The following is a 115343-nucleotide window of genomic DNA, read 5'->3' on the forward strand; positions in this document are numbered from 1 at the left end:
CTTGAAGCGAATCGTTCTCGGCTCCGCGAGAGGCTGGCCTTCGAGATTCGCCAGCAGGATGTCCCGCGCTTCATCCTCGTCCATGTACTGGCTGCAAAAGACGTGGCCGTTGCCCACACGGTGCTGCAAGGGGATTCGCCACTGCCAGCCCGCCGGCCGCGCGGTTGATCGCGTGAAGGGATCGGGCGACGCGATGTTGGAGGTCGGCACGGCGATTGCGCGATCGACTGGCAGCCAGTGGCTCCAGTCGTCATAGCCGGTTTCCAGCTCCTCCTCTATCAGCAGGCCGCGAAAGCCGGAGCAGTCGATGAACAGGTCGCCCTCGATACAGGTGCCATCCGCCAGCTCTATGGCCGATACGTCGCCGCTTTCCCCGTTGCGGTGAGCGCGGACTATCTGCCCTTCCTTGCGCACAGTGCCCTGGCGCTCGGCCAGCTTGCGCAGGAATGCCGCGTACAGCCCCGCATCGAAATGGAAGGCGTAGCTGATTTCCGAAATCGGCGTCTTGGCCTGCGCCGAGGGACGACCGAAACGGCCTAGCGCTGCCGCCACCGAACTCATCGAATAGTCCGCGATGTCTCCGATGTCTGCAGAGCCGAGTGCCAGTTGTCGCAGGAAAAGCTGGTGAAACTGGATGCCGTGGAAATCGTGGCCATAATCTCCGAAAGGATGGAAATAGCGATCCCCGATCCGGCCCCAGTCGACGAATTCGATCCCGAGCTTGAAAGTCCCTCGCGTCTCCCTGAGAAACTCGTTTTCCGAGATATCCAGCATGGCGTTAAAATTGCGGATCGGCGGAATGGTCGCCTCTCCCACACCCACGGTGCCGATCTGGTCCGATTCGACCAGGGTAATGGTGCGTTTCCCGTCGTCGAAAAATCGCGACAGGGCCGCTGCCGCCATCCATCCTGCCGTCCCGCCGCCGACGATTACCACGTCCGCTATCCGTCCGGGGGTAACGATACCATTGGATTGTGACATGGTCAGGCAGCCTCCCTCAGACAGGTGCAATACTTTTGCAACAGTTCGCAGCCTAGTGCCCTAACGCACCCTTGCAAAGGCAAGAATCTGCCTTTATGCATCGACCCAACAGCAAAAAGCTTGCGCTGCTACATTTTTTGGTAGCGCTAACATTGGGAGGGTGACAGTGACCATGACGCCAACGCGTTCGGGCGAAATCTTTGAGCGGGGAATGCCCGCTATCCGCAGTCTTCTGAAGGCCGGTGCGTCTTCTCTTGCACTGGGCGGCCTGCTGGCCTCCCAGGCTGCCATTGCGCAGGACCAGCCGGAAACCACCGAGATCGAAGGTGTGGAAGAGGACTCGGTTCCGGATAACGCGATCGTCGTGACCGGCATCCGCCAGTCGCTCGCCAACTCGCAGGACATCAAGCGCGATGCCGACACGGTTGTCGATGCCATTACCGCCGAAGATATCGGCGCGCTGCCCGACCGTTCGGTGACCGAGGCGCTCCAGCGCGTTCCCGGTATCGCCATCAACCGTTTCGCCGGTTCCAACGACCCCGACCACTTTTCCGTGGAAGGTTCAGGCGTCGTGGTTCGCGGCCTCAATTTCGTCCGCTCCGAATTCAACGGTCGCACGGCCTTTGGTGCCGGTGTCGGTGGCCAGGCGCTGAACTTTGCCGACGTGCCTTCCGAACTTCTGGGTTCGGTCGTCATCAGCAAGAACGCGACCGCCGAGATGATCGAGGGCGGCCTTGCCGGTACGGTCAATCTCAACACGCGCAAGCCATTCGATCGCGACGGCTTCCGCTTCGGTTTCAGTGCCGAGGCCAACTACGGCGATTTCAGCGAGGAATGGACGCCGACCGGTTCGCTTCTGCTCAGCAACACCTGGGATACCGACATCGGCCGTTTCGGCCTGCTGGTCAGCGGGTCCTTCTCGCAGATCAAGTCGCGCGCCGACGGTCTGCAGGTTGCCAACTACCAGACGCGTGACGGCATCCTCGTCAACGCCGCCAACACCGATGGCGTGCAGGTCTGCCGCAACCCGCTGCCTTCCGGCACCGACACCACGACCCTGCCGCCTGCCAACGCCAACTGCGGCAATTTCGGCAGCGCGGGGGCCGATGGCTTCGCCGACTATGCCGATTTCCGTGTGGCACCTGTAGGCGGCCAGTTCCGCACGCAAAATTTCGACCGCAAGCGCGATGGCCTTGCCATTTCCGCTCAGTTCGAATCGCTCGATGAGCGTGTTCTTGTCACTGCCGAATTCATTCGCTCCCACACGACCAACCGCTGGGGTGAATACACCTACGAAACCGCACCCGACCTGGCCGAATATTCGACCTATCCGATCGGTTGCCAGCAGAACGCCAACGGCCCCAACATCGTCAACGCCGATGGTACGCTGGGCGATCCGACTGCGCGGGCACAGTGTCCCGTCGGCGGCTTCACCGACTACGTCTACGACGATCGCGGCGTCTTCCAGTCGGGCTACATCGTCAACGCAACGAACGGCTGGCGCGGTGCGGTGAACAACTTCGATCCGGCACCGCCAGTGCGCGATGCGGACGGCAACCTGATCAGCGGCGGTGGCTCGCCCTATGTGCCGATCGGCGGCCTGCAGCAGTCGCTGGCCCGTCGCCAGGTGAATGACGAGGTCACCAACGAAGACTACAGCATCAACATGCAGATGGAGCTGACCGACCGTCTGACCGCCGTGTTCGATGGCCACTATGCCTCGTCGCGCAAGGAAAACCTCGACTTCAGCGTCTTCGGATCGACCTTCGCCGATCAGGAGCTGGATCTGACCGGCGACTATCCCGTCGTCATTCCGCACAAGCCGCAGTACCTGGGCTATACCTGGTCCGGCCCCAGCCCCGAACTGGGCGACGCGACGGAGCAGGAATACTTCACCGATCCGCGTTTCCAGTTCTGGCGCGCCGCGATGGACCACATCGAGGACAGCGAGGGCGAGCAGTATGCCTTGCAGGCAGACCTGCAGTACGAACTCGATGACTATGCCTTCATCCGGCGCGTAAAAGTGGGTGCGCGCTATCAGGATCGTGATCAGACGGTACGCTACACCACCTACAACTGGGGTATGCTGAGCGAGACCTGGTCGGGAACGCGCCCGATCAATTTCGCCGACGTCGGCAATTCCGAGCGGTACGAGTTCCCGAACTTCTTCCGCGGCGAAGTGCCCGGCCCTCCGGGAGCGTTCTACTACTCCGGCGACCTGATCGACGGTTACCAGAATTCGGTGGATTTCTTCCAGTCGATCCAGGATCTCTACGCCGGTCAGTACGAAGGTGCTCCGACCTTCAACTCGCTTGCCCAGCGTCCCGGCGTTATCCCCGGCACGCCCTATCTTCCGGCCGACATCCAGCCGGTGGAGCAGACCGATACGGCCGCTTACGTGCAGCTCGACTTCGGTAGCGACGAGATTTTCGGCGGCATTCGCTTCGCCGGCAACATCGGCGTCCGCTACGTCAATACGGACCTGACATCGGGCGGATCGATCGGCGTTCCCAGCACCGCTGCCCTGAACATCGCCGATCCGTTCAGCGTACGCTGCCAGCCGGTCGTACCGCCCAACTCGCCGCCCGGAACGCCTGCGCAGGTGCCCGGCGGGGTCTGTCTGCTAGGCGCGGATGGCTATGCCGAACTCCAGACATTCGCCGGTGACGGTGTTACCGTGGCGAACGTTGCCGAGCACGGTTACGACTACTTCCTGCCCAGCCTCAACATGCGCTTCGGCTTGACCGATGACCTGATCTTCCGCCTGGCCGGATCCAAGGTGCTGTCGCGGCCGGAGAACTCCTATATCCGCAACTTCCTGACCATCGGCCTGGGGACGAGCGGCGAGTTGACGGCGACCGCGGGCAACCCGTTCCTGCTGCCTGCTACCGCATGGCAGTTCGACGCCAGCCTCGAATGGTATTTCGCTCGGGTTGGCTCGTTGACCCTCAACGGCTTCTACAAGGAGATCGAGAACTTCTTCTTCCAGGACATCACCAGCCGCGATATCACCAGCAACGGTATCACGCGCAACGTGCTGGTCCGTGGTCCGGCGAACTTCGACGGTACCGGTAAGATCAAGGGCTTCGAACTCGCGTATCAGCAGACCTACGAGTTCCTGCCGGCCCCGTTCGATGGCTTCGGTATCCAGGCGAACTACACCTACATCGACAGTTCGGGCCTGCCGAACACGTTCCTCAACGCAGGTACCCCGGTGTCGGAGTCCACGGTGCCGCCAGGAAACCTTCCGCTCGAGCAGTTGTCGAAGCACAACTTCAACTTCACGGGCTTCTACGAGAAGGGTCCGATCTCGCTGCGCGGTGCGTACAACTGGCGTTCGCGCTTCCTGTTGACGGCCTCGGACGTGATCTTCCCGTACTACTCGATCTTCAACGAGCCGACGGGACAGCTCGACGCGTCGATCTTCGTCAATGTCAGCGATATCTTCGAACTGCCGGGCGATATCAGGATCGGCGTTCAGGGCGTGAACCTGCTGAACGAGGTGACCGAGACCTCGCAGGCATATTCGGGCGATCCGGATCAGCTGGTGCCCCGTTCGTTCTTCATGAACGATCGCCGGTTCTCGTTCATCCTGAGAGGCCAGTTCTAGGCCAACACATATAACACAAGGCTCCTCGAACTCGGGCCGCCATGCTGAAAGGCATGGCGGCCCTCTTCTTGTGCGCGCTGCGTATTATGAAGAGCGGGGCAAGCCGTGAAGAACCGGAGCGAGCCCCGATCACCAGCTCAAAAAAAGCCCCGCGCCAATGACGCGAGGCTCCAGAAGTTCGAAGGTTCGGGCGAACTAGGTGCCGAGCGTTTCCGCCAGCGCGGTGCGCAAGGGCTTGGGACGGTAATCGGAATCGTAGGGCGTCCCGCGCACCTCCAGCCCGTCGGGCCGTGCCGCCGGCTCGAAATACTGCAGCCAGTTGAACTGGTCGACCATGCCCCATGCCAGCACGTCGTCGAGATGCTGGTCGTAATCCAGCATCAGGTCGAAATAGCGGCGCGTGTAGTCCGCCACCTTTTCGTCGCGCTGAGCGATATTGGATGGGAGTGCCCGGTCCTTCACGTCGAATTCGGTGATCAGCAGGCGATAACCCATGCCCGTGACCTCATCGAGGAAGTTGCGCCACTCGCGCTCCGCATAGGGGCCGACGCCGGTTGCCGGATCGATATCGAACATTTCGATGTGAGACTGGATACCCAGCGCATCGACGGGGACATCGCGGTTGCGGAAACCTTCCAGCAGCCGCAACACGTCGGCACAGTGCTTCAGGTGGGCGGGCTCCCAGCTCATGTAATCGTTATAGACCAGCTGTCCCTGCGGCAGCTGCTCGCGCGCGGTGCGGAAGGCAAGGTCCAGCACCGCCTCGGGGCTGCCCATCGCGCGGCTCAGGCTGGTCTCGATGGGCGCATTGCGATCATGGTCGATGGCTTCGTTCACCACGTCGTAGCTGGTGATGACGCCGCGATAGCGGTCCGTCACCGTGCGGATGTGCTCGGTGATAAGGCGCTCGGCCTCGGCCGCCGGAGTGGCTCCGAAATCGTAGTTGTTCAGCCACTCGGGAAACCACTGGGGCCGGTGCCACAACAGCGTATGGCCGCGCACGGCAAGGTCGTTCGCCTGTGCCCATGCCACGATGGCGTCCATGCGCCGGAAATCGAAGCTGTCCGGGCCGGGCCGCGTGGCCTGCCACTTCATCTCGTTTTCCGGCACGACCATGCCGCATTCGGCTTTGACGATTTCGGTATACTTCGGGTTCTGGATGGACCCGGCTTGGTCCGTTCCCGGGATCGAGGAGATGGCGCTGCCGAAATAGCGACCGCGTGTCTGCGCGATGGCATTCAGCCCCGGACCGGGAGCCGGGCCGGGCGGAAGCGAAGACGGTGTCGGAGAAGACAGTATCGGCAAAACCCCGCCGCTGCTGTCAGAGCCGCATCCTGCCAGGGGCATCGCAGCCAGCCCCATCAGCGCAGCACGGCGGCTGATCGTAAATTTCTCCATCTTCAGATAATCTCCACTTGGGTTTGTTTGAGAGACGCGCTGCTGTTGCCCGCGGACAAGGTCAGCGGGCCGGGCTCGTTCACTTCGACCATGTCCCTGTTCCAGATCGCCAGCCGTCGCGGTTCGATGGCGAAGCGCAGAGTGCGTGTCTCGCCCGGGGCGAGCGTTACCCTTTCGAACCCTTTGAGCTCGAGAACCGGCTGCGTCACCGATGCTTCGGTCCGGGTGATGTAGAGCTGCACGACCTCGTCGCCCGCCACGGGGCCGTCATTGGTCGCATCGACTGCGACAATGACCGGCTCGTCCGCCCCGAACCGGGCCTTGGCAGGGCGTGGTTCGGAGATGGCGAAGGTGGTGTAGCTGAGGCCGTGGCCGAACGGGAACAGCGGTGCGACATCGTCGAACAGGTAGCCCCGGCGCGCACTTGGCTTGTGGTTGTAGAAGGAGGGCACCTGACCTTCGTTGCGCACCACCGTCACCGGCAGCTTGGCGCCGGGATTGATGCGTCCAAGCAGCGCCTCGGCCATGGCGACGCCGCCTTCCTGGCCAGGATACCAGCATTCGAGGATGGCATCGGCCTTTTCCACCACGTTGGGCCAGCTCGGCGGGCGCCCGTTGATCGCGCACACGACCAGCGGCTTGCCGAGCGCGGCCATCGCATCGACGAGCGCATTCTGCTCGCCCACGATGTCGATGTCGGTGCGGTCGCCCAGGTGGTTGGCGGCGAAGCCCTCGCGGCTGGTCTGCTCGGTATCGCCAATGGCCAGCACGATGGTGTCGGCATCACGGGCGACGGCGACGGCTTCCTCGATCAGGGCGAGGTTCCTGTCGCGCGGCGCGAGTTCGATGATGTCCTGCGAACGGTCCTCGCTTGTGGTGATGAACACGCCCTGCGCGGTGACGAAGTCGGCATCGGGCGCGACCTGGCGGAGCCCCTCGATCAGGCTGATCGTCTGCTGCGGAACGCTGGAGTACCCGCCCAGCCGGGCGATGGCATGATTGGGGCCGATCACGGCGACGCGGCCCATCGTGCTCCCGCGGAGCGGCAGGGTCTCGTTCCGGTTGGTCAGCAGGCACATGCTCTTTCGCGCAGCCTCGAGCGCGAGCGCGCGCGCTTCGTCGTTGCCGGTGATGCGGCGGGCGAGTGCCGCGTCGCCATAAGGGTTCTCGAACAGGCCGGCGCGGAACTTGATGGCGAGCATCCGCGCACAGGCCGTGTCGATGAGCGCCAGCGGGATACGCCCCGCTTCGACCGCGTCCTGCAGCGTGGCGTAGGCCATGCCCTCGGGCAGTTCGCTGTCGACGCCCGCCAGCAGGGACTGGTGCGCTGCATCCTCCAGGTCCTCTGCCACGTGGTGCAGGGTGGCCAGTTCGTGCACGCCGCCATAGTCGCTGACGATGACCCCATCGAAGCCCCATTCGCCGCGCAGCACCTCGCCCAGCAGCCAGGTGTTGGCATGGCTGGGGATGCCGTCGATCTCGTTGTAGCTGGGCATGACCGCGCCGATGGACGTGCGGCGAACGACTTCACGGAACGGCGGGAAGAAATTCTCGCGCAGTTCATGCTCGGATAGCTGCGCCGGGGCAACGTTATTACCAGCCTCGGGCTGGCCGTGCCCGGTCATGTGCTTGAGCGTGGCGAACACCTTGCCATCGCGCAGACGCTCGAACTTGCCCGGACCTTGCAGGCCCTCTACCGCAGCCACGCCCATTTCGGCGGCGAGATAGGGGTCCTCGCCCCAGGTTTCCTCGATCCGGCCCCAGCGCGGATCGCGCACGATGTCCACCACCGGGCTGAGCACCAGCGGCACGCCGCGGGCACGCACTTCGCGCGCCGTGACGGACTGCACGCGGCGCATCAGGTCCGTATCGAACGAGCCCGCCAGCGCGATGGCCTGGGGGAACATGGTCGCCTCTGTCGCCATGTAGCCGTGCAGCGATTCTTCGTGCAGCAGGACGGGGATGCCAAGCCGCGTGTCCTCCAGCGCCCAGCGTTGCAGTGCGTTGATGAAGGCCACGGTCTCATCCGGCGTGCGCCAGCGCGCCGCGGTGCCACCTGCCGCCCCGCTGATGCCGGGGACACCGCGCTTGTCGGATGGGCGGGTGAGGTGGCCGATCCCGTCGGGAAAGGCCGCGCTGGCCTTTTGGGGCACGAATTCCAGCCCGTCGATCATGTCGCCCTTGCCCTGCCAGGCAGTGCGGATCTGGGCGATCTTTTCGGGCAGGGTCATGCGCGCCATCAGGTCTGCCACGCGCGCCTGTATCGGCGCGCGGGCATCCTTGTAGAGCGGACCCGCCTGCGCGAGGGCAGACGGGCTCTGCATGACCGCAAGGGCCGACAGGCTCCCGCCTGCCAGCAGGCCCAGTGCATTGCGCCGGTTCATGCTCATTCCACCACCAGTTCGATTTCCTGCAGATCCTGCGAGTTGGGGCCGACCATGATGGTGAAGGCACCAGGCTCCACGGTTCGCTGCATGTCGCGGTCCCACAGCGCGAAGGCATCGGGGCGGATGGTGACATCCACCTGGCGGGTCTCGCCCGGTGCCAGGGTCACGCGCTGGAAGCCCACCAGCTCCTTTACCGGCCGGGTCACGCTGCTGATCTGGTCGCGAAGGTAGACCTGCACGACTTCATCGCCTGCCATGTCGCCGCTGTTCGTCACCGGCACGCGCACCGTCACCCCTTCACCTGCGGCGATCGTGGGCGAGGAGAGGGCAGGGGCGCCGAAATCGAATTGGGTGTAGGAGAGGCCGTAGCCGAACGGATAGAGCGGTGTGACATCGGAGAAGAGGTAACCGCGCCGCGCACTCGGCTTGTGGTTGTAGAAGTTGGGCAATTGCCCGGCGTTGCGCGCCACCGTTACCGGCAGCTTGCCGCCGGGGTTCACGCGGCCGAACAGCGCGTCGGCAATGGCATTGCCCTGCTGCTCGCCCGCATACCAGGTTTCGATGATCGCGTCGGAATGCTCCGCCACGGCAGGATAGCTCGGCGGACGGCCGTTCACGAGGACGGTGACGATCGGCTTGTCCAGCGCGCGCAGGGCATCGAACAGCTCGTTCTGCTCGCCCACCAGGTCGAGGCTGGTGCGGTCGCCGAGGTGCTCTTCCGCCCAGCCTTCGCGGCTGGTCTGCTCGGTATCGCCGACGAACAGGATGATCGTGTCCGCATCGCGTGCGGCTTCCACGGCCTCTGCGATCATGCGGCGGTTTTCCGCAGGGTCGGCAAGCACGACCTCGTCCGCCCACCAGTCGTCGTTCTCGGTGATGCGCACACCCTCGGCGTGGACGATGTTCGCCCGGTCGCCCACCAGTGAACGGATGCCGTCCAGCGGGCTGACCGTATTGCGCGGAATGCCGTAATAGCCGCCCAGGCGGGCCACGTCGGCGTTCGGGCCGATCACGGCGATGGTTGGCCTATCCGCCCCGCCTTCGGGCATGGCAAGCGGCAGGACGCCATCGTTCTTCAGCAGCACGAGCGAGCGTTCGGCAGCCGTGCGGGCAAGGGCAATGCCTTGCTCGGTGTTGGACTGAAGGGCAGGGCCCATGTCGGTGACGAAGGGCTGCTCGAACAGGCCGGCATTGAACTTCATCGTCAGGATGCGCTCTACCGCGGTGTTGATCTGCGCTTCGGTGACGCGGCCCTCGGCCAGCAGCTGGGGCAGGTTGCGGTAGGATGCGCCATCGGGGAAATCGATGTCGACACCGGCATTCATCGCCAGCACCGCGGCGGCGGGAATGTCCTCGGCAATCCTGTGGCGCGAGACCATTTCCTCGATCGCGAAGTAGTCGGAGACGACGGCCCCGTCATACCCCCATTCATCGCGCAGGATGTCATGCAGCAGCCAGGTGCTGGAGTGGCTGGGGATGCCGTCGATCTCGTTATAGCTCGCCATCACCGATGCAATCGCCGTGCGGTCGATAACCTGCTTGAAAGGCGGGAAGAACATCTCGCGCAGCGTGCGTTCGGAAATCTGCGCGGGGCCGGTATTGGTGCCGCTTTCGGGCTGTCCGTGGCCGGTCATGTGCTTGAGCGTTGCCAGCACCTGTCCCTCGCCAAGCTGCGGGTCCGTTCCCGTGCCCTGCAGACCCTCGACCGCTGCAACGCCCATTTCGCCGACCAGGTAGGGGTCTTCGCCGAAGGTCTCCTCGATCCGGCCCCAACGCGGATCGCGCGCGACGTCCACCACGGGGGAGAGCACCTGGTGGACGCCGCGCGCCCGCACCTCGCTCGCAATCAGGTCGTTGATATCGCGAACGAGGTCGGGATCCCAGGTCGAGGCAAGACCGATGGACTGGGGGAAACTGGTTGCATCGCGCGCCGCGAACCCGTGCAGCGATTCCTCATGCGCCAGCACCGGAATGCCGAGGCGGGTTTCCTCGCGTGCCCAGCGCTGCACTTCGTTGATGTAGCGGATGCTATCCTCGATGGAGCGGAACGGCGTGACGCGGGGGCTGCCCGGTCCGCCCTGGTCGGCCGGACGGGTAAAGAAGCCGATGCCATCGGGATATCGCTCGCTCGCCTTCGCGGCGTCGAAGAAGGTGTCATCGCCCTGCACCTCCGCCTTGTTGGTCCAGGTGCTGATCATCTGGGCCATCTTTTCCTCGATGGTCATGCGCGCCATCAGGTCGGCCACGCGCTGCTCCACCGGCAGGGACGCGTCCCAGTAGGCGGCGTCGGCCATGGGCCGTTCGACCGCCGTGCTGTCCTGCGCAGTAGCCGGAGCCATCATCGGCACCGAGCACGCCAGCATGCCTGCACCGGCCATCAACAACGCACGCGAAATCATCTTCATCGAAATGTCCCTCTCCCCGGTCCGCGACTTGACTGGCGGACATCTTGTGGTAGCGCTACCATGATGAGGGTGAGGAAGCTTGTCAACTTTGTTGCGGCAGCATGCGCGCTGGCAATCGGGATCGCCGTCCCGGCGACGGGCGCACAGGCCGAGGATGGCTATGATCTCTGGCTGCGGAATGCGCCGCTCGATGCAGAGCAGGTCGAGCGGCTGGGCCTGCCCGCCCGCCTCGTGCGAACGGCACTTGTAGAAGGGGCCCAGTCCCCCAGCCCGACGATGAACGTCGCCACGGCGGAACTGATGCACGGCCTCAATTCGCTCGCCGCCGCACATCCTGTGGAACGCGGGAGCGGGCCGGGACGGGCAATCCGCCTCGATTGCCCGGAAAGCCGGGCCGACGGCGATGCCGCTTTCACGATTCGCACTGTCGACGGCGACATTCGCATCGGCGGCAACAGCGATCTTGCCTGTCTCTACGGCGCCTATGCGCTGCTGCGTGAGCTGTCTCTCGGTACCGATCCGGACACCCTCGACATCGATTCTGCCCCGGCCATGCCGCTCAGGCTGCTCAACCACTGGGACAATCCCGATGGCCATGTGGAGCGAGGCTACGCCGGCCGTTCGATCTTCGACTGGTGGCACCTGCCCGAACGGCTGGACCAGCGCATGATCGACTATGCCCGCGCCAATGCTTCTGTCGGCATCAACGGTGCGGTGGTGAACAACGTGAACGCGAGGGCCTTCATGCTGGAGCCGCGCTATATCGAAAAGCTGGCGCGGCTGGCCGATGCGTGGCGGCCTTACGGCATCCGCGTGTATCTCTCCGCCCGCTTCAGCGCGCCCACTGAAATAGACGGGGGCGATATCGGGAGGCTGGAGACGGCGGACCCGCTCGATCCGCAGGTGCGTGCGTGGTGGCAGGCCAAGGCGGACGAGATCTACGCAGCCATTCCCGACTTCGGGGGTTTCCTCGTCAAGGCCAATAGCGAGGGGCAACCCGGACCGCAGGATTACGGCCGCACCCATGCCGACGGGGCGAACATGCTTGCCCAGGCCATCGGTGACCGCGGCACGGTTATATGGCGCGCCTTCGTCTATTCGGCGCAGGACGAAACCGACCGGGCGAAGCAGGCCTACGAGGAATTCGTCCCGCTCGACGGGGCCTTTGCCGACAATGTGATCGTGCAGGTGAAGAACGGTGCGATCGATTTCCAGCCGCGCGAGCCGTTCCACCCGATGTTCGGTGCCATGCCGCAGACGCGGCTGATGCTGGAAGTGCAGATCACCAAGGAATACCTGGGCTTTGCCAGCCACCTCGCTTTCCTCGCCCCGATGTGGCGCGAGGTGCTGGACGCCGATACCGGACGCGGCGGCAGCGTGGCCGAGGTGGTCGCACCTGCCGGGATGGCGGGCGTTGCCAACACCGGGTCGGACCGTAACTGGAGCGGCAGCGATTTCGATCAGGCGAACTGGTACGCCTTCGGACGCCTCGCCTGGGACCCGGCGCTATCGAGCGATACCATCGCGCGCGAGTGGCTGGCGCAGACCTTCAACCGCGAGGAGGCATTCCTCGCCCAGACGGCACCGATGATGCTTTCCAGCCGGGAAACGGTGGCCCGCTACATGACGCCGCTCGGTCTCGCCCATCTGATGGCAACCGGGCACCATTACGGCCCCGCCCCGTGGGTGTGCGACCTCGACCGGCCCGAATGGAATCCCTGCTATTATCACCGCGCCGACAGCGACGGGATCGGGTTCGATCGCACCGCGACAGGATCGAACGCGCTTGGCCAGTATGCACCGGCCATAGCTGACACCTGGTCGGACCCGGCAACGATGGACGAACACTATCTGCTGTGGTTCCACCACCTCGACTGGGATTACCGCACCCAGAGCGGCCTGCCCCTGTGGGACGAACTGGTTCAACGCTACGACCAGGGGGTTACCGAGGTCGACACCATGGTACACACGTGGGACGACCTGTCCGCCTATGTAGATCCAGAGCGGCACCGCGCCGTGGCCGAAAACCTGCGCATCCAGCAGCGGGAGGCGAACTGGTGGCGCGATGCCTCGATCGCTTACTGGCAATCGCTCAACGGCCTGCCGCTGCCGCAGGGTGCGCGAGCACCGAGCCGCGATCTCGAACATTATCGCAGTTTGTCGTTTCCGGAGGCTCCCGGGCAATGAGACGACTTGTTGCGAATGCGAATAGCGGTCTATGCACTTGACCATGGACACGACCACTCAAGGCAGAAAGCAGGGCCGCAAACGCGGTTCGCGCCGCGGCAATGCCGCTCCGACAATCGCAGATGTTGCGCGCGAGGCGCGCTGTTCCCCCATGACGGTAAGCCGGGTCATCAATGGCGAGGGCAACGTCCGCGAGGAAACGCGCGAGCAGGTGCTGGAGGCCGTGCGCAAGCTGAACTATTCGCCCAACCGCGCGGCGCGTTCGCTGGCGGGGGGCGAGCAGCTTCGCATCGCGCTGATGTTCGACAACCCCTCTTCTTCCTACCTCAGCGAATTTCTGATGGGTGCGCTGGAGGAGGCGACACGCAGCGATATCCACCTCGAGGTGCAAAGCTGCGAGAACGCGCCGTCCAACGCCACGCTGGTAGGCAAGATGATCGAGGGCGGCATCACCGGCTTCATCCTGCCGCCGCCGCTCTGCGACGATCAGGGCGTGCTCGATCTCATCACCGGCGCGGGCGGCATCGCCATCGCGGTCGGCCCCGGCAAGGCCAGCGGATCGAACGGCGCGGTGATGATCGACGAGTACCAGGCCGCTTACGACATGACGCGGCATATCATCAATCTCGGTCACGAGCGCATCGGCTTCATCATCGGTAACCCCGAACAGGTCGCCAGCGGGCGACGGTTGAATGGCTATCGCGCGGCGATGGAGGATGCCGGTCTCACCGTTTCCGACCGGTTGGTGGCGCAGGGCCAGTTCACCTACCGATCCGGCATGGTGGCGGCGGAGAAACTGCTTGCCGTCGATCCCCAGCCCACCGCCATATTCGCCTCCAACGACGACATGGCCGCGGCTACGGTGGCGGTGGCCCACCGCTGCCATCTCGACGTGCCAAGCGACATAACGGTCTGCGGTTTCGACGATACCGACATGGCCAATTCGATCTGGCCCGAATTGACGACGATACGTCAGCCGATCCGGGAAATGACGGCGAAGGCCGTGAAAATGATCGCCAAGCTCGCGCGCACGCAGCGGCACGGCGACAAACCGGGGCCGGAACACGTCATGTTCCCCTACGAACTGATCCGCCGCAGTTCGGAGGCCGGGCCCAGTCTGGCGAAATTCGATCGACAAGTGGATACATGAGCGAAAAAGACCAAACCCGCCGCCTGCGTTCGCGCGACTGGTTCGACAACGTGGAACGGATGGACATGACTGCGCTCTATCTCGAGCGTTTCATGAACTACGGGATCACGCCCGAGGAACTGCGCAGCGGCAAGCCGATCATCGGCATCGCGCAATCGGGCAGCGACCTATCGCCCTGCAACCGCATCCACCTGGAACTGGCGAAGCGCACCCGCGACGGCATCCGCGATGCGGGCGGCATTCCCATCGAGTTTCCGGTTCACCCGATCTTCGAGAATTGCCGGCGACCCACCGCAGCACTCGATCGCAACCTGCTTTACCTTGGTCTGGTGGAGCTGCTGAACGGCTATCCCATCGACGGCGTGGTGCTGACCACGGGCTGCGACAAGACCACCCCGAGCCAGGTCATGGCCGCGAGCACGGTGGATATCCCGGCAATTGTGCTGAGCGGCGGACCCATGCTCGACGGCTGGCACGAAGGCGAACTGGTTGGCAGCGGAACGGTGATCTGGCGCAGCCGCCGCAAGCTGGCGGCTGGCGAGATCGACGAGGACGAGTTTCTCCGCCGTGCCACCAGCAGCGCCCCCTCTGCGGGCCATTGCAATTCCATGGGCACGGCCAGCACGATGAACGCGGTGGCCGAAGCGCTTGGCCTCAGCCTTACCGGCTGCGCCGCTATTCCGGCGCCCTATCGCGAGCGCGGCCAGGTGGCCTACCGCACCGGCCAGCGCATCGTGGAGATGGTTCGCGAGGACCTGAAACCATCCGATATCCTGACGCGTGAGGCTTTCCTCAACGCGATCGCGACCGTCAGCATTCTTGGCGGTTCTTCCAACGCCCAGCCGCATATCCAGGCCATGGCAGCGCATGCCGGGGTAAATCTGCCGCCCTCGATCTGGCAGGAGCACGGCTATGACCTGCCGCTGCTCGTCAACATGCAGCCCGCCGGCGAATACCTGGGCGAGCGTTTCCACCGCGCGGGCGGCGTTCCGGCCGCCATGTGGGAATTGCTGAACAAGGGCGAGCTGCATGGCGACTGCGTGACCTGCACCGGCAGCACTATGGCTGAAAACCTTGAGGGGCGCGAAAGCCGCGACCGCGAAATGATCCGGCCTTTCGATGATCCGCTGCAAGAGAAAGCGGGCTTCCTCGTCCTGTCTGGCAACCTGTTCGACTTCGGAATCCTGAAGACCTCGGTGATCTCGGACGAGTTCCGCGCCCGCTACCTTTCGCGCCCCGGCAAGGAAGGTGTGTTCGAAGCGCGGGCCGTGGTGTTCGACGGTTCGGACGATTACCACCACCGCATAAACGATCCCTCGCTCGGTATCGACGAGGACACCATTCTCGTCGTTCGCGGCGCAGGTGTGATCGGCTGGCCCGGCAGCGCCGAGGTCGTGAACATGCAGCCGCCTGACGCCCTGATCCGTGCAGGCACCGCGTGGCTTCCCACCCTTGGGGACGGCCGCCAGTCGGGCACCAGCGACAGCCCCTCTATCCTCAACGTCTCGCCGGAAAGCGCGGCGGGCGGGGGTCTTTCTTGGCTGCGCACGGGCGACATCATTCGCGTCGACCTGAACGCGGGTACGTGTAACGCACTGGTCGAAGCGGACGAGATCGCCCGACGCCAGTCCGAGGAAGCGCCGCCGATTCCCGAAAACAACACGCCCTGGGAAGAGCTATTCCGCGAAAAGACCGGCCAGCTTGGGCAGGGCGGAGTGATGGATTTCGCGCTCAAGTATCGCGGTACGGCGCGCAAGCCCCCACGCCACAACCACTAGCCGGCGGCAGATCCGGGGAGCGCGTGTCGCCGTTCCGGGCCGCACCGGCTGGGCCGGGTGGGTCAGTCTGCCAGTTCGAGTTCGAAGCCGGGCAGGGGAAGGCCGCGCGCGTCGTAGGTGTTGACGATGGGCGCGTCGGCCCAGGCGTGGCGAACGCGGGTGATGGTTTCCATCGGTGCCGCGTCGATGACCAGGGTCTGTCCGGCGACAGACGCATCGGCCCAGCGGCAGCTTTCCGCACTGTCTTCGCAAACTTCGACACCCAGCGGTGCCGACCCGCCGAGCGCGCGCAGGTCGCCTTCAATGCCGGAGAACCGAACGATGATCCGGTCACCCTCGCGCCTCGCGCCTTGCGGCATCGGCATCGCTTCGCCCTGGGCGGCCATGGCAAGGCGTCTGCCAAGGACGTTCTTGTTTGCCGGATGGATGTCCGTCGGTTCACCCAGATCGATCGCGGTCACCAATGCGGCGTTGTCATCGGCTTGTGCGCCGTCAAGCTGCTCTTGCCGAAGCTGGGCCCAGCCCGATTCCACGGGCTCGCTATGGCGCTCCCCGAAGTCGGCCAGTTGCACCACCAGCATGCGGGTTTGTTCGCCGAACTGACGTCGCCAGCCGGCGAACAGCTCGCGCAGCTTCGTGTCATAGTCCGGTTGGCCGACATCGCTTTCGCCCTGGTACCAGACGGCACCTGCCACCCGCATGGGGCCGAGCGGGGCGATCATGGCGTTGTACATCACGCCAAGCCCGGCGTTGCTGTCCCACGGGGCGCGGGGCGGGACGCCCTGGACGGTACCGATGGAATAGTCCCAGTCCGCGCCGAGCGGGATCGGGTCTCCGCCAGCGGGCATGAATTGCAGGCGCTCGGGCCCGGCGAAGAACCCACCGTTGTCCCACGAATTGTTCGCGGCGATCAGGACCTCGTTCTCGCCTTCGTGCAGGAAATCGGAGGGTACGCGGTAGGTCCGTTCCACGCCCCAGCCGAAGGTGTAGCCAACCGGATTTCCGTTAACCCACGTGAGGTCGAGATCGTCGATGGCACCGATAGCCAGTTGTCCGCCGCTGGCAGCCTGCTCGGCCGTCAGTGTAAAGGTTTGGCGCAGCCACACGTTGGCCACCGGGTTCGTGTCGAGGCCGGTACCTTCCCAATCGTTCCAGAACGAAAATTGCGGGATGGGTTGCCAGTCGAGCATGTCGCTATCGGTCCAGGGCTGGCGACCCTCAGCGCCGCTTTCCCACCAGTCATACCAGCGCGGCGCGAAAATCTGCGTCGCGGCAAGCGGGTCTTCCTCGTAAAGGCTCAGCAGCGACAGCGCCTCGTCGCCCTCCAGAGCGCGGACGCTGTCGGGTGACAGCCAGGCGCGTGCGGCGCTTCCGCCCCAGTTCGAATGGATAAGGCCGACCGGAACGTTGCCGCGATCTGCGCGCAATTGCTTGGCCATGTAGAAGCACGCAGCGGAGAAATCGGCGACGCTTTCCACAGTGGCCGCGCGCCATGCGACGGGTTCGGAGAGTTCTGCCTGCGGGACAGAGGCGGTGACCTTGGGGATCTTCAACACGCGTATGCCGTCGTCTGCGGCCTGTCGAAGCTGGTTGTCAGCATCCAGGGCGCGCGTGACCGGCAGTTCCATGTTGGACTGGCCCATGCACAGATAGACATCGCCCACCAGCAAATCGCTCACCACTGTTTCGCCGCTCGGATCCGATAGCGTAAGCGTCGCGCCTTCGTCGCTGGCATCGCGTGCCGGAAATGTCAGGATGAAGGAGCCATCAGGCCCCGCCTGCGCCGTCGCAGCGGAGTTGCCGAGTGTGCCCCGAACCGTTTCGCCAGGAGCGGCGGTGCCCGTAATGACGATAGGCTCTCCGCGTTGCAGGACCATTCCCTCTCCATAGGCCGGGTCGAGCACGGGCTCTGCCAGAGCAGGTGCGCTGCCCAGGCAAACGGCAAGGGCAAGGGCGCGCTTCACGACAGCTTCGCCAGTGTCAGCGCGAAACCTTTCACGGGAGCCGGGAAGGCAAGCAATGCGCCGGCCAGCGGATGGTCCTCCATATCGCCGGGCTCCATGTTCTTTGTAGCAGTGGTGACGTAGCCCGTACCGAAATCGGTACCGCCGAAAGCCATCTTGGTGATATCGCGCGCAGGCATGGCAATCGTGGCGACGAGTTCGCCTGCGGGCGAGAACCGGGCAACCCTGCTGCCAAGATAGAGCCCGGTCCAGACGTGGTCCTCGGCATCCACCACCGGTCCGTCCGGATAGGCATCGGGGAACAGGGCTCCGGTATCGACGAAGGGCCGCGCCTCGCCCACACCCTCTCGCGAAAGATCGGCGACCATGATCTGCTGCGCCGTCGTATCGGTGAAGTAGATCCTGGTGCCGGACGCGTTGACGCAAGGGCCATTGGTGATGGCGATGCCGCTGGGCCCGGCGGGCCGGATCTCGCCGCGATCGAACACGTAGAAACGCCCCGAACCGGAATTCTCGCTGTCGTCCATCGATCCGAACCACACGCGGCCCCACGGATCGGTGCAGGCATCGTTGAGGCGGTTGCCCGACGGTTCGCCGGGAACGTCCATCAGCTTGGCGAAAGCCTTTTCTTCCGGGTCGAAGGTGTAAAGGCCGTCCTTCAGGCCACACAGTAGCATGCCGCCTTCGGCAGGAATCGCCCAGCCGATGGCCTCGGGAGCCTCGGCATAGGAATTGCTCTGCGTTTCGGGATCGTAATGCCACAGGCGATGGCGCTTGATATCCACGAACCACACGACTTCGCGGACAGGATCCCACAGGACGCCTTCGCCCAGCAGGCTCTCGGCATCCAGTACGCGGCGAACTTCGGCGGTTATCTCCATCCAGCATCTACCCAATAATTGTGCGCGGTGCAGAAGCGGGCGTCATCGGAAGCCAGGAACATCGCCATCGCGGCGATATCGACAGGCTGGATGCGTCCGTCGAGGCACTGCGCCGCAACGATCTCCGCCTCGCCTTCGGGCGTGTACCATTTCATCTGCCGGGGCGTTTGCACGTTGCCGGGAATGATCGTGTTGACCCGGATGTTCTGCCGGCCCAGTTCGCGGGCGAGGCTCCGGGTGAGGCCTTCGATCGCAGCCTTGGCTGTCTGGTAAAGGGTCAAATCTTCCAGCCCGAGATGCCAGCTGATCGAGCCCAGGTTGACGATGCTGCCGCCTCCCGCTTCCTGCATGGACGGGACAACGGCCTTCGCGGCGAAAAACTGGTGCTTGAGATTGACCGCCATCCGCTCGTCCCAATAGGCGGGGGTGACGTCGGCCAGCTTGTGCCGGTCGTCATTGGCAGCATTGTTGATGAGGACATCGCATCCGCCCAGCTCGTCGACGAACGTCGCCAGCTTGGCCGCGTAATCGTCGCAATCCGTAATGTCGCAATGCAGGAACAGCGGTTCGTATGCCGCGCCTTGCAGTTCCTGCATCAGCGCTTCGCTGGGTTCCGTCTGCACGTCCACGAATGCAACGCGGGCGCCTTGCCTGACAAATCCCTCCACGATGCCCGCGCCGATCCCGGAACCGCCTCCGCTGATGATAACCCGCTTGCCATGCAAGCTGGGGTATATGGCGGCGCCCTGCAACGGAGCCAGCTTCCCATGTGCCATTAAACTTCGATCCCTGTGTCTGCAGTCTTGTTGTAGTTTCTCAAATCCCGCGCCTTTCGCTCAGATCCGGTCGATCAGCCCGCGCTCGCCGAGATTGCGCGCAAATTCGGCGATCCCCATGGTCCATGCCGGCGCATCGCGCGAGGTGGTGACGGTGTTGCTGAGCGCGCCCAGCCGCTCCGACCGGATGGTGACGACGTCGCCCATCTTGTGCGTGAAGCCGGCGCCCGGCTTGTCACGGTCCTGCGTCGGCGCGAACAGCGTGCCGCAAAACAGGACGAATCCATCCGGGTAATGATGTTCGGACAGGCATTGCCGCACGAGTTCCAGCGGGTCGCGGCTGATCTCGGCCATGACGTTCGTGCCTTCCAGCGTGTAGCCTTCGGGGCCCTCGATCAGAAGGTCGACATTCGCCTTGCGCACGTCGTCGATCGTGAATGCGTCGTCGAACAGCCTGATGAAGGGGCCAATCGCGCACGAAGCGGTGTTGTCCTTCGCCTTGGACAGTAGCAGCGCCGAACGCCCTTCGAAATCGCGCAGGTTCACGTCATTGCCCAGCGTTGCCCCCACGACCTCTCCGTCAGCGTCGCAGACCAGCACCACTTCGGGCTCCGGGTTGTTCCAGTCGGAATCCGACCGCACTCCTATCAGCGCGCCGTGGCCGACGGACGACAGGACCGGCGACTTGGAGAAAATCTCGGCGTCCGGACCGATGGCAACCTCGAGGTACTGCGACCACATGCCCTCTTCGATCAGGGCATTCTTGAGTTCCATCGCCTCGGCGCTGCCGGGCACGACAGAGCGGATGCCCGAGCCGACCTTTTCCTCAAGCTGTGCGCGAATGGCAGAAGCGCCGGCGGCATCCCCGCGCGCGCGCTCCTCGATCACCCGCTCGATAGCCGAGAGGGCGAAGGTGACACCGCTCGCCTTGATGCACTGCAGGTCGATGGGGGAAAGCAGTTCCCACCCTTCTGGCAGGCCATCCGGAATCGGGCCGATTTCCCGCCCACCGTCGAACTGACGGCGAGCGACAGCCCCCGCCACCGTGGCGACGACCTGCGTGAGATCGAACAGGATGCCATCGCGAATGGCGATGACAACCGGACCGTCCGGGGACGCAGCGCGTCCGATGAATGTCCCGCCCGTATAATCGGCGGGGAGAATGGATTGTATCGTCGAGGCCATCTGTGGCTCTTGCCCTCCCAATTGGGAGCGCTACCATAAGGATCAGAATCGAGCGGAGCAAGGACAAAAGGCTGCGCATTCGCAAGGGAGCAGACAGCATGAGGCGAGCAATCGGAACAATGGCAGCGACAATGGCGGTCGCCTTCGGCGCACCGGTGTCAGCCGCGGGAGAGGCGGTGTACGACTATGTCGAGTACGAGGCTCTTGGCGAAAGCGGGGACCTTGCCGAAGGGCAGTATGCCAATCCGGTCCTGCCGGGCTTTCATCCTGACCCCTCCATCGTGCGCGTGGGTGACGACTTCTATGCGGTCACCTCCACCTTCAGCTGGTTTCCGGGCCTGCCGATCTTCCACAGCCGCGATCTGGTGAACTGGCGCTTGCTCGGCAATGCGATCGACCGTCCGGGCCAGGTGGACTTCAGCGGCCTGGGGACGAACCGGGGGCTGTTTGCGCCTGCCATCACGCACCACGACGGTAAGTTCTGGATCGTGAACACCTGCATCGAGTGCGGCAACAATTTCGTCATCACCGCCGAGAGCGCTGCGGGTCCGTGGAGCGATCCCGTCTGGCTGGAGTTCGGCGGCATCGATCCCTCGCTCTACTTCGAGGGGGACCGGGCCTGGATTGTCTATAACGATGCCCCTCCGGGAGAGCCGCTTTACGAAGGTCATCGCGCGCTGTGGATTCAGGAATTCGACCAGGACGCGATGCAGGTCCTGCCCGAGCGCACGCTGCTGGTGAATGGCGGGGTCGATCTCGACGAACAGCCCGTCTGGGCGGAAGGGCCGCACATCTACAAGATCGACGGCTGGTACTACCTGCTCGCTGCCGAAGGCGGCACGGCAGACCAGCATTCGCAGACCATTTACCGCTCGCGCAATGTCGACGGCCCTTACGAGCCGGGACCGATCAATCCGATCCTCACCCAGCGTGACCTGCCCGCAGACCGGCCGGACCGGGTCGAGGCGACGGGTCATGCCGACATGGTGAAGCTGGATGACGGAAGCTGGTGGGGACTTTTCCTGGCAACGCGGCCTTTCGCCGGGCAATCCACGCTGCTGGGCCGTGAGACCTTCCTCCTTCCCGTGCGCTGGGAAGACGGGTGGCCTTATTTCCTCAAACCCGGGGAGGCGGTGCCCATGGTAACCGCGCGCCCCGACCTGCCTGCCTCCCCAGGTGAAAACTGGGGGAACTGGCGCGACGATTTCGACCAGCTCTCGCTGTCGCCGGAATGGATCACATTGCGCAGCCCGGATGGCGGGGCGGCCATGCTGCACGATATCGAGCGTGGCACGATGCGCCTCGAACCCGGCGCGGCCAGCGCGGGCAGCTTGGCGCGCCCTTCCTTTATCGGCCGCCGGCTGCGCCACCACGAAGCAGAGATTACCACGCAAGTGGACTTCACGGACGGCGAGCCGGGTAATTTCGCGGGAATGCTGGCCTTCATGGACGAAGGCCACTTCCTGACCGCAGGGATCGAGCTGTCGCCGCAGGGCAACAGGATTGCGGTTCGGTTGCGCAAGGATCCGGGAGACGCCGAACAGGGCGAGCTCGTCTACTCCGCCCCCTGGGATTCGACCTCGGCGCAGCTTCGTCTGACCTTGCGGGAAGGGCGGGCTACTGCGTCCTGGCGCGCTTCAATGCAGGACGAATGGAATACCTCGCCCGAAATCGATGTGGAGCCGCTGGCATCGGTACACGCCGGGCTATTCACCGGGCTGGTCGTCGGCCCCTATGCCCTGGCAGGCGAGCGCTAGGAGCGCTCGCCTGCATCGGCGCTGGCACGCCTATTCGGGCAAGCCCATCGCCGCGCGCATCCCGGGCAGCCACTCGCCGTTCTCGCGATCCCAGAACGGGAAGGTGTTGGCATAGGCCCAGACGCAGATGCCAATGCCGGTGGGGGCGAAGGCCTGTGTCACCGTGCGGTGATAGGCCGCGCGATCCTCCGTCGAAATGTGCAGGTCGTAGGCACCGGTTTCCCCCATGAAGGGCACGTGGCCGGTACGTTCGATATAGCTGCGCACCTTCTCTACGTCCGCGGCAAGTTTCTGACGATCCTCGGCGGTCGGGAAATCGCGGCCCGGCGGAGGCATGTCGGGCGCGGTCCAGCTTGCCCCCTGGTGGGTATATTCGAAGGGATCGTAATAATGGAACGTGGGATGGATATTCGGATCGTTGGGCAGCGGCAGGGTCGCGAGCGAATCGATGCCGCTCCAGTTCTCGCCACCGATGATGACCGCACGCGTGGGATGGCGGGCTCTCACCGCCTCGAGCGCGGGTTCTAGCGTTTCCAGCAGGTTCGAGTGGTCGAAATTGTTGTGCGGCTCGTTCTCCAGCTCGAACCACAGGCTGTCCTCGGGATAGCCTTCGAACCGCTCCGCAATCTGCGCCCAGACTGCGCCGTGCCATTCCGCCACTGCCAGTGGATCCTCGTGGATGGGATCGAAATGGTGACTGTTCAGGATGACGTTGAGATCCGCCGCAAGGGCCAGGTCGACCACCTCCTGCACACGGTCCATCCAGGCCGGGTCGACCGTCCAGGGGGCTTGCTGCAAGGTCTTGTTATGCCAGCGCACCGGCAGGCGGATGGTATCGAAGCCCGCTTCGCTGATGCGCGCAAAATCTTCCGCCGATATCGCGGCGCCGCCCCAGCTGCCTTCCTGATCCGCCTCCATCGTGTTGCCCATGTTGACACACGTGCCAACCGGAAGGGCTGCGGCTGGCGCCGGGCTGGCGGCAAGCGACTGGGCTGGCGAAGTGGCCGTGCAAGCGGATAGCGCCAGTGCGCTGATCGCCAAAGTTAGTGCTCGTTTCATAGATATCTCTCCCTAGACCGGCTGCTCGTCGCAGTCTCTGGCGGTAGCGCTACCACGAAGCAGAAGTCGCAGCAAACAGTTCACATGAAGGGCTTGCGACTAGCGCCCGGACATGACTTGCAAAATAAACCGGCGGATCATCTCGTCGCGCTGCGGGGACGGCGGACCGGTGACGGTGCGGGCCGGCGGCGGCAGGTGCGCTGCTGCATCGGCGGCCTCATCCGAGAACACGAAATGGTCGAACCAGCTTTGCCAGGCCCTTCGCTCGCCCGCCGGCTGGTCACGTATGGCGAGGATAGCGTGGACGAGCGCGAGGAAGCCGCCGCCGCGCTGCGCGTCGTTGTGCCAGTAGTTGACCAGCACGTTGATCGGCTGGGTCGCCTGCACATGATGCCACCACAACGTCGGGATGTAGATGGCATCGCCCGGCTCCAGTTCGGCAAACTGCGCCAGTTCCGCAGCGTCTTCGTAACGGGGATATCGGTCGAGGTCGGGCGACAGGGGGTCGACCATGCTCACCGGCTGGCCCGCAAGCGTCATGTCCAGCGGACCGACGTAAAGATTGGCGGTTGCCTCCGGCGGGAACAGGGTGAAGCGCCGTGTGCCTACCGCGACCACGGCGAAATTGTCCGACAGGTCGAAATGGGTCGCGACCTGCGTCGCATTGCCCACCCAGACCCGCGTGGTTGACCCCGACTGCCCCTCGCCAAGCGGAAACGCATTCTCGCGCTCGAAGCCGGGAAGGTGGCTCGCCGCAGGTGTTGCCCCGGCATAGATGCCGATGGGCTCCGCCTCCTGCTCGATCTGCCGCAAATGCTGCGTGAGTTGCGAAAGCGTCGCCCGTTCCCGGCGGAAATTGAAGCCGCGCATGTCCGGGCTGTAAAAGAAGCGGCCACCCTCGCTGGAGGGGGCGATCATCAATTCCGTCGGCGCGCCGGTATCCAGGCGTTCGAGGTAGGTCAGGGCCTCCGACGGCGCATTCCTTCCCCGCTTCACGAGAGGCCAGTCCGCCACCGCCCCCCTTATGACCACGGGTTCATAAGCGGTGCGGATGTCGCGTTCGAACACCTCGCCACTAGGCAGGGAAATCTCTCGGATCGGCTTCATGCGCCGGGGGCTACCATGGATTGCAGGCGATCACGAACAGGGCAGCACCCGCTCTGCATCCATTCCCAGGCGGACTTCGGCCAAGGAAACGTCTCCGCCCCCCTCGGTCTCAAGCACGAACGGAGCCTGGACGCTTGTCATGTCCAGTCCCTTGTCACGCAGGCAGCGCAGCGGCAGGCCGTAGCGCACGAATTGGCCGGTGGCGGGCAGCTCGACCGCGTTCTCGACCATCTCGCCCGAAGCCGCCCCCATCGCGATTGCGGCACTTTCGGGCGCTTCGTCCACCTTGAGCGTGAAGAGCAACAGGATATCGGCGTTGGCCTCTCGCGTGATGTCGATGGGGTTGAACGTGCTGAGCGACATGGCCGCATCGCCTGAGGCGATATCAAAACGGCGCGCGCCTTCCTGGACCACGTGATTGACCGCAGTCACCGACACGCGGCCATCCAGCGCAGTTGCCGGTACGGTAGTGATGCGGATCTGGCTGGTGGGGACGGATGGATCGGTGACGTGCAGCGACCATGCCGCTGCGGGCAGGCCATCGGCGAACCATACCCGGCTGTCGCTGGCAGATGCCGTGTCGCTAAGCGGCAGCTCCTGCCATGTGCGGGCGGGGCTGGAATAGGTCAGGCCGTACCCATAATCGAACAGCGCGCCATCTTCCATGTCGGGGGTAAGCGGCCAGGCAGCGGGAAGCTTGCCGGAAAAGTCGTAACGCGGTGCGCCCTCGGCATCCCCCACCAGCACATCGGCGACCCCGCCGCCTTCGCTGCCGGGCAGCCAGGCGACCACGAAAGCATCGGCGGTGTTCAGGGCCGGGTTCACGTAAAGCGGGCGGCCCGTGATCATCAGGGCGATCACCGGGATGCCCTGCGATTGCAGGTTGCGCATCGTCTCGTAAGGTCCGGTGAGTTCGGCATCCAGCGCGAGGGTCGCACGGTCGCCCTGGAACTCCGCATAGGGACGCTCGCCGAATACCACCACGGCGGCATCGGGGCGGGTGGTGAAGCTGCCATCGGGCGACAGTTCGGCGGTTCCGCCGCCTTCTTCCATCGCAGCGTCCAGCGCCGACCAGATCGAAGTCGCACCGGGGAAGTGCGAATTGTCGATACCGGTTCCCTGCCAGCTCAGCGTCCAGCCGCCGGACTGCCGGGCGATATCGTCCGCGCCGTCCCCGGCTACCAGCAGGCGGGACCCGCTGGCGAGCGGCAGCGGCCCGTCGTTGCGCAGCAGCACCAGCGACTTGCGCACGGCTTCGCGGGCGATCGCGCGATGCTCTGCCGCGCCGAGAAGATCGTAATCCCCCGCAAGCGGCCGGGTGGAGGGGGCGCCGGCTTCGAACAGCCCAAGCCTTGCCTTGACCTCGAGGATGCGGGTAACCGCTTCGTCGATCCGCTCCATCGGTATCTCGCCGCCGCGGGCACGTTCCAGCAGGTCGTCATAGATGTCGCGCCATGTATCGGGTGCCATGTACATGTCGATGCCGGCCATCAGCGCTTGTGGGCAGCTTTCGTTTGTACATCCCGCGACCTGTCCATGTGCGTTCCAGTCGGAAACGACGAAGCCGCCGAAATCGAACCTGTCCTTCAGCACGTCTGTCACCAGCGAGCGGTTGCCGGTCATCTTGACGCCCTGCCAGCTGGAGAAGCTGACCATGACCGTGGCGACGCCTTCCGCAATAGCCGGGCCATAAGGAAGGCCGTGTATATCGCGCAGGTCCACTTCGCTGATCGAGCTGTCGCCCTGATCGACGCCGCCGTCCGTTCCGCCATCGGCGAGGAAATGCTTGGTCGATGCGATAACATAGGGACCGGAAAGCAGATCCTGGTTGTTGGGCGGCCCTTGCAGTCCGCGCACCATCGCCCCGACATAGGAGGCGACGAGTTCGGGGTTGGAGGAATAGCCCTCGTAGGAGCGGCCCCAGCGAAAATCTTGCGGCACGGCCACGGTCGGCGCAAAGGTCCACTCCTGCCCGGTCACCCGGATTTCGCGCGCGGTAGCAGCGCCGATCCTTTCGATGAGGCCCACGTCGCGCGCTGCGCCCAGACCGATGTTGTGCGGAAAGATTGTCGCGCCGATGATGTTCGAGTGTCCGTGCACCGCATCGGTACCCCAGATGATGGGAACGCCGACGCCGCCGTCGCTGGTGTCGACCGATTCGGCATAGAACGCGTCCGCCGCTGCAAGCCAGTCGGGCGCAGGAGCCAGGTCGTTACCGTCCGGGCCGCTGTTGCCGCCCACGAGGATCGAGCCGAGGTTGTACCGGCGCACATCCTCCGGCGTCACGCAGCACAGGTCCGCCTGTACCAGCTGCCCGATCTTTTCTTCCAGCGTCATCCTGGAGAGCAGGCCGGCGATCATCGCGGCGTCCTGCGCCGGCACGGTGACCGGATAATCGTATTCGGGCCAGATGGCAGGATCGGCGACCCCGGCCGCCGGGGTTGCCTCTGCACTCGCCAGGGTGCTCGCACCGGTTTCGGGCAAGGTGCCCGACTGCATGCATGCCGAGAGCGCCAGCGCTGCAACGCTCGACGCCAGAAACCTTGCGAACTTCATAATCCCTCCCTCGCGCCGACGGGACCAAGCCCGCAGCCATTCATCACGAATGTGAGCGCTACCTTTATGGTATGCGACCGCGCGGTTATTGCCCGATACGGCCTCCGGCACAAGTGGGGACGTTCGATTTCCTTGTTCATTCTGCGATTGCAGCCTATCGTGACGCCAAAGGCACCGCCTGTTCAAGGGTGGGCCGGGAACTGGGCAGGGATGGGTTCACATGAAACTGGTAGCGCTATCTTCTTCGATCGTGGCAGGATTTGCCGCTCTCATGCTGGTGGGTCCACCATCGGCGCGGGCGGACAATGCCGCACAGGCTCCCATCGGCGGGATAGAAGAATCGGTCGATATCGACCTGCTGCTGTCGCGGATGACGCTGGACGAGAAGATCGGCCAACTGGTGCAGCGCATGGGTGGGCGGTCGAAAAGTCTCAATTCCCGGCTCGGGCCCGACGAACTTGACCGCGTGAGGCGCGGGGAGGTCGGCTCCTATCTGCATGTCGCGGGGGCAGAACCCTTGCGGGAATTGCAGCGCGTCGCCGTGGAGGAAAGCCGGCTGGGCATCCCTCTGCTGTTCTCGATGGACGTGGTGCATGGCTATCGCACGATCTTCCCGGTACCGCTCGCCATGGCGGCAAGCTGGGATCCCGATGCCGCCCGGCAACACGCGCGCATCGCGGCCCGCGAAGCCAGCGCTGCGGGGTTGCACTGGACCTTCGCCCCGATGGTGGATGTCGCGCGCGACCCGCGCTGGGGCCGCATCGTCGAGGGGGCGGGCGAAGACCCCTATCTCGGCAGCCGCATGGCAGCGGCGCAGGTTCACGGTTTCCAGGGCGACAGTCTTGCCGCGCCGGACACGATCATGGCCGGTACCAAGCATTTCGGTGCCTATGGCGCCGCAGAGGGCGGCCGTGACTATGCCGGGGCGGATCTTGGCGAGCGCGCCTTGCAGGAGACCTATCTGCCCCCGTTCCATGCGGCCGTGGAGGCCGGGACGGCCAGTTTCATGACCGCATTCAACGCGCTGAATGGCGTTCCCACGACCGGCAACGAAGCGCTTCTGCGCACGATGTTGCGCGAGGACTGGGGGTGGCAGGGCCTGCTGCTTTCCGACTGGCGGGCCGTCGAGGAATTGCAGGCCCACGGCGTTGCAGAATCCCGTCAGGACGCAGCCGCCCTGGCAATGCGAGCAGGCGTCGACATGGATATGGTCAGCGATATCTACGCCGACGATCTGCGCGCGGCGATAGAAGCCGATCCCGCCCTGTTACCCCTGCTGGACGGGGCGGTACGGCGCATCCTGACCGTAAAGCGGGACATGGGCCTGTTCGCCGACCCCTACGCCTACCATGACGCGGGGCGGGAGGCTTCGGTCATGCTGTCAGGCAGCCACCGCCAGGCCGCGAGGAAGGTGGCGCAGCAATCCATCGTGCTCCTGCAGAACGATGCAGACGTTCTGCCGCTGGCCCGCAATGCGGGGCGCATCGCGCTGATCGGAGCGCTGGCCGACGACGCCCTTTCGCAGCTGGGGTCGTGGCGAGCGCAGGGACAGGAGGGCGACGTAGTCACCCTTCGTGCTGCACTGGAGGCGGCTCATGCTGACGTGATATACACCACGGGAGTAGACACGCGTTCGGACGATACCTCTGGCATCGTTGCCGCGGTGACCGCTGCCGAAGCTGCCGATGTCATCGTCGTCGCGCTGGGGGAAGATTACGACTGGTCGGGCGAGGCCCGCAGCCGTTCGTCGCTGGAACTCCCCGGTCGCCAGAGCGAACTTTTCGAGGCCCTTGCAGCCACGGGAAAGCCACTTGTCGTGGTGCTGATGGGCGGGCGGCCCCTGGCCATTCCAGAGATCGCCGAGAAAGCAGACGCGGTGCTGATGACCTGGCTGCTGGGTATCGAGGCCGGACCCGCAATCGTCTCCACCCTGTTCGGCGAGAACAACCCGGGCGGCAAGCTGCCTGCCAGTTTTCCGCGCACGACCGGACAGGTGCCGGTCAATTACGATCACTTGCCAAGCGGAAGACCCGCCGATCCCGATCTTTCGCGCGATACCGCGCGCTACATGGACCAGCCGATAACCCCGCTCTACGCCTTCGGCCACGGCAAGAGCTATACCGACTTCGCCTACGGCCCGCTGCGGCTCGATAATGCGCGCATGCCGGCCGATGGCGGAAGCGCCACGGTCTCGCTCGATGTCACGAACGCGGGGGATCGTGCTGGCGACGAGGTAGTGCAGCTCTACGTCCGCGATCCGGTTGCAAGCGTATCGCGGCCGGTGATGCAGCTGCGCGGATTCCAGCGTGTGTCGCTGGCACCGGGAGAGACCAGGCGCGTATCCTTCACCCTGCGCGCCGATCAGTTCGCGCTGTGGTCTGCAGGGGGCGACTGGATCGTCGAACCGGGCGTGATCGAGATCATGGTCGGCAGCGCATCGGATGACATCAGGACGCGTGGGGAGGTCGTGATCGAGGGCAGCGCCCCCGGCTCGATCGCCCCTGCAGCCATTGCCACGACGACGAGGGCGCAATGACCGCCGCCGCCGGGAGCATGTCGGCCTTGGCAAAGCCGCTGGCGAAGTACCGCTGGGGCATCTGCGCGCTGCTATTCTTCGTCATCACCATCAATTACATCGACCGCCAGATCATCGGCGTGCTGAAGCCGGTGATCGAGGAGGACATGGGTTGGTCGGAGGTCGACTACGGCAACATCGTCACCGCGTTCCAGGCGAGCTACGGCATCGGGCTGCTCGTTGTAGGGCGCTGGCTCGACCGTGTCGGCACGCGCAAGGGCATCGCCATCGCTATCGGCCTGTGGAGCCTCGCCGCCTGCTTCCACGCCGCGGCGCGCAGCGTGCTGGCATTCATCCTGGCGCGCATCGCGCTGGGCGTTGCCGAAAGCGCGGCCTATCCCGGCGCGGTGAAATCCATCGCCGAATGGTTCCCCAAGCGCGAGCGGGCGCTGGGGGTCGGTATCCTCAACGCCGGTGCCAATGTCGGGGTGCTGCTCACGCCCGTCATCGCCATCGGGATTGCGGGCCTGTACGGCTGGCGCTCGGCATTTCTCGTCACCGGCCTTATCGGTTTCATCGTTCTCTGGGCCTGGCTGCGTTTCTTTCGTGAGCCCCGCGATCATGCCGCGCTCACCGACGAGGAGCGCGACTGGATCGGACAGGACGGCGAGGACGCTTCGGGTGAGCCGCTGGGCTGGAAAACGGCGTTCCGTCAGCGCCAGGCCTGGTTCTTCATCTGCGGCAAGTTCTTCACCGACCCGGTGTGGTACCTTTTCCTCTTCTGGCTGCCCGACTTTCTCAGTCGCACGCAGGGGATGGAACTGTTCCCGACCGCCGAAAGCGGAATTCTCGCCACGATCGGTCCCGCTCTGATCGGTGTGTATCTCCTCGCCGACATCGGCTCCATCGCGGGCGGGTGGTTCTCCTCGCATCTCGTCGCGAAGGGGTGGACCATCAATCGCGCGCGCAAGACCACGCTTTTCATCGCCGCGCTGTGCGCGCTGCCGATGGTAACCGTGGCCAGCGTGCCGGAGCCGTGGATGGCCGTGCTGCTGATCGGCCTGGGGACGGCGGCCCACCAGGCTTTCAGCTCCAACATCTTCACGATGATCGCCGACATGTATCCGCGCCGCGCGGTGGCCACCATCGCGGGCATGGGCGGGGCGGCGGGCGCGGTGGGGGGCATCCTCATCGCGCAGGCCACCGGCTGGACGCTGGAACTGACGGGATCCTACGTGCCCATCGTGATCTATGCCGGGGTGGGTTACATGATCGCCTTCATCGCGATCCAGCTGCTGGTACCGCGCATGCAACCCGCCTCGCTGGACTAGGCCCGAACAGGCACGGCCATCAAAGCGCCACCAATGCCCCGCCTGCGTCCGCGCTGCGGTACATCGCCTCGATAAGGCGGATATCGCGCAGGCCCATTTCTCCCGGCGTGCGATGCTGCTCTCCCGCACGCGCAGCGGCGGAGAAGCCATCAAGCTGCGCAGCGAACTGGGTGATCGGATTGCCCGCCGTATATGCGCGCGGCGGCTCGCCCGATCCCTCGAACACGATGCGATTGTCGTAATAGGTGGTCGCCGGGTTCATCTCCACGGAGGCCTCGCTGCCGAAGTACCTCTGGCGCGAGACATAGGGGCTCCAGCAATAGGATGACGATCCCTGCACCGTGATGCCGCTTGCCATGCGCACCCGCCAGTCGAGCCCGCCCTCGACCTCGGTAAAGCGCGGATCGTTCGCCGGGGTTGAGTAATGCGCGGACACCGCTTCGGGCGTATCGTCAGGCAGCATCATCAGCGACGTGTTGAGGCCGTAGATCCCGATGTCGTACATCGAGCCACCACCGGCCAGCGCCTTTTCCAGCCGCCACTTGTGCGGCGGCCAGTCAGGGTTTGCATTGAAGCCGTGGTCGGCCGAAACGAAGCGCATCGCGCCGAGGTCGCCATTATTGACGCGCTGCAGCACGTTCATGTTGTTTGGTTCGAAATGCACGCGGTAGGCGACCCCCAGCGTGCGCGAATTCGCCCGCGCGGCGGCCAGCATCGCTTCGCACTCCGCGCTGGTCGATGCCATGGGTTTCTCGCACAGGACATGCTTGCCCGCCTCCAGCGCGCGGATCGTGTATTCCGCATGCAGGCCCACCGGCAGGACGATGTAGACGCAATCAATCTCGGGATCGTCGGCGATGCTGTCGTAATTGTCGTAGTCGTAGAAGCGCGACACGCCATAGCGGGCACCAAGCATTCTGGCCTTGTCCGGATTGCCCGATACGAAACTGGTCATCCGTGATTGCCGCGCATCGGCAAAGCCGGGAATAACCTGCCCGACGGCGAAGGTGCCAAGGCCGACAATGGCCCAGCGCATGCGTTCACCCGGAAGTTCAGGCAGGGCAGGATTGCCGAGCAGGGGCTGGCCCTCCGCCTGCTGCGCCAGCGCGCTGCCCAGCGGCAGGGCCAGCGATGCTGCCGCCCCGGCTGAAATGATCTGCCGACGCGAAAAGTCGGGCGTTTGCGGTTTCCTGGCCATCGTTGTTCCTCCCGGTCCGATTCGTCCCTCTGGACTGTCAGGACCAGTGGTATGGACAAAATCGCTCTCTGGGTAGCGCTAACATTATCTGGCGAGAAAGCTACTTTCGCCATGTCGCGATGGCTCCTGTTCACGGCTATCAGCCGCTCAGCGCCGCCGATAACGGAAGTACCATACCTCGTGCCCCATCTTGGTGCGCGCCTTGTGCTCGTAGCGCGTCTCGCACCAGCCCGACGGGCGGTTGCGGAAGTCGTCCGGGCCTTCTGCAACCCATTCGAACAGGTGGGTGAAGCGCCGCATGACCATCAGTGCGTGCCGCACGTAGACGGGATGGTCGGTACCGAAACGGAACTCTCCGCCAGGCTTCAGCTTGTCCGCGATCATCTGCACCGGGCCGTCGTTCATCATCCGCCGCTTGGCGTGTTTGGCCTTGGGCCAGGGGTCTGGATGGAGCAGGTACGCCATTGTCAGCGCGCCATCGGGGATACGATCTAGCACCTTCAGCGCATCCCCGTTGTGCAGGCGCACATTGGCAAGCTTGCCGTCGCGCACGTGGGTCAGCGCCTGCGCCACGCCATTGAGGAAAGGCTCCGCACCGATGAAGCCGTGGTTCGGCAACAGGTCGGCCCGGTAGGCGAGGTGTTCACCGCCGCCGAAGCCAATCTCGAAATGCAGCGGACAGTCCTCCCCGAACAGGCGCTGCGCCGTTACCGGCCCGTCCTCCGGCACCGCAATGCGCGGAAGCAGGGTGTCGACAAGATCCTGCTGCGCAGCGCGCAGGGGCTTGCCGACAGAGCGGCCGTAAAGCCGGTTGAGGGTTGTGGGATCGCCTTCCTTGTGTGCCGTCATGGCGCGCTCGCTAGAGCGGCAGGGGGCGGGTTGTCCAGCACCAGCTTGTGCTTTAGGCGCTGCGGCCATGGAACAGGCACTCGCTCTTTTCGACGCCCAGCCGCCGTGGGCGCAGGCCGCCATCGGCCTTGCCGGACTGGCGCTGGTGGCGCTGCTGGTCAATTTCCTGCTCAAGAAAGTCATCCTGCGGCTTGCCGCGCCGTTCCTCGATACGCGCAGTAAAACCGCCGACAAGGCCGCGGCGCGGCTGGCCACCGTCGCCCCGCTGCTGATCGTCGCCAAGGGCATCGAACTGGTGCCGCACCTGTACGAAACCGTCTGGCTGCTGATCCAGAACCTAGCCCAGGCGTGCATCGTGCTGAGCGTGGCGATGGCGATCAGCAAGGCGCTCGATTACGTCGACGAATTGTACCGCCGCCGCCCGAATGCGCACATGCGTCCGATCAAGGGCTATGTGCAGGTGCTCAAGATCCTCGTCTACTGCGCCGCGGTAATCCTCGGCATCTCCGCCCTGATCGAACAGTCGCCGCTCCTCCTGCTGTCCGGCCTTGGGGCCATGGCTGCCGTGCTGCTGCTGGTGTTCAAGGACACGATCCTCTCGCTCGTCGCCTCGGTCCAGCTCACCAGCAACGACATGCTGCGCGTCGGCGACTGGATCGAGATGCCATCGATGGATGCCAACGGCGATGTGGTGGACATCGCCCTGCACACGGTGAAGGTCCAGAATTTCGACAAGACCATCACCACCATCCCGACCTACAAGCTGATCGCAGACAGCTACAAGAACTGGCGCGGGATGAGCGAGGCCGGCGGGCGGCGGATCAAGCGGGCGCTGCCGCTGGACCAGAACTCGGTACGGTTCCTGTCGAAAGAGGAAGTGGACGACCTGCGCCGCTTCCGCCTGCTGGGCGATTACCTTGCAGACAAGGATAGCGAACTGACCGCGTGGAACGCGCGGGAGCTGGCGGGTGATTCCAACCCGGTGAATGCGCGGCGTATCACCAATATCGGCACGTTCCGCGCCTATGTGATCGAGTACCTCAAGGCGCACGAGGAACTGACCGGGCAGGGCTTCACGCTGATGGTCCGCCAGCTCGATCCAACCCCCCAGGGCCTGCCGCTGGAAATCTACTGCTTCACCAACACCACGGTCTGGGCCGAGTACGAGCGCATTCAGGCCGACATCTTCGACCACTTGATCGCAATCCTGCCAGAATTCGGCCTGCGCCTGTTCCAGCAGCCGAGCGGACTGGATCTGGCCGGGCTGGGCAAGGTTCCAAGACGGGATTGATAGCCCGGCAGGCTCAGTCTGCGCGGCTCTCCAGCCAGCCTTGCGCCCAGGCAATCTCGTCGGCAACCCCGCCTGCGGGAAACGGCACGTCGGGTGGCACGCCGACATTATCGAAGGGTTCTTGGGGCAGGCGCATGGAGCGGGTCATCGGCCAACCGAGTTCGAAATCGCCCGACGGTGCGGGTGCGGTTATGACGTTGGAGTAGTCGATCACCCCCGCCGTCGGCCCGCCCAGCAGGGTAACCTTGCGGCTGGCGCGGGCATCGATGGCAAACTGGTCTCCCGACGACCCGGCGCCTTCCGCCAGTATGCCGACGCGGCGCGGGTATTCGTAAACCTGCGGATAGGTGACGATTTCGAAGCCGCCATCGGACAGCGGGACGAAATCACTGTCAGACGCTTCGGCCCTGTCCAGCACGTTCTGCACGAATTCGTGGACTTCCGGCGGGTATTCTCCGCTGTCCACATTGGCCTGCAAGGCAGCCAGATTGCGCGGTGTATCGCGCAGTTCCACGCCGATCTGGTAGATGGGCCGGGTGTAGAGATAGCTCATCAGGCGCGCATACATCTGGTCTGACCCGCCATTGTTTCCGCGAAGGTCTATCAGCAGGTTCGGTGTCGAGGTGATGGTGTCGTGATGCTCCGCCAGCAATGCCTCGAACGCGTCGAAGTATTCGATGTGAAAGGTCGGCACGCGCAGCATCACGGTGTCGGCAGACAGGCGGCGGAACGCGAATTCGTTACCCGGCGGAGGGGTGAAATTGCGTGCAGGGGTGCTGTCGGCATCCTGCGCCCAGGGGTTGGGCGGCGACACGATATTGGATCGCAGGCCAAGATGATCGTCCCCGAACCAGTCGAGCAGCGCACCCAGCGCCCACATTCGCGCGTCCGGGTTGTCGGCGATACGCTGCCTCGCCAGGGCAACCTCGCGCTCGAATTCCGCTTCCCTTCCTCCAGCCACCTTGGTTTCCCAGCCCGCATAATCGGTGCGCAGCACGTCGAGGACGAACGCGATGTCATCGTCGTGGGCAGTGGTCTGCGCCATGGCGATGCCAGGCATGACGAGGATCGCCAGGGCAGTGAGCAAGGCCCTGATGGCGAAGGAAATCTTTCTCATCGCGCCGGTATGCGCCAGCTTTTCGGAATTGGAAGCAAATTTTGCGACGGCCCACGAACAAGCCCCGGAAGCGGGGTCGCTTCCGGGGCCATGCTCCCCCCGTCCAGGGGCAACTGTTACTCTTCCATCACGCGGCTTCCGTTTCCTCGACCGCATCGGGATCGCGCAGCACGTAGCCGCGACCCCAGACCGTCTCGATGTAGTTCTCGCCGCCGCATGCGCTGGAAAGCTTCTTGCGCAGCTTGCAGATGAACACGTCGATGATCTTCAGTTCGGGCTCGTCCATGCCGCCGTAGAGGTGGTTGAGGAACATTTCCTTCGTCAGCGTGGTGCCCTTGCGCAAGCTGAGCAGTTCCAGCATCGCGTATTCCTTGCCGGTCAGGTGAACGCGCGCACCGTCCACTTCCACGGTCTTCGCATCGAGGTTCACGGCCAGCTTGCCGGTGCGGATGATCGACTGGCTGTGGCCCTTCGAACGACGCACCACGGCGTGGATGCGGGCAACCAGCTCGTCACGGTGGAACGGCTTGGTCACGTAGTCGTCGGCGCCGAAGCCGAACGAGCGGATCTTGCTGTCCATCTCGGCAATGCCGGAGAGAATCAGCACCGGCGTCTGCACCTTGGCGACGCGCAGCTTCTTCAGCACGTCATAACCGTGCATGTCGGGCAGGTTCAGATCGAGCAGGATGATATCGTAATCGTACAGCTTGCCCAGATCGAGACCTTCCTCGCCCAGGTCGGTCTGATAGACGTTGAACCCTTCGGTCGTGAGCATGAGCTCGATCGCCTTGGCAGTTGTCGGCTCGTCTTCGATAAGCAGAACGCGCATCTTTCGTACCCCTTAGTGTCCCCGCGGGCCTGAACCCGTTCGCGGTGTAGCCCGTTATTAACCACGCAATTTCTCACCGAAAAAGGTTAACAAAGCGTTTCGCGCGTTAAGACTTTCTGGGTGAGTCATTTGGGTGACAGTGTTTTTTGAAGCCTCAAGCGCCGGCGGTCGCGTCCGCTCCCTTGGCTTTCCTCGCTTCCGGGCAGGCGAGCTGCCCACGCTGCGGGCGGCCGTTCGGCCTTGCACTCGCTTCGCTCGCGTTCGGGGCCACTGGTCGTTTGGGCGGCGCTTGTTAAGAGGTTTGTGGCAAGGTCTTAACATCGTGGTTCCAACTAACCTGGAACACATGGAACAATGTCCAGGAGGAAAAAACCGGGATTGTGTAACCCTGGGCGCCGGAAGTGTGACCTTGCGGGCGGAAATGTGTCACTTTCACTGAGATCGAGTTGCGAGTGGTTGAGAGGCTGGGTCATGACGGAGTGAGAGGCACGGAACGGGGCTTGTAGGGAAGGGAGAGAGCCTCGACGCGCAGCGCCATGTTCCTTTACCAATCACCACCTCCGCTCAGCCTGAGCTTGTTGAAGGCCACGCGCTGACGCTAGCCAGACCCGATGGACTTCCAAGCCTACCTCCTGCGCTGCAACGATGGCAGCTACTACGCAGGCCACACCGACAATCTGGACGTCCGCATCGGCCAGCACGGCAGCGGAACTTTCGTGGGTTTATCAGACGTCGCTTTTACCTCAGTCTTGGTTTGAAAAGTTGCTATGGAGTCAAAAGCGAGGCAATCTGCATATGTCATATCGAACTTTAGGTGGAGGTGAAAATGTCGAACCAGAACTCTGACAAGAATGACCGCATAGAAAAAAGCTATCAGCCAAGAACTCCATCGAGAGATGACGAGGCTTCATACAACCCCAAAACCCCTGGCGATGTAACGCCAGCGCCAACTCCGCCGAAAAAGGGCTGAGAATGGGAAATTCGGGTCCTCCATCGCCGCCTCATTACATTCCGGACAGTGTGCAACCTAAGGTGCCCCCTCCCCCTGCAAAGCCTGCGCCCTCTCCCCCGAAGAAGGGATAGGAGAACTATGCCGCAAATCAACGCGGCGAATGCTTGATGCGGGAATGTAAGTTATCCTTGATCCGAAATAATCTACTTCAATCTCCTCTGCGTCAAAGTCCTCGCCGTCGCTGGTTGTGGAGTTTGTGACGTAAAGTGCAATGTCTCCATCCTTGCCAATCACTGCCGGTCCGAAAGGGGATTCGGCAAATCTACGAGTATCGATGCAGCGTAACCAGCTTCCGTCTGTTAATTCGATGCTGATTTGGCTTAAAGGATAGCGTGAATTGCAGACTGTTAGTGTCTGCCATGCGGTCGGTACATCGTCTGACCATGAAATGTCAGTTTTCTTCATTAGCCATCTGAATATGGGAATTCCAAATCGGCGCCAAAGTCCTCCTGATATTATAGCTCCAATGGATGCAGTAAGCAGAATTAGCCAGCGAGGAGAACCCGCCATTGCAGCCGCAATGGCAGTGGCGACAAGCCCAAAACCTAGGGACCTGAACGTTATCTCTACGGCGCCATGATGGTCGCGTTGTCCAGCATAAGCGACAAGGTAGGCAGCATAACCGCTCGCAAGTGCCAGTTGTATTTGCCATGGCAACGATAAGAATTCATTAGACATTGCTCTCACCCCATCCCGGCCAGCTTCTTCGCCCGCCGCCGCTGCACGGAGGAGCCAATTCCGATAGCCTCGCGGTATTTCGCCACCGTGCGCCGCGCCAGGTCGAAGCCTTCGCCTTTCAGCAGTTCCACCAGCTTGTCGTCGGACAGGATCTTCTTCGGGTCCTCGGCATCGCACAGCGCCTTGATGCGGGCCTTCACGGCTTCCGCGCTTGCACCTTCTCCGTCGGTGCCGCCGCCAACCCCGCTGGTGAAGAAATACTTCAGTTCGAAGGTGCCGCGTTCGCAATGCAGGAACTTGTTGCTGGTGACACGCGACACCGTGCTCTCGTGCATCTCGATCGCCTCGGCCACGGTCCTCAGCGTCAGCGGGCGCAGTTCGGATACGCCGCGCTTGAAGAAGCCGTGCTGCTGTTTTACGATTTCAGCGGCAACTTTCAGAATGGTCTTCTGGCGCTGGTCCAGCGCCTTTATCAGCCAGTTGGCATCGGCCAGCTTCTCGCTCAGCCAGCCTTTCGCTTCCTTGTTCGTCGCGCCGGCGCGAAGTTCGACGTAGTAGCTGCGGTTCACCACCAGGCGGGGCAGGGTCTCTTCATTAAGCTGGATATCCCAGCCCTCGTTCCCTTCCGCATCGGTGACGCCTTTCAGCAGCACGTCGGGCACGACAGACGTGCTGGGGGAGCCGCCGAATTTCAGGCCCGGCTTGGGATCGTAACCGCGCAGTTCGGACAGCATCTCGGCGAAGTCCTCGTCATCGACGCTGCAAATGCGCTTCAGGTGCGCGACCGCGCCCTTGGCGACGAGTTCGAGGTTGTCGATCAGCACTTCCATGCACGGATCGTAGCGGTCGGCTTCTTTCGCCTGCAGCGCGAGGCATTCGGAAAGCGAGCGCGCGCCCACGCCGGTGGGGTCTAGCGACTGGACCACGTGCAGGGCTTCCTCGACGCTGGCCTGGGGGACAGCCAGGTTCGCGGCAATGTCCGACAGGGGCGTGGAGAGGTAGCCTGCCTCGTCTAGCAAGCCGATGATGTGGCGGGCGATGAATTCGGTGACGGCATCGGGTGATGCAGGGCCGACCTGCGTCTCGAGGTGGTCAGCGAGCGAGAGGTCATCGCTGCTGCGGTTCTCGAGGTCCGGCGCTTCGCCCACTCCGCCTGCGCCCGAATGCTCGGCGGACCAGTCCCCGGTATCGCGGTCCACATCAAGAGCGCCGGGGTCGATATCCAGCGCCTCGTCGCCGTTGCCCCCTCCATCCATATCTGGCGTGGCGTCGTGGATGTCGGGCTGGTCGCTTTCGGGCGAGGCTTCGCGGTCTTCGGCGCGCACTTCGCCCGCTTCCAGCAGCGGGTTTGCCTCCAGCGCTTCGCCGACGAAGGTCTCGATCTCGAGATTGGACAGCGCCAGCAGCTTGATCGCCTGCTGCAGCTGCGGCGTCATCACCAGCGATTGCGATTGCCTGAGGTCTAGTCTTGGCCCCAGAGCCATATCAGACCCTCCCGCACAGCATCATTGTCGCAGGGGCATCACAGTTCGAAACCCTCGCCCAGGTACAGGCGCCGCACGTTCTCGTCGGCCACCAGCTCCTGCGGGCTGCCAGCGAACAGCACCTGCCCGCCGTAGATAATGCAGGCGCGGTCGACGATATCCAGCGTCTCACGGACATTGTGATCGGTTATCAGCACGCCGATGCCGCGTCGCTTAAGGTCTTTCACCAGGTCGCGGATATCGCTGATGGAAAGCGGGTCGATCCCGGCGAAGGGTTCGTCCAGCAGCATGATCGAAGGCTTTGCAGCCAGTGCGCGGGCAATTTCGCAGCGACGGCGTTCACCGCCCGACAGGGCCATGGCCGGGCTGTCGCGCAGGCGAGTGATGTGGAATTCCTCCAGCAGCCGCTCCAGCTCGGCCGCGCGGGTGGCTTTGTCCGGCTCCACCATTTCCAGCACGCAGCGGATGTTCTGCTCCACCGTCATGCCGCGAAAGATGCTGGTTTCCTGCGGCAGGTAGCCAAGACCCAGGATCGCGCGGCGGTACATCGGCAGCCGGGTGACATCCACGCCGTCCATCAGGATGCGGCCGGAATCTGGCTTCACCAGGCCCATGATGGAATAGAAACAGGTCGTCTTGCCTGCGCCGTTGGGGCCGAGCAGACCCAGCACCTCGCCCTTGGCGACGGTGAGCGAAATATCGCTGAGGACGGCGCGCTTGTCATAGCTCTTGGCGATGGAGACCACTTCCAGGCCGCCGCTTTCGGGCAGGTCGGGTGCGGCGTTGCTGGGCGCTTCCGCCATGGCTTCGGCCAGTGCCTCATCATCGAGGAATTCGTCGTCGAGCGCGCTCATGAGGTGCCATCTAGCACGAAAGGCCCAGTAATGAAGGGGAGATTGAACTGTGCTTGGCAAGATTCGTGCATGTCCTGCGGGCGGACAGCATCGCCCCGGCGATGGCCCGCCCGGTCGACCGACTTGCAAGAGCGCGCGTGAAGTGGAATACTTCGAATCGGGACTGGAAAGAGAGGTAAAGCCTGATGAACAAGGCACTCGAACAGGCGCACAAGGCACGCGAAGGCTCTGCGCAGAAGCTCGACTGGCGACGCAAGATCAGCGATCACGTGGCTTTCGGCCTGCTGATCTACACTGGCCTGCACATCTTTTTCACCATGACCCAGCTCAAGAGCACAAGCGGTTCCCTGCTGCCCTATTTCGCGCTCGTTGTCCTGGTGGCCGCCATCATCCCGGCCTGCCGCTGGTTCGAAATGCGCTGGGACTCCTTGTCCGATGCAGAGGCCGCCGATCCGGCGCTGGCCCCCGCGTTCCGGCGCGAAGTGGTGCTGTTGTGGCTGGCCGCGATTGGCCTGCCGCTGGTGCTGACGTTCGGCTTCAAGGCCGTCGCCTCGCTCTTCTGACCACCATTCCCCGCCTGTTCGCCGCCCTGTTGCTGGGTCTTCTGGCAGCGCCGGCGCAGGCATCCCCGCTTGCCCCCGAAGCTGCCCCTGCGCAGCAGCCGGCCACGCCAGCGCCCACCGCCGGATCGATAGAGGTCGACCGGGCAGACGGGCAGGACGAGCGCATCGCGCAGCGCCTTGCCGACATTTTCGCCAATGTTCCCAGCCTGTCGCAGGTAGAGGTTTCCGTGAGCGGCGGCGTCGTCACTCTTTCGGGGATCGCCGCTGACGATGCCGCCATCCAGCGGGCAGAGGCGATTGCCGGCGGCGTGGAAGGCGTCGTTACGGTGGAAAACACCATCGAACGCGACGTCTCGGTCGATATCGGGGAAGGCATCGGCGGCCTGGGCGACCGGATCGGACAGGTGGGCCGGATGCTGCCACTTGTCGGGCTCGCCCTGCTCGTCGCGCTGGCGATTGCCGCGCTGGGCTACCTGATCGCCTCGCTCTCCATGATCTGGCGGCGCGTGGCGCCGAACGGCTTCCTGGCAGAAGTGATAACCAGCGCCATCCGGTTCGTGTTCGTGATCGCCGGGATCGTGATCGCACTCGACATGATCGGCGCGGGTGCGCTGATGGGCGCGGTGTTGGGCGGGGCGGGCGTGGTCGGCATTGCGCTGGGCTTTGCCATGCGCGACACGGTGGAGAACTACGTCGCCAGCCTGATGCTGAGCCTGCGCCAGCCCTTTCGCGCCAACGATCACGTGATCATCGACCAGCACGAAGGCCGCGTTATCCGACTCACCAGCCGCGCTACCGTGCTGATGACGCTGGAGGGGAACCACCTGCGCATTCCCAACTCCACCGTCTTCAAGGCGGTGATCGTCAATTACACGCGCAACCCGCAGCGCCGCTTCAGCTTTGAACTGGGGGTGGACGCGGATGACGATGCCGAAGCCGCAAGGGTGCTGGGCCGCGACACGCTGGCCGCGCTCGATTTCGTGCTGAACGAGCCCGCGCCCGAAGTGCGGATAGACCGGGTGGGCGATTCAAACGTCGTGCTGACGCTCCTGGGCTGGATCGACCAGCGCCAGGCCGATTTCTTCAAGGCCCGCAGCCGTGCCATCGCCGCCAGCAAGCGCGCGCTGGAGGACGGCGGTTTTGCCATGCCCGAACCGATCTATCGCCTGCGCTTCGACCAGCGCACCGTGCCGCTGCCGTTCGAGAACGTGGGCCGTGAAGGGGGCGAGCCTCGCGCCTCGACCCCTTCACCTGCGGCCCAGCCGCCAGCTGCACCCGCTCCCGCCAGGCCAGCGGCGCAAACGGACGCGCACGACGTCGCGCCCGAAGACGAGATTGCCCGCATGGTGGAGGAAGAGCGCGCCGACACCTCGGCAGGCGAAAAGGACCTGCTCGACAGCGGCAGGCCGGTGGAGTGACGGCGACGCTGCGTGGCAGCGGCTCTCAGAGGTTCAGAAGCGCAGCCGTGACGGCCACGGCGCATTGCGCCGCTCAGCTGGCCTTGCCTTGCGGAAACTCGTTGCAGTTCCAGCCAGCTGAAATTTTCCGCCACGCGGGTGCGGTTGAGCAGACTTTTTTCGTAGCCTCCGCAAACGGCCAGGACCACGTCGAATTCGGGGCGCGCGGCAAGGATGCGCGAAAGTGTTAACCGCCCGTTGTCATCAAAACAACGGGCGTGAAACGACACGCCGTTCAATGGCTTGGCAGGGAGGGGAGACCGCCAGCAAAATGGCGGCGGCTTCCCCCTGGCAAACGGTGGTTACTTCTTGTTCGCCTTGTCCGCTTCGTACCGCTCGATGGCTTCCAGCGTGATACGCTTGGCTTCGGCGGTGTCGCCCCATTGCCCCACGCGCACCCACTTTTCCTTTTCCAGGTCCTTGTAGTGGGTGAAGAAATGCTCGATCTGCGCGAAGATGATGCTCGGCAGGTCCTTGGTTTCGGCAACGTCGGAATAGTAGGGGAAGGTGGTGTCCACCGGCACACACACCAGCTTTTCGTCGCCGCCGTGCTCGTCTTCCAGGTTCAGCACGCCGATGGGGCGGGCGCGCACGACGCAGCCAGGAATGAAGGGCGAACGGGCGATCACGAGCGCGTCCAGCGGGTCGCCATCGGGCGATAGCGTGTGCGGCACGAAACCGTAGTTCGCCGGATAGCGCATCGGCGTGTGCAGGATGCGGTCGACGAACAGGGCGCCGCTTTTCTTGTCGAACTCGTACTTCACCGGCTCCCCGCCGGTGGGCACTTCGATGATCACATTCAGGCTGTCGGGCGGGTTATCACCGACCGGCACATATTCGATACGCATGGATGCTGTTATCCTCTTGCGGGTGTAAGCGGCATCCCCTCCCAAGAACTCGCATGCCGCCTAGCGCACATGGACGGCCTTGCCCAGACCCATTGTCGATGCAGGCAAGACGAGCGACAGTTGTGGTGTGAAACCGCCCGCGTCAGTCCCGGCGCGGTGCCAGCAGGCGGTCCAGCCCGGCCTCTGCGCTGCCGGTGCGTTCCAGCCAGGGATAGCGCAGGCCATCGAAGTAGGGCAGCTCCATGACGGAATGGACCTTGCCCCGTTCGATGTGCAGCGACACCGGCACGCCGTCCGCCTGCGCACGTTCCAGCGCCTGCGCAAGGCGGGCCTGGCTGAAGGACAGGCCATCCACCGAAACGATGGTGGTATCGGGCGTCAGTCCCGCGTCGAAGGCGGGCGATCCCCAGCGGGTGCCCGATACGTTGCCCTCGTCATCCACGCTGATGCCGAGCGAGCCCGAAAAGTCGCCCGCCGCGCCGCTGCGCGCCTGGCTGGTCCATGGATTGGGCTCGTCGCGCCAGACAAGGCGATAGCCGCCGGCCTCTATCCCCGCGAGCGGTGCCGGCTGGCCTGCCGTGCCGATGCGGGCGGAAAGGAAGCCATCCCAGTCATAGGCATAGGTGCGTTCCAGCGCGGCGACGACGTCTTCGTACTCGTATGTCGATACGCTCCATTCGCCGTCCGGCCCGCCGAAGAAATCCGCGGCGAAATCGTCCAGGCCGCGTGCGCCATCGGTGCCGGAACGGATGATCTGGTCGGCCTCCAGCCATACCAGCCCGGCCTCGCGGTAATAGTCGCGATTGCGGCTGAGCGAGGGCCACGGGCGATCGGCGCGGTAGCCGAGCATGGGATCGAAAGTCGTATCCTCCACGCTGCGCCATTCGCGCCCGGCCAACTGGCTGAAACTGGCCGCGGTGTTGGCCATGAAGCCGAGCACCATCTCCTTCGGCATGAAGCCGCTGCGCGCCGCCAGAACGAAGTCCCAGAAACTGGTCTGCCCTTCGTAAACCCACAGCAGCCGGGCATCCACGTCGCTGTGGTAATCGGGGGCATCAAGGCCTGCCGGTCGGCGGTACTTGCCGTTCCAGCTATGGGTGAATTCGTGCGGCAGCAGTGTGTTGTCGTGGGCGTTGCCGGCAAAGTCCGACAGGTCGTCGGGCGTTTGCGTGTTTTCGCTGGAGCGATGATGCTCCAGCCCGATCGTGCCCAAGTTGTCGGTCAGCCCCAGCAGGAAGTCATAGTGATCGAAGCGCGGCCCGCCGAACAGGATGAGGGCCTCTTCCACCAGTGCCCGGTGCGCGGCAATCGCCTCGTCCGTGGCCTCCAGATTGGCGGCCTCGTCGCCGAAAGCCTGCAACTGCACGTTATGACCCAGGTCCCACGTGCGGTGATGCTCCCCAGCAAACAGCGGGGAGTCGACCAGCGTCTCGTAACTCGTCGCATCGTAATGCACGGTGTCGCCGTCCACCCGCGCGCCTTCCAGCGCGCCTGCCGCCTGCCAGCCTGCGGGCAGCGTGACGCTGGGCTTCACGCGGATCTGCCCGACATCGTGCCCGGCGGGATAGAGCGACATCTTCTCCCACTGCACGTTGGCCATTGCATCGGTCACCAGGACGCGCCAGCCCTGGCCGGGGAAGGGGGAGGCGTAGGTCAGCTGCGCAGTCACCTGCGTCGTGCCCGCTGGCAGAGCCAACCTGAAGGCATAGGGCTGGTAGGCCAGCCGTTCCCACGTCACCGGCCCCGCGTCGGAAGTGAAGGCGAGGCGCGAGACGCGCTGGATCTGGCCCGATGGCGCGTGGTTGCCCGGCAGCCATTCGGGATAGACGAGTACCAGTTCGCTCGTCCCTGCCGTAACGGGGATATCCTGCTGCGTCGTGAAGGTACGGTTCACGGTGTCGCTGGCGTCGACATGCAGGCGGATGGTGCCGGGATAGGGGGTGTCCGCGCTGGGCGGCAGCGGTGCCTGGTCCTGCGCGAAGGCGGGAACGGCAAGGAGGAGGGCGAAGGGGGCAAGGCGTGCAATCATGCACGCGCTGATGCCGCCTCTGCCCGGGCAAGGCAAGGTGTCGTTTCGCCAGCCCCATTGCCGCCGCGCGTGCTAGGCAGTAACGGACGCTGCCATGTCCAAGACTTCCCTCAAGACCCCCCAAGCGATCCGCGGCACGCAGGATATTTTCGGCCCCGAGGCGGAGGCTTTCGCCTTCGTGGTCGAGACCTTCGAGCGGGTACGAAAGCTGTATCGGTTCCGCCGCGTCGAGATGCCCGTGTTCGAGAAGACCGAGGTTTTCAGCCGCGCCATCGGCGAGACGACCGATGTCGTCAGCAAGGAGATGTACTCGTTCGAAGACCGGGGCGGGGACTCGCTTACGCTGCGCCCCGAATTCACCGCCGGTATCGCGCGCGCTTTCCTGACGAACGGCTGGCAGCAGCACGCTCCGCTAAAAGTGGCGACGCACGGTCCGCTGTTCCGCTACGAGCGCCCGCAGAAGGGCCGCTATCGCCAGTTCCACCAGATCGATGCGGAGATCATCGGCGCCGCCGAACCGCAGGCGGACGTGGAGCTGCTGGCCATGGCCGACCAGGTGATCCGCGAACTGGGCATTGAAAACGTGACCCTGCACCTCAACACGCTGGGCGACGCGGATACCCGCGATGCCTGGCGCGCGGCGCTGATCGAATACTTCGGCGCGGCGAGGGGCGAACTCAGCGAGGATTCGCAGGAGCGGCTGGAGAAGAACCCGCTGCGCATTCTCGATTCCAAGGATCCGCGCGACCGCAAGTTCGTGGCCGACGCGCCGAAGATCGACGCTTTCCTGTCCGACGATGCTCAGCGGTTTTTCGATGCCGTCACCAGCGGGCTGGACGCGGCAGGCGTGAAATGGACCCGCGCGGAAAGCCTGGTGCGAGGGCTGGACTATTATCGCCACACGGCGTTCGAATTCATCCCGGACGAAGGCTCCGCAGCGGCGGGCGCGCTGGGTTCGCAGAGCACGATCCTTGGCGGCGGTCGGTATGACGGCTTGATGGAATCGCTGGGCGGCGCACCGACACCGGCGGTCGGCTGGGCCGCGGGGATCGAACGGCTGGCGATGTTGGTGGGGGAACGAACGCCGGATCGATTGGATGTTGCCATTGCAGTCGAGGATGATGCTCTCTTGCCTGCTTCTGCTCGGATTGCGCCAATTCTTCGCCGCGCTGGCTTCACCGTTGAGGTTATCGCGACCGGCTCTACTCGAAAAAGATACGATAAAGCGTCAAAGCTAGACCCAATGTATCTGGCATCACTGCAAATACGCGATGGGACACCTGGGTACAGTCACAAGTCGCAACTTGATGACGAGGCCAATAGCAAGATTGACGCGGTGATTCTGGAAAACGTTCAACTGTGACCATCCCAGCCGAACGTCTCCGCCAGATTGCCAACCGATTCGCCGAGCTCGAGGCGCGCATGGCTTCGGGCCAGCTGGAGGGCGAGGAATTCGTCCAGGCCAGCCGCGACTATGCCGAGCTGGAGCCGGTGGCGAAGATCGCCACCGAAGTCTCCGCCATGCGCGAGGAGGTCGCGGGGCTGAACGACATGCTCTCCGATCCCGAAATGCGCGGCATGGCGGAGGAGGAACTCGCGAGCCTGAAGAAGCAGCTGCCGGGGGCCGAGCGCAGGCTGGCGCTCGCCATGCTGCCGCGCGATGCTGCCGACCAGCGCCCCGCCATGCTGGAAATCCGCGCCGGTACCGGCGGTGATGAGGCCGCACTGTTCGCGGGTGACCTGTTCCGCATGTACGAGAAATATGCCGCCGAGCAGGGCTGGAAGGTGGAGCCTGTCAGCGTCGCCGCAGCCGACGTGGGTGGCTACAAAGAAGTGGTCGCCAACGTCACCGGCACCGGCGTGTTTGCCAAGCTGAAGTTCGAATCCGGCGTTCACCGCGTGCAGCGCGTTCCCGTTACCGAGAGCGGCGGGCGCATCCACACCAGCGCGGCGACAGTAGCGGTGTTGCCGGAGCCTACGGAAGTCGACGTCTCCATCGATGATAACGACCTTCGCATCGACATCTACCGTTCCAGCGGGGCGGGCGGGCAGCACGTCAACACCACGGATTCCGCCGTGCGCATCACCCACGTGCCCACCGGCATCGTGGTGGCGATGCAGGACGAGCGCAGCCAGCACAAGAACCGCGACAAGGCGATGAAAGTGCTGCGCGCGCGCCTTTATGAAAAGCGCCGCGAGGAAGCCCACGGGGCCGAGGCCGAGGCGCGCAAGGCGATGGTGGGCAGCGGCGACCGTTCCGAACGCATCCGCACCTACAATTTCCCGCAGGGCCGCGTGACAGATCACCGCATCGGCCTGACCCTGCACAAGCTGCCGGAGGTGCTGGAAGGCACCGGTCTTGCCGAGATGATCGATGCGCTGATTGCCGAGGACGAAGCAAAGCGCCTCTCCGCGATGGATGCGTGAGGGTAGCTGAAGCCATCCGCGACGCGGCGCAGCACCTTGCCGCCACCAGCGACACCGCGCGGCTGGATGCCGAATTGCTGATGGCGCACGCGCTGGGCTGCTCGCGCTCAGACGTGCTGCTGCGCCGCATGCAGGACCAGGCACCGCACGCTTTCACCGCGCTGGTTGATCGTCGCGCTGCGCACGAACCTGTCGCCTATATCCTGGGCACGCAGGAATTCTTCGGGCTCGATTTCGCCGTTTCGCCCGCCGTCCTCATCCCGCGCGGGGATAGCGAGAGCGTGGTGCAGACCGCGCTGGATGCCGCGCCGTTTGCCCGCCGGGTGCTGGACCTTGGCACCGGATCTGGCGCGCTGCTGCTGGCGGTGCTGGCACACCTGCCGCAGGCGGAAGGGACGGGTATAGATGCCTCGTCCGCCGCCCTTGATGTCGCCCGCAGCAATGCCGATGCGCTTTCGGCGAACGCGCAGTTTCACCTGCGCGACTGGACCCAGGCAGGCTGGGCCGACGGGCTCGGCCAGTTCGACCTGATCCTCGCCAACCCGCCTTATGTGGAGGACGATGCCCGGCTCGCCCCTGACGTGCGCGACCACGAGCCGGCGAGCGCCTTGTTCGCCGGACCCGAAGGGCTGGACGATTACCGCATAATCATTCCCCAATTGCCCGAGCTGTTGACAGAAACGGGTGTGGCCGTGCTCGAAATCGGTGCGACACAGGCAAGTGCAGTCTCCGAAATTGCACGCGACCACGGGTTTACTGCAAGTGCACATAAAGACCTTGGCGGGCGTGAGCGGGCGCTGGAATTGCGATTAACACTTGGCAAAGCCGAATCGAGTAGCTAACCCGTGCATCAGGTCGACAGCGCAGAGGCGCTGGGCCGAACTCCGAAATTTGCCGGTTCCGCGGTCGAACGACCGCAGCGCAAGAATGCAGGTTACGGAGCGAAATTACCTCGTGACGAGGGTGTAATCACGAGGGGTCATATGGCGAAGCGGCGTGAAGCCGCAGCCAGATTGAGGAAGCGAAGTTCCCTTGAATAGCAATCGAAACAACAATCGTCGGCGCGGTCGCGGCAACAATAATAATCGTGGCGGCAGCGGTGGTGGTGGTAACCCGTCGAACCGGATCGATTCCCGTGCGCGTGGCAATGCCCCGCAGATGCTGGAAAAGTACAAGAAGCTGGCGCACGAAGCGTCGCTGAACGATGACCGGGTGCAGACCGAATACTACCTGCAGTTCGCCGATCACTATTTCCGCGTCATCGCCGATATCAAGGCGCAGAAGGACGAGGCCCAGGCCAGGCGCAACAACGAGCGCGGGCAGGACAGTTCCGACGACGATGACGACGATGACGATCAGGATGATCGCAACGACCGCAACGATCGCAACGATCGCGGCAACCAGAACAACCGTTCGCAGGATCGTCAGAAGGGTCGCCGGGGTAACACCGGGCGCAACCGCCGCGACGATGACAACGACGACAACGATAACGGCGGCGCCGGGTTCGAGGAAGGCCAGGAAGGCTCTCCGGGCAACCAGGAAGACGACGACAATCCCTTCGTCAAGACGGACAAGCCCAAGAAGGCGCGCAAGGCCGCTGCCCGCAAGCGCAAGCCTGCCCAGGACAATTCCGATAACGAGACCGAGGATTCGGTGAACGACGACGGCGGCCTCGATCCCGACATGCTGCCGCCCGCCATTGCCCGCAGCGCGCGCGATGACGACGACGACGCCGAGGAAAAGCCCAAGCGCAAGCTGACCCGCACGCGCCGCAAGCCCTCGGCTGACGACGACGGCGGGGAAGCGCTCGAAGCGGTCAACTGACGCTTCGGGGATACCGGCGGCTTTCCGCCCGGCAGGAGCAGGCAGCAATGGCCAGCGGACTTTCCGTGCTGAACCGGCTGACCGATCATCCGCGCATCGCTGCGCTGGTGCTGGGCCTGCTTTCTGCAACCGGTTTCCAGCCGCTTGGCCTGTGGCCTGTTGCCTTGCTGGCAACCGGTCTGCTGCTGCCGATCCTGATCCAGGCTCGCACACCGCTGCGCGCCTTCGGGCTCGCCTGGCTGTTCGGCGTGGCGCATTTCACCCTCGGCAACAACTGGATCGCCGATTCCTTTACTCACCAGTCGGAAATGCCTGCCGTGCTCGGCTGGGCGGCTGTGCCGCTGCTGGCGCTCTATCTTGCTGTCTATCCCGCGCTGGCCGCTTTGGTCGCGCGCGCCGTGGTAAAGACAGGCAGCGTCTGGGCCTTCGCGCTGGTGTTTTCCGGCAGCTGGATCGTTACCGAATGGATGCGCGGCTGGGTCTTTTCCGGCTATGCATGGAACCCGCTGGGCATGGTGCTGCTCGGACCGTTCGACCGGCCCGGCCTTGCCGCTCTGGCTCCGGTGATGGGCACCTATGCGCTGTCCGGCCTCGCCGTTCTGTTGGGGTGCGCCGCGGTCATTCTGCTGCGCGAGCGCAACTGGCTGACGGGCGCGATTGTGGCGGTGCTGCTTGCGGCAGGCATGTACTGGCCGGTGGGCGAAGGCCGCGAGGGCAGCTTGCAAATCACCATCGCCAAGCCCGACATTCCGCAGGACGCCATCAGCGATCCGCGCTTTTACGAAGCGAACTTCGCCCGCCTGGCGCGGCTTTCCCCCCGGCTGCAGGACGGCGACGAACCCCGGCTGGTGCTGTGGCCGGAAGCTGGCATGGCCGATTATCTGCGCGAGGGGTATCCGCAGCGCTATTACGATCGCACCACCGCGCTTGGCGATCCGGCCTATGCCCGTCGCCGGCTGGGCGCGACAGCGGGCGCGAACAGCGTCTTGCTGACAGGAGCGGTGGATCTGGAGATCGGCGCCGACGAAACCGGTTTCGTCCGGGCGCTGGGTGCGCGCAACGCGGTAACCGCCATCAGTGCGGAAGGGGAAATCCTGGGCGGTTATGCCAAGGCTCACCTCGTCCCTTATGGTGAATACCTGCCCATGCGCGAACTGCTGGAACCGCTGGGCCTGTCGCGCCTCGTTGCTGGCACGATAGACTTCTGGCCCGGCCCCGGTCCGCGGACGCTGGATCTTGGCGCATACGGCAGGCCCGGCATGCAGGTGTGTTACGAGATCGCTTTCCCCGGCGAAGTGGTCGACCCCGGCAACCGCCCCGACTTCATCTTCAACCCTTCCAGCGAGGCGTGGTTCGGCAGCTTCGCACCCCCGCAGTTCCTGGCCCAGGCCCGCATGCGAGCGATAGAGGAAGGCCTGCCCGTGCTGCGCGCCACCAACAGCGGTATCAGCGCGGTTATCGATGCCCGGGGCGTGGTGCGCCAGTATCTCGGGAGTGAGGAACCGGGCCGGATCGATGCGGTTGCGCCGCCCCCTGCGCAGCCGACGCTATTCGCGCAGTTCGGCAATATTCTTTCGCTTATCTGGGCTGTCGCGATGCTGCTGGCGGGCCTTGTTGCAATGCGGCAAGACCGGCGTTAGTTGTCAGGCACGTTTACTTACCGTTACCCTTCCGACATCTCAAAGGAACTCCGAGGCAATGCGCTCCACCTATCTTTTCACGTCCGAAAGCGTTTCCGAAGGCCATCCGGACAAGGTTTCCGACCAGATTTCCGATGCCATCGTCGATCTGTTCCTGTCGAAGGACCCCGAAGCGCGCGTGGCTTGTGAAACGTTGACGACGACGCAGCTGGTGGTTCTGGCGGGCGAAGTGCGCGGCAAGGGCATGATCGATACCGACGGTAACTGGGAAGACGGCGCGCAGGAAGAAATCCAGCGCGTGGTGCGCGAAACCGTGAAGCAGATCGGCTACGAGCAGTCGGGCTTCCACTGGAAGAACCTGACGTTCGAGAACCACCTGCACCCGCAAAGCTCCGATATTGCGCAGGGCGTTGATGCCAGCGGCAACAAGGACGAGGGTGCCGGCGACCAGGGCATCATGTTCGGCTATGCCGCCAACGACACGCCCGACCTGATGCCCGCCACGCTCGATTACAGCCACAAGATCCTGGGCCGGATGGCGGATGACCGGCATTCCGGCAAGGCCCCGTTCCTGGAGCCCGATGCCAAGAGCCAGGTCACTCTGCGCTACGAGGGTAGCAAGGCCGTGGCCTGCACCGCGGTGGTGGTATCCACCCAGCACGCCCCCGATTACTGCTCCCCTTGGGAAAAGGACGGCAAGAGCGGCGGAGACGCGGACAAGTATGCCCAGCTTCACGACTATGTGAAAGGCGTTATCGGCGACATCATCCCGGCAGAGCTGCTCTCTGACGAGACCGAGTACCACATCAATCCCACGGGCAAGTTCGAGATCGGCGGGCCCGATGGCGACGCCGGTCTGACCGGCCGCAAGATCATCGTCGATACCTATGGCGGTGCGGCACCGCACGGCGGCGGCGCGTTCAGCGGCAAGGATCCGACCAAGGTCGACCGTTCGGCGGCCTACATCACGCGCTACCTGGCGAAGAACATCGTCGCTGCCGGCCTTGCCCAGCGCTGCACGATCCAGCTGGCCTATGCCATCGGCGTGTCGAAGCCGCTGTCGCTCTATGTCGATACGCACGGCACGGGCACCGTGGGCGACGACAGGATCGAAGACGCCATTCGCGGCATCGAGAAGCTGGGCGGGCTGACCCCGCGCGGTATCCGCACCCACCTTGGCCTCAACAAGCCGATCTATCGCAGGACTGCCGCCTACGGGCACTTCGGCCGCAAGCCCGAAGGCGATCACTTCCCGTGGGAGCGCACGGACCTGGTGGACGATCTGAAGGCTGCGCTGGCCTGAGGCCGTGACGGCGTGAGCGTTTCGGGCACTGCCCTTACCGCTGCGCCATCGGGCAAAGGCAGGGTCGCGGCGCTGGATGCGCTGCGCGGGGTGGCCGTCATCGGCATCGTGCCGATGAACGTCATCGCTTTTTCCATGCCCGCCAATGCCTACCTGAACCCGCGGGTCTGGGGCGGCACAGGCGTGCTGGAAACGGCGTTGTGGGCAACCAGTTTCGTCCTCGTCGAAGACAAGTTCCGCGCGCTGTTCGCCATGATGTTCGGCGCCGGGATCGCCATCCTTCTGGGCAAGCGCGGTGCGCATCCCCTGCGCGCGCACTACGCGCGCATGGGCGTGTTGCTGGCGATCGGCCTGATCCATGCCGTGGTGCTGGCGAACAACGACGTGCTGCGCATCTACGCGGTATGCGGATTGCTGCTGCCGCTGGCGGTGAACTGGCCGGTGAAGCGCTTGCTGTGGGCCGCGGGCCTGCTGATTGCCGGGCAACTGGCCGTCTCGGGCTACTACGCCTGGGCCTGGCTGGATTACTGGCACCAGCGCGCGGGCGGCATGCCGGTTGACCCGCTGCCACAGGAAATGGCCGAGCGCACCTATGGCAGTCATCCCGATACCACTGCCGCAGCGCTGGCGCGGGGGAAGGAAAGCTTTGCCGAGCGACTGGTAAGGCGCGTCTCCGAGCCGATGTTGCAGGTGCGTTTCATCGTCGCCTCCATTCCTTCCGCGCTGGCTGCCATGCTGCTGGGCGTGGCGCTGTGGCGCAGCGGTCTGTTGGCAGGCGAATGGGATACGCGGCGTGCGGTAAGGCTGGCGCGGGCCTGCGCGGCGGTGAGTGTACCGGTGCTGCTAGCGCTGGCAGCGTGGAACATCCTTGCCGGGTTCGATCCCATCGTCACCGCTGCCAATGCCCTTGTCCTGTCAGCGCCTTTCGACGTGGTGCTGGGGGTGGGCTACGCCGCGCTGGCCATGGCCGTTTTCGGCGGCGCGCTGAAGGATCGCGCGATCACCCGCCGCCTTGCAGCTGCCGGGCGCATGGCGCTGACCAACTATCTTGCCACCAGCACGATCTTCGCCGCCCTGTTCGCGGGCTGGGGCCTGGGCCTGTTCGGAGAAGTCTCACGCGCGGAGGCGCTGCTGCTGGCGCTGGTTCCGATCATCGCCATGCTGGCATGGTCGCCGCCGTGGCTGGCTCGCTTCCGGCAGGGTCCGGCTGAGTGGGCGTGGCGCAGCCTCGCCAGCTTCACACGCCTGCCGTTTCGCCGTGATCGGGCATCCCGACCGCTGACCTGACCGCCGCCATGTCGGCAGGCAGCCTGCGGGCCGCAATGAAATAGTGCGCCGAGGCCCACAAGTAGCCCAGCCCGCCCGCGGCCATCGCCAGGGCCAGCCCACGGGCCGCACCCTGACTGTCGGACAGTGAATCGCTCAGCCAGCCCAGCAGCGAGGGGCCAAGTCCGCCCGCGACACCGTAGACCCCGTTGAGAATCGCCGCCGCCGTCGCCCGCATGCGCGGGTGCATCAGGTTCTGCAGGGTGGCGTAGGTGATGCCGAGGAAGCCGAAATTGAGGAAGGTGGCCACACAGACGAGGCCCAGCAGCAGCGCCAAGTCCGCGCGGGTGATGGCCAGCGCGTAGAGCGGCCCGCCGACCAGCATCGAGACTGCCGGGATCAGCGCGTAGGCCTTCGGGCTGCGCTCTCCGAACCGGTCGCCAAGCCAGCCGGTGCCGACCACCGATAGCGCGGCGGGCAAGCTGGCAATCAGGCCGGCGTACAGCCCCGCCTCCGCCAGCCCCAGATCGAACTCGCGCACCATCAGGCTGGCGAAGAAGAAGTTGAGGCCGAAGCCCAGCATTGCCGCCAGGGCAGACCCGATCACCAGGTTGCGCGCGCTGGGCAGCTTGAACAGCCTGGCCAGGACGGCGGAAATGGGCGGCACGTCCTCGCTTGCGCCTGGATCGTGCTGGCCACGGCGCGGCTCGCCCACGAAAAACCATGCAACGAAACCCATCACGAGGCCGGGTATGGCTGCAATCAGGAAGGTCATGCGCCAGCCGAATTCCTGCGCGATCCAGCCGCCGCCGACAAACCCGATAAAGGCGCCCAGCGGCGGGGAGAGCAGCAGGCAGGAAATGGCCAGCCCGCGCTTGTTGGCAGGGAAGTAGTCCGCCACCACCGACTGGTTGCCGGGCAGGCCGATCGCTTCTCCCAGCCCCACGCCCATGCGCGCCACCAGCAGCTGCACCCAGCTGCCCGCCCAGCCGCAGGCCGCCGTGGCCAGCGACCATGCTACCGTACCGAAGGATATCAGCGTCAGCCGCCGCACCCTCTCGGCGATGCGTGCCACCACCAGTCCGGCCACGATGTTAAGCAGGGCAAAGGCCCAGGCCATCAGGCTGACCTGCGCGTCCGACAGGCCGAATTCCGCCTTCACCGGCTCCACCAACACGTTCACCACGATGCGGTCGATGAAGCCGACGGTGGCAATCGACGCGATCACCGCCAGCGCCAGCCACGGCGAGTTGCTTCGTTTGATCATTCACCCTCCGGGCCCTGGGCATAAACGAAAAAGGCGGCCCCGCAATGGAGCCGCCTTGTCCTTGCCGCCGCCTTACGCGCGGTCAGGCGATCTTTTCCATGTGGTTTTCGCGCACCCAGCGGCCCACTTTGCGGCCGTAGCGGGCGATCATCTGCATGTTGAAGAAGTGCCAGCAGCCCAGCACCAGCACGGCGAGGCCCACCTTGGTGGCGACAAAGCGGATCGCTTCGGCCAGCGTGGTCGGCTCGCTGCCCAGGCTGATCGTCAGCAGGATGAAGCCGATGTTGACGAGGTAGAAGCCCACCACCAGCAGGTGATTGGTGCTGCGCGCCAGCACTTCGTCATGGCCGAAGCAATCGACCAGGAACACCTCGCCGTTCATGCTCAGCGTGCGCGCGACCCATCCGGTAAGGGCAATGGCGATGAAGAGGTAGGCGAAATAGCTCAGTTCGGTCATTGTGCTTCTCCTGCTCAGTAAATCATCTCGTGGTAGGGATTGGTCGAAGGCTCGGTTTCATCGTGCCGATGCTGCGCGATGCCATCACGGTAGCGGCCCCAGATGTTGCCGGTAACGCCGCCTGCGATTGCTCCGAACAGGCCGAGGAAGAGGCCAGCCCACAGGCTGCCGGAATTGAATTCCCCTTCGAACCAACCGGCGAAGAGGAGGGGCATGGCGAACCCGCCCAGCGTTCCGATAGCGGTATAGATTGCGGCCCGCTCGCGCTGCATGTGGCGCAGCAGGGCGGTTAGGGGCAGGCCAATGGCGATCATGCCTGCGAGCGACCCCGCCAGCCCGATCAGAAAGGGCAGCAGGCCAAGGAGCAGGCCGCGCGGATCGCCTTCGGCGGCCATGGCGATCACACCGGCGGGCACGGTAAAGGCGAGGAAGAAACCGCTGCCAGCCACGGCGCCCCATCCGATGGAACGGAAGAAGGAGCCGATGAACATGGCCAGTTCTTCATCTGTCATTTCTGTAAAATCAGAAATAGGTGCTCGTGGATCGGCAGTCATGGCATGTGATCCTTTCTGAAGGGGTCAGTCCCGCTGGTTGCGGGTAGGGATGAAGCGGGCGACCTTGCCGCCCAGCTTCATCAGCGAGACGAGCGTACCCTTTGGCAGCTTGCGCACATCGTCGAACCAGCCGGTCAGCGTGCCCATGAAGGTGTGCATCCGACGCGGAATACGAGACAGCGCGCTTTGGCTGGAACGGCATGATCGACCGCCAGCCCGCCCTGATCGCGCGCTGCGCCAGCACGGTAGACGTGGCCGCGGCCGTGCGTCACGCAGCGCGTCACGGGCTGACGGCGGTCGCCCGCTGTGGTGGGCACTCGGTTTCGGGCGCATCGCTGCCGCACGATGGCCTGCTGGTCGACCTTTCCGGCCTGAAGCGCATTACCGTTGACCCCAAAACGCGCATGGCGAGCGTCGGCGGCGGAGCCTTGCTTGGCGAACTCGATGCGGCCTTGCAGGCGCACGGCCTTGCGGTGACCGCAGGGGTGGAGCCGGAGACGGGCGTGGGGGGGCTGACGCTGGGCGGCGGGATCGGTTTTCTCGCCCGCAAGCTGGGTCTTACCATCGACAGCCTGGTAGGCGCCGAGGTCGTGCTGGCAGACGGATCAGTGGTCGAGGCGAATGCGGAAAGCCACCCGGACCTGTTCTGGGCCTTGCGCGGGGGTGGCGGGCAGTTCGGCATCGTGACCCGCTTCGATTTCCGCGCTTCCCGGGTCGGGCCCGAAGTGGTGGTAGCACAGGCTTTCTATCCGCTTGCCAAGGCGCATGACGTGATGCGTTTCGTGCGTGAATTCATGCACGACGCGGCGGATGATCTGACGCTGGTGCCGGTATTCATGACCGTGCCGCCGGTCGATCCCTGCCCCGCCGAGTGGCAGGGCAGGCACACCGTGGCAATGGTCGCCTGCCATGCGGGCGAGCACGAGGCAGCCCGACAGCAGGTGCAGCCAATGCTGGAACTGGGCGACATGATTTTCGGCTTCGTCGCCACGCAGCGGTATGTCGATTTTCAGAAAACCTTCGGCGGCGCTTCCCCGCACGGGGAACGGTTCTACTGGAAATCCATCTTCGTCGATAATCTGAGTGAGGACCTGACCGATGTGCTGGTTGATGGCATCAGGTCGTTACAGGGCGAATATTCGCAGATTTTCATGGAGACGCTGGGCGGCGCGGTGGCGCGGGTGGGCGTGGAAGACACGGCCTTTGCCAACCGCAAGGCGCGCTACAATCTCGGCATTTCCGCGGGCTGGGCCGATCCGGCGTGCGATGCGGAGATCATGGGCGCGGCGCGCGCGACCTACGAGAAACTGAAGCGCTTTTCCGATGGCACGGTCTATCTCAACTACCTCGACCGGGACGAGATCGCCCGCGCCAGGGAGGGTTTCGGCCCCAATTTCGCCCGCCTGCAGGAGGTGAAGAACCGCTACGATCCCGGCAATGTGTTCGGCGGCGTGCTGGGTGGTGCAGGCTAGCCGCGCCGGAAATCTTCCACGATCTCGCCGCTGGCGCCCACTTCGGCTTCGTGGCTTTCCTCGCGCCAGGTCTCTGCCAGCGCCTCTGCTTCCCATTGCCGCATCGCGGGGTGGGCGAGCACGTGATCGACCCAGCCTTGCGCGCGTCCCACGTTCAGCCCGTGCGTGCGCACGCGGAATGCAACAGGCGCGAAGAAGGCGTCGAGTGCGGTGAAATCCGGTCCGGCGAGCCAGGGTCCGCCGAAGCGGCCAAGCCCCTCCTCGAGCAGTTCACGCAGCCGGGCGATATCTTTCGCCAGCGCCGCGTCGTGCGCTGACATCCTCACCCGCACGCCGACATTCATCGGGCACTGGTTCCTGAGCGCCGGGAAGCCGCCGTGCATCTCGGCAACGCCGCATATGGCGAAGGCGCGGGCGCCCTCGTCCTGCGGCCACACCCCAGCGTGACGTTCGGCGAGGTACAGGACAATGCCGAGCGAGTCCCATACGGTGCGCTCGCCGTCCAGCAGGACGGGCACCTGCCCGGTGGGGGAGAAAGCGCGGAACGCTTCGTAATTCACCGCCGCTGCGAAAGGCTCGACCCGGTCGATGAAGGGAATGCCGAGCGCCTTCATGAGTACCCACGGGCGCAGTGACCAACTCGAATAGTTCCGGTTGGCCGTGACGAGGGTGTAGGTCACAACCCGCTCAGTGTTCCAGGGCGGCTTCTATTGCTTCCAGCAGGGCCGGATCATCGGGCGCAGTGGCGGGCGCAAAGCGGGCCAGAACCTCGCCATCGCGGCCGACGAGGAATTTCTCGAAATTCCACAGCACTTCGGGATCTTCGTTCGGGGTCATCCCGTGTTCGCGAAAGCGGGCACGCATTTCCTCGGCGGGGCCGGTCTTCTCCGGCTTCGCCTGCGTCAGCGCGGCGTAGAGCGGATGCTTGTCTGCGCCGGTCACGGGCGTCTTCGCGAACAGCGGAAAGCTGGTCTGGTAATTCACCTCGCAGAAGGACGCGATCTCCTCCTCGCTGCCCGGTTCCTGGTTGCCGAAATCGTTGGACGGGAAGCCCAGCACCTCGAACCCACGGTCCGCATAGCGGCGATGCAGTTCTTCCAGCCCGCCGTACTGCGGCGTCAGGCCGCATTGCGAGGCGGTGTTGACCACCAGCAGCACATTGCCCCGATGTTCGCCCAGAGTTTCGGATTGCCCGTTGATGCGGCTGAGTTCGATCGTCTCGGGCAACGTGCTCATGACAGTGCTACCTCGTACTGTGCGGTGGTCTTTTCCGCGACCTCCTCCGCCGTCACGCCGGGGGCCAGTTCCACCAGCCTGAACGGGCTGTCGTGATCGGGCCGCTGGAACACGGCCAGATCGGTGATGATCATGTCGACCACGTTGGTGCCGGTCAGCGGCAGGGTGCACTCGGGAATGAACTTGGGATCGCCGTGCTTGCTGGTGTGCTCCATCACGACGATGATCTTCTTCACGCCCGCGACAAGGTCCATCGCGCCGCCCATGCCCTTCACCATCTTGCCCGGAATCATCCAGTTGGCGATGTCCCCGTTCCCGGCCACTTCCATCGCGCCCAGCACGGTCAGATCGATGTGGCCGCCGCGGATCATGGAGAAGCTGGTGGCGCTGTCGAAATAGGCGGAGTGCGGCAGTTCGCTGATGGTCTGCTTGCCGGCGTTGATGAGATCCGCGTCCTCCTCACCCTCGTAGGGGAACGGGCCGATACCCAGCATCCCGTTCTCGCTCTGCAGCGTCACCTGCATCCCCTCGGGGATGTGGTTCGCCACCAGCGTGGGGATGCCGATACCGAGATTAACGTAGTAGCCGTCCTCCAGCTCGTTCGCAGCGCGGGCGGCCATTTCGTCGCGGGTCCAGGGCATAAAAACGTGTCTCCTTGGGGGGAAGGTGGCGGGGTTATCCGCCGACGGGATTTTCGATCAGGAACCAGCCGTTGCCGAGCAGCAATTCCAGGTTCCGGGCATCACCCTCGTCGATGATGAAATTGTAAAGGTCGTCGAAGTCGGAACGCTCGTCCCCCGCCAGCGCGATCACGCATTGCGTCTGCGCCAGCGCAGCGCGGCGGGCCTGCTTGGTCTCGCCCGGATAGCGTTCGACATACAGCGAATCCTGCGATTGCGGATCGAGGCCGGAGGCGACCAGCCGGTCGCGCACGGCGCGCGCGTCGATCGGTCCGCGATCGGTTATCCAGGCAATCTGCACGTCACGCAGGCGCAGGTCGGCGAGAATACGGGCCAGCTGGTTGTTGAGCGCCAGGGGGCCGGCAATCGGCACGACACCGCCGGCGGGATCGAGGTCGATCACAACGGTCGGGCTGTTGCCTTCACAGTCGCGCCGGATCGGCTGCAAGCTGGTGGGATCGGCCAGCATGGCCGAGGGCAGGGGGAGACCGCCGCCGAGCGTGCGCAGGGCGTAGTTGCGGAGCGGGCCGTATCCCGCGGCAGTCGCCTCACTGGATACCGCGGGGCTGCTGCTGGCAGCAACCGGCGGTTCGATTGCGGGCCGCGCGGCAGGCGGCGTGGAAACCAGCGCGCCCGATTCCTGCGAAGGTGCGGTGGGACGGGGTTGCGCCGCAGCGACGGTCGCAGGCTCTTCGACCTCTGAGGGCCCTGCCGTTGCCATGCTGGCTTCTGCTGCTTCGGCGGCTTCCAGCGCATTAGCGGCGGCGGCCGGCGGTTGCTCCGCCGGTTGGGTGGTGGCCAACCGGGTTTCCGGTTCGGGTTGCTGAGCTGCAGGCTCCGGCGGCAGGCCGATATCGGCAAGCCTCGAGGCGGCAGGCTCCGGCGCGGACGAAGCGGGCTCTTCTGCCATCTGCGGCGGGACGATCTCTGCGGTTGCAGGCGTCGACGCAGGTTCCGCAGTTGCGCGCGAAGCAGCAGGCAGGCGGGAACCGTCGAGGGTCGCGACGACGACGGGCTGCGCCGAGCGGTCGGCCAGACCAGACGTCGGTGCCGTGGTCGGCGAGGGCGCTGGCGTCGGCACCCGGTTCGCCACCGGGTTCGGCGTAGCCGCCAGCGGCGCGGCGGCTACGGGCATTGTTGGCTGCGCTGCGGCAAGGGCGGGAGACGGCGAAGGTGTCGGCGTTGGCGCGGGAACGGACACCGGCGGTGTGGCCATGGCGACCTGCTCGCGCGCGCCCTTGCGTGCATCGTCGGAAACACCATCACGCACGAATGCTCCGCCACTCGCGACGATGGGAATCGCCGCGGCAGCAATGCAACCCTGCAGCGCGATGGAGGAAAGGCCGAGCAGCAAGAGGTTACGATAGTTCATCGGGTGTATCTTCCTGTAGCGTGTCGAGGCCAGTGGTATTGCTTGCGCGGCGCATGTCGAGACATTTCCGGTTGCATCGCGCTGCCCGGCCCGCCGCGCTTTACGCCGTTTCGCGCTGGCGTGTCGTCACGAACTCGATTTTCTTGTCGTAGGGTGCGCCCACCACAATGCGGTTGACGAATACACCAGGCAGGTGGATGCAGTCGGGATCGAGCGCGCCTGCGGGTACAACCTCTTCCACTTCGGCCACGCAGATCTTGCCGCAGGTTGCAGCAGGCTGGTTGAAATTACGCGCGGTCTTGCGGAACATCAGGTTGCCGGTCTCGTCCGCCTTCCAGGCCTTGATGATCGACAGGTCTGCAAAGATGCCCTTTTCGAGGATGTAGTCCTCCGGCCCCTCGCCGGTGTCGAACTGCTTAACCTCCTTGCCTTCTGCCACCTGCGTGCCCACGCCCGTCTTGGTGTAGAAGCCGGGAATGCCCGCGCCGCCGGCGCGCATGCGTTCGGCCAGCGTTCCTTGCGGGCAGAACTCCACTTCCAGCTCGCCGGAAAGATACTGCCGCTCGAACTCCTTGTTCTCCCCGACGTAGCTGGAGATCATCTTCTTCACCTGCTTGGAGCGCAGGAGCATGCCGATGCCTTCGTTGTCGATCCCGGCGTTATTGCTGGCGAAGGTCAGGTTCTTCACGCCCGAATCCTGAATCGCCTTCAGCAGGCGTTCGGGAATGCCGCACAGGCCAAAACCGCCACTGGCGATCAGCATGTCATCACGCAGCACGCCATCAAGAGCGGCTTCGGCTGAGGGGTAGAGTTTCTGCATGGCGGCTTCCTCTGCGAACAATCGGTTGGACTGGTGTCGTTGAGACTTCCCGCAGGCATTAGAGATACGCACGGGCTCTGTCACCAGCCTAAGGGCGTCTATAGTGCGGTGCACAAGAATCGCTGCCCAGAAAAGTGAATCACCATTCAATTTTGCTGCCGCTGACTCGTGTGTCAGTCCTGAAAATCGTTAAATGACAGGGGCTAACCTGCGGTGTTGCGCTCCATGCAACACCAGATGCTCTTTTCGCACTTGCGAGATGGCGTGGATTCGAACATATCTCTCCCTGCCTTTCAGGCATCCTCTCCCAAAACTTCCAGGGCCCGGTCGGCAACGACCGGGCCTTTTTTTGTCCGCCGTATGCGTGGCCTTTGCGCAGGCATCTTTCCGGCACGATTCCGCCGCTGACAGGTTTGCAATACGGGCGGGCGCTTCCTAGGTCCGCAGCGTAGGTGAATACCGAGAGGACGAGAGCAGGCATGGCCGAAGCGGACACAGCGAAAGTTGAAGAGGGAACGGTAAGGCTGCAGGTCGCCGCCGCCCGTCAGGAAGAATCGGGCAGGGGCGTTGTACGCATGCCGCGCACGGCCTTCCAGAAACTGGGCATTACCGAAGGCGATGCGGTGGAGATCGAAGGCAAGCGATCCACCCTGGCCGTGGCCGTACCCAGCTATGACGAGGACGAGGCGCTCGATGTCATCCGCCTCGACGGGCTGCAGCGCGGCAATGCCGAAACGTCCAGCGGCGAGCACGTGATCGTGCGGCGCGCCGAGACCAAGCCCGCCACGCGCGTCGTTTTCGCCCCCGCGCGCCGTGAAATGCGCCTGCATGGCCCCAGCGAGGCGCTGAAGAAGGTATTCTTCAAGCAGCCCCTGACCACCGGCGATCTGGTCGCCACGCATGGCCAGCAGCCGGTGCAGAACGTGCCGCCCGAGGTGCGGCGCATGTTCAACGCGCCGGCTTATGCCCTGACACAAATCCGCCTGCAGGTCGTCTCCACCAGCCCCAAGGGCTTCGTCCATATCGACGAGAATACCGAGGTGGAACTGCGCACCGAGTTCGAGGAACCCCGCGATGCGCGCGGGCTCATCAACTATGACGATGTCGGCGGGATGGACGAGACCATCAAGGCCCTGCGCGAGATGGTGGAACTGCCGCTGCGCTACCCCGAACTGTTCACGCGCCTTGGCGTGGATCCGCCCAAGGGCGTGCTGCTCCACGGACCGCCCGGAACCGGCAAGACCCGGCTGGCACAGGCCGTGGCGAACGAATCGGACGCCGAGTTCTTCACCATCAACGGGCCCGAGATCATGGGCAGCGCCTATGGCGAATCCGAAAAGCGCCTGCGCGAAGTGTTCGAAGAAGCCGAGCGCAGCCAGCCTGCCATCGTCTTTATCGACGAGGTCGATTCCATCGCGCCCAAGCGTGAGCGCGTGCAGGGCGAGGCGGAGAAGCGTCTCGTCGCCCAGCTTCTCACGCTGATGGAGGGGCTGCAGGCCCGCTCCAACCTCGTTGTAATCGCCGCCACCAACCGCCCCGACGCCATCGACGAGGCATTGCGCCGTCCGGGCCGCTTCGACCGCGAAATCGTGATCGGCGTTCCCGACGAAAGCGGCAGGCGCGAAATCCTCGCCATCCACACCCGCGGGATGCCGCTGGGCGAGGGTGTAGACCTTGGCGAACTGTCGCGCTCCACCCATGGCTTCGTGGGCGCGGATATTGCCGCGCTGGCGCGAGAGGCCGCGATCGAGGCGGTGCGGCGGATCATGCCAAAGCTTGATCTCGACGCACGCGAAATACCCGCCGAGGTGCTCGAGGAACTGTGCGTCGAGAAGAACGACTTCCGCGAAGCGCTGAAGCGCGTGCAGCCGAGCGCCATGCGCGAGGTGATGGTGCAGGCCCCGACCGTGGGCTGGGAAGACCTCGGCGGCCTCGACGAGGCCATTTCTTCTTTGAAGGAAGGCGTCGAACTGCCGCTGAAGAACCCGCGCGCGTTCGAATCGCTGGGTATCCGCCCGGCCAAGGGCTTCCTGCTTTACGGCCCTCCCGGCACCGGCAAGACGCTGCTGGCCAAGGCCGTGGCAAAAGAGGCGGAGGCCAACTTCATCTCGATCAAGAGCAGCGACCTGCTTTCCAAGTGGTACGGCGAGAGCGAGCAGCAGATCGCCAAGATGTTCGCCCGCGCCCGCGCGGTGGCGCCTTGCGTCATCTTCATCGACGAGATCGACAGTCTCGTACCTGCGCGCGGATCGTCAGCCAACGAACCGCAGGTGACGGCACGCGTCGTCAACACGATCCTGGCGGAGATGGACGGGATGGAGGAAATGTCTTCCATCGTGGTGATCGGCGCAACCAACCGGCCTACGCTGGTCGATCCCGCGCTGCTACGCCCTGGCCGGTTCGACGAGCTCGTCTATGTCGGCGCGCCGGACCAGGCCGGACGCGAGCATATCCTCAAGATTCACACCTCCGCCATGCCGCTGGCCGACGACGTGGACCTGTCCGCTGTGGCTGGTGAGGCCGAACGTTTCACCGGTGCCGATCTGGAAGACGTGGTGCGCCGCGCGGGCCTTAACGCCATCCGCCGGACGCAGGGTTCGCCCGAGAAGGTGACGAAAGCGGATTTCGAGGAAGCGCTGAAGGATTCGCGCCCCACCGTCACGCCCAAGATGGAAGAAGAATACAAGAAGATGAAGGGCGAGCTGAAGAAGCGCGCGCTGGAAGTGAACCCCATCGGCTTCATTACGGAAGGCATGGTGGAGAGCACGCGCGAGTCCAAGCATTAGCAGGTTTGTGTGAGCGCCTGCGCGCTCACATCCTCGCTAGACGCGCAGCAGAGCTGCGCCCGCTGCGGGGCGGCCGTTCGCCCTTGCGGCGCGCAGACGACGCGCCGTTTCTCGCTCGACGATTACAGAGACTAACTACTCGTATCCATTCCTGGCTCGCCCGCTTCCCAGATGGCTTCGGCAGCCGAAGCAACGCGGCGCATGGCGATGGCTTCGGGCATGTTCTCGCGGATGAAGGCCAGCATTCCCTCGCGGATCTGGCATCGTAGGTCGAAGGCCTCGGATGCGTTGCGCGCGCTCATCAGCAGGCGCAACTCCATGGAATCGAGCGTTGTCTCCGTTACCTGCACGGCCTTCACGCGCTTGTCCCAGTTCTCGTTCGCGATCACCTGTCGCTCGAATTCCGCGCGCAGGCGCTCGACATCGGCCAGCGGGTCGAGGTGGAGGAAAACGGTTCCGAGCAGTTCCGATCCCTTGCGGGTCCAGTTCTGGAAGGTTTCCTCCAGGAACTTGTTCACCGGCACCACCAGTCGCCGCTCGTCCCACACGCGCACGATCACATAGGTGGTCCGGATATCCTCGATCTTGCCCCATTCGCCGTCGATGATCACGACATCGTCGATGCGGATGGGTTCTGTCAGCGCCATTTGCAGTCCGCCGATCAAGGCCTTCAGCGCAGGCTGCGCGGCTGCACCCACGGCAAGGGCGGCGAGCCCGGCAGAGGCCATCAACGTCACCCCGATATCGCGCACGCCCGGAATCGAGAGCAGCATCAGGCCGATGGTAATGAAAATGATCAGGAAAGTGCCGATGCGGCTGAAAATGGCGAGGCGCGTGCGGCGGCGGCGGGCGGAAAGATTGTCCGCCACGTCGATATCGGCGCGCAGTTCCATTGCCGCCACAAGTGCGCGCATGATGGCAAGCGCGATCCAGCCGATCAGTGCGGGCATCACGAAACCGGCGATCTTCTCCCACGCGACGTCAAGTGCGGGAACTTCCCGTGCTGCCAGCACGATCCCCAGTGCCACCATGGCCCACTTGCTGGGGCGGGCGAGGTGCCGGACGACGATATTGTCCGCGGTGCTGTCGCTCGAACCCGCGATCTTTCTCAGCACGCGGAACACCACGTAATGGATGACCAGCGCCAGCAGCACGCCGACACCCGCAGCCAGCGCCGCGACGAACCAGGTCTCCCAACCGTCGGGTATCGCCTCGCGCAGTGGTTGGAGGAAATCAGCCATCAGTGCGCGGCATCCCAGCTTTCCCCGGTGCCGATCTCTATCCCTAGCGGCACGCTGAGTTCGACAGCGGGCAGTGCGGCTTCCGCCATGACTTTCTCGATCACGGGAGAGGCAGCCGCCACGTCTGTTTCGGGCAGTTCGAACACCAGCTCGTCATGCACCTGCAGCAGCATGCGCACGTGGCCCAGGTCCGCTTCGCGCAGCGCGGGCAGCATCCGGGCCATCGCGCGCTTGATAATGTCGGCGCTGGTACCCTGGATAGGCGCATTGATGGCGGCACGCTCGCTGCCCTGTCGTTCCGCCTGGTTCCTGGAGTTGATCCGCGGGAACCACGTCTTGCGACCGAACAGCGTTTCCGAATAGCCTTTCGCCCGCACCGTCTCCAGCGTCTGGTGGATGTAGTTCTGGATACCGGGGAAGCGCTTGAAATAGGTGTCGATCACCTCCTGCGCCTCGTCCGGCTCGACACCCAGGCGCCCGGCAAGGCCCCAGCGAGAAATGCCGTAGAGGATGGCGAAATTGATGGTCTTGGCCTTGGCGCGTGTGTCGCGGTCGACCTCGCCGTACATCTCCCGTGCCGTGCGCGCGTGGATATCCTCGCCTTCGGCAAAGGCTTCGCGCAGTTCCGGTACATCGGCCATGTGCGCGGCAAGGCGAAGTTCGATCTGCGAATAGTCGGCGGCGAGCAGCACGTTGCCCGCCTCCGGCACAAAAGCCTTGCGGATCTCGCGACCGATCTCGGTGCGGATGGGAATGTTCTGCAGGTTGGGATCGGTGGATGAAAGCCGCCCCGTCTGCGCGCCCACCAGTGAATAGCTAGTGTGCACACGGCTGGTGTTCGGGTTGATCGCCGTCTGCAGGGCATCGGTATAGGTCGATTTCAGCTTCGAGAGCTGGCGGTATTCCAGCACCTTGTCGGCGATTGTCGCGCCCTGCTGCGACAGCTTTTCCAGAATGGCCTGGTCGGTCGAGTACTGGCCGCTCTTGCCCTTGCGCCCGCCCTTGTAACCCATCTTGTCGAACAGCACTTCCCCCAGCTGCTTGGGGCTGCCGATGGTGAATTCCTCGCCGGCCTGCTCGTGGATTTCCTTCTCGATGCGGGCGGTGGTCTCGGCAAATTGTTCGGAGAGGCGGGACAATGCCGCGCGGTCCACCTTGATACCCTCGCGCTCCATCGCCGCGACCACCGGGATCAACGGGCGGTCGACCCGTTCATAGATGCGCGCCGCACCTTCCAGCGGCAGGCGCCGGTAGAGATGCTGGTAGAGGCGCCAGGTCACGTCGGCATCTTCGGCCGCGTATTCGGTGGCCTTGTCCAGTGGCACCTGGCCAAAGGGTATCGCCTTCTTGCCGGTTCCGCAGATGTCCTTGAACTTGAGGCAGGTGTGCCCCAGGTGGCGCTCTGCCAGTTCGTCCATTCCGTGCCCGCCGCCGATGCCGCTTTCCTCGCGTCCGGCGTCCATCGCGAAGCTGATGACCATCGTATCGTGGATCGGCGCAACGTTGATGCCGTTGCGGGCCAGCACGTTGAGGTCGTACTTGATGTTCTGCCCTACCTTCAGCACCGCGTCGCTTTCCAGCAGCGGCTTGATCGCGGCGAGGGCGGCGGCGCGGTCTATCTGGGTGGGCGTTTCGCCGAACATGTCGTCGCTGCCGTGCGCCAGCGGGACGTAGCAGGCATCGTTCGGACCCAGCGCGAGGCTGAAGCCGACGAGATCGCAGAGCATGCAGTCGAGATCGCTCGTCTCGGTATCGACCGCCACCAGCCGCGCGGCAAAGGCGCGTTCGATCCAGTGTTCCAGACGCTCCATCGTCTGCACGCATTCGTAGACGGAGCGATCGACCTCCGGCCATTCGGGCAGCGGCTGGCGATTGCCGTCCGGCGAGGCATCGGCGCCCTTGTTGTCGGCCTTGGCGGGATTGAGATCGTTTGTACGGTCTGGGCTGCCGGTCCCCGCATCGAGGCGGCGTAGCAGGCTGGCGAAACCGTGCGTCTCGAGGAACTTCGCCAGCGGTTCGGGCGGCACGCCGTCGAGCTTGAATTCATCCAGCGGCTGGGGGATCGGGCAGTCTTCACGTAAGGTTACCAGCACACGCGAAAGCTCCGCATCGGCGCGGTGCTCGATCAGGCGCTCCTTCAGCTTGGAAGCCTTCATGCCCTCCGCCGCATCGAGCGCGGCGGTGAGGCTGCCGTGTTCGGCAATCAGCTTGCTGGCCGTCTTGGGACCGACACCGAAGATGCCGGGAATGTTGTCGACCGAATCGCCCATCAGCGCCAGGACATCGCCCACCTTCTCGGGCGGCACGCCGAATTTCTCCTCGACCTCCTCGATGTAGATGCGCGCGTTCTTCATCGTGTCGAGCATGTCGATCTTGGCGCCGTCGACTTCGCCTACCAGCTGCATCAGGTCCTTGTCGCTCGATACGATGGTAACGTCCCACCCCTCCCGCTGCGCGGCGCGGGCGTAGGTGGCGATCATGTCGTCCGCCTCCACGCCAGGTTCCTCGATACAGGGCAGGCTGAAAGCGCGGGTCGCATCGCGAATCAGCGGGAACTGCGGCACCAGATCTTCCGGCGGATCGGGGCGATGGGCCTTGTATTCGCTGTATATCTCATTGCGAAAACTGTGGCTCGATTTGTCGAGAATCACCGCGAGGTGGGTCGGCCCCACGGCTTTGTCGAGGTCTTCCGCCAGCTTCCACAGCATCGTGGTATAGCCATAGACCGCGCCCACGGGTGTCCCTTCAGGATTGGTGAGCGGCGGCAGGCGGTGGTATGCGCGGAAGATATAGGCCGAACCATCGACCAGGTAGAGATGCTGTTTATCGGCCATTTTCGCCTGCTAGCATGGGCGTTCGCCGCCTGTAAGCACCAAAGATCGTGCCTTGTTGCTGCCATCGGTTCGCCGCATTTGTGCCACAATATGCTTGCGCGAGGGCAAATGTGGCATTATTTAGGCATTAGAGCTGGCGGGAAGGCCGGCTTCGGGACAGGCGAGACGCCTCTTCCAAAATTTATGCAATTCAAGGATTTATACCTATGCGTAAGATCGCTCTCGTCGCTGCCGCTGCTGCTGGCGCCCTGACCCTGGCCGCTTGCTCGGAAGGCACCGAAGATTCCGCCGAAGCCACCATGGAAAATGCTGCGGCTGACACCGAAGCCAACATGGAAGCCATGGGTGAAGGCGTTGAAGACGCTACCGCCGATGCCGAAGCTACCATGGACGAAGGCATGGCCGAAGCCGGTGCCGAAGTTGAAGAAGCTGGCGCCGAAATGCAGGACGAAGCTACCGACGAAACTGCTGCGCAGTAATCGTTCGCAGCCGTTCAGGCTAACAGAACAGAGGGCGTGGCCAGCGATGGCCACGCCCTTTTTCTTTGGTTTCGCGCAAGTGGCTTTGGTCGAAAGTTAACGGGAAGCCGAAACGGGTGAGTGCCGGGCGTTGGCAAACTGGCGTCCGTCGCTGCGTTCGGCGTAACCATCGTAGAGCGCGCGCGCGATTGACGCGATGCGCGAATCCCGCAGGCGGCGCGCCTCTGACTTGTTGGCATTCTCGTGTGCCTGCGATGCGCTCTGCCCGGTGACGTAGATCGCCAAAGCAATCGCGCGGCCATCCGGCATCTCGATGATGCCGATGTCGCCTGCCATGCGGTTTAGCGTGCCCGTCTTGTGCGCCACGCTGACGCCTTCGGGCATCATGCCGCGAATACGGTTGCGCCCGGTGCGGCAGCGCTCCATCGCATCGAGAATGACATCGCGGCTCTCCGCACTCAGCCACTCCCCCTGGTAGATGCCTGCCAGAAGGCGGGCCATCGTTTCGGGCGTGGCGCTATCGCGCAGGTCGATATGGTAGGTGGGGTCGAACTCGCCATCGTCGCGCACGAGCGTGGCGATATCGCGGTCGAGGCTGAAATCGTTCAGGCCCGCGCGGCGCGCCCAGTCGTTGACCGCAGCAGGGCCGCCAACGGCTGCCAGCAGGGCATCGGTGGCCGGATTGGAGCTGCGCGTGATCATCAGGTCGATCAACTGGTGGGCCGCCATGTATTCACCCTCGCGCACCGGGGCGACGCGGGTCGAAAAGCGCTGCGACCGCACGGCCCAGAGCAGGGGGAATTCGCTGGTCAGGCTCCACCGGCCCTGATCCACCCCTTCGAGGAAGGTAGCGGCAATGGCTATCTTGCTGGTGGATGCCATCGGGAAGCGCTGATCGCCCAGAACAGAGACCTGTTCGCCGGTGGCGAGATCGATCGCTGCCACACCAATACGCCCATCGCTGCCATCGGCAACCTGCGCGATGCGGCGTTCGAGCGGAGTTTGTGGGTCGGCGAGGAACTGCGGAGGTTCGCGGACCTCTGTGCCAAACGCGCTGTCGAAAGCGCTTTCAAGGTTCTGCGCCTGCGCTGGCGCGCTTGCAAAGGGAGCAAGGGCCAGCGCGAGGGGCGCAACAATTCGTGCAATTACCGATCTATCCATAAATCTCACGTTGCCAGAAACGTGCTTATCAATTGCTTAATAACACAACCGCTGGCGATCCCGACGCGATGAATTGCGCGGGATTGGCGACACGTTGAGCGGGAAACCGGTATTGCGGCGGAAACAAGGCCGCAATCAAGCGTTTGCGAGCACCTTCTCGATCCGATCAAGTGGCTCGTGGGTCAGCGCCTTGTCCAGTTCACCCACCAGCCGCTTTTCCAGTTCGACGTGATAGTGGCGGCGCATTTCGCCCAGGGTCTTGGGATCGGCGATCACCACCAGTTCCTCGAATTCGCCAGCGATGGCCTTGCTGTTCAACCACTCCGCCGCGGCGGCACCGTGCGCCAGTTCGTTGAGGTCGGTGTTGCCGCTCATCTGGCTGGCAGTATCCTGGTGCTTGACCCCGGCACTGAAATTGGTGGCGTTCAGGTCTGGCTCGGCAACCTTGGACAGCTTCGGCTCGAAGATCTGTCCATCGTTGCGAAGCAGTACGAAACGCTCTCCATCGACCAGCGCGACGTGGGCCTTGTGCGGAACTTTCATTGGGGTTCTCTCCTGCCAATTGGTTGTCTCATGAACCCAACGGGCAGGAGCCGGAATCGTGCCCCGAACCGGGCCCCGCAGGCGCGGCTATTCAGGCTTGCGCAGGCGCCAGGCAAACTGGTCCGTCTGACCGCGGATGGAATCGTCGAACACATTGGCGGTGCGCGGGTCATCCGGGTTGGAATAGAGGTCGGATTCCTCCTCCAGCGTGAAGCCCGCGCCGGTCAGCGCGTCCAGCGCCAGCTGGCGGTCCATCCGGTGCTCTTCATTCGCGGCCATCGCGCCGCCCCCTTCCTGGGCCAGGTGATCCACGACAACCAGCGTTCCGCCAGGCTTCAGCGCATCGTAGAGCATCTGCACCCCCTCGCTCGCCGTGCCTTCGGGAAAGTCGGTGAGGTACAGGTCGTGGAAATTCATGACCGTGATGATCGTGTCGAGCGGTTCGGGCCAGCCCGGCTCGACCAGCGGCCCGCGCAGCGGAAAGACCCTTACCGGGTTGCCATTGTCATCCGAATATGGGGCAACGGCGGCGTCCTGCTGATCCGCGTAGTCTGCGTTGAAGGCGATGAATTCCTCGGGCTGGAACGCGTAGACCTTGCCATTCGCGCCAACCGCTGTTGCCAGCAGCCGCGTGATGTATCCGCCGCCCATCACGTAATCGCCGACGACCTCGCCCTTGTCGATCTGGGCGAAAGCCAGCAGCTCGCCCGGCTTGCGCGCCTCATCATATTGCTGGTCGTCCAGGCGGGCGATGTCGTTGACGGACTGCATGTACTGGCGTGCCGTGTAGCTGGTGGCTTCGTCCTGCGGTTCGGCGGTGTCGGCCTCTCCGCCGCTACAGCCCCCAAGTGCGACCAGCAGGGCGCCTGCGAAAATGGCGTTGCGCATCGATCAATTCCTCCCGTTTATCCTCTGGCGCGCAAGCTACTGCCAAGGCCCGCGCCCGGCAAGCGCGGCGATCAACCGGGCAAGGGCCAAGGTCCACGCTTGACGAGCGGCGTGTTTCCGGGCCCTAATGGGTTCGAGAGAAACCAGTTTCGGGAATCGCTTCAGACATGACAAATCGAATTCGCCTGGCGACCGGCGCGTCGCTCGCCGCCATCCTGCTTGCCAGTGCTGCCGCCGTTTCCGCGCAGGACGTGTCCATCGTGCTGCCTGGCCCCATCGGTGCAGAACCGCGCACGCTGAGCGAAGACGAGGCGACCGACCTAGCGCGCAATGGCTATTCCCCGGCAGACGTTGCTTTCATGCAGGGCATGATCGTCCACCACCAGCAGGCGGTGGACATGTCCGCCCTGGTGGAGGAGCGCACCAATACGCCGGAAATCCTGGCTGTTTCTGGCCGCATCACCGCATCGCAGGCGGATGAGATGAAATTCATGCGCGACTGGCTTTCCAACCGGAGCGAGCCACTCGACATGGCTGGAATGGGCCATGCGGGGCATTCTGGCATGGCCGGCATGGCAACGCCCGAGCAGATGCAGGCGCTCGCCGATGCGCGCGGCACTGCATTCGATCGCCAGTTCCTCGAAATGATGGTGCGCCACCACCAGGGCGCGGTCACGATGGTGCGCGAACTGCTCGACCAGCGCGGCACTGCGGCGGACCCGCTGATGTACGATTTCACCAGCGAAGTGGTGAACGACCAGAACGCCGAGATCGAGCGCATGAACGCCGTACTCGCCAACCTGTCCGACGACCCGCGCGCCACCCTGGCGGCCGGCGTGTTCGACGCGGAGGAAGCGATCAGCAACCTTCGCCACGTCGCTTTCCTGCGCAAACCCGCGGGCTTCTTCGATCCCGAAAATCCCGGCGACCTGCGTCCGCGCATCGACAATGACGAGGACGAGGAAGCCGGCGAAGATGCCACGCCTGCCGATGAACATGCAGGCCACGCCGGACATGCCGGCATGGATGCAGCCGATGCCGGGGAAGATGGCGAGGAAGAACCCGAGCCCCGCTTTGCCGAGCGCGGGGGGATGCTGAGCTTCTCCAACACCGATATCGCCTTCTCCGGCGACTTGATGGTGGCGGGCAGCTATCATGGTTTCAACGCCTATCGCCTGGGCGAGGACGGCGTGCCGACGCTGGTCAGCAGCGTTGTCTGCCCCGGCGGTCAGGGTGACGTCTCGATCGCTGGCGATATCCTGATCATGAGCGTGGAGGAAACCCGCGGACGGACCGACTGCGGCCTCGAGGGCGTCACGGAGCGGGTGAGCGAGGATCGCTTCCGCGGCCTGCGAATATTCGACATTTCCGATATCACCCGCCCGCGTCAGGTGGGCCAGGTGCAGACCTGCCGTGGCAGCCACACCCATTCTCTTGTCACCCAGACCGATGACAGCCTGATCGTCTACAATTCGGGCACCGGTTCCGTGCGCGAGAGCGAGGAGCTGGAGTTCTGCGTGGGGGACGTGCCGGGCGATACCCGTACCGCGCTGTTCAGCATCGACGTGATCGAGATTCCCCTCGCGAACCCCGCTGCATCGCGCATCGTATCGAGCCCGCGCGTCTTCGCCGATCCCGAAACCGGTCGGCTTGGCGGCCTGTGGCTCGGCGGTGACCATGGGGAGGATACGCAGGACACCCGTCGCACCGACCAGTGCCACGACATCACCGTTTTCCCTGCACTGAACCTCGCGGCAGGCGCCTGTTCGGGGAACGGCATCATCTTCGACATTTCCGATCCCCTGAACCCCGTGCGCAAGGACGAGGTCGTCGATCCGGGCTTTGCCTACTGGCACTCTGCGACGTTCAACAACACCGGCGACATCGTGCTGTTCACCGACGAATGGGGCGGTGGCGGCCGTCCGCGCTGCCAGGCCAGCGATCCGCGCAACTGGGGCGCCAATGCTTTCTATGCGGTGGTCGATGGCCAGCTGGAATATCGCGGCACTTTCAAGCTGCCTGCGCCGCAGGGCGAAACCGAAAACTGTGTCGCGCACAACGGTTCGATCATCCCGGTACCGGGGCGTAACATCTTCGTGCAGGCGTGGTACCAGGGCGGTATCTCGGTGATCGATTTCACCGATCCCGCAAACCCGTTCGAGATCGCCTATTTCGACCGTGGGCCGGTTGACAAGGACCAGCTCGTCACTGCCGGTTACTGGTCGGCCTACTGGTATAACGGACGCATATACGCGACCGAGATCGCGCGCGGGATCGACGTCTTCGCGCTGGAGCCGAGCGAGCACCTGACCGCCGCCGAGATCGCCGCTGCCGAAGCTGCCAGCTACCGCGATGGGGTGTTCAACCCGCAGACGCAGTATCCGGTCACCTGGAGCGAAGAGGTGCTGGAAGCGGTCGAGGAAAGCCGGATGGGCGGCTAGGCCCTTCTAGCGCTAGAACCAGAAGCGCAGGCCAAGCAGGACAGCCACGCCGTCGGGATCATCCCCGGCGGCGCGGATGTAGTCTGCCGTGCCGCCAGTGGCTGCTTCGTATTCCACGCCGATGTAGGGTGCTAATTCGCGCGCGATTTCGTAGCGCAGCCGTGCCCCGACCTCGATCTTCGAAAGACCGCTGCCGATCCCCCGCTCGGGAATATCCTGCGCGGATAGCTCTGCCTCCATACGCGGTTGCAGGATCAGCCGCTGCGTGAATTTCATGTCATGCTCGGCTTCAATGCGGGCGGTGAGATCACCCTCGTCGGAGACGAATGCGGCGGCATCGAAATGGATCATGTAAGGCGCAAGGCCCGCAACGCCGACGGCAAGGTGGGCGGCGGACTCGGGCTCGATGTCGACGCGCATCCCGGCCTGCAGGTCCACGAAGGGGCCGATAGCATGGCCCCACAGCAGCTGCATTTCGGCATCGTCGATAGCGCCGCCGTCCAGATTTCCCTCGCCTTCGGTCTTGAACACGATCTTGTCTGTCGCGGTGCCATACCAGGCGCTCACGTCCCACAGGTAGGCATCGTGCCCGTCGGAAAGACGCGCTTCCAGCCGTTCGGCCAGCAGCCTGCCGGTTGTCATCCGACCATGGGCGATGCGGTTGTACGCGCGGGCGGCAGCAAGGCGGTCCGCGTCGAAGTACATTTCGGCGGCATGTTCTGGCCCTTCGAAAGCACGCGGCGGGGGCGGGCCGGCCGGAATGTCCATTTCGCCGTGATCCATCGATGAATGATTCATCGCGCCGTGCTGCGGATGGTCCGGCGTCGCTTCGTCCTGCTGCTCCACCCTGTGCTGGGAATGCTCCATGGCCTCATGTGCCGAATGGTCTGTCTCCTGCACCGGATCCCGATGCTCTTCATGGGCCGAGTGATCCTGCGCGGCGGCGGGGGAAGCGATCAGCGCCGCACCGGCGAATAACAGGGTGCGCATCACGCGTCAGCCTCTTCCGGGAATGGCCGCACGGTGACGGTCTGCATCATGCCGGCGTGCATGTGGTAGAGCAGGTGGCAGTGGAAAGCCCAGTCGCCCGGCTCGTTGGCCGTCAGGTCGAACGTGGCGGTGCTGCCGGGTTGCACCACGACGGTGTGCTTCAGCGGCTGGTTCGTCATCCCGGCACCGTTCACCAGTTCGAAGAAATGGCCGTGCAGGTGAATCGGGTGCGCCATCATGGTGTCGTTCACCAGCTTGACCCGCACCCGCTCATCATAGCCGAAGCGGATGGGTTCGTCGGTTACGGCGCTGAATTGCTTGCCGTCGAACGACCACATGTACCGTTCCATATTGCCGGTAAGGTGAATCTCCAGACTGCGCGTTGGCATGCGGTGTGGGTTGGCGTTCTTGGCCTTCAGGTCGGTATAGCGCAGCACGCGGTGATCGACGCTGTCGAGGCCAAGGCCGGGAAAGTCCATCCGGTCCACCGGCATCGGCGCAACCATGTCGATACCTGGGCTGACCTTCACATCGGGCGGCAGCAGCGAGGTATCGCGCATGGAATGGTTCATGCCGTCGTCGGATTGCATGGTGCCGTGGTCCATCTTCGTCATGTTGCCGTGGCCGGAGTGATCCATGTCGCCCATGCCTCCGGCCATTCCCATGTCGGCCATGGTCAGTGTTACCGGTTCGCGTAGCGGTGGCGGCGTCGCGCGATGGCCCGCGTGCGAAGTGAGGCTGGCCATGCCCATGCCGGAGCGATCCATTGCCTCCGCCACGAGGGCGTGGCTACCATCGAACGGGGAGACGATCACGTCATAGGTCTCGGCGGTGCCGATCTGGAATTCATCCACCTCGACCGGTACGATCTCCTGCCCGTCGGCTGCGATCACCTGCATCGCCACGCCGGGTATGCGCACGTTGAAGAAAGTCATGGCCGAGCCGTTGATGATGCGCAGCCGCACGCGCTCACCCGGCCCGAACATGAATTCAAGATTGTCCGCCGGACCGTGACCATTGACGAGGTATGTATAGGTCGCGCCAGTCACGTCCGAGATGTCGCGCGGGTTCATCCGCATCGCGCCCCACATCAGGCGGTCTTCCAGGCTCATCTCGCCGCTGCCCACCGTCATCATCTGCCGGTTGAAGTAATGTTCCCCCACCGCCAGCATCCGCGCGATTTCATGCGGGTGGCGCGGGGTGAATTCGCTCAGCAGCACCACATAATCCCGGTCATAACGCCGGTCCGGCATGTGATTGGCGTGCTCGCCCTCGATCACGATGGGACCATAATGACCCGCCTGTTCCTGCAGGCCCGAATGGCTGTGCCACCAGTAGGTGCCGGTCTGGCGAATGGGGAAGCGGTAGGTAAAGGTCTCGCCCGGACGGATGCCGGGGAAGCTAACACCGGGCACACCGTCGAACTGGAACGGCAACAGCAGGCCGTGCCAGTGGATCGAGGAGTCCTCGTCGAGGTTGTTGGTGACGTTGAGCGTTACGTCCTGCCCCTCGCGCAAGCGAATGAGCGGGCCGGGCACTGTGCCGTTCACGGCGATGGCATGGCCGCTGCGCCCGCCGGTGCTGAAGTGGTGGTTTCCGATCGAAAGGTTGATGGTGTTGCCCGAAAGCTCGCCAAAGCCTTTGCCCGCATGTGTCAGTGACTGCCCGCGCGCCCACGCAGGAATGGCAAGACCGGCTGCGGCAAGCGCGCCTGTGCCAAGCAAGCCGCGCCGGGAAATCCGGGGTGAGAACCGGGGGGGTTGTGTCATGTCCCACAACTACATACCCTGGGGGGGTATTTCAAGAAAGGCCGAAGGACCGTGGTTCAGCACAGCAAGTCATTGTTAAACCGCCTTGGCCGCATCGAAGGGCAGGTGCGCGGCGTGCGCGCGATGGTGGAGCAGGATCGATATTGCATCGATATCCTGCACCAGATCCAGGCGGTGAAGGCAGCCCTTGCAAAGGCCGAGGACGAAATCCTGAAGAACCACGCCTCGCACTGCGTGGCAGAAGCCATCGCATCGGGTGACGAGGCGGAGCAGCGCGCCAAGTTCGGGGAACTGGTGGACCTTTTTGCGAAGGCAAAGCGCTGACGCGACTGGAAGGAGGCAACATGCAGAAGGAAGGCAATTACAAGCGTTTCATGGCGATGGTGGGGACCTCCACCGTCATCATGCTGGGTTTGATGTACCTCAACACCTACGTGATCGACCACGTGTTCTGGAGCGAGACCCGCTTCTGGATGATGTTCGTGATGGGGGCGGTGATGGCAGTCGTAATGCTCCTCTTCATGTGGGGCATGTACCGAAACAAGGCCAAGAACTGGATCATCATCGGCGTGGCCGTGGTCACATTCGCGCTCTCGCTGTTCCTCGTCCGCAGCCAGGCAACGATCGACGACAGCGACTACATGTCCGCAATGATCCCGCATCATTCCATCGCCATCATGACCAGCGAACGGGCCGGGATAGAGGACTTACGTGTGCGCAAGCTGGCGAACGACATCATCCGCGCCCAGCGCCGAGAGATCGATGAAATGCGCTGGCTGCTTGCGGACATCGACGAGAACGGCATCGCCGCCACGCAGGCAGAGGCCGAGGCGCGACCCGTTCCGGAGTTCGAGGCCGAAGTGAACCCTGGCACGCCCACGCCCGGAGAATAGAACCGAGGCAGGCTGGCGAAGCCGCGAAAGGCGTTACCCCTTTACCTTGGCAATCGCCTGTTCGATCTGATCCTTGGCATAGGGCTTGGTGATGACCGGCACGTCCGCGAATTCGGGCGGGATCACATCGCCCGCCCCATAGCCGGACGCGAAGAAGAACGGCACGCCTTCTTCCCGCAGTCTCTCCGCAATGGGCAGACTGGTGTGATCGCCCAGGTTGAAATCCAGCATGGCCAAGGTCACGCCTTCTTCGATTGCCTTCATGGCGGACCCCACGCTTGCAGCCAGGACCACTTCGCTCAGGCCCATTTCCAGCAGCTGGTCTTCGGCGTCCAGCGCGATCAGCATGCTGTCTTCTACCAGCAGTATCCTGTCCTGCTCAAGGCTGACCTTGCTCTTCGGGTCACTCTCCGAAGGCTTGTCTTCACCGCTCTTCCCACCTTGCGCAACGATGTGCCGCGCGGGAATTGTGAAAAGGGCTTCGACACCGCTCGCCTTGTAATCGATGCTCGCCTCGCCGCCCAGTTCGTGCGGGATCGAGGATGTGATGATGGTCGTCCCGAAACCGCGCCGCTCGGGTTGCTGGACGACCGGGCCGCCCTGTTCCTGCCATTTCAGGACTAGGTTCTTCTCATCGTCGCAATGCCAGGTCAGCACGATCTTGCCACTGTCGCTGAGAGCGCCGTATTTCGCGGCGTTGGTGGCCAGTTCGTGGATGACCAGGGCCATGATCGGAATGGCGGTGGGCGAAATGCTGGTCTCGGGTCCGTCCATCGTCACGCGCTGCCGCGTGGCCGACATGTATGCCTGCAGCTCAACCTCGAAAAGCGTCCGCAGCGGGGTCGGGGCCCAGTTTTCTGCGGTCAGCATATCGTGGGCGATCGCCAGCGCTTTCACCCGGCTTTCCAGCGTATCGACGATGTCCGAGACGGAACCGCTTTCGCGCTTGGTCTGCGACATCAGCGCGCGGATCAGGGCAAGAATGTTGCGCACGCGGTGGTTGAGTTCGGCGATGAGAAGTTTCTGCTGTTCGGTGGCGCGCTTGCGCTCTTCGCTGGCAGCTTCGCTCAGCCGCAAGACGATCTCCAGCAGCGACGTTCGCAGGGAGCGAGCCACGCCGATCTCGGCAGGGGTGAAGGGCCGGGATTGGCCGCTGATGGTCTGTTTCCAGGCCTCGAAACTCTTGCGCGGTGACAATTCCACGCCATCGTCGGTCTGCCTGGTATGCTTCGCCTGTTCACCCGCCCAGCGGACCGAGCGCAGATGCTCTTCACGAAACAGCACCATGTAGTCGCGCGGACGCCGGGAGATCGGAATCGCGAGGAATCCCGCGGCTCCGCTGTCGAGGCTATCGACACCGAGGTAGCGCGGCAGTTCATGGGAATGATGGATAACCTGTGCGTCCTCGGTATTGAGGCGCTCCACCAGTTTCTTGAACGCAGCCTCGTCCGGATGAAGTCCGGCGGACGAAATCTCGCCCTCCATGTGGACCATCAGGCCATCGCATTCGATGGCATCGTTCATCATCTGCCAGAGCCATTCTGCATCCAGCAGCTTTTGCGGATCCTGCGCCGCGGTCGACATGACGCGATTGCCGACATCGCGGGCCTTCGCCTCGTAATCCGACGTATCCGCATTCAGGCGGCTTTCCAGCTGCAACGAGAATATCTGGCCGAACAGTTCCGCCGCGCTGCGCTGCGCGAAGGATGGCATGCGCGGCTCGTAATGATGGCAGGCTATCAGTCCCCAGAGCCGCCCGTTCACGATGATGGATATGGAAAGCGAGGCCGCCACGCCCATGTTGCGAAGATATTCCAGATGGATCGGCGATACGGCGCGGTACAGCGATAGCGACAGGTCCAGCGGTTCACCATCACCGCGCTGCATGATCGGCACCTGCTCGGCCGTGGCATCTCCGATAATGCGAAAGGTGTTGCGCACGTAGAGCTTGCGCGCCTGCTGGGGGATATCCGTGGCGGGGAAATTCAGGCCGAGAAAGCTGTCGAAGCCGCGGGCCACGGACTGCGCCACCACTTCGCCGCTTTCATCGTCCGCAAAGCGATAGATCATCACCCGGTCGAAACCGAGGAGCGCGCGCGCCTGGCGGGCGCCTTCGTTGAGCAGGCTGTCCACGTCGCGGCTGGTGGCGAGCCGCGAAAGGATATTGCGGGTGGCAGAAGATACCTCGACCTGATCGCCCTTGGACGGCTCTGCCTCGAGAATCACGGACCGCGCCGAGAAGTGCAGGGCGAGGTCGAACAGACTGCCATCGCTCAGCAGCGGAACGGCAAACAGCCGCTCGACCGAATCCTTGCCGCGAAGCATTGCAAGGCGCTCCCGGATGAGGTCGACCGCAGATTTCGCGAACACATCGGGCAGGGACTTCCCCAGCAGTTCCTCGGGCTCGATCCCGATGAAATCCACGGTGTTCGCCGCGCGTTGCACCAGCCAATCGGCGCTCAGGGCAAGCAGGAATCCGATAGGCTGGATCCCGCCGGGAATGTGGATCGGTTCGCGATCACAGTTCGTCAGCCCGATCTTGGCGTCTGGGGGTAGGAGTTCCGTCAAAAATCGTAGCCTGAAATGATGTTTGCGTGGCGCCGGAAAAGCGCGAAAGTCGTACGAGCGCCCTGCTCTACATCGTCTTCCCAGGGCTCGCCTTGATCTTTTGCAACTTCGTCTAGCGCAAGGCAAAATTCCTGCCAGGGCCGGGTGCTGCCGGGCCGCCCGCTCTCTGCGCCGCTCAGATACCGGGCGGGGCTGCCAGCCGGGATAGTTCGTGCAAGCACAGCGCCCCCTAGCCGCGAGCCTTCCAGAACATACTGTGCACCCCAGACATGGGCATCCGTTGGCAATTGAGGGGGATTTTCTTGAGGACACGGCGCTGCCTGGATCTCCAGATCGCCGAGATCGGCTTGCAAGTGACCCATTCGCGAAGTCCAGCCGGTCCAGCCAGCACGGTGAAGCATCGGCTCCAGTGCTGCCAGTGCCCCTGCGTGCGCCAGCAGGAAGTGGCCGTAGCCTTTAGGCGTGGCAAGGTCGAAGCGTCCGAATGCGCGTTCGGTCGCGTCGTGCTCATCCCGCGTGGACTCGCGGAGCCGGAAGCGGAAACCGTGCATGCGCGCCTGCCTCGCAGCAGGCGCTGCAGGCCGCGATGCCGCGGAAGCTTGGTTGTCTGTGTGAGGGAAAGTCATCGTCGCGTGGCCATCTAATGCACCAACTCGGCGGAAGTGCCAAAATACTTTCGGCGAGCGCGCAGCAAAAGGCCCGGCAGGATCGCTCCTGCCGGGCCTCTTGTTTAGTCTTCGGGACGAGAGCGGGGCTTAGAAGCCCATGCCGCCCATGCCGCCCATGCCGCCCATGTCGGGCATGCCGCCGCCGCCGCCGGAGGACTTGTCTTCGGGGATTTCCGAGATAGCCGCTTCGGTGGTGATCAGCAGACCGGCGACCGAAGCCGCATCCTGCAGGGCAGTGCGCACGACCTTGGTCGGGTCGATCACGCCAGCAGCCACGAGGTTTTCGTAGGTGTCGGTCGCGGCGTTGAAGCCCTGCGTCTCGTCGTTCTCACGAAGCAGGTTGCCCGAAACAACCGCACCGTCGTGGCCGGCGTTGGTGGCAATCTGGCGGACCGGAGCCATGATGGCCTGGCGCACGATTTCGATACCGCGCGTCTGGTCATGGTTTTCGCCGGTGACGCCTTCCAGCGCCTTGGTGCTGTAGAGAAGTGCAGTACCGCCGCCGGGGACAATGCCTTCTTCGACGGCAGCACGGGTAGCGTGCAGCGCATCGTCGACGCGGTCCTTGCGTTCCTTCACTTCGACTTCCGAAGCACCGCCGACCTTGATCACGGCAACACCGCCAGCCAGCTTGGCCAGACGTTCCTGCAGCTTTTCCTTGTCGTAGTCGGACGTGGTTGCTTCGATCTGCGAACGGATCTGCTCGACACGGGCCTTGATGCCTTCGGCATCGCCGGCACCATCGACGATGGTCGTGTTGTCCTTGTCGATGGTGACGCTCTTGGCTTCGCCCAGCATGGACAGGCCGACGTTTTCCAGCTTGATGCCCAGGTCTTCGCTGATCATTTCACCGTTGGTGAGGATCGCGATGTCCTGCAGCATGGCCTTGCGACGGTCACCGAAGCCCGGTGCCTTCACGGCGGCAACCTTCAGGCCGCCACGCAGCTTGTTCACCACGAGAGTGGCCAGCGCTTCGCCTTCGATGTCTTCCGCGATGATCAGCAGCGGACGCCCGGTCTGCACCACGGCTTCGAGCACGGGCAGCATAGCCTGCAGGTTCGAAAGCTTCTTTTCGTGGATCAGGATGTAGGGGTTTTCCAGCTCGACCGTCATCTTCTCCGGGTTGGTGACGAAGTAGGGCGAGAGGTAGCCACGGTCGAACTGCATGCCTTCGACGACGTCGAGCTCGAATTCGAGGCCCTTGCTTTCGTCGACGGTGATCACGCCTTCCTTGCCGACCTTTTCCATGGCTTCGGCGATCTTCTCGCCAACTTCACGGTCGCCGTTGGCGGAGATGATGCCGACCTGGGCGATCTCTTCCGAACCGGACACGTCCTTGGAACGGGCCTGCAGGTCTGCAACCACCTTGGACACGGCGAGGTCGATGCCTCGCTTCAGGTCCATCGGGTTCATGCCAGCGGCAACTGCGGTCATGCCTTCGCGCACGATGGCCTGGGCCAGCACGGTGGCGGTGGTGGTACCGTCACCCGCGGAGTCGTTCGCCTTGCTGGCGACTTCGCGGATCATCTGCGCGCCCATGTTCTCGAACTTGTCCTTCAGTTCGATATCCTTGGCGACGGTGACACCATCCTTGGTGATGCGCGGTGCGCCGAAGCTCTTGTCGAGCACGACGTTGCGACCCTTGGGGCCCAGCGTAACCTTCACGGCGTTGGCGAGCGTATCCACGCCCTTGAGGATGCGTTCACGCGCATCGCGGCCGAATTTGACGTCCTTGGCAGACATATTCGTTTCTCCTGGAAATTCGTTGAAGGGGGAAAGCAGTCAGGGAAGACGGGCGATCAGCCCAGCACACCCATGATGTCGCTTTCCTTCATGATGATCAGGTCTTCACCGTCGATCTTGACTTCGGTGCCGGACCACTTGCCGAACAGCACGCGGTCGCCGGCCTTCACGTCGAGGGCGGTGACGGTGCCGTCTTCGGCCTTGGAGCCATTGCCGACGGCGACGACTTCGCCTTCGCTCGGCTTTTCCTTGGCGCTATCGGGGATGATGATGCCACCAGCCGTTTTTTCTTCGGCTTCGAGGCGGCGGACCAGTACGCGGTCGTGCAGCGGACGGAATGCCATATGTATGACCTCTTCCTATGATTAGAGTTGTGACGATTGGCACTCTCCTCATGGGAGTGCCAGCGCCCCGCATTTGGGAGCGCGTTCACACGGAGTCAATGGGAGGGGAAGAGAAAAAATTGCGTTGGCACGGCCACCCGTTACCTGGGGGCGGCTTGGCGGCTCCGCAAGGTCAGGTCGAGTTTCTCGCGCCGATGCCAGCGCCACAACAGCAGGACGGCAGCGAAGGTCAGCCCGGTGGCGAGACCGATCCAGACGCCCTTGCCACCCAGCGGAGTGCCAAGACCCAGCCCGGCGGCGAGTCCAAAACCCGGCACCCAGTATGAGAAGATGGCGATCCACATGGGAACGCGCGTATCCTTCAATCCGCGTAGCGCGCCCGCTGCCACGGCCTGCACCCCGTCGGAAAGCTGGAAGGCAGCGGCGATCGCCAGGAAGCCCGTAGCGATCACGGTCAGTCTCGCGTTGGCCGGATCGCCGGGATCGATGTAGAGCGCCAGCAGGGCCTCGGGTATGGCGATCATCGTCGCCGCAGTCAGTGCCATGAAGCCGGTGCCCATCATGATGCCTGTCCACCCGGCTCGGCCCATCCCATCGGCATCCCGCGCGCCGTAGAAATAGCCCACCCGGATCGTGGCGGCCTGGCCTACGCCGAAGGGCACCTGGAAGGCGAAGGCAGCCAGGTTCAGCGCCACCGTATGCGCGGCCAGTTCCAGGCCGCCCAGCCGCCCCATCAAAAAGGCCGCTGCGCCGAACACGCCCGCCTCCGCCAACACGGTGATCGCGATGGGCGTGCCGATGCGGACGATCTCGCCCAGCCTCTTCCAATCCGGCCGCCAGAAAAAGCCCATAATGTGATAGCGATGCAGCCGTGGGTCGAGGCGAATGGCCGCCGCATACATCGCCGCAATCGCGACGGAGGTTATGAAAGTGGCCACGGCGGCGCCGGGCAGACCCATTTCGGGCGCGCCGAGATTGCCGAAGATGAAGGCGTAGTTGCCAAGCGCGTTCACACCGATGCCGAGCGCGGTGATAACCGTCGCGAAGACTGGCCGGCCAAGAGCAGCAACGAAGTTGCGCTGGACGCCAGCCACGATCATCAGGGGGGCGGACCATACGAGGACATTCATGTAGCTGCTGGCGAGGGCAGCAATGTGCGGTTCCTGCCCCGTCAGCTGCATCAATGGCCCGATCATCAGGCAGATGCCCATCCCGGCAATCGACACGATGACGGACAGCCACAGCGCCATGCGGACCGCGCGGCGCACGGGGCGAAGGGCTGGGCCCCGCGCGCCGATTTCTGCCGCCATGATCGGGGCGACCGCACCGGTTAGGCTTTGCAATGACCACAAGACGAGGCCGAACAGCGCCACGGCCAGCGCAGACGCCGCCAGTTCGTCCGGCCCCAGTCGCGCAATGAACATCACGTCGATGGCGTAGGTCAGCATCTGCAGAACGTTGGCAAGCGCCAGCGGCCCCGCCAGGCGGAGCGTTTCGAGAGCCTCGGTTTTCCAGCCGGGCGTGGGTGGGTGCGCTACGGGTCGCATGTCGTTTCTGCTGAAATCAGCCGGCCCGGATAGGCGTGCGCGTGCCCGCAGGGAAGTGCATGACTGCATGCAGAAGGTCTTTGCCAGCCGGGTGCGGCGACAGGGTAACAGCGCCAACACCTGTACCGCAGCCAGTCCCACCGGTCAGCAAGGCGAAAGCTGGCAGGCGGCAATGGGATGTCATGCACATAAAAACCTGCTTTATTCTGGCAGCGAGCGCGCTCGCCGCAATCTCCGCACCCGCCAGCGCCCAAGAGGTGTTCGGCGGCGTCTACGCCCACGCGGTCGACACGCCGTTCACGCTGGAGACGACCGAAGGCGGTTCTGTCGATGTTGCCGTCGGTGTCCGTTTCGGCGGAATCGAAGCGCTGGACTTCATCGGCTCGCCTCAGCCCTATGTCGTTGGCAACCTCAACACGTCAGGCGATACCTCATTTGCAGGCGCGGGCCTGTCGTGGATCATCGGCAAGGGACCGTTCTACGTGCGCCCCGGCATCGGACTGGTGGTGCACGACGGACCCGAGTTCCGCATCGACCCGGCAACGGGCGACCGCGCCGACTTGGGTAGCCGGGTGCTGTTCGAGCCGGAGATCGGCGCAGGGTACCGGGTCAGCGAGCGCGTGTCTGTCGAGGCGCACTGGATGCACATCAGCCAGGGACAGATTTTCAACAGCGAGCAGAACCCCGGCATCGACATGATCGGTGCACGGGTTAACTGGCGTCTCTGAAGGGTGCACGGGTCAGCAGGGCGACAAAAAGGGCGCCACCATCGCTGGTGACGCCCCCTTGGTGATCCGATTGGATCGAAGCGGTAAGCTGTAAAGCTTACTTCAGTTCGACGGTGCCGCCGGCAGCTTCGATCTTCGCCTTGATTTCTTCGGCTTCGGCCTTGTTCACGCCTTCCTTGACGGCCTTGGGCGCGCCTTCGACGAGAGCCTTGGCTTCGGTCAGGCCGAGGCCGGTGATGCCGCGGACTTCCTTGATGACCTGGATCTTCTTGCCACCGTCGCCGGTGAGGATGACGTCGAATTCGTCCTTCTCTTCGGCAGCAGCTTCACCAGCGCCGCCGCCGGCGGGGCCAGCAACAGCAACAGCAGCAGCGGCGCTAACGCCCCACTCTTCTTCCAGGGCCTTGGCCAGTTCGGCCGCTTCCATGACGGTCAGCGAGGACAGTTCTTCTACAAGCTTGGCAATGTCAGCCATGATGTTTCACTCCAATATGGGCGGGGCGTATCGATTGCCCCATGATGTTTCGTCTCGAATGCGAGAAAGCGTCTCTTAGGCTGCGTCCTTGGCGCCGTAGGCACCGAAGACACGGGCAAGCTTGGCTGCCGGCTCGTTGACAACGCGGGCGATCTTCGTCGCCGGAGCGTTGACCAGGCCAACAATCGTGCCGCGCAGTTCGTCGAGGCTGGGCATCGAGGCCAGAGACCGGATGCCTGCTTCGTCGAGAACCTGCGTGCCCATCGAACCACCGACGATTTCCAGCTTGTCGTTCGACTTGGCGAAATCGACAGCAACCTTGGCGGCTGCAACCGGGTCTACTGACCAGGCCAATGCTGTGGGACCGGTGAGATATTCATCGATCCCGACGTAATCGGTGTCCTTCAGGGCGAGCTTGGCGAGACGGTTCTTCGCAACCTTGTAGGTAGCCCCTGCATCGCGCATCTTGTTCCGCAGGTCGGTGGACTGGTCCACCGTCAGGCCGAGGTTGCGGGTGACAACCACCACGCCGACCTCGTTGAACACTTCGCTGAGCTGGGCGACCGCTTCGGATTTCTGCGAACGATCCATGCCGTACTCCTTCACTATGGCCGCCCGCGTATTCTTGCGGACGACCGGCTCAAGTTGCCACACGGCTCATGCCGCGTGGCATAGGGGTTGCCAGATGCGCTCATCGCGATCTGGCGTGTCCATTGATGGGGAAGGAGGCGCGTGAACATCACGCTGATGGCAGAACGCCAGGGCGATCTGCAAAAACTCATTTCCCCGTCTAGGCTGGAAATTAAGACCGGCACATTCCGGTCACCAACTGTCTCGGACGGATGACTGCAAAAGCAATCGGGGCGGGCAGATAGCTGCCACGCCCCGAAAGTCAAGCCGAAAGCGCACCCCGAAAATCGGTTGGGGCGCGCCAGGCAGGAAGATTACCGATCAGATTTCGTCGGCGGTTTCTTCCAGCTCTTCAGCCTGTGCTTCCATGTTTGCTTCCATGGCTTCGTCGCCCATTTCCTCGGCCACTTCGGCTTCGGCTTCGGCAACACCGGCTTCGGCATCCATCACTTCGGCTTCGGCTTCGGCAACATCTTCGGCCTGTTCGCCAGCATCGTCGGCGGCACCGCCACAGGCGGAAAGAGCGAAAGCGAGGGGAGCGGCTACGAGCATAATCTTCTTCATGTTGATTTCCTGTCCTTGGAACCCTGAAAATCCGGGCGCGCCGCAATTGCCACACTGCTGCCACAATTCCAAGTGGTTACTTTCGCTCGTATCCCAGCAGATCTCCGGGCTGGCATTTCAGCTCCCGGCAGATCGCCTCCAGCGTGGAAAAGCGGATGGCCTTGGCCTTGCCGGTTTTCAGGATCGAGAGGTTGGCGAGCGTCAGCCCTACGCGCTCTGCCAATTCGGTAAGGGTCATGCGGCGATCGTGCAGCAGGTCGTCCAGCCGGATCACGATGCCGGTTCCTTCAGCGTCGGCGCCCATCAGACGGTTCCTTCCAGGTCATCGCGCATTGCTGCGCCAAGCCGGAATACGCGGGCGAGGATGAACAGGATGACGACCATGAGCATGCCCTCGATATCGATCCCGACATCAAATGTGAGGTTCACGTCCTCTACCGCTTCGGCCCAGTCGGACACGTACATGCCAATTGCGGCTATGGGGAAGCCGAGCAGTTGAACCGCCAGTAGCAGCCATGCCATCAGGCCTAGCCGGTCCGCATTTTTCGGAACAAACGGATCGCCTTCGGCAACCGTATCGATAACCTGCCGCAGCTTGCCAAAGAAGAAAAAGATCAGCGCCACGGCGATGAGCGCAAGGGCCATCACGGCGATGGCCGGCACGAGGGGAAACTCCCCTGCCTGCGGCCCCATCTCTGCTGCAACCCCGGCGACGATGTCGGCGCGAAAGATTACCAGAACGGGCATTGCAATCAGCAACCCTATTGCGGCAAGCACCATGATGCCCTGCATCATCAGGGACAGGACCTTTCCGGCCAGTAGCAGGAGGTCATTGGGGCGATGTGCTGCGTCAGTCATTTGCGGTCTTTCTCGATCGAGCGTGCAAATTACGCCAGCGCAGGGGCGGCGATGGCAGCACCCTGTTGCACCGGTACCGAAGTGACGGCGGACAGGGAGGTAAGCGCAATGACGACGGCGGCCAGCGCGGCGAGCGAATTGTTGAGCAGGCGGTTCATTTATCGATCTCCTTGATATTGATTATCGACAATCGATATGGCCGAGTCGCACCTTATTGTCAATCGATAATATCGAAAAACAATATACGCCTTACCGTTTCGTGGAATCGAACCGAATTGGGTAACGCCCATCCCGAAGCGATCGATGTCCAAACGGTAAGCCAGCCGGGCTTATTACGATGACCTTGCGAATTGCGCTGCGCTTAGGGTGCGGGAATGGGAGGTGTCTCCCAGAACAACGCCACTTCGTCCGCCTCTCCGGTCATCTCGTAACGGATGAGCGCGATGGGCAGACGGCCTGCCGCCATGAACTCATCGTGGAATTCGCGTAGTTTGAAGTCGTCTCCCAGTTGCATGGCCCGGTCCGCCAGCAGTGCATCCATCTGCAACTTGCCGATGGTGTAAGCCACGCCGTAACCGGGCGGGCGGCGCAGGTAGATCTCGGCGTCGACGCGGGCCACGTCCTCGTCCAGCCACGGGGTCCGGGCACGCATGAAGTCCACCGCCTCGGCAACGCTCCACGCATTGCGCTGCATGTTGACGTCGGCCGGAACGCGCGCGGCGCGGAAAATGCCGAACAGCATCATGTATTCGTCCGCGCGGGGCGAATGGTCCGTCCCTCCGGCCAGCATCGTCGCTTCTTCGAGATAGGTGGCCCAACCCTCTGCGCGCGATCCTTCGCTGTAACGTCCACGTATCGGCCTATCGTCACGCTCGGCCAGCACCGCGTCGAAGCGGTGGCCGGGAATAACCGCGTGCACGTGGTCGGGAATGGGGTCGCGAAACTGGATCTGCTCCCAGAAATTCGGTCCGCCAGGTCGTTCGATGTAAGGGGTGTTCGCACCCAGTTCGCCAACGAAGTCGGGAATGGTAATGATGTCCTCTTCCGTCAGCCATTCGCGCACGATGCGATCGGTTTCGGCGATCTTGCCGCGCTGCTCTTCGGCACTGGCCGACAAAGCGATTTGTGGCTCATCGCGGTTGCGATGGCGCAGCAGGGCAAGTGCGGCGGTCATGCGTTCGTGCTCTCGCTCTGCCAGCACCAGCATATCGTCGCTCGTCATAGGGATCATGCGTACGTGGCGGATGAACCAGTCGTAGCGCGCCGCGCCCACACCTGCCGACGCATCCATCTGCGGGCGCTGGGTCTCCAGCCAGTCACGAAAGCCGGACAGCGCCGAGCGTGCGGCCTCTATGTCTGGCACCAGCTCGGGCTGGTTTGTACGGGCGCGCGCCAGCAGATCGTTATACCAGCCGATGATGCCCGGCGGAGGCACTTCGCGATAGGGGTGGTAGTGGTTGACCCCGTCGCTGTTCTCTAGATTATAGAGCGCGAGGTCGGCATAGTCTCCTGCCACCTCCGTCAGATTGGCGCGGGCATCGGCGAGCATGGGCGGTACGGCGGAAAGCTGGCGACGCAGGTCGGCCAGGTCATCGCCGCTGGCAGGCACCTCGGCGAACGCCACGCGCATCAGCGGATCGAGATAGAAGCCCGGATCGCGTTTCCACGGGCGCAGCACCTGCAGGTTGAAGCGGTAACCATTGAGGATGGACCGCACCGCGAGGTAATCGACCTGCTGTTCGCGTGCCCAGTCCTGCACCGGCATCGCATCCAGGCGCTGTTCGAACGTGGCGAGCCCCGCCAGCTTGCGCTGCATCAGGTCGTCGGCATAGGTCTCCCCCACGCGCGCGCCCGAGTCGAGCACCACGGCGGAGGTGAAGGCCGGAACCATGTAGGTGCGCAGCTCCTCGTGCAGTTCGACAAGATCGTCGTAATCGGCTTGCGCGTGGGCCGTGGTGGCAAGGCACAGGGCCATCAGGGCGGCAAGGATCAGGCGCATCGCAGGTCTCCATCTTCGGTTGCCATTGTCTGGGCGCCCTGTCCAGCCAGCAGAATCGTTCGGGCGAAGGCCAGCGGTCAGCCCCATTGACCCGACTCGGCTGCATACCTATATGGCCCTCATCGCCGAAGAGTTTCGAGCAAGGTGCGCTTTTACGCGGGGGTGCAGCCCAGGACGGAAGCTTTCGGTTTCTGCGTGAGATGACAGGATCAAGGCTGCGAAGGCGGTGCCCGCCCCGAGAGGGAAGGTGCGCCTTGCTTGCAGCCGTTTTTGCGTCTCGCGTCCTCCCGCTCCTGACGAATTTTTTCCGGCACCGGCCATGCGCCGCTGCCCACACGCGAAGAGAAGGCCAAGGGCTCTACAATATGGCGAAAAAGTCTCTCCCGGCGAACACCGGCACCAAGAAGAAGCGTATCCGCAAGATCTTCGGCGACGTCCACGAAGTGGTGCAGATGCCGAACCTGATCGAGGTGCAGCGCGAAAGCTACGAGCAGTTCCTGCGCTCGGATCCCTCGATCGACTATGTCTCCGGCCTGGAAAAGACGTTGCGCAGCGTCTTCCCGATCCGTGACTTCGCCGGTACCGCCGAACTGGACTTCGTCCATTACGAGCTGGAAGAGCCCAAGTACGACACCACCGAATGCCGCCAGCGCGGCATCACCTACGCGGCCCCGATGAAGGTGACGCTGCGCCTGATCGTGTTCGAGGTGGACCAGGAAACCGAAACCCGCTCCGTGCTCGATATCAAGGAGCAGGACGTCTACATGGGCGACATGCCCCTGATGACGGGCAACGGCACATTCCTGATCAACGGCACCGAACGTGTGATCGTCTCGCAGATGCACCGTTCGCCCGGTGTGCTGTTCGATCATGATCGCGGCAAGACCCACTCTTCGGGCAAGTTCCTGTTCGCTGCCCGCGTTATTCCGTACCGCGGTTCGTGGCTGGACTTCGAATTCGACGCCAAGGACATCGTGAACGTGCGTATCGACCGCAAGCGCAAGCTGCCGGTCACTTCGCTGCTCTATGCCCTGGGCCTCGATGCCGAGGACATTCTCGATCATTTCTACAACAAGGTGACCTGGAAGCGTTCGACCGGCAAGTCCGGCGAAGGCTGGGGAATTCCCTTCGTCGCCGAGAACTGGCGCGGGTCCAAGCCCAGCTTCGCGCTGGTGGACGCCAAGACTGGCGAGGAAGTGTTCCCCGCAGGCCAGAAGGTGTCGCCGCGCGCTGCCAACAAGGCTGCGAAGGACGGGCTCGAAAAACTGCTGATCCCGACCGAGGAAATCTTCGGCCGCTACGCCAGCGCCGACCTGGTCGACGAGAAGACCGGCCGCATCTACATCGAGGCGGGCGACGAAGTGTCGCCGGAAAACCTCGAGAAGCTGGACAATGCCGGTATCGACCAGCTCGACCTGCTGGACATCGACCATGTCACCACCGGCCCATGGATCCGCAACACGCTGGAAGCCGACAAGGCCGAGAACCGCGACGAGGGCCTGGAAGCGATCTACAAGGTCATGCGTCCGGGTGAACCGCCGACCAAGGAAACCGCCGAAGCGCTGTTCGAAGGCCTGTTCTTCGATGGCGAGCGCTACGACCTGTCCGCCGTGGGCCGCGTGAAGCTGAACATGCGTCTCGGCCTCGACGCGGAAGACACCGTCACCACCCTGCGCAAGGAAGACATCCTTGCCGTGGTGAAGGAACTTGTCGACCTGAAGGACGGCAAGGGCGAAGTCGACGACATCGACAACCTCGGCAACCGCCGCGTGCGTTCGGTGGGCGAGCTGCTGGAAAACCAGTACCGCGTCGGCCTGCTGCGCATGGAACGTGCCGTGAAGGAGCGCATGAGCTCCGTCGACGTCAGCACCGTGATGCCGAACGACCTGATCAACGCCAAGCCCGCCGTGGCTGCCGTTCGCGAGTTCTTCGGCTCCAGCCAGCTCTCGCAGTTCATGGACCAGACCAACCCGCTGTCCGAAGTCACTCACAAGCGCCGTGTTTCGGCGCTCGGGCCGGGTGGTCTTACCCGTGAGCGTGCCGGCTTCGAAGTGCGCGACGTTCACCCCACCCACTACGGTCGTATCTGTCCGATTGAAACGCCCGAAGGCCCGAACATCGGTCTGATCAACTCGCTCAGCACCTTTGCCCGCGTCAACAAGTACGGCTTCATCGAGACCCCTTACCGTACCGTCAAGGACGGCAAGGTCTCGTCCGAGGTCAACTACCTCTCCGCCATGGAAGAGCAGAAGCACACCGTCGCCCAGGCGTCGGCTGCGCTGGATGACGACGGCAAGTTCGTGGAAGACCTCGTGTCGACCCGCCAGAACGGCGAATTCACGATGAGTCCGAACGAAAACGTCACGCTGATGGACGTGTCGCCCAAGCAGCTCGTCTCGGTTGCCGCGTCGCTTATTCCGTTCCTGGAAAACGATGACGCCAACCGCGCGCTGATGGGCTCCAACATGCAGCGCCAGGCCGTGCCGCTGGTGAAGGCCGAGGCTCCGTGGGTGGGCACCGGCATGGAAGAGACCGTGGCGCGCGATTCGGGCGCGGCGATCTCCGCCAAGCGAGGCGGCATCGTCGACCAGGTCGACGCCGGCCGTATCGTGATCCGCGCCTCGGGCGAGGTGGACACCACCAACCCCGGCGTGGACATCTACACGCTGCAGAAGTTCCAGCGTTCGAACCAGAACACCTGCGTCAACCAGCGTCCGCTGGTGAAGGTGGGTGAAACGGTGGAGGAAGGCGACATCATCGCCGACGGTCCTTCCACCGACCTGGGCGAACTGGCGCTGGGCAAGAATGCGCTCGTCGCCTTTATGCCCTGGAACGGCTACAACTACGAGGACAGCATCCTCATTTCCGAGCGTATCGTGAAGGACGACGTCTTCACCTCGATCCACATCGAGGAATTCGAAGTCATGGCCCGCGACACGAAGCTGGGCCCGGAAGACATCACCCGTGACATTCCCAATGTCGGCGAGGAAGCCCTGCGCAACCTCGACGAGGCGGGCATCGTCTACATCGGTGCCGAAGTGCACCCGGGCGATATCCTTGCGGGCAAGATCACGCCCAAGGGCGAATCTCCGATGACGCCGGAAGAAAAGCTGCTGCGCGCCATCTTCGGCGAAAAGGCCAGCGACGTGCGCGACACCTCGCTCCGCCTGCCGCCGGGCGTTGCCGGTACCGTTGTCGAGGTGCGCGTCTTCAACCGCCACGGCATCGAGATCGACGACCGTACCCGTGCCATCCAGAACGAGGAAATCGAACGCCTCAAGAAGGATAGCGAGGACGAGCGCAACATCCTCAACCGTGCCACTTACAACCGCCTGCGTGACATGCTGGTCGGCCAGACCGCCAGCGCGACCCCCAAGGGCGTGAAGAAGGGCACGGAAATCACCGATGACGTGCTCGACAATGTCGACCGTATCGACTGGTTCAAGTTTGCCGTCGCCGACGACAATATGCAGAGCCAGCTGGAAGCGGTGAAGGGCCAGTACGACGAGGCCGTGAAGGCCATCAAGGACAAGTACGAGGACCGCAAGGAAAAGCTCGAACGCGGTGACGAACTCGCCCCGGGTGTGCTGAAGATGGTCAAGGTCTTCGTTGCGGTGAAGCGCAAGCTGCAGCCGGGCGACAAGATGGCCGGCCGTCACGGCAACAAGGGTGTGATTTCGCGCATCCTGCCGGAAGAGGACATGCCGTTCCTCGAGGACGGTACGCCGGTCGATATCGTGCTGAACCCGCTGGGCGTGCCGTCGCGCATGAACGTCGGGCAGATTTTCGAGACGCACCTTGGCTTCGCCGCGCGCGGGCTGGGCCAGCAGATCGGAGTCCAGCTCGACGAATGGCGTGCTTCAAACCCGGATGTGACCGCGGGCAAGCCGCCCGAGGCGCTGATGACCAAGCTGAAGGACGTTTACGGCGAGAACTACTACGACGATCTCGACAGCCGTTCGAACGAGGAAGTCGCCGAACTGGCGCACAACCTGCGTCGCGGTGTCCCGATGGGCACCCCGGTGTTCGACGGTGCGCGCGAAAGCGATGTGACCGACATGCTGCTGAAGGCAGGCTACGATGCGTCGGGCCAGTCCACGCTGTATGACGGCCGCAGCGGCGAGGCGTTCGACCGCAAGGTGACCGTGGGCATCATCTACATGCTCAAGCTGCACCACCTTGTGGACGACAAGATCCACGCCCGCTCGATCGGCCCGTACTCGCTCGTTACCCAGCAGCCGCTGGGCGGCAAGGCGCAGTTCGGCGGACAGCGTTTCGGTGAAATGGAGGTCTGGGCGCTGCAGGCATACGGCGCGGCCTACACCTTGCAGGAAATGCTGACGGTGAAGTCCGACGACGTGGTCGGACGCACCAAGGTCTACGAAGCGATCGTCAAGGGCGACGATACCTTCGAGGCCGGCATTCCGGAGAGCTTCAACGTGCTCGTCAAGGAAATGCGCTCGCTGGGCCTCAACGTCGAACTTTCCTCGCTCAACGAGGGCGGGGAAGACGAGGACGACTTCGGGCAGATTGCTGCGGAGTAAGCGATGCTCGGAAGATGGGCCGACAAATTCGAATGGAAAAGCGCCTTGTTCGTGGGCTCGGTATTCGCGATCATCGGAGTTTTGAGGTTCGAGGCTGAAGCAAAACTATTGGATGGCGATAACCTCGTCGCTCAAGGATTCTTCATTGCCGGTCTACTCAATTTGGCTTTTGCGTGGCGCAACCGTCCAAGCGCGCAGCAGTCTGAACAGAATGCACCCCGGATAGGGAAGTAAACAGATGAACGAACTGACCAAATTCACCAACCAGCTGGCCAAGCCGGAAACCTTCGACCAGATCCAGATCGGGATCGCGTCGCCGGAGCGTATTCGCAGCTGGTCCTTCGGCGAGATCAAGAAGCCGGAAACCATCAACTACCGCACGTTCAAGCCCGAGCGTGATGGCCTGTTCTGCGCGCGCATCTTCGGTCCGGTGAAGGACTACGAGTGCCTGTGCGGCAAGTACAAGCGCATGAAGTACAAGGGCGTCGTCTGCGAAAAGTGCGGCGTTGAAGTCACCGTTACCAAGGTGCGTCGTGAGCGCATGGGCCACATCGAACTGGCCGCGCCTGTCGCGCACATCTGGTTCCTGAAGTCGCTGCCCTCGCGCATCGGCCTGCTGCTCGATATGCAGCTCAAGCAGCTCGAACGCGTGCTGTACTTCGAAAGCTACATCGTCACCGAACCCGGCCTGACGCCGCTGGAGAAGTTCCAGCTGCTGACCGAGGACGAACTGCTCGAAGCGCAGGACGAGTACGGCGAAGACGCCTTCACTGCCGGCATCGGTGCCGAAGCGGTGAAGATCATGCTGATGGACCTCGACCTGGAACAGGAAAAGGCCGACCTGCTGGAAGAGCTGGAGACCACCAAGTCCAAGCTGAAGCCCGCCAAGATCATCAAGCGTCTGAAGGTCGTCGAAAGCTTCATCGAATCGGGCAACCGTCCCGAGTGGATGATCCTGGAAGTCGTGCCGGTCATCCCGCCCGAACTGCGCCCGCTGGTGCCGCTGGACGGGGGCCGTTTCGCGACGTCCGATCTCAACGATCTCTATCGCCGCGTCATCAACCGTAACAACCGCCTGAAGCGCCTGATGGAACTGCGCGCGCCCGATATCATCGTGCGTAACGAAAAGCGCATGCTGCAGGAATCGGTGGACGCACTGTTCGACAACGGTCGCCGTGGCCGCGTGATCACGGGTGCCAACAAGCGTCCGCTGAAGTCGCTGTCCGACATGCTCAAGGGCAAGCAGGGCCGGTTCCGCCAGAACCTGCTCGGCAAGCGCGTCGACTATTCGGGCCGTTCGGTCATCGTGACCGGCCCGGAACTCAAGCTGCACCAGTGCGGCCTGCCCAAGAAGATGGCGCTCGAACTGTTCAAGCCGTTCATCTACGCCCGTCTCGACGCCAAGGGTCTGTCGATGACCCTGAAGCAGGCGAAGAAGTGGGTGGAGAAAGAGCGCAAGGAAGTCTGGGACATCCTCGACGAAGTGATCCGCGAGCATCCGGTTCTGCTGAACCGCGCGCCCACGCTCCACCGTCTCGGCATCCAGGCGTTCGAGCCCGTGCTGATCGAAGGCAAGGCCATCCAGCTGCACCCGCTCGTCTGCTCGGCCTTCAACGCCGACTTCGACGGTGACCAGATGGCCGTCCACGTGCCGCTTTCGCTGGAAGCCCAGCTGGAAGCGCGCGTGCTGATGATGTCCACCAACAACATCCTCTCGCCCGCCAACGGCAAGCCGATCATCGTGCCGTCGCAGGACATGGTGCTGGGCCTCTACTACCTCTCGATGGACCGCGAAGGCGAGCCGGGCGAGGGCAAGGTGCTGGGCGACATCAACGAAGTGCACCAGGCGCTGCACGTGGGTGCAGTGACCTATCACTCGAAGATCACCACCCGCGTTCCCCAGACGGACGAGGACGGCAACACCTACATGCAGCGCGTCGATACCACGCCGGGCCGCATGCTGATCGCCGAATGTCTGCCGAAGAGCCACAAGGTGCCCTTCGCAGTGGTGAACCGCCTGCTGACCAAGAAGGACATCGGCGACGTGATCGACGAGGTCTATCGTCACACCGGCCAGAAGGACACGGTGCTGTTCGCCGACGCCATCATGAGCCTGGGCTTCCGTCACGCGTTCAAGGCCGGCATCTCGTTCGGCAAGGACGACATGATCATCCCCGACACCAAGGACGGCATGATCGAGGAAACCAAGGCGCTGGTTGCCGATTACGAGCAGCAGTACCAGGACGGCTTCATCACCCAGCAGGAAAAGTACAACAAGGTGATCGACGCCTGGAGCCGTTGCGGTGACCAGGTGGCAGCGGCCATGATGGAAGAGATCAAGGCTACGCCGAAGGACGAAAACGGCCGCGAGGCGCAGATCAATTCGATCTACATGATGAGCCACTCCGGCGCCCGTGGTAGCCCGGCCCAGATGAAGCAGCTTGCCGGTATGCGCGGCCTGATGGCCAAGCCTTCGGGCGAGATCATCGAGACGCCGATCATCTCGAACTTCAAGGAAGGTCTGACCGTTCTTGAATACTTCAACTCCACCCACGGCGCGCGCAAGGGCCTAGCGGACACGGCACTGAAGACGGCGAACTCGGGTTACCTGACCCGCCGCCTCGTCGACGTGTCGCAGGACTGCACGATCGTGGAAACCGACTGCAAGACGGAGAACGCGCTGGAAATGCGCGCCATCGTTCAGGGCGGTTCGGTCATCGCGTCGCTGGGCGAGCGTATCCTGGGCCGCACCGTGGCCGAGGATATCGTGAACGTTGCCTCTGGCGAAGTGATCGTGAAGGCTGGCGTGATGGTGGACGAGCCTATGGCTGCCGCCATCGAGGAAGCCGAAGTGCAACAGGCGAAGATCCGCTCTCCGCTGGTGTGCGAAGCCGAACAGGGCGTTTGCGCCACCTGCTACGGCCGCGACCTTGCTCGCGGTACGCCGGTGAACATCGGTGAAGCTGTCGGCGTGATCGCCGCACAGTCCATCGGGGAGCCTGGCACGCAGCTGACAATGCGTACCTTCCACATCGGCGGTGCCGCGCAGATCAACGAAACCAGCCATCTGGAATCGATCTCCGACGGCAAGATCGTCTATCGCGACATGCCGACCATCACCGACAAGAAGGGCCGCCGCCTGTCGCTGGCCCGTTCGGGTGAAATGGTCGTGGTCGACGCAGCGGGTCGCGAACGCGCGATCCACCGCGTGCCTTACGGTACGGTCCTCATGTTCGAAGACGGTGCCGAGGTGAAGGAAGGCGATCGTCTGGCCGAGTGGGATCCGTTCACCCTGCCGATCATCACCGAGCAGGCGGGTGTCGTGCGCTACCAGGATCTGGTGGAAGGCAAGACGCTGGAAGAACGTGTGGACGAAGCCACCGGCATCGCCCAGCGCGTGGTCACCGAGTACCGCTCTGCCGGTCGTTCCAAGAAGGAAGACCTGCGTCCGCGCCTGACCTTCCTTGGCGAGGACGACATCAAGGCCAAGGGCAAGAAGGGCGACGAGACCGAAGCGCAGCGCTACATGCTGGCTCCGGGCACCACGCTCTCTGTCGAGGACGGTCAGGAAGTGGAAGCGGGTGACATCCTTGCCCGTGCTTCGCGTGAAGCCGCCAAGACGCGCGACATCACCGGCGGTCTGCCGCGTGTTGCCGAGCTGTTCGAAGCGCGCGTGCCGAAGGACGCTGCCGTAATCGCCAAGATCAGCGGCCGGATGGAATTCATCCGCGACTACAAGGCCAAGCGCAAGATCGCCATCGTTCCGGAAGAGGGCGAACCGGTGGAATACCTGGTGCCCAAGACCAAGGTGATCGACGTGCAGGAAGGCGACTTCGTCAAAAAGGGCGATACGCTGATTTCCGGTTCGCCGAACCCGCACGACATCCTGGAAGTCATGGGCGTAGAGGCTCTCGCCGAGTTCCTCTGCACCGAAATTCAGGAAGTGTATCGTCTGCAGGGCGTGAAGATCAACGACAAGCACATCGAGGTGATCGTTCGCCAGATGCTGCAGAAGGTCGAGATCACCGATGGCGGTGACACCACGCTGCTGCCGGGCGAACAGGTCGACCTGGAGGAAATGAACGAAGTCAATGCAAAGCTCAGCAAGGGCAAGGATCCCGCCAAGGGCACCCCGATCCTGCTGGGCATCACGAAGGCCTCGCTCCAGACCCGTTCGTTCATCTCCGCCGCTTCTTTCCAGGAAACCACCCGCGTGCTGACGCAGGCGGCGGTCGAAGGGAAGAAGGACACGCTGATCGGCCTGAAGGAAAACGTGATCGTGGGTCGCCTGATCCCGGCGGGCACGGGTGCGGGCATGAACCGCATGCGCGTCACCGCCTCTTCGCGTGATGCTGCGCTGCGCGCGCAGTACAAGAAGATGCAGGATGCCCTGGTTGCTGCGGAAGAAGCCAAGGCAGCAGAAAAGGAAGAGGCCGTCGTTGCGGCTGATTCCGCTGCCGAGCAGCACGAGGCCGAACTGGAACGCGATCCCGTGGATGCGGCGACCGGCGATGCCACCATGGCAACCATGGTCGACAGCGGCGAAGGCACCGATGCCGATGCCGGCGAATACAAGCGCGACGACGAGGGCAGCGAGCCCGAAGCCATCGCCAAGGAGGAAGACGCGGACGACAGCGAAAGCTGATCCCGGCGTCCTTACCGACAAAAATTTGAAAAGCCCCGGCGGAGAAATCCGTCGGGGCTTTTTCTTTGCTTGAGCGTTTGGGCAGAATGAGACTGGCTGCTTCTACCGTTCTTGCGCTCGCGCTCTTCGCCTGCTCGCCAGAGCCGGAACCGGAGGAGCAGGTCACCACGCTTCCCGCTCCCGGTGGTCCGGAAAATCCCCCGCCGGGGCCGCCCAGCCAGCCAATCACCCAGATCGAAACCCTTGCCGGAGAATGGCGCGTTGCCGGGATCGACGCAGAGCCCTTCGACGAGCCTTATGGCCTGGCGCTCAGCGCCAGCGCGGAAAAGATCTGGTGGGAGCCGCGGTGTGCGAACTTCGCCTTCAGCTACCGCATCGACGGGATTCGCATCACAACGGGCGAAGGCAGGCCGAGCGCGCCTGTCGAGCCGGGAGCACCGCCCCCGCCAGTCTGCGCGATCGCTATCCCGCCGCGACTCGACGAGGTGGCCCGCGCCCTGAATCTGGCGGAATATGTGGGACGCACGCCCTCGAACGGGGTGCTGATCGAAGGAGGCGGGCACAGCGTCACGCTCTACTCGCAGTAGCTGTTCCTAAAATGCTATTGCGAATGAGTTGCAATTAATTTGTCGACTGTTAGCTTGGGGTGAATCGACCGCCAAAAACGAAAGGCCTTTCCTTGTCCTGCCCCAAGCGTCCCTCATCCGCCCTGCGTTCTGCGAACACCGAAGGTCAGAACATCATGGATAGCCTGCGCAGACCGGTCGTCGCCAGCCAGTTTTCTCCCGCCGCTGTCACGCTGGTGCTCGCGATGCGTCTTGCGGCCCATAGCGTGGAGCGCGGGTCCGATCCTCTGGTCGACCTGTCAACCCGCCTCGGCTCCTTCACCGCAGCGCGCGCGGTGATGGATTTTGCCCGCGGATGTTCTCTCGCGTGGCCCGAAAACGCGATGGTCGCTCGCCCCTGCTGTCACGCGCTGACGCCGGACGAAACCGCCTTTGCCCAGATGGCGGAGGCCGCGCGGCATGCGGACCGCGCGGCCTTCACGGCCGCTCTCGACGGTCTGATCCGCCGGGAACGGCACGAGAGGCTGTTTGCCATTACCCAGCGCGCCGTGGCCGAGATTTGCGCAAACCGCGCTGCCGCCTAGCGGTTGCGCCGACGTTCCTGCTCACGCGCGCGCACCACCTCTCGCGTGAAAATCACTTCACCCAGTTCGGCGATGACGTCGGCGGCGGGGATGGACAGTACGTCATGCGCGTTGTCGTCGCCTCGGTTCACGAAACGGGCAAAACCGATGGTCACCGCACCACCATATGCAGCGCGCGGCGAGGTAAGCACCATGGTGAAGCCTTCCTTCCCCTTAGACTGTGCCTGCAGCTCGACAGCCAGAAGCTCGTCATAACGGCGCTGCAACAGTTCGTCGGCGGAAAATTCCAGTGAGCCCCACGGGTCGTCAGGCTCGGCTCCCTCGCGCAGCCGGCGCGTGACTTCGAGCACGGTGCCGAAGCTGGGCACTGTCCACTGGGAACGGGCTGCGAACACGCGCCGTTACCGCCTCCGGAACTCGCCTGCTTACAAGCACTTTTCCCTGGCGCTTGTGAGCAGGGTCCAAGAGAGCTAACCGCTTGGGCCATGACCACGATCACCCGCTTCGCTCCATCTCCCACGGGCCGCCTGCACGTTGGCAATATCCGTACGGCGCTGCACAACTGGATGCTGGCGCAAAAGGACGGCGGGCGCTTCATGCTGCGCATCGACGATACCGATGCGGAGCGCAGCCGGGAGGAGTACGTCGACGCGATCCGGGAGGATCTGGCCTGGCTGGGCCTTTCACCCGACGGGGAGGAGCGCCAGTCCGAGCGGCTCGGCCTTTACGAGCAAGCCTTCGAGAAACTGCGCGCCGATGGCCGCATCTATCCCGCCTATGAAACGCAGCAAGAACTGGAATTGAAACGCAAGATCCAGCTCGGACGGGGCCTGCCGCCGATCTACGACCGCGGCGCACTGGCTCTGAGCGAGGCCGAACGCGCTGAGAAAGAGGCTGCGGGCGCTGCGCCGCACTGGCGCTTCAAGCTGGACCATGGCGAGATGATCGCTTGGGAAGACGGCATACGGGGGTCGCAAAAGTTCGACCCTGCGCAATTGTCCGACCCGGTGATTCGCCGCGCCGATGGATCGTGGCTGTATATGTTGCCCAGCTGCGTGGACGATATCCACATGGGGGTAACGGATGTGCTGCGCGGGGAAGACCACGTTTCAAACACAGCCGTGCAAATACAGATGTTTACCGCGCTTGATGCTGCACCCCCACGATTTGCGCACGAGGCCCTGCTTGTGGGAAGGGAGGGCAAGCTTTCAAAGCGGCTCGGCTCCCTGGGTTGCGACACCTTCCGCGAGCGCGGCATCGAGCCGGAGGCGCTCGTGGCGTTGCTCGCACGGCTTGGCACCAGCCAGCCGGTGGAGCCGATTGCTGCGCGCGAAACGCTTGTAAACACGTTCGACCTTTCCACGTTCGGCCGCGCGCCTGCCAGGTTCGACGATGCCGAACTTGACCGGATCAATACTGCCATCGTGCACCAGTTCGATTTTGCCGATGTAGCCGATCGCCTGCCTGATGGCATGGACGCTGGGGCGTGGCATGCCATTCGACCCAATCTCGAGAAGGTCGCAGATGCCGGCGATTGGTGGGCCATCGTTACCGGTCCTGTCAGTCAGCCCGATTTCGATGACGGAACGCGCACCTTCCTGGCGAAGGCGGCGACCATGCTGGAATGGTCGGACAATCCTTGGGCGGACCTTACCGCGCGGCTGAAAGCTGCAACGGATCGCAAGGGCAAGTCGCTCTTTCTGCCATTGCGGCAGGCGCTGACGGGCATGGACCACGGACCCGACATGAGCGAACTGCTGCCCCTGATCGGCGAAGCAGAGGCCCGCGCGCGTCTGCAATCTGCCGCAGAAGGCTAACTCTCCGACTTTTTCCGCATATGCTCACTTGACGTTCAGAGCCTATCTCCTAGATGCGCGATGTTACATCATCACCAGCATCGAGAGAATTTTTGAATGATCCGCAAGTCCGCCCTGCTTCTGGCAAGTGTCGTTATTCCATCCCATGCCCTGGCCCAAGAGGCGCCGCAGCAGCCCTCCTCAGCGGAAGTGGAGGTTTCAGGCGATCGAGAGGAACCCGCAAACGACGATTTTCACGGGGCGATCTATGTCACTGCCAGCGGTGTCGACCGGCTGGATGTTGTCGCGGGCACTTCGGTCCTGTCCGGTATGGCGCTGCAGCGCGAAAGCTCGGGCCAGGTCGGCGATATCCTGGCAAACCTGCCGGGTGTCGAGGCGAGCGGATTCTCGCCAGGCGCATCGCGTCCCATCCTGCGCGGCTTCGGCGGTGACCGCGTTCGTGTGCTGATCGACGGTATCGGCACGATCGACGCCTCCGGCGCGTCGGACGATCACGCGGTGGCAGTCGATCCGCTGATCGCCGAGCGTATCGAGGTGCTGCGCGGGCCTGCCGTGCTGCTGTACGGCAGCCAAGCCATCGGCGGCGCGGTGAATGTCATCACGAAGCGCATCCCACCGGGCGTGCCGGACGAGGCATTCCACGCCGACCTGCTGGGGGGCGTCGATAGCGCCACCGGCCTTTGGGAAGGCGGGATTTCGCTCGACACCAAGGTGACCGATAACATCGTGTTCCACGTCGACGGATCCTACCGCAATACAGACGATATCGAGATTCCGGGCTTCGCTGCTTCCGACGATCTGCGTGCAGACCTGCTGGCCGACGCCGCCGAGGAGGAGGAAGAAGGCGAGCTCGAGGAAGCCGAGGAATTTCGCGATGCGGCCAATATTTCCGGCATCGTGCCCAACACCTATACCGAGACCTGGTCTGCCGGCACGGGTATCGCTTTCTTCTCGGGCGAGAGCAATTTCGGCGTATCGTTCGACTACTACGATACCGAATACGGCGTACCCGGCGCGCCGGGCGTGGGGCACCATCATCATGGTGAGGAAGAGCATGGTGAAGAAGACCACGATCATGATGACGAACACGGGGAGGAAGAAGGCGAAGAAGCCGTATCCATCGGACTGCGCCGCTATCGTGCCGATTTCCGCGCCAATATCGATCTTGGCGACGGGTTCTTCGATTCCGTCCAGTCGCGCGTCGGGTTTTCCGATTACACCCACACCGAGTTCGAAGGCGCTGAAGTCGGCACCGTGTTCGAGGTGAAGGGCGTCGAGGGACGCGTGGAACTGGCACAGTCGCGCCGCGGCGGCTGGGGTGGCGCAACCGGCCTGCAGTTTTCGGCGCAGGATTTCGTCGCGACCGGGGCAGAGGCCTACATCCCGCCCAACAACGTGGAATCGATAGCCCTGTTCACCCTGCAGGAATTCTATTTCGGACCTTTCGAACTGGAAGCCGGTGCCCGTTACGAGAATACCGAAATCGAAGCGTCGACCTTGGGCATCCAGCGCGATTTCGACACCGTGTCCGCTTCTCTCGGCGGCGGTTACACGCTTTTCGACGATTTCCGTGCAGGATTGAACGTCTCCCGCACCGAACGCGCACCGACCGCTGCCGAACTGTTCGCCGAAGGGCCGCATATCGCCACGCAGCAGTTCGAGATCGGTAACCCGGCACTCGATATAGAGCGCAGTTGGGGCGCGGAAGGATATGTTCGCGGCGAAATCGGCGAAGTGAAAGTCAACGCCAGCGTCTATCGCAACTGGTTCGACGATTTCATCTATCTCGCCGGTACGGGAGAGGAAGAAGACGAGCTGCCGGTCTTCGCCTTCCTGCAGCAGGATGCCGACCAATGGGGTGCCGAGGCGCAGGTCACCTTCCCGCTGATCGAGGGCAGGGACTTCTCCCTGCTGGGCGACGTGCGCGGTGCCTACACCCGCGTGGAACTGGATGACGGCACCAATGCACCGCGTGTTCCCCCGCTCAGCCTTTACGGTGCCCTGGAAGGGCGCTGGGAGCACTTCGACCTGCGCGGCGAAGTGGAATGGTACGACAGCCAAACCGATGTGGCCCCGTTCGAGACGCGGACCGATGGCTTCACCATGGTCAACGCATCGCTGGGCTGGCACCCGTTCGAAGGGCGCGAGAACCTGACGATCATCGCGCAGGTCGACAATATCTTCGATGCCGAGGGTCGCCGCCACACCAGCTTCACGAAGGATTTCGTGCCCATGACCGGGCGCAACTTCAAGCTGACGGCGCGGGCGAGCTTCTAATAAAATCAGCCTTTCGCATCTGCCGCGGCGGGTGCGAAAGGCGCTTTACAGCCGTGGCAGCGTGACCCCGCGCTGGCCCATGTATTTGCCCGCGCGGTCGGCATAGGTGACTTCGGGGCGTTCGTTGCCCTGCAGGAACAGAAATTGGCACGCCCCCTCATTGGCGTAGATCTTGGCGGGAAGGGGCGTGGTGTTGGAAAATTCCAGTGTGACGTGGCCTTCCCAGCCCGGTTCCAGCGGGGTGACATTCACGATGATCCCGCAGCGCGCATAGGTGCTCTTGCCAAGGCAGATCACCAGCACGTCTTCCGGGATGCGGAAATATTCCACCGTCCGCGCGAGGGCGAACGAGTTGGGTGGAATGATGCAGACGTCGGTCTCCCGGTCCACCAGGCTGTCGCCGTCGAAATTCTTGGGGTCCACCACCGCCGAATTGACGTTGGTAAAGATCTTGAACTCGGGCGCCACCCGCGCATCGTAACCGAAGCTGGAAAGGCCATAGGAGATGCACCCGTCGCGCCGCTGTGCTTCCACGAACGGCTCGATCATGCCGTGCGACGTTGCCTGTTCCCGAATCCACTTGTCTGAAAGAATCGCCATAAAGGAGGGATTCCCGAACTGTGGAGCGGGGGCAAGGGGAGCAAGAGTTTATCCCCTTTTCCAAGAAGGGGTGAAAGTCTGATTTCGGGTGGAAAACAAACAAACTGTAACGGACTGCTCGGCTTGCGATTGTAGTCCAGAAATCTCTACGTTGAGTTTGCGATTGCGTTGCTCTTTAAGCGCCAAGACCAGAAGCGGAAGATCACCCAACTCAAACCGGCAATCATCCCGGCATCTGCTGCTTCTTCGACACCCCAAAGGTAATGGCAAGCGAAGAACGCAAGCGACGCACCGAGCAGGAGCTTAAAGAAATTGTCGAGCCTTTCGGCGGCAGACATGAGCCGGTCTCCTTAATCACTGGTGCTCTTGGAGAATGAAGGAGAAAGTCTTAGCCCGCAATCGTGTCGAAAGCGGACCTTGCTCCAATCAACCCCCCGCCAGCAGCGAGGCATTCCCGCCCGCAGCCGTCGTATCGATCGTCGTCACCCGTTCGGTCGCGAACCGCGTTACGTAGTGCGGGCCGCCGGCCTTGGGGCCGGTGCCGGACAGGCCTTCGCCGCCGAAGGGCTGGCTGCCCACCACCGCACCGATCTGGTTGCGGTTGACGTAGAAGTTGCCGACCTTGGCGCGAGCTTCCACGAAGCGGCGGGTTTCGTCGATGCGGCTGTGCAGGCCCAGCGTCAGGCCGTAGCCGGTCGAATTGATGTCATCCAGCACCTTGCCAAGACCCCCTGCGGGATAGCGGCAGACGTGCAGGATGGGGCCGAATTGCTCTTCGTCGAGGTCCAGGATGGAACCGATCTCGATAATCGTGGGCGAGAAGAAATGGCCATTCTCGCAATCGGTTGGCATCGAGCGACGCCAGACGGGGAAGCCCGCATCGATCATCTCCTGCACGTGGTCTTGCAGCTTCTCGCGAGCTTCGGCGTCGATCACCGGACCAACGTCGGTTTCGAGATTGGCCGGATCGCCGATCACCAGCGCCTTGAACGCGCCCTTGATCATCTCCAGCATTTCGTCCGCCACGTCGTCCTGCAGGTAAAGCACGCGCAGCGCCGAACAGCGCTGGCCCGCGCTCTGGAATGCAGAGGCAACGACGTCGCGCGTCACCTGCTCTGGCAGTGCGGAAGAATCGACAACCATCGCGTTCATGCCGCCGGTTTCTGCAATCAGCGTACCAATGGCGCCGGGGCGCGCTGCCAGCGAGCGGTTGATGGCATGGGCCGTGCCGGTAGAGCCGGTGAAGGCCACGCCCGTCACGCGGGGATCGGACGTGAGCGCAGCGCCCACCTTGCCATCGCCCGGCAACAACTGGAGCACATCCTTTGGGATGCCCGCTTCGTGGCAAAGGTCGATGGCCAGCGCGGCAATCAGTGGGGTTTGTTCGGCAGGCTTGGCGACCACCGTGTTGCCTGCGGCCAGGGCGGCGGCAGCCGGGCCCATGAAGATCGCCAGCGGGAAGTTCCATGGCGAGATGGTGGCGAACACGCCGCGCCCGTGCAGGCGCAGCAGGTTCTGTTCGCCCGTCGGGCCGGGAAGCGGCTGCGGGGCGCCGAACAGCATGCGTGCCTCGCAGGCGTAATAGCGCAGGAAGTCCACGGCTTCGCGCACTTCCAGCACGCCGTCCATCATGGTTTTGCCCGCCTCGCGGCGGCACAGGTCCATGAAGCGGGGCATGTTCTCTTCCAGCAGGTCCGAGGCCTTGATGAGCAAGTCGGCACGGGCCTGTCCTCCCAGCGCGTCCCACATCGGCTGCGCCGCCGTGGCGCGGGCGAGAGCGAGATCCACGTCGCGCTCGCTGGCCATAACCTGATGGCCTACGACCTTGCCCGATTGCGGGGCGCGCACCTCGATCTTCTCGTGCTCGACATTGGCCATCAGCGTGGGGCGGGCGACGGGATGGTCGGCGCGCCAGTAGGCCAGCTTCTCGGTCAGTTCCTCGAATTCGGGCGGATGGGCAAGGTCGACGCCCAGCGAATTGCGTCGGTTGGGATAGATGTCGATCGGCAGCGGGATCGCCGGATTGCGATAGGGACGCATCGCGGCCAGATCGCTGATCGGGTTCGTCACCAGCTCTTCCACCGGCACATCGGCATCGGCCATGCGGTTCACGAAACTGGAGTTCGCGCCGTTTTCGAGCAGGCGGCGCACCAGATAGGCGAGCAGTTCCTTGTGACCGCCGACTGGCGCGTAGATGCGAACCGGGGTTTTCGTCTCCCCTTCCATCTTGGCGAGCGCGCCGTACACTTCCTCTCCCATGCCGTGCAGGCGCTGGAATTCGAAGGGAGTGTCGCCCGCCATCGCCTTGATCGCGCCGATGGTATAAGCGTTGTGCGTGGCGAAGGCGGGGTAGATGGAATCGTCCGCTTTCAGCAATTCGTTGGCGCAGGCGAGGAACGACACGTCGGTCGCCACCTTGCGGGTGAAGACGGGGAAATCCTTGTGCCCGCCAACCTGCGACAGCTTGATCTCGGCATCCCAATAGGCGCCTTTCACCAGTCGCACGAACAGGCGGCGCTCGTTGCGGCGGGCCAGCTTGGCGATCCAGCGGCACAGCGGCACGCCGCGCTTCTGGTATGCCTGGATGGCGAGGCCAAAGCCGGTCCAGCCTTCCTCGGTGCCGTTGTCGAACAGGTCGTCGTCCTTGATCAGCGTCTCGATGATATCGAGGCTGAGTTCCAGCCGCTCCGCTTCCTCGGCATCGACGGTGAAGTGGATATTTGCCTCGCGCGCCTGCACGGCCAGTTCGCGCACAATCGGCACGATGGCATCGTGTGCGGCCTTGGCGTGGGCATAGTCGTACTTGGGGTAGAGCGCCGAAAGCTTCACCGAAATGCCGGGGCCGGTGTGCACATCGCCCGGTTCCTTCGCCAGACGCGCGATGGCATCGGCGTAGGCTTCGCGGTAACGCTCGGCATCGGGGAAGGTCATCGCCGCTTCGCCCAGCATGTCGAAACTGTGCGTCAGGCCGCGCTTCTTTTCCGGCTTGGCACGGCCCATCGCTTCCTCGATCGTGCGGGCATAGACGAACTGCCCGCCGATAATGCGCATGGCCTGCCATGTGGCATTGCGGATGACCGGCTCACCCATGCGGCCCGTTGCCCGGCGCAGCGCATTGGCGAGGCCTTTTTCCTGGCTCTTGCCACCGCGCAAGACTTCGCCCGTCAGCATGAGCGAGAAGGTCGCCGCGTTCACAAAGACGCTGCCGCTCTCGCCGATATGTTCGGCCCAGTCCTGCGTCGCCACCTTGTCGCGAATCAGCGCATCGGCGGTTTCCTCGTCCGGTACGCGCAGCAATGCCTCGGCAAGGCACATCAGCGCGATGCCCTCGTCCGTGTTAAGCCCGTAGCTGTGCAAGAAGGCGTCCAGGCCGCTGCTCTCGCGTTTTCGCGCCTCGAGTATCAGCTTGCCGGCAATGTCTGCCGATTTCTCGTGCAGCTGGTTGACGATGGAGGCTTGCTCCATGCGTTCGGCAATGCAGGTATCCTCGTCCTGGCGATAGGCGTTGCGAAGTGCGGTTCTGTCTAGTGGCATCGGGTGGGACATGGACATGGTTTCCGAAGTTATCAAGCAAAGTCGAGGGTGTAGCGACGCCATGCCATCGGCTAGGGCGTGATTGATGAGAATGGTCCTGAGCCGCAAAGGTTTCGACTCTTCTGCCGGAGGTGGTCCCTCGCCGGTGGTGGACAAGCGCCCGAAAAGCTTGCCAATTCCGGCAAGCGGAGGGCTTTCGCGCACCAGTTACGGCGATCTGGGACTGGGCGAACTGGCCCATGCCGCCAGTCGCGGAAAGCTGGGCGCTGACGATCTTTGCCACCACGATCCGATGTTCCTTGCAAACGGCCGTGCCATCCTTGGCCAGTGCGGCGCAGCGCAGACTCATCTCGAGCGGCAAGGAGTCGGCGTGGGCGACGCATTCGTGTTCTTCGGCCTGTTCCGGGAGCAAGGCGGCAAGCCGCACCATCGCATCTTCGCTTACCTGCAGGTGAAGGAAGTGCTGCCGCTGAACGGCGTGGCCCCGGCACGGCTGGCGGAACTGGCGCAACTGGGTGTGCCCCACGCCATAGGTGTGCACGCCGCGAACGACACGGTTTATCTTGGCAAGGGATGTACGGCCGGGAGTGCCAGCGATGCCTTGCGCCTGACGGTACCGGAAGGTCCACCCAGCCTGTGGCGCGTCCCCGGATGGCTGCGCGAAACGGGGCTATCCTATCACGACCGGGCGGATCGCTGGCGCGAAGGTGATCGCCTGCAAAGCGTGGCGCGGGGGCAGGAATTCGTGGCCGATATCGGAGAGCGCGAAGACGCACGGCGCTGGCTGGCCGGTATCATCGCCGAAATCGAAAGCTAGGCGCTATCCCCTTCCCGGGGCAATTCGACCTGCGGCATGTTGTTGAGTGCGTTCATCGCTGCGTGGGTGCGCGCCTCGATTTCGGGACGCGACAGGCCCGGCTCGATCGGTTCACCGAAATGATAGGTTATCGTGCCGGGCCGCTTCCACCGGCGGTGGTAATTGGGTCCGCTATCCACCGCGACGGGCACCACCGGTAAACCGAGCAACTTGTAGAGCGCGGCAAACCCCGCCCCCAGTTTCGGCTGTGTGCCGTGCGGTACCCGGGTCCCTTCGGGGAAAATCACGATCGGACGGCCTTCGCCGACGAAGCGGTTCGCTTCGCGGATCATCGTGCGCAGCGCCTTGGCCCCTTCCTCGCGCGCCACGGGAATCACGCCGTATTCTCTTGCGGCAGTGCCCCAGCCAGGAATGTCGAACAACTCCTGCTTGGCGAACAGGGCGGGGTGGTCAAAACCGTGCGGAAGGTCGATCGCTTCGAAAAAACTCTCGTGCTTGATGGCGTAGAAGGCGCGGTAATCGGGCCTTTGCCCTGTTTCCACCACGTGTATGCCGAGCAGCTTTTCGCAGGCCCAGCGGTGCAGTGCGGACCAGTTGTCGCACACCCCCCGGACGCGGCCGGGTGCGACCCGCGCCGCCAGGACGGCAAGGATGACCATGACGATCGAGCCGCCGTAAAAGGTCAGGTAAAAGGCAATGTTGCGAAGGTAGATCATCCCAGCGCCTGCAGCGTCTTCACGGCAATGAGCTTGTGATACTCCACGAACAGCGTGCCAAGGCTTGGCTGAGAGCGGACCGCGTCGCGCAGCACGGAGATATTGTCGGGCAACTGGTCCTGCAATTCGGCGGCGGCACGGCGCATGTGCCAGTCCGCAGTTACGAGGCGCAGCGAGGTGTAGTCGCGTTCGTCCAGCCATTGCGCCGTCTCTCGCGCGTTGCCGCGGGTATCGAGGGCAGAGAAGCCGAGCGTCACGCAGCAGTCCATCACTCTCTGCGGTACGGCGAATTCCGCCACGAATTCTCCCGGTCGCACGCTGGCGTCCACGCCCGTCACCAGCATCTGCTGGGCCGCGCCGGCCTGCAGCATTTCCAGCCCCCGCTCGATCCGCCCGCCGCTGCCGGTGGGCACGACGATCGCATCGGTGCGCGATTGCGGCGCGGGTTGGGGCAGGGCCACGGCGAACCAGATAAAGCCCAGCGCCCAGGCGATCAGCGGCAGGGCAAGGATGCGGCGGAAGGTCACAACATTCTCCTCAGGGCGCCGGTCACGGTGATCCGCGCTGTCAGGATCGCCAGCAGCACTCCTGCCAATGGCACCGCGGTAATCGCCAGCCAATCCAACAGCGATAGTGCACCGCCTGCAACAAGCCCTGAACCAAGGCCCGCAAATTGCTGCCCCAGCACGAACATCGCGCCCACGCCCAGCGCCAGGCCAGCGGCACCGCCAAGCAGAGCGTCCATCCCGATGGAGCGCTGGAAAATGCGGGCGATCTGCCCGTCGGTACCGCCAAGGTGGTGGATCACCTCGATCGTATCGCGGTTGGAGCCGAGCGCGCTGCGCGCAGCCAGCCACACGGCAGCGATACTGGTCAGGGCCAGCAGTACGACCAGCCCGATGGCCAGGTATTGCAGGGATCGGATGGCATCGAAAACAGGGGCAAGCCAGCCTGCCTGCGCGTCCAGCCGCGCCGCCGGTACCTCGCGCACCAGTTCCGCGCGCAGGTCTCGCAGCCGCCGGGACGTCACCGGGCCGGACAGCCGCACGTCGATCAGTACCGGGGTGGGCACGGCCTCGCTCTGGCTTATCGAAGCGCCCAGCCACGGCTCCAGCAGAGCAGAGAGTTCTTCGTCCGGAACGCGGCGGACCGAAAGCACGTCCTCGCGCCCTGTAAGGAAAGTGACAGCGCGCTGCGCCTGCCGCTCACGCGCGGAGGGGGCGCCTTCCACCACCTGCACTGTCACGCCGCCAGCAATCTCTGCCCGGGCGTTGGCGGCGACATTGCTCAGTGCCAGGCCTGCACCCGCCGCCATTACCGTCAGCGCGATCATGATGGCGATTACCCAGGGCATCGGTCCGGCTATGCGCGCCTGCGGCAACATGCGCGAGGCGGAACTGCCGAAGCGCGGACTGCCGCGACGTATTACGGGGCCAAGCGCCATCAGGGCTGTACCTCGCGCCGGGGAATATCGCGCTTGGGCGGATAGCGCAGCGCACCCGTGGGATCGGACAGCTTACCTTTGTCGAGCCGCATGATCAGCGAATCCGGCACCTTGCGCAGCAAGTGCACGTCGTGGGTGGCCACCACCACGGTTGTGCCCAGCCGGTTCAATGCCTCGAACAGGCGCAGCAGCTTCACCGCCATTTCCGGATCGACATTGCCGGTCGGTTCGTCCGCCACCAGGATCTCCGGCCGCGCGATCACCGCGCGGGCGATGGCGACGCGCTGCTGTTCCCCGCCCGAAAGCGTGGCCGGGCGCGCGTGGCTGCGGTGGGAAAGGCCGACCCATTCCAGCATGTCCGCCACCGGCTTTTGTATCTCGGTCTCGCCCATGCCGGAAATTCGCAGGGGCAGGGCAACGTTGTCGAACGCAGACAGATGCGTGATAAGCCGGAAATCCTGGAAGACCGTGCCGATGCGGCGGCGAAAGTTGGGCAGGGACTTGCGCGGCTGGGTAATCAGGTCGTGCCCGAACATGCTGATTGCACCGCGGGTAGGGCGCTGGGCAAGATACAGCAATTTGAGCATCGAGGTCTTCCCCGCGCCGCTGGCGCCGGTGAGGAAGTAGAAGCTGCCGGGGTAAAGCGTGAAGGAAATGTCGCTCAGCACCTCGCGATCGGTGCCGTATCGCAGCCCGACATTGTCGAACTGCACAATGGAATCCCCTGCCTCGCTCATGGTCGGGTGCTAGTGCCTTCTAGGGGCGCGGGAAAGAGCATCGGAGGCATTCGCGGCGGATATAGGCGCTGGCGCTTGTGGAAAAAAGGCGGAACTGTGCGCATGTTGCGACCACGCGCGCTTGCCCGCAGGCGATGGCTGGGCGTAGGGGTTATGCAGTGCAATGATAATTCAGTGCCCCGCCTGCGCGACCCGCTATGTCGTGCCAGATACCGCCGTAGGCGTGGAGGGCCGTACCGTGCGCTGTGCGAAGTGCCGGCACAGCTGGTTCCAGGACGGACCTGAACTGACGGCGCCGCCCAAAAAGGCCGAGGCAACAGCAGGCACCGGAGAAGCGGCAGCACCGCAACCGGAACAACCCGCCTCGCCGCCGCCACCCCCTGCTCCGCCGCCGCCTCCACCCACCCCCGTCGCTACGCAGCCAAAGCCGCCGGGACAGGAACTGCGCGACGCAGTGGATAGACGCTCGCCTGCCGCGCAGCACAACCCTGCACGCAATGTCGCGGTGTCGTTCGGGATGGACGATGGGCCGAGCGGTCACGTCGCTGCCGAGGCGAAATCCGGCGAACGGTCCGAGCCCGATCCGCCCACCGTGGAGCGCGAAGATCGCCCCTTGCCCCCGCCGCCAGTGGCGGACACTCCCGGCTATGGCGCGCTGGCCGAAGACGAGGAGCACTCGCCCTTCGATGCAGAGCCGCCCTTCCGGCCGCGCCGCAATCCGCTGAAGATGTGGACCTCGGCCGCAGCCATCTTTGCCGCGGTCGCGGCGGGTACGATCTTTGCCGTCAGTTACTGGGGATTGCCGGATTGGGTGCCTGTGGAGCGCCCGACATTCGCCGCCGTCCAGCCCGATCTGCAACTCGATTTCCCGCCAGAGGAGCAGGAACGTCGTACCCTGCCCAACGGTACGACGTTCTTCGGTGCCAGCGGGCGCGTCACCAACATCGGTACGGAAACGCGCACGCTGCCGACAATTCTGATCGTTCTGCGCGATGCCCGCGAAACGATTGTCTTCAGCTATGAAATCCCGCCGCCGCAGCGCGAACTGGCCCCTGGCGAGACTGTTACGATCAACGAAGCGGTGACCGATATTCCGCGCCGCGCCGTCTTCGCCGAATTCGGCTGGAAACCCGAGTAGCGAGCACCTTTCGCGGCGCGAACAATTTCCGCTCAAGAGACTGCTTGCAGCAGGGATACCTTCTTGCTAGGGGCGCGCTCCTACCACGGCGGGTTCGGCCCGCCTGTCTGTATCGGTGTGCGGTCGTGGCGGAACTGGTAGACGCGCAACGTTGAGGTCGTTGTGGCCGAAAGGCCGTGGAAGTTCGAGTCTTCTCGACCGCACCAACAGTCCCGAAAACCGAACCCATTCTCCCCTTCTGGCGAGCTGTACCCCGAATACGGCGCAGTTCGGCGCGGTTTTGGGAGCCATCGTGGTTCGGGGGGGCGCCAGAGACTTTCTTCGGGCTGAGCATTTTGGCCATCAGCATGCCCAGACGAGGCATTGCGCAGCCATGGCATCAGCCTTGTGGCAAAAAGCGAATACACCCCTCCCTCCAGTCACGAAGAACCGGATGGATGAGTTTGGCGATGGCCGGCCGATCCGCGTTGCGCTTATGAGGTGATCCGCTATGAAAACAGATGAAAAAACTGATCGGGAAGCCACATGATCCGCAAACTCGCATTCCTTTCTGCCGCAGGCGTTCTCGCATTGGCTTCTGCAACTGCCGCGCAGCAAGCCCAACCAGCGTCCGAGCCCGACCCCGTTGAGGAAACCGAGGTAGCAGAGGACCAGAACACCCGCGAGGTTCCCTCGCCCGATCCCGCCCCCGGCCAGTCGATCGAGGACGATGCAACAGGCGAAAGCATCGCTGCCGGTGACGACGATGGCGAATGGGACGTCAACAACCCTCCCGGCGTGCCGATCTCGCAGGTTCCGATCCGCGTCAACGAAGGCACCTGGATGGATATCGATGTGTCGCCAAACGGTCGGACGATCGCCTTCTCGCTGCTGGGTGACATCTACATCATGCCGATCACCGGCGGCACACCGACGCGCATTGCAGAGGGCCTCGCTTGGGAAGTGCAGCCGCGATTTTCGCCCGACGGATCGCGCATCGCCTTTACCTCCGACCGCGGAGGAGGCGACAATATCTGGCTGATGAATGCCGATGGCAGCGACAAGCGCCAGTTGACCGACGAGGATTTCCGTCTTCTCAACCAGCCGACCTGGTCACCCGACGGACAATTCATTGCTGCCAAGAAGCATTTCACCACCGGCCGCTCGCTCGGTACGGGCGAGGTGTGGATCTACCACGTCTCGGGCGGCAGTGGGGTGGCTCTGGTCGAACGGCCCAACGAACAGCATCAGAAGGAGCTGGGCGAGCCGATCTACACTCCCGATGGAGAGGCCATCTATTATACCCGCAACATCACGCCCGGGCCGATCTTCGAATACGCGCAGGATTCCAACCAGGACCTGTTCAACATAGAGCGCTACGATCTTGCATCGGGCGAAGTGACCACCGCCGTGTCGGGTCTGGGCGGAGCGGTGCGACCCACGCCGTCGCCCGATGGCAGGATGATCGCGTTCGTCCGCCGCGAGAACACCCGTTCCCAGCTTTACGTGCGCAATCTCGAGACCGGCGAAGAACGCATGATCTACGCCGATCTCGATCGTGACGTGCAGGAAACCTGGGCTGTCACCGGGCTCTACCCCAATATGGACTGGACGCCCGACAGCCGCTCTATCGTGTTCTGGGCGGGAGGCAAAATCCGCCGCGTGAATGCCGATGGATCGGTCGCAGCCGAGATCCCCTTCGTCATCGACGACACACGCGGGCAGCTGCCCTCACCGCATCCGGTCATCCCGGTCGCGCAGGACAGCGTCGAAGTTACCATGGCTCGCTTTGCGGAAGTCTCGCCCGACGGGCGGACCGTTGTCTTCGAAAGCCTTGGACATCTTTATACCATGCCGGCTTCGGGCGGTGCCATGCGGCGCCTGACGAACGAGGACGAAGCGTTCGAACTCTATCCGAGCTGGTCTCGCGACGGCTCACGCATCGTCTATGTTCGCTGGACGGATGAGGGGCTGGGCGAGATCCGCACAATCGGGCGTGACGGTCGCGGCAGCGAGCGCGTGACTCGCCAGCCCGGTCATTTCGCGCGTCCGCACTTCTCGCCTGATGGCAACACGATCGTCTATGAGAAGGGCGAGGGGGGCTTCCTTACGGCGCCCGAATACAGCGACGATCCCGGTGTCTACCGCATTGCCGCGTCCGGCGGAGAGCCTGTACTCATCAGCCGCGACATGGCCCGCCCCCATTTCGGTGCGGATAACGAGCGTGTGTTCATGACCGGGT

The 115343-nt window shown here is 63.7% G+C and carries 91 protein-coding genes and 1 tRNA gene (2 of these 92 running past the window's edge); 36 read left to right on the forward strand and 56 right to left on the reverse strand.

Annotated features, from left to right (window positions below; genetic code table 11):
* A protein-coding gene (locus tag D2V07_RS08500) for a tryptophan halogenase family protein (protein ID WP_119586541.1) crosses the window boundary here: on the reverse strand, window positions 1-981 show its 5' portion. It extends 594 nt beyond the left edge of the window; only the first 981 of its 1575 coding nucleotides appear in the window; the start codon lies at window positions 979-981; its stop codon lies off the left edge, out of view.
* 172 nt (window positions 982-1153) lie between these two features.
* Between D2V07_RS08500 and D2V07_RS08505 the strand changes: the two genes are divergently transcribed.
* Window positions 1154-4591 (forward strand): TonB-dependent receptor, encoded by a 3438-nt coding sequence (locus D2V07_RS08505; RefSeq protein ID WP_233548333.1) that lies wholly within the window; start codon window positions 1154-1156, stop codon window positions 4589-4591.
* Window positions 4592-4786: 195 nt separating this feature from the next.
* Here D2V07_RS08505 and D2V07_RS08510 read toward each other — a convergent pair whose 3' ends face one another.
* Genes D2V07_RS08510 through D2V07_RS08520 form a run of 3 tightly spaced genes read right to left on the reverse strand, consistent with a single transcriptional unit; the run spans window position 4787 to window position 10775 of the window.
* Window positions 4787-5989 (reverse strand): endo-1,4-beta-xylanase, encoded by a 1203-nt coding sequence (locus D2V07_RS08510; protein ID WP_233548310.1) that lies wholly within the window; start codon window positions 5987-5989, stop codon window positions 4787-4789.
* A 2-nt stretch (window positions 5990-5991) separates the two neighbouring features.
* Window positions 5992-8373, reverse strand: a complete 2382-nt coding sequence (locus tag D2V07_RS08515; protein WP_456061943.1) for a glycoside hydrolase family 3 N-terminal domain-containing protein — start codon at window positions 8371-8373, stop codon at window positions 5992-5994.
* A gap of 2 nt (window positions 8374-8375) precedes the next feature.
* On the reverse strand, window positions 8376-10775 hold the full coding sequence (locus tag D2V07_RS08520) for a glycoside hydrolase family 3 N-terminal domain-containing protein (protein ID WP_407641592.1): 2400 nt from the start codon (window positions 10773-10775) through the stop codon (window positions 8376-8378).
* Window positions 10776-10841: 66 nt separating this feature from the next.
* On the opposite strand from D2V07_RS08520, the gene D2V07_RS08525 reads away from it, so the two are divergent.
* The 3 genes from D2V07_RS08525 to D2V07_RS08535 are packed head-to-tail and all read left to right on the forward strand — an operon-like array spanning window position 10842 to window position 15896.
* Complete coding sequence (locus D2V07_RS08525; RefSeq protein WP_119586543.1) at window positions 10842-12968, forward strand: alpha-glucuronidase; 2127 nt, start codon at window positions 10842-10844, stop codon at window positions 12966-12968.
* Between the two features lie 43 nt (window positions 12969-13011).
* On the forward strand, window positions 13012-14118 hold the full coding sequence (locus D2V07_RS08530) for a LacI family DNA-binding transcriptional regulator (protein ID WP_119586544.1): 1107 nt from the start codon (window positions 13012-13014) through the stop codon (window positions 14116-14118).
* Window positions 14115-15896, forward strand: coding sequence for an IlvD/Edd family dehydratase (locus tag D2V07_RS08535; protein WP_119586545.1), 1782 nt, complete (start codon window positions 14115-14117; stop codon window positions 15894-15896). Before D2V07_RS08530 ends, D2V07_RS08535 begins: the two co-directional genes overlap by 4 nt.
* A gap of 62 nt (window positions 15897-15958) precedes the next feature.
* On the opposite strand, the gene D2V07_RS08540 is transcribed toward D2V07_RS08535, so the two are convergent.
* Genes D2V07_RS08540 through D2V07_RS08555 form a run of 4 tightly spaced genes read right to left on the reverse strand, consistent with a single transcriptional unit; the run spans window position 15959 to window position 20702 of the window.
* Window positions 15959-17860, reverse strand: coding sequence for a sialate O-acetylesterase (locus tag D2V07_RS08540; protein WP_233548311.1), 1902 nt, complete (start codon window positions 17858-17860; stop codon window positions 15959-15961).
* Complete coding sequence (locus D2V07_RS08545) at window positions 17857-18741, reverse strand: SMP-30/gluconolactonase/LRE family protein (RefSeq protein ID WP_119586546.1); 885 nt, start codon at window positions 18739-18741, stop codon at window positions 17857-17859. Before D2V07_RS08545 ends, D2V07_RS08540 begins: the two co-directional genes overlap by 4 nt.
* Window positions 18732-19517 carry an SDR family NAD(P)-dependent oxidoreductase gene (locus D2V07_RS08550; RefSeq protein ID WP_119586547.1) on the reverse strand — a complete coding sequence of 262 codons (786 nt, stop codon included), beginning with the start codon at window positions 19515-19517 and terminating at the stop codon, window positions 18732-18734. The genes D2V07_RS08545 and D2V07_RS08550 overlap by 10 nt, the downstream gene beginning before the upstream one ends.
* Before the next feature lie 60 nt (window positions 19518-19577).
* Entirely contained in the window at window positions 19578-20702 is a 1125-nt protein-coding gene (locus D2V07_RS08555) for a fumarylacetoacetate hydrolase family protein (protein WP_119586548.1), read from the reverse strand.
* A 98-nt stretch (window positions 20703-20800) separates the two neighbouring features.
* Here D2V07_RS08555 and D2V07_RS08560 point away from each other — a divergent pair, with 98 nt between their 5' ends.
* The gene (locus D2V07_RS08560) at window positions 20801-22459 is read left to right on the forward strand and encodes a glycoside hydrolase family 43 protein (protein WP_119586549.1); all 1659 of its coding nucleotides are present in this window, start codon (window positions 20801-20803) and stop codon (window positions 22457-22459) included.
* Between the two features lie 30 nt (window positions 22460-22489).
* On the opposite strand, the gene D2V07_RS08565 is transcribed toward D2V07_RS08560, so the two are convergent.
* The 3 genes from D2V07_RS08565 to D2V07_RS08575 all read right to left on the reverse strand — a co-directional run bounded on the left by D2V07_RS08565 (window position 22490) and on the right by D2V07_RS08575 (window position 27181).
* Window positions 22490-23518, reverse strand: coding sequence for a glycoside hydrolase family 5 protein (locus D2V07_RS08565; protein WP_233548312.1), 1029 nt, complete (start codon window positions 23516-23518; stop codon window positions 22490-22492).
* A 99-nt stretch (window positions 23519-23617) separates the two neighbouring features.
* A complete protein-coding gene (locus tag D2V07_RS08570; RefSeq protein ID WP_119586551.1) occupies window positions 23618-24625 on the reverse strand; it encodes a cupin-like domain-containing protein in 1008 nt (335 codons plus the stop codon).
* A 30-nt stretch (window positions 24626-24655) separates the two neighbouring features.
* A complete protein-coding gene (locus tag D2V07_RS08575) occupies window positions 24656-27181 on the reverse strand; it encodes a glycoside hydrolase family 3 protein (RefSeq protein WP_233548313.1) in 2526 nt (841 codons plus the stop codon).
* Between the two features lie 220 nt (window positions 27182-27401).
* Between D2V07_RS08575 and D2V07_RS08580 the strand changes: the two genes are divergently transcribed.
* Window positions 27402-29717, forward strand: a complete 2316-nt coding sequence (locus D2V07_RS08580) for a glycoside hydrolase family 3 N-terminal domain-containing protein (protein WP_233548314.1) — start codon at window positions 27402-27404, stop codon at window positions 29715-29717.
* Window positions 29714-31027, forward strand: a complete 1314-nt coding sequence (locus D2V07_RS08585; RefSeq protein WP_119586553.1) for an MFS transporter — start codon at window positions 29714-29716, stop codon at window positions 31025-31027. The genes D2V07_RS08580 and D2V07_RS08585 overlap by 4 nt, the downstream gene beginning before the upstream one ends.
* Window positions 31028-31046: 19 nt before the next feature.
* On the opposite strand, the gene D2V07_RS08590 is transcribed toward D2V07_RS08585, so the two are convergent.
* Both D2V07_RS08590 and trmB read right to left on the reverse strand, forming a co-directional pair.
* Entirely contained in the window at window positions 31047-32225 is a 1179-nt protein-coding gene (locus D2V07_RS08590) for a Gfo/Idh/MocA family protein (RefSeq protein ID WP_119586554.1), read from the reverse strand.
* A gap of 147 nt (window positions 32226-32372) precedes the next feature.
* Window positions 32373-33074 (reverse strand): tRNA (guanine(46)-N(7))-methyltransferase TrmB, encoded by a 702-nt coding sequence (gene trmB, locus D2V07_RS08595; protein WP_119586555.1) that lies wholly within the window; start codon window positions 33072-33074, stop codon window positions 32373-32375.
* A 67-nt stretch (window positions 33075-33141) separates the two neighbouring features.
* Between trmB and D2V07_RS08600 the strand changes: the two genes are divergently transcribed.
* Window positions 33142-34365 (forward strand): mechanosensitive ion channel family protein, encoded by a 1224-nt coding sequence (locus D2V07_RS08600; protein ID WP_119586556.1) that lies wholly within the window; start codon window positions 33142-33144, stop codon window positions 34363-34365.
* Between the two features lie 13 nt (window positions 34366-34378).
* Here D2V07_RS08600 and D2V07_RS08605 read toward each other — a convergent pair whose 3' ends face one another.
* A complete protein-coding gene (locus D2V07_RS08605; protein ID WP_158586786.1) occupies window positions 34379-35482 on the reverse strand; it encodes a S41 family peptidase in 1104 nt (367 codons plus the stop codon).
* A gap of 127 nt (window positions 35483-35609) precedes the next feature.
* Window positions 35610-36311 carry a response regulator transcription factor CtrA gene (ctrA, locus tag D2V07_RS08610; protein ID WP_119586558.1) on the reverse strand — a complete coding sequence of 234 codons (702 nt, stop codon included), beginning with the start codon at window positions 36309-36311 and terminating at the stop codon, window positions 35610-35612.
* A 611-nt stretch (window positions 36312-36922) separates the two neighbouring features.
* Between ctrA and D2V07_RS08615 the strand changes: the two genes are divergently transcribed.
* Window positions 36923-37069: a GIY-YIG nuclease family protein gene (locus D2V07_RS08615; RefSeq protein ID WP_119586559.1), complete on the forward strand. Its 147-nt coding sequence runs from the start codon at window positions 36923-36925 to the stop codon at window positions 37067-37069.
* Window positions 37070-37338: 269 nt separating this feature from the next.
* On the opposite strand, the gene D2V07_RS18380 is transcribed toward D2V07_RS08615, so the two are convergent.
* From D2V07_RS18380 to lptB, 3 genes are read right to left on the reverse strand one after another with little or no spacing between them, the layout of a single operon-like run.
* The gene (locus D2V07_RS18380) at window positions 37339-38001 is read right to left on the reverse strand and encodes a hypothetical protein (protein WP_147366922.1); all 663 of its coding nucleotides are present in this window, start codon (window positions 37999-38001) and stop codon (window positions 37339-37341) included.
* Window positions 38002-38006: 5 nt separating this feature from the next.
* The gene (gene rpoN, locus D2V07_RS08620; protein WP_119586560.1) at window positions 38007-39485 is read right to left on the reverse strand and encodes an RNA polymerase factor sigma-54; all 1479 of its coding nucleotides are present in this window, start codon (window positions 39483-39485) and stop codon (window positions 38007-38009) included.
* Window positions 39486-39523: 38 nt separating this feature from the next.
* Entirely contained in the window at window positions 39524-40288 is a 765-nt protein-coding gene (gene lptB / locus D2V07_RS08625) for an LPS export ABC transporter ATP-binding protein (RefSeq protein ID WP_119586749.1), read from the reverse strand.
* A 236-nt stretch (window positions 40289-40524) separates the two neighbouring features.
* Between lptB and D2V07_RS08630 the strand changes: the two genes are divergently transcribed.
* On the forward strand, window positions 40525-40902 hold the full coding sequence (locus D2V07_RS08630; RefSeq protein WP_119586750.1) for a hypothetical protein: 378 nt from the start codon (window positions 40525-40527) through the stop codon (window positions 40900-40902).
* A complete protein-coding gene (locus D2V07_RS08635; RefSeq protein WP_325049006.1) occupies window positions 40833-42320 on the forward strand; it encodes a mechanosensitive ion channel family protein in 1488 nt (495 codons plus the stop codon). Before D2V07_RS08630 ends, D2V07_RS08635 begins: the two co-directional genes overlap by 70 nt.
* A gap of 341 nt (window positions 42321-42661) precedes the next feature.
* Here the strand turns inward: D2V07_RS08635 and ppa are convergent, their stop codons facing one another.
* A complete protein-coding gene (gene ppa / locus D2V07_RS08640; protein ID WP_119586561.1) occupies window positions 42662-43207 on the reverse strand; it encodes an inorganic diphosphatase in 546 nt (181 codons plus the stop codon).
* 142 nt (window positions 43208-43349) lie between these two features.
* The gene (locus tag D2V07_RS08645) at window positions 43350-45236 is read right to left on the reverse strand and encodes a M61 family metallopeptidase (RefSeq protein ID WP_119586562.1); all 1887 of its coding nucleotides are present in this window, start codon (window positions 45234-45236) and stop codon (window positions 43350-43352) included.
* 94 nt (window positions 45237-45330) lie between these two features.
* Between D2V07_RS08645 and hisS the strand changes: the two genes are divergently transcribed.
* From hisS to D2V07_RS08680, 7 genes are all read left to right on the forward strand, one after another.
* Window positions 45331-46599 carry a histidine--tRNA ligase gene (hisS, locus tag D2V07_RS08650; RefSeq protein ID WP_119586563.1) on the forward strand — a complete coding sequence of 423 codons (1269 nt, stop codon included), beginning with the start codon at window positions 45331-45333 and terminating at the stop codon, window positions 46597-46599.
* Complete coding sequence (gene prfA, locus D2V07_RS08655; RefSeq protein ID WP_119586564.1) at window positions 46596-47663, forward strand: peptide chain release factor 1; 1068 nt, start codon at window positions 46596-46598, stop codon at window positions 47661-47663. Before hisS ends, prfA begins: the two co-directional genes overlap by 4 nt.
* Complete coding sequence (gene prmC, locus D2V07_RS08660; RefSeq protein WP_119586565.1) at window positions 47660-48505, forward strand: peptide chain release factor N(5)-glutamine methyltransferase; 846 nt, start codon at window positions 47660-47662, stop codon at window positions 48503-48505. The genes prfA and prmC overlap by 4 nt, the downstream gene beginning before the upstream one ends.
* 190 nt (window positions 48506-48695) lie before the next feature.
* Window positions 48696-49487 (forward strand): DUF4167 domain-containing protein, encoded by a 792-nt coding sequence (locus D2V07_RS08665; protein WP_119586566.1) that lies wholly within the window; start codon window positions 48696-48698, stop codon window positions 49485-49487.
* A 47-nt stretch (window positions 49488-49534) separates the two neighbouring features.
* On the forward strand, window positions 49535-51127 hold the full coding sequence (lnt, locus tag D2V07_RS08670; RefSeq protein WP_119586567.1) for an apolipoprotein N-acyltransferase: 1593 nt from the start codon (window positions 49535-49537) through the stop codon (window positions 51125-51127).
* A 58-nt stretch (window positions 51128-51185) separates the two neighbouring features.
* Window positions 51186-52430 (forward strand): methionine adenosyltransferase, encoded by a 1245-nt coding sequence (metK, locus tag D2V07_RS08675; protein WP_119586568.1) that lies wholly within the window; start codon window positions 51186-51188, stop codon window positions 52428-52430.
* 12 nt (window positions 52431-52442) lie between these two features.
* Entirely contained in the window at window positions 52443-53717 is a 1275-nt protein-coding gene (locus D2V07_RS08680; protein ID WP_233548315.1) for a DUF418 domain-containing protein, read from the forward strand.
* Here the strand turns inward: D2V07_RS08680 and D2V07_RS08685 are convergent.
* From D2V07_RS08685 to D2V07_RS19000, 4 genes are all read right to left on the reverse strand, one after another.
* Window positions 53668-54963: a spinster family MFS transporter gene (locus D2V07_RS08685; RefSeq protein WP_119586569.1), complete on the reverse strand. Its 1296-nt coding sequence runs from the start codon at window positions 54961-54963 to the stop codon at window positions 53668-53670. The genes D2V07_RS08680 and D2V07_RS08685 overlap by 50 nt on opposite strands.
* A gap of 82 nt (window positions 54964-55045) precedes the next feature.
* Complete coding sequence (locus D2V07_RS08690) at window positions 55046-55420, reverse strand: hypothetical protein (protein WP_119586570.1); 375 nt, start codon at window positions 55418-55420, stop codon at window positions 55046-55048.
* A gap of 14 nt (window positions 55421-55434) precedes the next feature.
* The gene (locus D2V07_RS08695; RefSeq protein WP_119586571.1) at window positions 55435-55932 is read right to left on the reverse strand and encodes a hypothetical protein; all 498 of its coding nucleotides are present in this window, start codon (window positions 55930-55932) and stop codon (window positions 55435-55437) included.
* Window positions 55933-55998: 66 nt separating this feature from the next.
* Window positions 55999-56133, reverse strand: coding sequence for a hypothetical protein (locus D2V07_RS19000; RefSeq protein ID WP_267899748.1), 135 nt, complete (start codon window positions 56131-56133; stop codon window positions 55999-56001).
* A gap of 41 nt (window positions 56134-56174) precedes the next feature.
* Here D2V07_RS19000 and D2V07_RS08700 point away from each other — a divergent pair, with 41 nt between their 5' ends.
* Window positions 56175-57446, forward strand: coding sequence for an FAD-binding oxidoreductase (locus D2V07_RS08700; RefSeq protein WP_119586572.1), 1272 nt, complete (start codon window positions 56175-56177; stop codon window positions 57444-57446).
* Here the strand turns inward: D2V07_RS08700 and D2V07_RS08705 are convergent.
* From D2V07_RS08705 to D2V07_RS08725, 5 genes are all read right to left on the reverse strand, one after another.
* Window positions 57443-58126: a glutathione S-transferase family protein gene (locus tag D2V07_RS08705; RefSeq protein WP_119586573.1), complete on the reverse strand. Its 684-nt coding sequence runs from the start codon at window positions 58124-58126 to the stop codon at window positions 57443-57445. The two genes, D2V07_RS08700 and D2V07_RS08705, sit on opposite strands and share 4 nt — an antisense overlap.
* A gap of 7 nt (window positions 58127-58133) precedes the next feature.
* Window positions 58134-58682, reverse strand: a complete 549-nt coding sequence (locus D2V07_RS08710; RefSeq protein ID WP_119586574.1) for a glutathione peroxidase — start codon at window positions 58680-58682, stop codon at window positions 58134-58136.
* Window positions 58679-59323: a CoA transferase subunit B gene (locus D2V07_RS08715; protein ID WP_119586575.1), complete on the reverse strand. Its 645-nt coding sequence runs from the start codon at window positions 59321-59323 to the stop codon at window positions 58679-58681. The genes D2V07_RS08710 and D2V07_RS08715 overlap by 4 nt, the downstream gene beginning before the upstream one ends.
* A gap of 34 nt (window positions 59324-59357) precedes the next feature.
* Window positions 59358-60734 carry a hypothetical protein gene (locus D2V07_RS08720; RefSeq protein WP_119586576.1) on the reverse strand — a complete coding sequence of 459 codons (1377 nt, stop codon included), beginning with the start codon at window positions 60732-60734 and terminating at the stop codon, window positions 59358-59360.
* 100 nt (window positions 60735-60834) lie between these two features.
* Window positions 60835-61554, reverse strand: coding sequence for a CoA transferase subunit A (locus D2V07_RS08725; RefSeq protein ID WP_119586753.1), 720 nt, complete (start codon window positions 61552-61554; stop codon window positions 60835-60837).
* Between the two features lie 479 nt (window positions 61555-62033).
* Between D2V07_RS08725 and D2V07_RS08730 the strand changes: the two genes are divergently transcribed.
* Window positions 62034-64340: a CDC48 family AAA ATPase gene (locus D2V07_RS08730; RefSeq protein ID WP_119586577.1), complete on the forward strand. Its 2307-nt coding sequence runs from the start codon at window positions 62034-62036 to the stop codon at window positions 64338-64340.
* A 131-nt stretch (window positions 64341-64471) separates the two neighbouring features.
* On the opposite strand, the gene D2V07_RS08735 is transcribed toward D2V07_RS08730, so the two are convergent.
* On the reverse strand, window positions 64472-65581 hold the full coding sequence (locus D2V07_RS08735) for a mechanosensitive ion channel family protein (RefSeq protein ID WP_119586578.1): 1110 nt from the start codon (window positions 65579-65581) through the stop codon (window positions 64472-64474).
* Complete coding sequence (gene polA / locus D2V07_RS08740; RefSeq protein ID WP_119586579.1) at window positions 65581-68415, reverse strand: DNA polymerase I; 2835 nt, start codon at window positions 68413-68415, stop codon at window positions 65581-65583. The genes D2V07_RS08735 and polA overlap by 1 nt, the downstream gene beginning before the upstream one ends.
* Before the next feature lie 206 nt (window positions 68416-68621).
* Between polA and D2V07_RS08745 the strand changes: the two genes are divergently transcribed.
* Window positions 68622-68894: a hypothetical protein gene (locus tag D2V07_RS08745; protein WP_119586580.1), complete on the forward strand. Its 273-nt coding sequence runs from the start codon at window positions 68622-68624 to the stop codon at window positions 68892-68894.
* Window positions 68895-68990: 96 nt separating this feature from the next.
* Here D2V07_RS08745 and D2V07_RS08750 read toward each other — a convergent pair whose 3' ends face one another.
* From D2V07_RS08750 to D2V07_RS08760, 3 genes are all read right to left on the reverse strand, one after another.
* The gene (locus D2V07_RS08750) at window positions 68991-70055 is read right to left on the reverse strand and encodes a serine hydrolase (protein WP_119586581.1); all 1065 of its coding nucleotides are present in this window, start codon (window positions 70053-70055) and stop codon (window positions 68991-68993) included.
* Between the two features lie 135 nt (window positions 70056-70190).
* The gene (locus D2V07_RS08755; RefSeq protein WP_119586582.1) at window positions 70191-70598 is read right to left on the reverse strand and encodes a baeRF12 domain-containing protein; all 408 of its coding nucleotides are present in this window, start codon (window positions 70596-70598) and stop codon (window positions 70191-70193) included.
* Between the two features lie 87 nt (window positions 70599-70685).
* On the reverse strand, window positions 70686-71486 hold the full coding sequence (locus D2V07_RS08760; RefSeq protein WP_119586583.1) for a class I SAM-dependent methyltransferase: 801 nt from the start codon (window positions 71484-71486) through the stop codon (window positions 70686-70688).
* A gap of 167 nt (window positions 71487-71653) precedes the next feature.
* Here D2V07_RS08760 and D2V07_RS08765 point away from each other — a divergent pair, with 167 nt between their 5' ends.
* Window positions 71654-73927, forward strand: a complete 2274-nt coding sequence (locus D2V07_RS08765; protein ID WP_119586584.1) for a DUF305 domain-containing protein — start codon at window positions 71654-71656, stop codon at window positions 73925-73927.
* 12 nt (window positions 73928-73939) lie between these two features.
* Here D2V07_RS08765 and D2V07_RS08770 read toward each other — a convergent pair whose 3' ends face one another.
* Together D2V07_RS08770 and D2V07_RS08775 are read right to left on the reverse strand one after the other, a co-directional pair.
* Window positions 73940-74917 (reverse strand): copper resistance protein B, encoded by a 978-nt coding sequence (locus tag D2V07_RS08770; protein ID WP_119586585.1) that lies wholly within the window; start codon window positions 74915-74917, stop codon window positions 73940-73942.
* Entirely contained in the window at window positions 74917-76686 is a 1770-nt protein-coding gene (locus D2V07_RS08775; protein ID WP_119586586.1) for a copper resistance system multicopper oxidase, read from the reverse strand. Before D2V07_RS08775 ends, D2V07_RS08770 begins: the two co-directional genes overlap by 1 nt.
* A gap of 51 nt (window positions 76687-76737) precedes the next feature.
* Here D2V07_RS08775 and D2V07_RS08780 point away from each other — a divergent pair, with 51 nt between their 5' ends.
* Both D2V07_RS08780 and D2V07_RS08785 read left to right on the forward strand, forming a co-directional pair.
* Window positions 76738-77010: a metal-sensitive transcriptional regulator gene (locus D2V07_RS08780; RefSeq protein WP_119586587.1), complete on the forward strand. Its 273-nt coding sequence runs from the start codon at window positions 76738-76740 to the stop codon at window positions 77008-77010.
* Between the two features lie 20 nt (window positions 77011-77030).
* Window positions 77031-77579 (forward strand): DUF305 domain-containing protein, encoded by a 549-nt coding sequence (locus D2V07_RS08785; protein WP_119586588.1) that lies wholly within the window; start codon window positions 77031-77033, stop codon window positions 77577-77579.
* Window positions 77580-77612: 33 nt separating this feature from the next.
* On the opposite strand, the gene D2V07_RS08790 is transcribed toward D2V07_RS08785, so the two are convergent.
* The 5 genes from D2V07_RS08790 to D2V07_RS08810 form a co-directional block, all read right to left on the reverse strand.
* Window positions 77613-80147, reverse strand: coding sequence for an HWE histidine kinase domain-containing protein (locus tag D2V07_RS08790; RefSeq protein WP_119586589.1), 2535 nt, complete (start codon window positions 80145-80147; stop codon window positions 77613-77615).
* Window positions 80144-80698, reverse strand: coding sequence for a biliverdin-producing heme oxygenase (locus D2V07_RS08795; protein ID WP_119586590.1), 555 nt, complete (start codon window positions 80696-80698; stop codon window positions 80144-80146). Before D2V07_RS08795 ends, D2V07_RS08790 begins: the two co-directional genes overlap by 4 nt.
* Window positions 80699-80902: 204 nt before the next feature.
* Entirely contained in the window at window positions 80903-82558 is a 1656-nt protein-coding gene (gene groL / locus D2V07_RS08800; protein WP_119586591.1) for a chaperonin GroEL, read from the reverse strand.
* Window positions 82559-82614: 56 nt separating this feature from the next.
* A complete protein-coding gene (gene groES, locus D2V07_RS08805; RefSeq protein WP_119586592.1) occupies window positions 82615-82902 on the reverse strand; it encodes a co-chaperone GroES in 288 nt (95 codons plus the stop codon).
* A gap of 140 nt (window positions 82903-83042) precedes the next feature.
* Window positions 83043-84449 (reverse strand): MATE family efflux transporter, encoded by a 1407-nt coding sequence (locus tag D2V07_RS08810; RefSeq protein WP_119586593.1) that lies wholly within the window; start codon window positions 84447-84449, stop codon window positions 83043-83045.
* 182 nt (window positions 84450-84631) lie between these two features.
* Here D2V07_RS08810 and D2V07_RS08815 point away from each other — a divergent pair, with 182 nt between their 5' ends.
* Complete coding sequence (locus D2V07_RS08815) at window positions 84632-85177, forward strand: acyloxyacyl hydrolase (protein ID WP_158586787.1); 546 nt, start codon at window positions 84632-84634, stop codon at window positions 85175-85177.
* Between the two features lie 97 nt (window positions 85178-85274).
* On the opposite strand, the gene rplL is transcribed toward D2V07_RS08815, so the two are convergent.
* From rplL to D2V07_RS08845, 7 genes are all read right to left on the reverse strand, one after another.
* Window positions 85275-85652 carry a 50S ribosomal protein L7/L12 gene (gene rplL / locus D2V07_RS08820; protein WP_119586595.1) on the reverse strand — a complete coding sequence of 126 codons (378 nt, stop codon included), beginning with the start codon at window positions 85650-85652 and terminating at the stop codon, window positions 85275-85277.
* Window positions 85653-85727: 75 nt separating this feature from the next.
* Window positions 85728-86243 carry a 50S ribosomal protein L10 gene (gene rplJ, locus D2V07_RS08825; protein ID WP_119586754.1) on the reverse strand — a complete coding sequence of 172 codons (516 nt, stop codon included), beginning with the start codon at window positions 86241-86243 and terminating at the stop codon, window positions 85728-85730.
* Between the two features lie 360 nt (window positions 86244-86603).
* Window positions 86604-86846 carry a hypothetical protein gene (locus D2V07_RS08830; protein ID WP_119586596.1) on the reverse strand — a complete coding sequence of 81 codons (243 nt, stop codon included), beginning with the start codon at window positions 86844-86846 and terminating at the stop codon, window positions 86604-86606.
* Window positions 86847-86922: 76 nt separating this feature from the next.
* Window positions 86923-87150: a helix-turn-helix domain-containing protein gene (locus D2V07_RS08835; protein WP_119586597.1), complete on the reverse strand. Its 228-nt coding sequence runs from the start codon at window positions 87148-87150 to the stop codon at window positions 86923-86925.
* Window positions 87150-87704 (reverse strand): DUF2975 domain-containing protein, encoded by a 555-nt coding sequence (locus D2V07_RS08840; RefSeq protein WP_119586598.1) that lies wholly within the window; start codon window positions 87702-87704, stop codon window positions 87150-87152. Before D2V07_RS08840 ends, D2V07_RS08835 begins: the two co-directional genes overlap by 1 nt.
* Before the next feature lie 29 nt (window positions 87705-87733).
* Window positions 87734-87862, reverse strand: a complete 129-nt coding sequence (locus D2V07_RS19005) for a hypothetical protein (protein ID WP_267899749.1) — start codon at window positions 87860-87862, stop codon at window positions 87734-87736.
* A 203-nt stretch (window positions 87863-88065) separates the two neighbouring features.
* Window positions 88066-89703: a DUF885 family protein gene (locus tag D2V07_RS08845; protein ID WP_158586788.1), complete on the reverse strand. Its 1638-nt coding sequence runs from the start codon at window positions 89701-89703 to the stop codon at window positions 88066-88068.
* Between the two features lie 365 nt (window positions 89704-90068).
* On the opposite strand from D2V07_RS08845, the gene rpoB reads away from it, so the two are divergent.
* The 5 genes from rpoB to D2V07_RS08870 all read left to right on the forward strand — a co-directional run bounded on the left by rpoB (window position 90069) and on the right by D2V07_RS08870 (window position 100042).
* Window positions 90069-94247, forward strand: a complete 4179-nt coding sequence (gene rpoB / locus D2V07_RS08850; protein WP_119586600.1) for a DNA-directed RNA polymerase subunit beta — start codon at window positions 90069-90071, stop codon at window positions 94245-94247.
* Window positions 94248-94250: 3 nt separating this feature from the next.
* Window positions 94251-94481, forward strand: a complete 231-nt coding sequence (locus D2V07_RS08855) for a hypothetical protein (RefSeq protein WP_119586601.1) — start codon at window positions 94251-94253, stop codon at window positions 94479-94481.
* Between the two features lie 4 nt (window positions 94482-94485).
* Window positions 94486-98892, forward strand: a complete 4407-nt coding sequence (gene rpoC / locus D2V07_RS08860) for a DNA-directed RNA polymerase subunit beta' (RefSeq protein ID WP_119586602.1) — start codon at window positions 94486-94488, stop codon at window positions 98890-98892.
* A gap of 86 nt (window positions 98893-98978) precedes the next feature.
* Window positions 98979-99479 (forward strand): hypothetical protein, encoded by a 501-nt coding sequence (locus tag D2V07_RS08865; protein WP_119586603.1) that lies wholly within the window; start codon window positions 98979-98981, stop codon window positions 99477-99479.
* Window positions 99480-99634: 155 nt separating this feature from the next.
* On the forward strand, window positions 99635-100042 hold the full coding sequence (locus D2V07_RS08870; RefSeq protein WP_147366924.1) for a hypothetical protein: 408 nt from the start codon (window positions 99635-99637) through the stop codon (window positions 100040-100042).
* On the opposite strand, the gene D2V07_RS08875 is transcribed toward D2V07_RS08870, so the two are convergent.
* Complete coding sequence (locus D2V07_RS08875) at window positions 100039-100437, reverse strand: hypothetical protein (protein ID WP_119586605.1); 399 nt, start codon at window positions 100435-100437, stop codon at window positions 100039-100041. The two genes, D2V07_RS08870 and D2V07_RS08875, sit on opposite strands and share 4 nt — an antisense overlap.
* A 90-nt stretch (window positions 100438-100527) precedes the next feature.
* Between D2V07_RS08875 and gltX the strand changes: the two genes are divergently transcribed.
* Entirely contained in the window at window positions 100528-101859 is a 1332-nt protein-coding gene (gene gltX, locus D2V07_RS08880; RefSeq protein WP_119586606.1) for a glutamate--tRNA ligase, read from the forward strand.
* A 96-nt stretch (window positions 101860-101955) separates the two neighbouring features.
* Entirely contained in the window at window positions 101956-104136 is a 2181-nt protein-coding gene (locus tag D2V07_RS08885; protein WP_119586607.1) for a TonB-dependent receptor, read from the forward strand.
* Between the two features lie 45 nt (window positions 104137-104181).
* Here D2V07_RS08885 and dcd read toward each other — a convergent pair whose 3' ends face one another.
* From dcd to putA, 3 genes are all read right to left on the reverse strand, one after another.
* Window positions 104182-104736 (reverse strand): dCTP deaminase, encoded by a 555-nt coding sequence (dcd, locus tag D2V07_RS08890; protein WP_119586608.1) that lies wholly within the window; start codon window positions 104734-104736, stop codon window positions 104182-104184.
* A gap of 146 nt (window positions 104737-104882) precedes the next feature.
* Entirely contained in the window at window positions 104883-105074 is a 192-nt protein-coding gene (locus D2V07_RS08895) for a hypothetical protein (RefSeq protein ID WP_119586609.1), read from the reverse strand.
* 88 nt (window positions 105075-105162) lie between these two features.
* Window positions 105163-108270: a bifunctional proline dehydrogenase/L-glutamate gamma-semialdehyde dehydrogenase PutA gene (gene putA, locus D2V07_RS08900; RefSeq protein ID WP_233548316.1), complete on the reverse strand. Its 3108-nt coding sequence runs from the start codon at window positions 108268-108270 to the stop codon at window positions 105163-105165.
* A gap of 85 nt (window positions 108271-108355) precedes the next feature.
* On the opposite strand from putA, the gene D2V07_RS08905 reads away from it, so the two are divergent.
* Window positions 108356-109087 (forward strand): Nmad3 family putative nucleotide modification protein, encoded by a 732-nt coding sequence (locus D2V07_RS08905; protein ID WP_119586611.1) that lies wholly within the window; start codon window positions 108356-108358, stop codon window positions 109085-109087.
* On the opposite strand, the gene D2V07_RS08910 is transcribed toward D2V07_RS08905, so the two are convergent.
* Genes D2V07_RS08910 through ftsE form a run of 4 tightly spaced genes read right to left on the reverse strand, consistent with a single transcriptional unit; the run spans window position 109084 to window position 111984 of the window.
* Window positions 109084-109803 carry a lysophospholipid acyltransferase family protein gene (locus D2V07_RS08910; protein WP_119586612.1) on the reverse strand — a complete coding sequence of 240 codons (720 nt, stop codon included), beginning with the start codon at window positions 109801-109803 and terminating at the stop codon, window positions 109084-109086. The two genes, D2V07_RS08905 and D2V07_RS08910, sit on opposite strands and share 4 nt — an antisense overlap.
* Entirely contained in the window at window positions 109800-110330 is a 531-nt protein-coding gene (locus tag D2V07_RS08915) for a YdcF family protein (protein WP_119586613.1), read from the reverse strand. The genes D2V07_RS08910 and D2V07_RS08915 overlap by 4 nt, the downstream gene beginning before the upstream one ends.
* A complete protein-coding gene (locus D2V07_RS08920; RefSeq protein ID WP_119586614.1) occupies window positions 110327-111247 on the reverse strand; it encodes a cell division protein FtsX in 921 nt (306 codons plus the stop codon). Before D2V07_RS08920 ends, D2V07_RS08915 begins: the two co-directional genes overlap by 4 nt.
* Window positions 111247-111984 (reverse strand): cell division ATP-binding protein FtsE, encoded by a 738-nt coding sequence (ftsE, locus tag D2V07_RS08925; protein ID WP_119586615.1) that lies wholly within the window; start codon window positions 111982-111984, stop codon window positions 111247-111249. Before ftsE ends, D2V07_RS08920 begins: the two co-directional genes overlap by 1 nt.
* A gap of 163 nt (window positions 111985-112147) precedes the next feature.
* On the opposite strand from ftsE, the gene D2V07_RS08930 reads away from it, so the two are divergent.
* From D2V07_RS08930 to D2V07_RS08940, 3 genes are all read left to right on the forward strand, one after another.
* Window positions 112148-113122, forward strand: coding sequence for a zinc-ribbon domain-containing protein (locus D2V07_RS08930; RefSeq protein ID WP_119586616.1), 975 nt, complete (start codon window positions 112148-112150; stop codon window positions 113120-113122).
* A gap of 119 nt (window positions 113123-113241) precedes the next feature.
* Window positions 113242-113328 (forward strand) — tRNA-Leu (locus tag D2V07_RS08935).
* A gap of 319 nt (window positions 113329-113647) precedes the next feature.
* A protein-coding gene (locus tag D2V07_RS08940; RefSeq protein ID WP_119586617.1) for an amidohydrolase family protein crosses the window boundary here: on the forward strand, window positions 113648-115343 show its 5' portion. It continues 1658 nt past the right edge of the window; only the first 1696 of its 3354 coding nucleotides appear in the window; it begins with the start codon at window positions 113648-113650; the stop codon falls past the right edge of the window.

The organism is Aurantiacibacter zhengii, from assembly GCF_003584125.1.
In the GTDB taxonomy this organism is placed as follows: domain Bacteria; phylum Pseudomonadota; class Alphaproteobacteria; order Sphingomonadales; family Sphingomonadaceae; genus Alteraurantiacibacter; species Alteraurantiacibacter zhengii.

What these genes read in the sequence shown, in the direction of transcription:
- D2V07_RS08505 (WP_233548333.1), top strand. Translation starts at nt 1,154, where the DNA reads ATGACGCCAACGCGTTCGGGCGAAATCTTTGAGCGGGGAATGCCCGCT.
- D2V07_RS08510 (WP_233548310.1), bottom strand. Translation starts at nt 5,989, where the DNA reads ATGGAGAAATTTACGATCAGCCGCCGTGCTGCGCTGATGGGGCTGGCT.
- D2V07_RS08515 (WP_456061943.1), bottom strand. Translation starts at nt 8,373, where the DNA reads ATGAACCGGCGCAATGCACTGGGCCTGCTGGCAGGCGGGAGCCTGTCG.
- D2V07_RS08520 (WP_407641592.1), bottom strand. Translation starts at nt 10,775, where the DNA reads ATGATTTCGCGTGCGTTGTTGATGGCCGGTGCAGGCATGCTGGCGTGC.
- D2V07_RS08525 (WP_119586543.1), top strand. Translation starts at nt 10,842, where the DNA reads ATGATGAGGGTGAGGAAGCTTGTCAACTTTGTTGCGGCAGCATGCGCG.
- D2V07_RS08530 (WP_119586544.1), top strand. Translation starts at nt 13,012, where the DNA reads ATGGACACGACCACTCAAGGCAGAAAGCAGGGCCGCAAACGCGGTTCG.
- D2V07_RS08535 (WP_119586545.1), top strand. Translation starts at nt 14,115, where the DNA reads ATGAGCGAAAAAGACCAAACCCGCCGCCTGCGTTCGCGCGACTGGTTC.
- D2V07_RS08545 (WP_119586546.1), bottom strand. Translation starts at nt 18,741, where the DNA reads ATGGAGATAACCGCCGAAGTTCGCCGCGTACTGGATGCCGAGAGCCTG.
- D2V07_RS08550 (WP_119586547.1), bottom strand. Translation starts at nt 19,517, where the DNA reads ATGGCACATGGGAAGCTGGCTCCGTTGCAGGGCGCCGCCATATACCCC.
- D2V07_RS08555 (WP_119586548.1), bottom strand. Translation starts at nt 20,702, where the DNA reads ATGGCCTCGACGATACAATCCATTCTCCCCGCCGATTATACGGGCGGG.
- D2V07_RS08560 (WP_119586549.1), top strand. Translation starts at nt 20,801, where the DNA reads ATGAGGCGAGCAATCGGAACAATGGCAGCGACAATGGCGGTCGCCTTC.
- D2V07_RS08565 (WP_233548312.1), bottom strand. Translation starts at nt 23,518, where the DNA reads ATGAAACGAGCACTAACTTTGGCGATCAGCGCACTGGCGCTATCCGCT.
- D2V07_RS08570 (WP_119586551.1), bottom strand. Translation starts at nt 24,625, where the DNA reads ATGAAGCCGATCCGAGAGATTTCCCTGCCTAGTGGCGAGGTGTTCGAA.
- D2V07_RS08575 (WP_233548313.1), bottom strand. Translation starts at nt 27,181, where the DNA reads ATGAAGTTCGCAAGGTTTCTGGCGTCGAGCGTTGCAGCGCTGGCGCTC.
- D2V07_RS08580 (WP_233548314.1), top strand. Translation starts at nt 27,402, where the DNA reads ATGAAACTGGTAGCGCTATCTTCTTCGATCGTGGCAGGATTTGCCGCT.
- D2V07_RS08585 (WP_119586553.1), top strand. Translation starts at nt 29,714, where the DNA reads ATGACCGCCGCCGCCGGGAGCATGTCGGCCTTGGCAAAGCCGCTGGCG.
- D2V07_RS08590 (WP_119586554.1), bottom strand. Translation starts at nt 32,225, where the DNA reads ATGGCCAGGAAACCGCAAACGCCCGACTTTTCGCGTCGGCAGATCATT.
- trmB (WP_119586555.1), bottom strand. Translation starts at nt 33,074, where the DNA reads ATGACGGCACACAAGGAAGGCGATCCCACAACCCTCAACCGGCTTTAC.
- D2V07_RS08600 (WP_119586556.1), top strand. Translation starts at nt 33,142, where the DNA reads ATGGAACAGGCACTCGCTCTTTTCGACGCCCAGCCGCCGTGGGCGCAG.
- D2V07_RS08605 (WP_158586786.1), bottom strand. Translation starts at nt 35,482, where the DNA reads ATGAGAAAGATTTCCTTCGCCATCAGGGCCTTGCTCACTGCCCTGGCG.
- ctrA (WP_119586558.1), bottom strand. Translation starts at nt 36,311, where the DNA reads ATGCGCGTTCTGCTTATCGAAGACGAGCCGACAACTGCCAAGGCGATC.
- D2V07_RS08615 (WP_119586559.1), top strand. Translation starts at nt 36,923, where the DNA reads ATGGACTTCCAAGCCTACCTCCTGCGCTGCAACGATGGCAGCTACTAC.
- D2V07_RS18380 (WP_147366922.1), bottom strand. Translation starts at nt 38,001, where the DNA reads ATGTCTAATGAATTCTTATCGTTGCCATGGCAAATACAACTGGCACTT.
- rpoN (WP_119586560.1), bottom strand. Translation starts at nt 39,485, where the DNA reads ATGGCTCTGGGGCCAAGACTAGACCTCAGGCAATCGCAATCGCTGGTG.
- lptB (WP_119586749.1), bottom strand. Translation starts at nt 40,288, where the DNA reads ATGGCGGAAGCGCCCAGCAACGCCGCACCCGACCTGCCCGAAAGCGGC.
- D2V07_RS08630 (WP_119586750.1), top strand. Translation starts at nt 40,525, where the DNA reads ATGAACAAGGCACTCGAACAGGCGCACAAGGCACGCGAAGGCTCTGCG.
- ppa (WP_119586561.1), bottom strand. Translation starts at nt 43,207, where the DNA reads ATGCGTATCGAATATGTGCCGGTCGGTGATAACCCGCCCGACAGCCTG.
- D2V07_RS08645 (WP_119586562.1), bottom strand. Translation starts at nt 45,236, where the DNA reads ATGATTGCACGCCTTGCCCCCTTCGCCCTCCTCCTTGCCGTTCCCGCC.
- hisS (WP_119586563.1), top strand. Translation starts at nt 45,331, where the DNA reads ATGTCCAAGACTTCCCTCAAGACCCCCCAAGCGATCCGCGGCACGCAG.
- lnt (WP_119586567.1), top strand. Translation starts at nt 49,535, where the DNA reads ATGGCCAGCGGACTTTCCGTGCTGAACCGGCTGACCGATCATCCGCGC.
- metK (WP_119586568.1), top strand. Translation starts at nt 51,186, where the DNA reads ATGCGCTCCACCTATCTTTTCACGTCCGAAAGCGTTTCCGAAGGCCAT.
- D2V07_RS08685 (WP_119586569.1), bottom strand. Translation starts at nt 54,963, where the DNA reads ATGATCAAACGAAGCAACTCGCCGTGGCTGGCGCTGGCGGTGATCGCG.
- D2V07_RS08690 (WP_119586570.1), bottom strand. Translation starts at nt 55,420, where the DNA reads ATGACCGAACTGAGCTATTTCGCCTACCTCTTCATCGCCATTGCCCTT.
- D2V07_RS08695 (WP_119586571.1), bottom strand. Translation starts at nt 55,932, where the DNA reads ATGACAGATGAAGAACTGGCCATGTTCATCGGCTCCTTCTTCCGTTCC.
- D2V07_RS19000 (WP_267899748.1), bottom strand. Translation starts at nt 56,133, where the DNA reads ATGCACACCTTCATGGGCACGCTGACCGGCTGGTTCGACGATGTGCGC.
- D2V07_RS08700 (WP_119586572.1), top strand. Translation starts at nt 56,175, where the DNA reads ATGATCGACCGCCAGCCCGCCCTGATCGCGCGCTGCGCCAGCACGGTA.
- D2V07_RS08710 (WP_119586574.1), bottom strand. Translation starts at nt 58,682, where the DNA reads ATGAGCACGTTGCCCGAGACGATCGAACTCAGCCGCATCAACGGGCAA.
- D2V07_RS08715 (WP_119586575.1), bottom strand. Translation starts at nt 59,323, where the DNA reads ATGCCCTGGACCCGCGACGAAATGGCCGCCCGCGCTGCGAACGAGCTG.
- D2V07_RS08720 (WP_119586576.1), bottom strand. Translation starts at nt 60,734, where the DNA reads ATGAACTATCGTAACCTCTTGCTGCTCGGCCTTTCCTCCATCGCGCTG.
- D2V07_RS08725 (WP_119586753.1), bottom strand. Translation starts at nt 61,554, where the DNA reads ATGCAGAAACTCTACCCCTCAGCCGAAGCCGCTCTTGATGGCGTGCTG.
- D2V07_RS08730 (WP_119586577.1), top strand. Translation starts at nt 62,034, where the DNA reads ATGGCCGAAGCGGACACAGCGAAAGTTGAAGAGGGAACGGTAAGGCTG.
- D2V07_RS08735 (WP_119586578.1), bottom strand. Translation starts at nt 65,581, where the DNA reads ATGGCTGATTTCCTCCAACCACTGCGCGAGGCGATACCCGACGGTTGG.
- polA (WP_119586579.1), bottom strand. Translation starts at nt 68,415, where the DNA reads ATGGCCGATAAACAGCATCTCTACCTGGTCGATGGTTCGGCCTATATC.
- D2V07_RS08745 (WP_119586580.1), top strand. Translation starts at nt 68,622, where the DNA reads ATGCGTAAGATCGCTCTCGTCGCTGCCGCTGCTGCTGGCGCCCTGACC.
- D2V07_RS08750 (WP_119586581.1), bottom strand. Translation starts at nt 70,055, where the DNA reads ATGGATAGATCGGTAATTGCACGAATTGTTGCGCCCCTCGCGCTGGCC.
- D2V07_RS08755 (WP_119586582.1), bottom strand. Translation starts at nt 70,598, where the DNA reads ATGAAAGTTCCGCACAAGGCCCACGTCGCGCTGGTCGATGGAGAGCGT.
- D2V07_RS08760 (WP_119586583.1), bottom strand. Translation starts at nt 71,486, where the DNA reads ATGCGCAACGCCATTTTCGCAGGCGCCCTGCTGGTCGCACTTGGGGGC.
- D2V07_RS08765 (WP_119586584.1), top strand. Translation starts at nt 71,654, where the DNA reads ATGACAAATCGAATTCGCCTGGCGACCGGCGCGTCGCTCGCCGCCATC.
- D2V07_RS08770 (WP_119586585.1), bottom strand. Translation starts at nt 74,917, where the DNA reads ATGCGCACCCTGTTATTCGCCGGTGCGGCGCTGATCGCTTCCCCCGCC.
- D2V07_RS08775 (WP_119586586.1), bottom strand. Translation starts at nt 76,686, where the DNA reads ATGACACAACCCCCCCGGTTCTCACCCCGGATTTCCCGGCGCGGCTTG.
- D2V07_RS08785 (WP_119586588.1), top strand. Translation starts at nt 77,031, where the DNA reads ATGCAGAAGGAAGGCAATTACAAGCGTTTCATGGCGATGGTGGGGACC.
- D2V07_RS08795 (WP_119586590.1), bottom strand. Translation starts at nt 80,698, where the DNA reads ATGCACGGTTTCCGCTTCCGGCTCCGCGAGTCCACGCGGGATGAGCAC.
- groL (WP_119586591.1), bottom strand. Translation starts at nt 82,558, where the DNA reads ATGTCTGCCAAGGACGTCAAATTCGGCCGCGATGCGCGTGAACGCATC.
- groES (WP_119586592.1), bottom strand. Translation starts at nt 82,902, where the DNA reads ATGGCATTCCGTCCGCTGCACGACCGCGTACTGGTCCGCCGCCTCGAA.
- D2V07_RS08810 (WP_119586593.1), bottom strand. Translation starts at nt 84,449, where the DNA reads ATGCGACCCGTAGCGCACCCACCCACGCCCGGCTGGAAAACCGAGGCT.
- D2V07_RS08815 (WP_158586787.1), top strand. Translation starts at nt 84,632, where the DNA reads ATGCACATAAAAACCTGCTTTATTCTGGCAGCGAGCGCGCTCGCCGCA.
- rplL (WP_119586595.1), bottom strand. Translation starts at nt 85,652, where the DNA reads ATGGCTGACATTGCCAAGCTTGTAGAAGAACTGTCCTCGCTGACCGTC.
- rplJ (WP_119586754.1), bottom strand. Translation starts at nt 86,243, where the DNA reads ATGGATCGTTCGCAGAAATCCGAAGCGGTCGCCCAGCTCAGCGAAGTG.
- D2V07_RS08830 (WP_119586596.1), bottom strand. Translation starts at nt 86,846, where the DNA reads ATGAAGAAGATTATGCTCGTAGCCGCTCCCCTCGCTTTCGCTCTTTCC.
- D2V07_RS08835 (WP_119586597.1), bottom strand. Translation starts at nt 87,150, where the DNA reads ATGGGCGCCGACGCTGAAGGAACCGGCATCGTGATCCGGCTGGACGAC.
- D2V07_RS08840 (WP_119586598.1), bottom strand. Translation starts at nt 87,704, where the DNA reads ATGACTGACGCAGCACATCGCCCCAATGACCTCCTGCTACTGGCCGGA.
- D2V07_RS19005 (WP_267899749.1), bottom strand. Translation starts at nt 87,862, where the DNA reads ATGAACCGCCTGCTCAACAATTCGCTCGCCGCGCTGGCCGCCGTCGTC.
- D2V07_RS08845 (WP_158586788.1), bottom strand. Translation starts at nt 89,703, where the DNA reads ATGCGCCTGATCCTTGCCGCCCTGATGGCCCTGTGCCTTGCCACCACG.
- rpoB (WP_119586600.1), top strand. Translation starts at nt 90,069, where the DNA reads ATGGCGAAAAAGTCTCTCCCGGCGAACACCGGCACCAAGAAGAAGCGT.
- D2V07_RS08855 (WP_119586601.1), top strand. Translation starts at nt 94,251, where the DNA reads ATGCTCGGAAGATGGGCCGACAAATTCGAATGGAAAAGCGCCTTGTTC.
- rpoC (WP_119586602.1), top strand. Translation starts at nt 94,486, where the DNA reads ATGAACGAACTGACCAAATTCACCAACCAGCTGGCCAAGCCGGAAACC.
- D2V07_RS08865 (WP_119586603.1), top strand. Translation starts at nt 98,979, where the DNA reads ATGAGACTGGCTGCTTCTACCGTTCTTGCGCTCGCGCTCTTCGCCTGC.
- D2V07_RS08870 (WP_147366924.1), top strand. Translation starts at nt 99,635, where the DNA reads ATGGATAGCCTGCGCAGACCGGTCGTCGCCAGCCAGTTTTCTCCCGCC.
- gltX (WP_119586606.1), top strand. Translation starts at nt 100,528, where the DNA reads ATGACCACGATCACCCGCTTCGCTCCATCTCCCACGGGCCGCCTGCAC.
- D2V07_RS08885 (WP_119586607.1), top strand. Translation starts at nt 101,956, where the DNA reads ATGATCCGCAAGTCCGCCCTGCTTCTGGCAAGTGTCGTTATTCCATCC.
- dcd (WP_119586608.1), bottom strand. Translation starts at nt 104,736, where the DNA reads ATGGCGATTCTTTCAGACAAGTGGATTCGGGAACAGGCAACGTCGCAC.
- D2V07_RS08895 (WP_119586609.1), bottom strand. Translation starts at nt 105,074, where the DNA reads ATGTCTGCCGCCGAAAGGCTCGACAATTTCTTTAAGCTCCTGCTCGGT.
- putA (WP_233548316.1), bottom strand. Translation starts at nt 108,270, where the DNA reads ATGCCACTAGACAGAACCGCACTTCGCAACGCCTATCGCCAGGACGAG.
- D2V07_RS08905 (WP_119586611.1), top strand. Translation starts at nt 108,356, where the DNA reads ATGAGAATGGTCCTGAGCCGCAAAGGTTTCGACTCTTCTGCCGGAGGT.
- D2V07_RS08910 (WP_119586612.1), bottom strand. Translation starts at nt 109,803, where the DNA reads ATGATCTACCTTCGCAACATTGCCTTTTACCTGACCTTTTACGGCGGC.
- D2V07_RS08920 (WP_119586614.1), bottom strand. Translation starts at nt 111,247, where the DNA reads ATGGCGCTTGGCCCCGTAATACGTCGCGGCAGTCCGCGCTTCGGCAGT.
- ftsE (WP_119586615.1), bottom strand. Translation starts at nt 111,984, where the DNA reads ATGAGCGAGGCAGGGGATTCCATTGTGCAGTTCGACAATGTCGGGCTG.
- D2V07_RS08930 (WP_119586616.1), top strand. Translation starts at nt 112,148, where the DNA reads ATGATAATTCAGTGCCCCGCCTGCGCGACCCGCTATGTCGTGCCAGAT.